Origin of the sequence: Campylobacter sp. BCW_4321 (genome assembly GCF_001763075.1) — a bacterium.
In the GTDB taxonomy this organism is placed as follows: domain Bacteria; phylum Campylobacterota; class Campylobacteria; order Campylobacterales; family Campylobacteraceae; genus Campylobacter_D; species Campylobacter_D jejuni.
In genome coordinates, this window is the sequence record NZ_MJYA01000003.1 from 1 (window position 1) to 100,838 (window position 100,838).

Below are 100,838 nucleotides of genomic sequence, written 5' to 3' on the forward strand. Positions count from 1 at the left end.
TTTTTACTCTTACATAAATTCTGCCAATTTGAAACACTTTTGATTTCAAGACATTGTTTTAAACTTTCTTTTTCAGCTTGTATATTTTGCATTCTTTCATAAGTTAAAGCTTGGATATATAAAGCTCTTGCTCTATCTTCATCTGAAAGTTTTAATTTAAGCAAATCTGCTAAAACAGCTAAACTTTCTTCATTTTTATTGATTTTAGCCAAAGCATCAAGATACATAAATTCTAAATTAGGACTAAAAAGATTTATACCTTTAAAATTTTGATAGTCAATGGCCTTAGGTGCGTAAGTTAAAATAGTTGTTTGCATATTATGATCATTAGCATAAGAAAGTAAAGCATCATAAGCTTCTACCATACTAAAATTCATTGGAAAACTTTCTAAAATTTGCAAAATTTTAATGGCTTGATTGTAGTCATTTAAACGCAACAAAGACAAAAATTGCAAATAATAAGCCTTAAAATTCTCATCATCGCTTTTTAAAATTCTAGAATTAGCTATATCTTTAGAAATTTTAATCACCTGAGGATATTGTTTATTATCAAAAAGAATAGATGCTTTTTGAAGACCATAAAATATAGAATCTTCGCTATAATTTTTATCTATATAATCAAGTGCTTGTTCAACATTAGAAGTTCTGATAAGACAAGCTAACATTTGTTTTTTATTCTCAATTTTCTGACCTATATCATAAGCGCTAAAACGCATAAAAATATTTGCAGCATTGATACAATTATCAGCTTTTATCGCATTTTTTAAATCATTAACAGCTGCTTTCTCTAAAAATTGAATAGCATTTGGAATTTTTTTACTTTCTATAAGATCTTTATAAGCTAAAATCGCACTAAAATTTCCCTCTTTATAATAAAGTGCAACATCTTCATCTAAAGCTTTATTTGCAATATTCTCATCTTTATTTGCATATTGCTTCATTAAATCTGTATAACGCTGATGCAAAAAGCTTGCATTATTATCACCTAAAGCAAAGAATACCTCATCACTTGCTTTTTTGATTTCATCTAAATACCTACCATCTAAATAATCATCCATATACAAATCAAGGTATTTTTTAGCATCACTAGATCTATTAGTATGTGATAAAACTAAGGCTAAATCTTTTAAAGTTTCTTCATAACTTGGATCAAGTTTGGACATTTTAGCAAAGGCGTCTTCATAAATACTTGCACTTATATCAAATTGTCCTTTTTGATTAAATAATTTAGCAAGTTCTAAAGATCTTGGAATATCTTTTCCAAAATATTCAGGATTGGCTTTTAAAATAGTGTTAATATACTCTATAGCTTTATTTACTTGCCCATTTGAAAGCAAATTCTTTGCCAAACTCATAGCTGCTCTTGCAGCTAAATCTAAATTTTTTGTATTAAAATAAGTATTTTCATAAATATTTACAGCTTTTTCTTTTTCATTTAAATTATAAATATAGTCTGCATAATCAAGTTTTGATAACTGAGTAAAATAATTATTAGGTTGTTCATTATCCAAAATCGACATTGTATATTCTACATCAGCACGCTGGGCTAAAGCGATATAAGTTCTTAACATTATATGTAAAACTTCTGAAAAATTTTTATCACTTGTAAAAGTACGCGTCCAATTTTTAGCATCATCAATCATCTTTTCTAAAATTTGTTGATCACGCATGCTTGGATCTTGGGTGTAAAGTTTATTTTGAGCTCTTAATTTATATAGTATAAATTCACTAATAAAAATACTACCACGATATCTATTGATAGCATTTTGCGCATCAATAGCAACCTGACTATAATTAGCCTTATCGTATTCTTTTTTGATGCGTAAATAAGTATTGATATCTGCACTTTGAGGGATGACAACAGGATCAGAATTTAAATCCAAAGCTCCAACATAAGGCAAGCTCTCGTGTGGAAAATTGATATTAAAATCAAGTCCATCATAGTCTTTAATAGGTGCTAGCTCTGGTGCAAAAATAAAAGTAAAAGCTTTACTTTTATACGAGCTTGATGAACTAAGTTCTTTATCTATATAAATATTTTGAGAAGTGTCAAACATTCTTGCTTGTATTTTTGGCAAAATGATCATTTTAATTTTTTGAGCTTCTTGTATAAATTTTAAATCAAAAGCAGAAAAACTCTGATCTTTTAATTTATTATCAACCATACCTGCAATATCACATTCAAAATGAACTTTTGATTCGGTAATAAATTTTTGACATGTAAATTCTAAATCATTACTCGCATGTAAAACTGCAAAAGCTTGATTATTTTCGCGACCCGTGTTTAAAACAAGCTCAAAAGCAAAAGCATTTAAAAAACTTAATAAAATTAAAAATAATATTCTCATAAAATAATTATAGCAAAACTCTTATAACATTAACAATATAGCAAAAGTGCTTATACAAACACAAAAAGCTAAAATAAAATTTTGTATAAAACTAAACTTAATATTATGAACCCTATCATTTTTCATAAATAAAGCATGAATTAAAATCTTTAAATACGCATAAAGCATAATAACAGAAGATAAAGCCACAAAAAGTGCCAAATACCAATATCCATTTAAAATTGCTGTATTTAAAATCATAAATTTACCCCAAAATACTCCAAAAGGCGGGACACCTGCTAAAGAAAGCACACTAATGCTCAAACAAAAAGCAATTAAAGGTTTTTTAACCAAAAGTCCATTTAAACTCTCATAAGAATTATTCTCATAATTGCTTAAAATCATAAATACAGCATAATTTGCAAAAGCAAATAAAGTCCAATATCCAAAAATAGCAAGCAAAATTCCATCAAAATTTTGTTCTTTTAATAAAGGAATACAAGCCACCAAAACCAAAGAAGAATGCACTACAGAACTATAAGCAAACATTTTTTTGATATTGTTTTGACTTAGAGCCGCAAAAGCACCTATAAGCATAGAAAAAATCGCTAGAACTATTATGATATATTCAAAACCTGTATTATTTAAAAAATCAAACAAACGAATAACCACACCCAACATGGCAACTTTTGGCACAACTGAAATAAAAGCAACCAAATTTGTATGTGCTGCATAATACACATCTTTAAGCCAAAAATGAAAAGGTGCCAAAGAAAGCTTGATTGCACAAAGAACAAAAATCATCACTCCAGCACCCAAAAGCATGGGATCTTTTTGAAACTCATTTTTTAACGCTAAATTAGCAGATAAATCTAAAGTTCCTGTTTTTAAATAAATAAAAGCTACAGCCATAACAAAAAACCCAGCTCCTACAGCCGCTACACTAAAGTATTTTATCGCACTTGAAATAGCATTATCACTTCCACGCATTGCTATTAAAGTATAAAGTGCTAAAGAAGAACTTTCAAGTCCTATAAAAATAAGTACTAAATTTGAGCTTGAAACCATCAAAAGCAAAGATGCAATCACAAATAAAAATAAAGCATAAAATTCACCCTGATTTTCTTCTTTTTGCATTAAAAGATATAAAAATGAAAAACACAAAATCACCAAAGAAGCATAAAATGAAACAATATCATTATTTAAAGTAGCCAAAAAAGCTTTTGCTTCTAAACCTTGAGCATTTGCATTATTTAAAATCAAAAAAGCACTTACAATTAAAGATAAAGAACTTATGCCAATATAAAACGATCGATGAAATTTCCAAAAACCAGAGCAAAGCAAAAGAACTATTGCAGTTGTAATTAAAAATAAAAATGGATAAGATAAGCTTATATTTAAAAGTTCTAAATTTAAAAAATTATTTAACATTTGCCTCTCCTATTTTAGATAAAAAATCTAAAGTATTTTGCTCCACAGCTCTAATATTCATTGTTTTTATAAGATTATCCACATCTTTTTGTATCGGCTTTAAAAGTATATTTGGCATAAGCCCTAGTCCAAAAATCATTACTACAATACACACAAGCGCTACTATTTCTCTAAAGCGTAAAGAAAAACTCTCTATAAAGCTTTGTTTTTGCATGAAAAATATTTTTCTAAATACTGCAAACATATAAATCGCTCCTAAAATAATCACCAAACCTGCCAATAAAGCGTAAAATAAATTAATCTTTGCTATACCTAAAAGAATTAAAAACTCTCCCACAAAAGAAACAGTTAAAGGCAAAGAAACACTCGCAAGTAAAATTAGCATAAAGAAAATTGAAAATAAAGGTGCTTTTTTAGCCAAAGAATGGTAAAAAGAAATATCATAAGTATGATATCTTTGGTGTAAAAGTTCAACCATTAAAAATAAAGCTCCCGTTACAATACCGTGTGCAAACATATAAAAAACCGCACCACTAATACCCAAAGCATTTAAAGAAAAAATTCCCAAAATCATCACACCAAGATGTGAAATAGAACTATAAGCGATCAATTCTTTAATATTTTCTGCTCTATAAGCAATTAAAGCATTATAAACGATACTCACTATGCATAAAGCTACAATTAAAGGCATAAAATACACACTCGCATCTGGAAAAAGTGGTAAACAAAAAAGTAAAAATCCAAAAGGAGCCATTTTAAAAACTACAAGCATTACAGAAACAAGCACAGGCGAATTTGCATAAACCTTAGGTGCCCAAGTATGAAGTGGAAATAAAGGAGCTTTGATAGCAAAAGCGATAAAAAATGCTCCAAAAAGTAAAAGTTGCTCTGTGAAATTTACTGCCGAGGCATTATTTTTCCAAATTTCTAAGTCAAAAGTGAAGATGTTTAAAAGTTGATAATTTAAATAAGCTTGATAAATCAATGCCACAAGCATTAAAATTGAACCCACAAAAGCATAGATAAAAAATTTCACCCCTGCTCTAAAATCTTTACTATAAACTCCCATAATATAAAGCAAAGGCAAAAGAGAAAATTCCCAAAAAACATAAAATAACAAACCATCTTTTGCGCTAAAAAGTCCCATAATGGAAAATTCTAAAAAGAATATACAAGATACAAGTGCTTTTTGTTCCAGCTTTAAAAATAAAAAGCTTAAAAATATCATCAAAGAACTTAAAAGCATCAACACAAGTGCAATACTGTCTACTCCTACATGAAAGCTAAAAAATTTCAAAATTTTAAAAGAGAGATTATAATCAAAGCTTGCCCCTTGTAAAAAATCCGCAAAAATATCCAAATTTAAAGCCAAAATTATAAAACTTACAACAACGCTAAAAACCTTAACGCCTCCGCGATTTAAAAGCAAAACCACAAAAGCAGAAATTAAAGGAAAAAATATCAAATAATTTAGCATTTTACACCATCCATACCAAAATCAACAAAATCACAAAAGCTGCCACCAAAAATCTAAGCATTAAGTTTAAGCTGTTTGGCATAATCATTTTTTGTGAAATAATTTGAGAATACAAAGCAATTTTTTCAACTATTCTATCAAAAATATAAAGATCACAATGCTTTAAAATCGCACATAAACTTTCATATTTTGAAACAATAAATTGATGATAGAATTTAGGAATAAAATAATCATTACTTAAAAGTTTGTGAATTTTATTTTCTTCAATACTTTCTTTAAACCAAGAATTTTTATAAGCAAAAATAGCCAAAATTACACCCAAAATAGCTGCTACACTCGCACAAATCATTACAATTTGATTTTGTGCATCAATAAAAACTAATTTTGTGCTTAAATATTCAAAAAAACTATGTTCAAAAAATCCTGCAATAATAGCTAAAACCATCAAAGGACTCATAGCTAAAAGTGCGATTTTACTTGCTTCATGTGGATGTTCATCATGTCTTGCAGGGGTAAAAAATACCAACATTAAAAGTCTAAAGCTATAAAATGCTGTTAAAAAAGCTGCGATTAAAAGCACCAAAAAAATACCATGGTGAAAAGAAATGAAAGAATATCCTAAAATCAAATCTTTAGAGAAAAATCCTGCAAAAGGATAAATTCCTGCTAAAGCTAAAGATCCTATACACATCAAAATAGCTGTAAATTTTAAAGGTTTAAAAAGTCCACCCATTTTTTTAATGTCTAATTTATCATTCATAGCATGCATTACATTTCCAGCACCTAAAAAAAGTAAAGATTTAAAAAAAGCATGTGTAGCTAAGTGAAATAAAGCTATACCATAAGCCCCAAGTCCTGCAGCTACAAACATATATCCAAGTTGCGATAAGGTAGAATAAGCAATAATGCGTTTTAAATCCCTAGCCACCAAAGCCATAGAGGCTGCAAAAATCGCTACAAAAGCTCCAAGTAAGGCAATAATATAAGAAACCTCAGGAACTAAATCATAAAGCGTGCTCGCACGAATTACCAAATAAACCCCCGCTGTTACCATGGTTGCTGCATGGATTAATGCAGAAACAGGAGTTGGCCCTGCCATAGCATCAGCAAGCCAAGTGTGAAAAGGAAATTGTGCAGATTTTCCCATAGCCCCTATAAATAAACAAGTTGCGATTAGGATCAAAGCGTTGCGATCTAGGCTTTGTGCCATGGAAAAAACTTCATCATATTTTAAAGTTCCTGCTTGTAAATAAAGCCAAAAAATTCCTAAAAGCATACCCAAATCCGCAATACGATTCATAATAAAGGCTTCATTAGCCGCAAAAGAATAAGTATCATTTTTATACCAAAAACCTATAAGCAACCAAGAGCAAAGCCCAACGCCTTCCCAACCTACAAAAAGTCCTAAGAAATTATCGCTCATAACTAAAAAAAGCATAGAAAAGACAAAAAGTCCTAAATAAGCAAAAAATTTATTAAAACCTTCATCATGAGCCATATAAAAAATACTATAAAAATGCACACAAGTAGCTACAATACCTACAACACTCATCATAGTAAGCGAAATGGCATCTATATCAAAGCCAAAATTTACTCCAGCAAACCATTCAAACAAACTCACATTAAAAGCTTCATTGCAAAAAAGCAAATACAAAGAACAAAAAGCACTCAAAGCTATTAGAAGTGAGCAAATTATCCCTACAAATTGTTTTTTCTCACTCAAAGCAAAACAACTTGCAAACAAAAAAGCTATAAAAGGACTAAAAAGAGAAATCAAAGCCAAATTTTGCATACTAAGCCTCCACTTCTTTTAAGCTTTTTAATTCCAAAGTGCCTTTTCTTCTATACCAAAGCACACACAAAGCTACACCAACAGCTACTTCACAAGCCGCTACACCCATGATAAAAAGTGCAAAAACCTGTCCATTTAAATCATTGTGCATTTTAGAAGCTGCTACCAAAGCTAAATTAGCACTATTTAATAAAATTTCACTCGAAATAAAAAGCATAATGAGATTTTGTCTTTTTAAAATCCCTACAAGCCCTATGACAAACATTAAAATAGCTATAAAAAAATACTTTTCTATCATTGTTTTTCCTTTGCCAGCTCTTTATGAGTAAGTACTATAGCACAAACTAAAGCAATCAAAAGTAAAATGGCTATGAATTCAAAAGCCAAAAGATATTTTGAAAAAATCGCTAAAGCCAGTTGTTTATTAAAATCAAACAAAGCAGGATCATTTAAAGACAAATCCGTGCTGATATTTTGGTATTTAAAACCTATAAGCATGGCCAAAAGTAAAATCGCACTTAAAACTACCAAAGTAAAAAAACTTTTTTTAGCTTTAAGTTGTTCTTTAAATTCTTTAGAAGCATCAAAAAACATCATCGCGAAACTATAAAGTCCAAGCACAGCTCCACTATAAACAATAATTTGTATCACGCCTAAAAACTCTGCATCAAGTAAAAAATAAAATCCCGATAAAAACACCATTCCACCCGCTAAAGCCGAAAGAGAATAAAGCATATTTTTACTTAAAACCGCAATGCCAAAAAAGCCTAAAACCACTACACTAAAAAATACAAAGGCTAAATTTTCTATCATTTATTTTCTCCTTGCTCTTGTGTATTTTGATTTTCTAAGGCTCTTTCAATCATCACATCGTAATAACTTGGTGTTTTTACCACCAATAAATCAGCATCTTTTCTAAGGCTTCCTGCTCCTTCAAATTCAACTTGATTTTTAAGCTTATCAATAGGAGTTAAAAAATCTTGCTTATAGCCAAAATAAGACCTTTGCTCGGCTGCATTTTCATACTCTGTCCCATGTACTATAGCAAGTTCTGGGCAAACCTCAGCGCAAAAACCACAATAAATACAACGCCCTAAATTAATACTATAATTTCCTATTTTTTTACGCCCATTTTCATCTAAAGAAGTTTCCATTCTAATACAATTGCTAATGCAAATTTTTTCGCAAAGCCCACAACCTATACATCTTTCATTTTCGCTTTCTATAAAACGCATCAAACGATGAACAGCACGGTAACGATTGTCAAGCTTTACCTTTTCAAAAGGATATTTAATCGTAGCGCTATTATTTCTCTTAAGTAATTCTCTCATCATCACAACAAGCCCTACAAAAAGCTCTAGTTTAACGCTTCTACGCAAAGCTTGTGAAATTTTCTCCCAAGTGCTAACAGGAGTTTTTCTTTTCTCATCCACTAAATAATAATTTTTCATATCAAACTCCTATAAAAGAACTGCCAAAGCAGTGATTAAAAGGTTTAAAACCGCTAAAGGGATTAAGATCAAATAGCACATTTTCATCACTTGATCTGGACGCAATTGCGGAAAAGCAGCTCTTGCCCAAAAATACCAAAAGAAAATAAAACTTGATTTTACTATCATCATAATCCAACCAGGAATAATCCAAAAGCTATTAAAACCCCCTAAAAACAAAAGAGTTACCAAAATAGCTCCAGCTATCATAGAAGCATATTCACCTATAAAAAACATACCCCATCTTAAACCCGAATACTCCGTTCCATAACCCGCTACAATTTCAGCATCATTTTCCGTCAAACAAAGCGGAGTTCTATTGGTCTCTATAAATAAAGCAATTATAAAAAGCACAAAAGCCAAGGGCTGTTTAAAAATAAGCCAAGAAAAAAATCCATCACTTTGATAATTGTTAATATCCACCAAAGAAAAAGAACCTACAAGCATTACAATAGCAATCAAAGCCAAAGCTCCTACGCTTTCATAGGAAATAATCGCTACAAGCCCTCTTGCAGCCCCTAAAATCGACCATTTATTATTACTTGCAAGTCCACCCAAAAACACCGCATAAAAGCAAAGTCCTGAAGTGCCGATGACAAAAAGCAAAGCTACATTGATATCTGCCACTATAGGCTGAATCACCCTTCCAAATAAAGTAAATTCAGGTAGCATAGGAATAGCCGCTAAAGAAACAAAAGCACAAATAGCAGAAATCAAAGGTGCTATAGCAAAAATAAATTTTTGCGAATTTGAAGGGATTATATCTTCTTTAGTAAAAAGTTTTATCATATCAGCTACAAGTTGAATAAGCCCAAAAGGCCCTACCATATCAGGCCCTATGCGTCTTTGAAAATAAGCTAAAACTTTTCTTTCAGCATAAGTTGCAAGACCTGCTAAACTCGCAAATATTGCAATGACAATAATACATTTAATCAAAGCCTCTAAAGCAAAAAAAGCAAAATCACTCATGGTTTGTTCCTAATTTTTCTAAATTCGCCACAACAAATCTTTCATCAAAAAAGCTTAGCGTGTCAAGTTTTTCATCAAAATACGGTAAGAAAGCTCCATTTTTTATATCCTTATCCACACGCACACTAAGGCTTAATTCTTTATCTTTTATTTTAAGTTTTACAAGATCTTTATCTTTTAAATTTTTCTCTTTAGCTAAATTTTCACTTACACCTAAAAAAATCACCTCATTAATCGCACTAGCACGATTTGAAAATCTACCAAATTGATAGCTAGGATTAGCACTATAAAGCAAAATTTCATCTTCTTTTGGGTTTAAATTTTCAAAATTTGGAGAGATGAATTCTTTTTTAGCAACTTGTTTAAAACATTCTAAATTAAGCTCATATCCCCTTTTACAATCGCCTGCATTGGTATAAAAATTGTCTAAATGATCAAAATCAATCGGAGAAAAACCTTTATTTATAGGGAGTCTCTTAGTATAATTTATGGTATATTCCTCATCAAAACCTAAAGCATTAGCTAAATCATTTAAAAAATATCCCTTAAATTCTAAAGCAGCGTTAGTTGGCACCACTCTTTTATCGTAATTTAAAAAAGTTCCTTCTTGCTGATTTAAACTCGCACTAGCTAAATTTGCATGCTCTTCATAAGAAAAACTAAAATCACCTTTTTCATTATAACCTAAAGTCTTGCCTTCTTGTGTGTTTTTATCCAAATCGCAAATCATGGCCACACCTAAGGTATTGGTATGCGTAGGATTTAAAAAGACTTTAAAAGGAGTGGTATTTTGGATCAAAGCAAGTAATTTAGCAAGTTTTTTCGCATTTTTATGAAAATAAAAATCACTCCCTATAACAAGAGTAAAATTTGCTTTTTTAAGCAATAAATCTTCTAATTTATCTTCATCTATGCCTAAATTTTTAGCAAAAATAGAGCGTTGCACTTCTATGATTTTTTTCACTTTCTTAGGCACGACTTTTTTTACTTCTTTTTGAATTTCATTGCCTTCTTCATCTTTTTCTATGACTTGTTCTACAACTTCTTCGTTGATACTTTCTTCTATTTCTTTATTTTCACTAACAAAAAACTCTGCTAAATGAGTTTTGATACCTTCATCTTGGCTAAATTTTTGAAGTAAAAAATATAAAATTTGCTCTTCATCGCCACTTTTATGAATGTGTGAGATAAAATTTTTAGAATATTTTGCTATACCCATATCTTCCATAGGATGAAAATAAAGCCCTGAGCCTTTATTCATCACTAAAGCATTATTGATTTTATAGCTAAGCGTTGGAGCATCATATCTTAAAAGCATTCCAGCCACAACCAAAAAATCACTTTTTGTTATATCTTGAGTATTAGCACTATAAAACTCACCAGAATTAGCGATAAATTCTTGTAAAAATTCTTTAAATTTCAAAGCTTCTTCATTGATCAAAGAAAGATTAAATTTCTTTTTTAAATTTTGTAAAATCAAAGCTTCTTCATTGGTAATAAAACTATTAAATTTAATGTTTTTAATTTCATTTTTCTCAAAAAGCTCCACAAGTTCTTTAAAGGCTTTTTCATCTTTATCCGCCTCATTTTGCGTATCAAAAGCAAATCTTGCAGCCTTATTTAAACTCGCGAAGGCAAAATCATTACTCACACGATAAATTTTTTCTTTTTGATTGCTAATGCCACTTTGCTTAATATCATAATACATCAACTCACAATCGCTTGAATGCGGATTTGAAGCAGGGATTCTTTTAAGTTCCCAAATATTTGAAGTGTATTGAAATTTCGAACCTATCAAAGCTCCTGTTGGACACACGCTTGTACATTCTCCACAAAATGAACAATCAAGCGTATCGCCATTTGCAGGGCCTATCAAACTTTTTTGAAATTTAGTCCAAATCGCATAAGCATCTTTTCCCATGCTCTCTTTAAAGCTATTATCCACACTATCTCCGCCACGAGGAACAGTCTTTAAAGCACTTTCGCCGATTTTATCCTTACAAACTGTAATGCAGCGCTCACATACTATGCAAAGTGCGGGATCGTAATTAATCATTCCCCAATGTTTATGCGGTTTATGCGTGTCTTTAATCCAATGTTTTTGAACATTTACACGGCTTTTATGAGTGAAATTTTGCAATTCACACTCGCCTGATTTATCGCAAACCCCACATTCTAAAGGATGATTGATACAATAAGCTTGCATGATCTCATTTCTTTCATCCCAAAGATTTTGCAAATCACTTTCTACAACCATACCCTCTTTTGCTTTAGTATTGCAAGAATATACCTTTTTACCATCAGCTTCAACCATACACATACGACAAGCCAAAGTAGGACTACAGCCTGAAAGATAGCAAATCGCTGGGATAAAAATATCATTTCTTCTTGCTATATTTAAAATATATTCGCCTTCTTCAAAGGCGCAATCTATACCATTAATCTTAACTGTCATTTTGCTTCCTTTATGCGAATTGGAGTAAAATCAAAACCATTGTTTTCATAATTTAAAAAAGCTATAGTGCCTTGTAAATTTTCATCTAAACAAAGCTTGGTTTTAAGACTAAAATCTTTAGCCAAAATTTCAACTTCACTTTGATCTTTGCATTTTGCAATTTGTAAAAATTGCTTTGAACAATGTAAATTTTTATCTTGTAAATTGGCTCTAAAAAGCACTAAACCATCATAATTATCAAGTTCTTTTAGGGTGTTTAATTTTGCCTTTTTAAAATCACATTCTTCTTCATCGCTATCTAAAATCTTTAATTCATATTTTGCACTTAAGAAATTCAAAAAATATTTGATATTTTCGCTATCTTTATAAGAATGGATATTTTTATCTATAATTAAATACTTAGCCTCTTTTAAAAAAGCAAGCACTTCACCTGCTTCTTCCTCTCCAAAGCAAGATTCAGCACTTAAATATCCCTCATCTAAATCGCAAAAATGCCCTTCATCGCTTAATTTACAAAGCAAGGCTAAAACAAAACTCAAACTTGCAATTTCGCATTTGTAAAATTTAGCTTTTAAGTTTTTATCTTCCAAACAAGAAATATTAATGCTATTTACACCTATTTTTTCACATAAATTTTTGTTTTTAAGGCTTGACATATCTAAAAAACAAAGAGCATTATCATAAATCATACCCTCTCCTTTTTTATAACAATAGTCCAATCCACTTGATTAAATTTCAAAGAATTTAAAAGCTCACAGCCTTGTTCTTTTACAAAAGAAAAACTTTTTTCAACAGGAGAAAAATCGCCGATTTCAAAAAGCACCACTAAAACCTCGCCTTGTTTTGCTTCTTTTATGATTTGTGCTAAATCTTCAAAAAGCTCTTTGCTTTTTCTTAAATCTACTCTTCTCATCGATCTATCTCACCTAAAACTATATTTACATTACCCATAATGGCTACAACATCAGCTAAATAAGTACCTACAAGCATTTCTTCAAAAAACGCACAATGCCAATAACTAGGCGTTCTAGCCTTTAAACGATAAGGTCTTCCTGTACCATCGCTATGGATAAAAAAGCCAAGCTCACCTTTTGGACTTTCAGTAGGCACATAAACTTCGCCTTTAGGAGGTTTTAAACCTTGAGTAATTAAAACAAAATGCTGCATTAAGGAATAATTCTGCGTTAAAATTTGTTCCTTTGAAGCACTTACATACTCAGGATGCGTAGCTAAAATTTCAGGCGGAGTATCTTTATAAAGCATGGCGCATTGTCTAAGGATTTTCAAACTTTCACGAAATTCTTGCATATAAACTTTATATCTTGCATAAGAATCCCCTTGCGTAGCATAAGGCACACCAAATTCGACTTCATTATAAAGCAAATAAGGCTCTTCTTTGCGTATATCGTATTTTATACCGCTTCCTCTTAACATCACACCCGTACAACCCCAATTTAAGGCTTGTTCTTTGGTAACCACACCTACATTTTCAGTTCTTAAACGCCAAATTCTATTATCATCTAAAAGATCTTCATAATCTTTTAAATCATTTGGAAATTTATCGCAAAATGCAAGCATTTCTTCTAAATAACCCTCAGGTAAATCAAGCATAACCCCGCCTATTCTCATAGAAGAATGCGTAAGCCTTGCACCGCAATACTTTTCTATCAAATCCAAAACATATTCACGTTCTCTAAAGCAGTATAAAAACACACTCATCGCACCAATATCAAGCGCATGAGTGGCAAGCCAAAGTAAATGTGATGCAATGCGGTTTAATTCTAAAAGTATCATGCGTATCACTGCTGCACGGCGTGGAATCTCTAAACCACAAAGCTTTTCAACCGCTGCACAATAAGCATAATTATTCGCTGAAGCGGCGATATAATCCATTCTATCAGTAGTAGGAATAAATTCTTGATAAATCATATTTTCAGCCATTTTTTCCATACCACGATGCATATAACCTATACAAGGACGCGCTTTTACAACTTGCTCTCCATCAAGTTCTAAAATAAGACGTAAATTTCCATGTGCTGAAGGGTGTTGAGGGCCTAAATTGATAATCATTTTTGAGTCTTCTTGCTCAAAAGCTATATTTTCATAATAAGGTTTTAACTTGCTAGGAATTTGCATTTTAACGCCTTTTCTCTAAAATTTTTGCTTCATCACGTTTTACTTTTTTTACAAAAGCTACGCCTTCATCTTCTTGATATTCTTGTTTAAAGGAAACTTCCTTCTTTTGACCACCTTTTGGCACTTCATGATAAAGTCTTGCAAAATTTAGCGTATCTTTATCATCAACAAAACCAGGATCTCTTTGTTCTTCGCCCACTACTTCACGATATTCTTTGCCAAAAATTTTATCAATCTCATACCATCTTGCAAACTCATCGCCCTTTAAAGGATAAGTTTTTAAAAGCGGATGCCCAAACCAATCATCAGGCATTAAAATGCGTTTTAAATTGGGATGATTTATGATGAAAATTCCAAACATGTCATAAATTTCTCTCTCACTCCAATTTGCTCCTTTAAAAATATGAGCCACGCTTTGTAAACGCTCTTTTACACCTACAAAAGTTTTTATTCTCACTCTTAATTTTTTTTCTAAATTTAAAAGCTGATAAAACACTTCAAAACCATTTTTATCTGCTATAAAATCAATAGCACTTGCCTCTGTAAAACTTAAATACCCTAAAGTTTTAAGCATTTGCAAGGTTTTAATATTGTCTTCTTTTTTAATTTCTATTACCCAAAAATCAAGCTCTACAAAGGAATTTAAAATTTCTACTTGAGTTTTTAAAACTTCAAAATCATCTTTAAAAACACTTTCATTAACATCAGATTTTACAGTGTGTGGCGCGTGATAAAATCTATCTTTGTAATAATTTTGAGTTTGAGCATTTTTTTTATCGCTATACTTTCTCATTATACCAACCTTTTAGGTGCGATTTTACGACTTGCTTTTTCTTTGCGAATCTTTTTTTGCAAAATCATCAAAGCAAACTGAAAACTTTCTGGACGTGGAGCACAGCCTGGCACATAAATATCTACAGGTATAATTCTATCCACTCCTTGAACCGTAGAATAAGTATTAAACATACCGCCTGTATTGGCACAACTTCCCATAGAAATCACCCATTTAGGATCAGGCATTTGATCGTAAAGTCTTCTTGTAAATTCAGCATGCTTTTTACATAAAGTTCCTGCGATAATCATCACTTCACTATGGCGTGGTGAAGCTCTAAAAATCGTTCCAAATCTATCAAAATCATATCTTGAACCCCCAGCCGCCATCATCTCAATCGCACAACAGGCAAGTCCATAAGATAAAGCCCATAAAGAATTACTCCTGCCCCATTGAACTAGTTTATCAACACTAGTTAAAACTACGGGCAAACCACTTGCATAATTTACTTGATGCTCTGCCATGCAAACGCTCCTTTTTTATAAGCATATAAAAATCCAACTCCTAAAAGTACGATAAAAACAAAAACTTCTAAAAGCCCAAACCAACCTAAATCTTTAAAAATCAAAGCCCAAGGAAATAAAAACACAACTTCTATATCCAAAAGTATGAAGATTAAGGCGATGATGAAAAATTGAGAGTTAATCTTGTTAGCTTGTTTAACAGGAATAGGACCACATTCATAAATTCCAAGTCCTAATTTTTTGCGATTTTTTGCGGCAAAATTATTACCAATTTTTGAAGCTAAAAAAACCAGTCCAAAAAAAATAACACTAGCAAGTACTAGCATTAAAAAAATACCAAAATAAGGATGCGAAGCATCTATATGAGACATTTATTCTCCTTTTTTAAAGCACTTTAATCACTCCACAACAAAAATTAAATTTACACTTTTCTTTATTTTACTCTAAACTTTCTATATTGAAACTTATATTAAAAAATATTTTTTAAAGTTTTAATTTTTTATGATTAAATTTATAAAAAAGATCACTTTGATGGGTTATAAATATATAAGAAATATTATTTTTTTGCTGATAGTAATATAAAAAAGTTAAAATTTCTTTAGAAGTTTTAATATCAAGCGCTGAAGTAATTTCATCTAAAATCAACAATTTAGGATTTAAAACCAAAGCACGGATAAGACCTACGCGTGTGGCTTCTCCTCCGCTTAACTCATAGGGTTTTTGTTCTAAAATTTGTTTTTTTAGACTAAAAAAATCAAAAAATTCTAAAATCAAATCATCATTCTTTTGTAAATTAAAATTTTCCAAACCATCTTGTATAAGATTTTTGATTTTTTTATAAGGGTTTAAAGCCATTTTTTGATCTTGAAAGCAATACTGAATTTGCTTTCTTAAAAGTCTCTGTTTGTTTTTATCAAGCTTGTGTAAGTTAAGATTTTCATACCATACCTCACCCTCGCTTGGATCTTCTAAAAAACAAAGAATTCTAGCTAATGTACTTTTACCTGCACCACTTTTACCTAAAATTATTAAATTGTCATTTTTATTTAAAGAAAAATTGATATTATCAAAAATAATATGTCTTTCTTTTTTTAAATACCAATGCTTTTTAAGCTCATAAAACTTACTTAAATTACAAACTTTAAGCATTATAATACCTTAAAAACTCATCTAAGCTATATAAATTTGAACTATTTTTTTCTAGCATAAGAATTTCATCTGCTAAAGAATTTACCAAATTTAAATCATGAGTGATACAAACTAAGGCTGTGTTATTTTTTAATTCTTCTAAAATCGATATAATCTTAGAAGCGTTTTCTTTATCCAAAGAAGCTGTGGTTTCATCACAAATTAAAATTTGGGGTTGATTTAATAATGCCAAAGCTAGACTCACCCTTCTTGCCATACCCAAACTTAATTCATTAGCATAAGAATGCCACAAACGATCAAGATTTTCAAATCCTAATTTTTGAAAATAAGAAAAAGCGTAATCTTTTCTTTCTTTTTGTTTTAATTTTGTATGAGTTTTTAAAACAAGATGACATAAATTTCCAATATCCAAATAAGGATAAAGACTAAGCTCTGCATCTTGCAAAACAAGTGCCACCTTAGAACGAAAATCTCTAAGCTCTTCTTTGTTAAAATTAAAAATACAAGAATTATGAAAACTTAATTCATCAAAACTTATTGTGAAATTAGAATCTAAAAGTCTTACCAAAGCTTTTCCTAGCAAACTTTTACCCATTCCACTTTGTCCTAGTATCATTAAAGTTTTGCCTGTTTTTATATCTAAATTAATATCCTTAAGCAATAAATTATTCTTCAAACTGATATTTAAATTTCTTACCTTCAAGATCTTATACCCCAAATTTTTTGTAAAAAATTACCCAACCATAAAAGAGGTAAAAACAACAAAAGCAAGCTTAAAAGTGGAAAAAGTATCATCCACCAAGCACCTATAAAAACTGCTTTTGAAGACTCACTCAAAAGAGTACCTAAAGTTGGAATTTCAAATCCTAAGCCCAGTCCAAAAAAACTCAAAGTAGCTTCTGTGGCTATAGCATGAACAATATTAAATATAAAAAGTGTAAAAATCAGTGTTTTTAAAGCAGGTATTAAATCTTTAAAAAAAGCTCTAAATTTAGTTCTTCCAAGCACTATATTTGCTTTGTAAAAATCTAAATTTTCAAGTCTTTTTAATTCACTTTCTATAATTCTTGCTATGAAACACCAATGAATTAATGCGATTAAAAAAATCATCAAAAACACATCAGAAGTTATCATACTTTGAAAAAACATCATAAGTAAAAAAGCAGGCAAGGCTAAAAAAAACTCTAAAATACGCATCCAAAAAATATAAAAAAAACATCGTGCTAAAAACAAATAACACAAAGCAAAGATAATAGACAATAAAGATCCACCAACACCTATGATCAAAGAATTTCTCAAAGCAAAAAGCAAACGAGAAAACAAATCCCTGCCTAAAAAATCAGTCCCTAAAATATAAGTAAAATTAGGAGCTTGATGCAAATTTTCTAAATGAGTGCTTAAAATATCAAAAGGAGCCAAAAAAGGTGCAAACAAGGCACATAAAAATAAAAAAATTAAAGGCACAAGTATGATAAGAAATTTAAACAAAATCAAGCCTTCTTAATCTAGGATTTAAAATCCTAGCTACAATATCACTTAAAAATGTAAAAAATGCTGCAAGTAAAACACTAAAAAATATAAGTGCAAGTACAACAGGATAATCTTTAAAAATAATACTTTTAAAAAGTAAAGACCCAAGCCCCTCGTAAGCAAAGACACTTTCTACCACATAAGTTCCCATCATAAAACTTAAAGCACTTCCCCCAAAATAAGCTACAATAGGACTTAAAGAATATTTCAAAACTAAAAAATAAATATCTTTCTCCCTTAAAGCTCTAGCGTATAAATTTTGAATAAAAATTTGAGAAAAACTTTCATTGATAAAATTTCTAGCAATCCTTAAAAATAACGCCAAATGTGATAAAACGAGCACCAAAACAGGTAAAATCAAATGCTCTAAACGATTTAAAAAATCATCTTCAAAGCCTATATCACTACTTCCCATAACAGGCAAAATTTTCCAAAAAATTCCAAAAATTAAAACAAACAATAAAGCCAAAACAAAAGGAGGTAAAGCAAAAAAATTAAAAGCTAAAAAAGTGATGATTTTATCTATAAAACTTTCTTTATAGTAATATCCTAAAAGTGCCAAAAAAACACTGAGTAAAAATAAAAGCATTAAGGCACTAAAACCCAAAATAAAAGTATTAAAAATTCTTTCTTTTATAAGCTTTAAAACACTTTCTCCACTTAAAAAAGAAACTCCTAAATCTCCTTTTAAAGCCTTAAAAAGCCAAATTTTATACTGCTCTAGCAAAGACTTATCAAGCCCTAAATTTTGTTCTATTCTTTGAACAAATTCTTTACTTTGTGAATTAACTCCATTAGCATAAGCTATACTGCCTTTACTAAAATGAAGTAAAACAAAACATAAAAAAGTGCTAAAAAATGCTACGACAAGACTAAAAACTAAGCGTTTTAGCACTATTTACTCCACTCATAAACATTCCAAGTAAAACCCACTCCATGATGACCTAAAGTCCTTGCTTTGATACCTTTTAAATCTTTATTATAAACTAAAGCAAAATCAAGATAGGCTAAAAAGATAAAAGGAGGATTTTCATACAAAGCATCTATAAAATCTTTATAATATTTTTTTCTCTCTTCCAAATTTGAAGTATTTCTTGCTTGTTGCAAGGCTATATCCACTTTTTTATCATGATAATGTCCAAAATTCCAACCCTCATCATTTAAAGCACTATCTTGCGAACTTTCAAATACCCTAAAAGTGTGAAAATCAGGATCTAAAGGACTTCCCCAGCCTATTAAAAAGCTATCTACTTTAGAATAATCAAAACTTCCAGCAGGTTTAGCCACCACCTTGCTTACAACTCCTATTTTTTTAAATTCGCTTTGCAAAATTCCAGCCAAACTTACCCTTAAAGGATCATTACTCATCGCCCAAATTTCAAATTCTAAAATTTTCCCATCTTTTTCAAAATTTCCATCTTTATTTTTCTTAAAACCTGCACTTACAAGTAAATCCTCGGCTTTTTTAGGATCATATTTGTAAATTTTAAAATTCTTAGGATTTGCCCAAGAACGCTCTAAAGGATGATTGGCTACAAAAGCATAATCATGCAAAAGATTTTTTACTATACTTTCTTTATCAACTGCGTAATTTAAAGCTTGTCTTACTTTTAAATCTTTTAAAAATTCATTATCAAAATTAAACATTAAAGCCCGATAATCAGCCGATTTTTCACGTAAAATTCCAAAATTTTCATCATTTTTAAAAATATTTAGCAAAGAAACATCGATTAAAGCTGTGTCTATCTTGCCATTTTTAAGCTCAGCACTAGCTATAGAAGGATCAAAAATGTGTTTTATAATAAGTCTTGGAGTTTTTACCTTATCAAGATAAAAATGTTCATTAGCTTTAAATTCAACATATTCACCTTTTTTCCATTTTACAAATTTATAAGGACCTGTACCTATAGGATTTTGATTAAAAGAGCTTGTGTTTAAATTCTCATTTTCAAGCAAATGCTTAGGAAGCATTCCTATGCTTAAAGCATCTAAAAATGCAGGATAAGGTTTAAAAAGTGTGATTTTTACATGAGAAGGATTTAAAATTTCCACACTTTTAATGTCTTCAAAATTGACATAAACAGAAGAATTGTTTTTAGGATTTTTAAAGGTTTCTATACTAAATTTCACATCATCAGCACTAAATTTGACTCCATCATGCCATAAAACATCGTCTCTTAAAAAAATATCATAAATAAGCCCATCTTTACTAACATCCCAAGACTTAGCCAAATCAGGTTTTAAACTCATATTTTCATCAAAACGCGTAAGCCCTGAAAATACAAGATTAATCACTGCATCATGATCCTCACTATAAGCAGGATTTATCCTTGTGATTTCATTTTCAACTGCTATAATAAGCATATCTTTTTGGGTTTTTGCTTCTAAATTTATAAACAATAACAATACAAAAATTAAAAATCTCAACATAAATAAACCTTTTCATTTAATAATTTGTAAAATTATAAAACAAAAAAACTCAACTCGCAAGCCTATACGGGGGATAAAATTATATTTTAGTTATAAATTTCTATTTAAATACTATTTTAATAAATTTCTATCACTATATTATTCAAATTTTTATTTTTTGAAGTTAAATTCATAAACGAAAAATCCATTATAAAGCCTATATTTAGGAGTTTTAAAGTCTTAATTTTAATTGAATAAAATTATTATTTGTATTATAATCGCAATAATTTTTATCACATAAATGTAAGGAGATAACATGGAACAAAATCGTAGAGATTTTTTAAAATGGAGTTCTTTGTTTGGCGGCTTAACCTTAAGCCCTATAAATCTAAGTGCAAATTTATTAAAAACTCCACCATTGATCAGCAAATGGGGCTGGATGTAATGTAAATTGTGGAACAAAATGTCCCGTAAAAGTACATTCTCAAGATGGAATTATTAAATAATCAGTACTGATAATGAAGGTGATGATAGCTTTGATAATCGTCAAGCAAGAGCCTGTATTAGAGGGCGTAGTTCAAGATATAAAGTTTACAACGCAAATCGCCTAAAAAGATCTTTAAAAAGAGTGGGAAAAAGGGGTGAAGGTAAATTTTTATGCCTATTTCTTGGAAACAAGCTTTTGATGAAATTTCTGCCAAAATGCAAGAAATTAAAGAAAAATACGGCAATGAAGCCTTTTATATAAATTATGCAACAAGAACAATAATCAATCGCTGTACACAAGGTCCATGGGCTAGACTTTTAAATCTTTATGGTGATTATTTAAATTATCATAATTCTTATTCTACGGCTCAAATTTCAAATGCTATGAATTTTTCTATAGAGGATCTCCTACTAGCGATATATACACTTTACGCTCTGCAAAATTAGCTATATTTTTTGGAGCAAATCATGTTGAAACTAGAATGGGAGGTGGTGGAGTAGGCTATGCTTATCAAAAAGCCTTTAACACCAGGAACCGATGCAGCTTTGATTATGTGATGATAAAAAGATTTACTTGATAGAACTTTTCTTGATAAATACACCATAAGCTTTAGCAAAAATACTCTGCCACAAGATACAACCAAAACTCAAGCTATGAAAGCTATGTTTTAGGACTAAACGATGGAGTAGAAAAAACTCCTGATTGGGCTAGCAAGATTACAAAAATTCCGGCACGCCGCATAGTTCAACTTGCAAGAGAAATTGCCACCATAAAGCCTTGTTTTTTATTCACAGATGCCATTTATCGCGGAAAAGAAATGGCAGATATTAGCGATGGAGTACGTGGCACAACACAATTAAAACAAAACATCAAATTTATTTTCAATACAGCAGGAAATTGTCTTACAAATCAGCACAGCACCATTAAATAAGTGCATGATATTTTAAACGATGAGAATTTGTGTGAGTATATAGTAGAGATATTAATGTAACTAGAACTCCGTCAAATAACTGCGCAGATTATATCTTACCTGATGCAACTATGCTAGAGCAAGAAGATTTTATAAGACCTAGTGCAGAATATTATAGCAATAAGCCTTATATTATTTATTGTCAAAAAGCTATCGAGCCAGTTGGTGAAAAGTAAAACCTATTTATGAAATGTGTCTTGAACTTGCTAAAGACTTGGCATAGAAAAAGAATTTAGCGAAGGAAGAACGCAAAAAGATTGGCTAAAATACCTTTATGAAGAAAGTATGAAAAAAAATCCACTTTTGCCTAGTTTTGAAGAAATGTGCGAAAAAGGACTTGTAAAATTTGAGCCTGTAAAACCTGTAGTCGCATTACAAAGTTTTATAAAAGATCCCATCAATAATCCTTTAAAAACTCCTAGCGGAAAGATAGAAATTTATAGCACAAAACTCGCACAAATGCAAAAAACTTGGAAATTAAAAGAAGGACAACAAATAATGCCTATTCCTGTTTTTGAAAGCCAAAGAGAAGGGATTTTGGGTCCATTAAAACAAAAGTATCCTTTGCAATTTTTTGGCTATTACTACAAAGGCAGAACGCATTCTAACTTTTGGGAAATTCCACAAATTAGAGAAGCTAATCCACAAAAAATTTGGATAAATACTATAGATGCAGAGTAAAGAAGTATCAAAACAGGCGATGTGGTGCAAGCAAGAAATGACTTAGGAATCATACCAGGTTGTGCAGTAACCCCGCAAGATGCATGGGTAAAATATGAAAATGGCATCGATGTGGGAACTTGTGTGAATTCTTTGGCAAGTATAGTGCCATGCTATTTCTAAAGGAAATGGACAACATTCTATTTTAGTTGAAATTGCAAAAGTTTAAGGAGAAAAAGATAAAATTAGAAGAAAATTCACAATTTGGTTTTATGCTAGATCAAAGCAAATGCGTAGGCTGTAGGACTTGCTCACTTTCTTGCAAGGATTATAAAAATATGCCTGTGGGTTAATTTTCGCCGTGTATTTGAGACTGAAGCGGGAAATTGGACAGCTAAAAAAGATGGAAGTTTTGAGCAAAATGTTTTTGCTTACTACACTTCTATTTCTTGTAATCATTGCTCTAATCCATCTTGTCTTAAAGCTTGTCCAACCGGTGCAACAACGAAAATAAATGGGGCATAGTAGCAATCGATGATAGTATGTGTATAGGCTGCAAAGCTTGTGCTATAGCATTTCATTATGGCGCACCTCAATTTAACCATGAAAGTGGTCATATGAGCAAATGCGATGGGTGTTATGAGAGATTAAAAGAAGGTAAAAATCCAAAGGAATTTGCAATGGTGGTTGCTTTTATCCCTTCATTTTTTCATTTAAATGATATTACACACATTTTTAATGTATTAAATAGAATGGGTGTTTTTTATGCAAACAATGAGTGGCATATAGGCTGGATGAATAATGAAATTTTATTTGTATCTCTTGTATGTGCTTTGGGCTTTTTGCTTTATCTAAAAACTTCAAATTGGGTGTTTTATCTTACGCTAATATGTGGAATTTTAGGACTTTTCTTTATGAGTGGAGCTTATGACTCCATGCAAGAAAGTGTGCCTACTTGGGATTTTAAGATCACTTTGCTTTATTTTTTCGCTAGTACTATATTTTTAGGTGCTATTGTTTATTATTGTTTTTTTTGAAAATAGCGAACATGAAAAAAATGTCGTTTTTTACAGGACTTATGGGCATAGGGCTTTAAGCACTGCTATAGTTTTGCAAACCCTACATGTAGGACAAACTTGGATTATGGGGCTTGTAAACCCTTTTGAACTTTTAGGTGGAGCCTATGATTGGTTTATACCGCTTTCTTTTGCATTCTTAGGACTTGGGATTTTTACTTGGTATTTGCATAATTATTTACATGAAAAATTTAAAAGTAAATTTTTTGCTTATTTTTCCCTACTTTGCACATTTTTAGGGGTATTTACCACCAGAATGCTATTTTATGGACTTATAAATACTAGGACATTCTTAATGCAAAAATTGGCAATAGACATATTTATCAATTTTTTGCAAAATCCACCTAATCATTTTTTGCTAGAAAAACTTAAAAAATAAAAATTCTGGCAAAATTGGTTTTTAAAAAATAATAGCAAATTACAATGCACCGCTTTAAAGCTTTTATCATCTTCAAACGAAGATGATAAATTAATAGCAAGTGATTTTACATCTTTGTTTTTAAGCGATGTTGATTATGTAAAAGCACCGCCTTTTGCTTCTTTTTATCTTGATGAAAATAAAGAAATTTATTCAGATAATTCTGATAAAGTTAAGCAAATTTTTGCGCAAAATAACTTTTTTTCTTTTTTTAATGAAGAACCTGCAGATAGCTTGATAAATGAATTATTATTTATTAGTTTTTTAATCAAAAAACAAGATGATATAACTTTGCAAAAATTCTTAAAAGAAGAATTTTTTACTTGGTTTAACATGTGGAGTTTTGATGTTATCAATAAAGCTAAAACACATTTTTATAAAGCATTAGCAATGTTAATGCAAGACTTTTTCAATCAACTAAATACAAAATTTTAACACAAGTCAATTTTTTTCTCCTTTTTAAGATATAAAATATCTCTTTTACAATAAAAAGGAGAAATTATGACAAAAGAACAAATTCAAATTATCAAAGATTGTGTGCCTATTTTGCAAAAAAATGGAGAGGATTTAACCAAGGAGTTTTATAAAATAATGTTTAATGATTATCCTGAGGTAAAACCTATGTTTAATATGGAAAAACAAATTTCAGGAGAACAACCAAAAGCTTTAGCGATGGCGATTTTAATGGCAGCCAAAAATATAGAAAATTTGGAAAATATGAGAAGCTTTGTTGATAAAGTTGCCATAACTCATGTTAATTTAGGGGTTAAAGAAGAGCATTATCCTATAGTTGGAGCTTGCCTTTTAAAGGCTATTAAAAATCTTTTAAATCCTGATGAAGCCACTCTTAAAGCTTGGGAAGTTGCTTATGGAAAAATTGCTGAATTTTATATCGATATAGAAAAAAAGCTCTATGATAAATAATATAAGCCCATTTTGGGCTTTAATCAAATTTTTCTACTAAATTTTTAGCTAATTCCTTTATATTCTCACCCTTTAATTCGCTGATTTCACCATTTTGAGCCAAGAAAATTCTATCAGCACTATCAAAATATGCATCATCATGTGTGATAGCAAAGATTGTTTTACCTTGCTCTTTTAACAAAGGTAAAAGTTTTTTATAAAAAAATCTTCTAAAAACAGGATCTTGATCAGCCGCCCATTCATCAAGCACTAAAATATCCCTTTCTTCAAGCAAGGCTATAAGCATAGCTAAACGCTTTTTTTGCCCTGTAGAAAGTTTGGTTAAGGTCAGTTCATTATCTTTGACACTTGTTTTATCTTTAAGTTCTAAAAACTCCAACCAAAAAGCAATTTTTTCTTCGCTTGCAAAATTTTCTTTATTTAAGGTTTTAGTAAAAAGATGAAAATCGCTAAAAACAGCAGAAATAAGAGATCTATACTCATCTAACTTTTTATCATCTATAAGCGTATCATCAACATAAATTCCGCCTTTGCTTGGCTTAAAAAGTCCTGTCAAAAGCATACAAAAAGTGGATTTACCACTTCCATTTTTACCTATTAAAAATACCAATTCACCTTTTTTAAGTTCTATATTTACAGGATTTAAGTGAAAATTTTCTTCATAAGCAAATTGAGCATTTCTAAAAGAAATTTTTTTCCATTCGCTAATATAATGTGTTTTTTTAAAACCTTCTATATAATCATCTAATTCCAATTTTGCGATCTTATCCAAAGCGATTTTTGCCAAAAGCAAAGTAGGAAAAGATCCTATCATAGATACTAAAGGGGTTCGTAAAAACAAAATAGAAAGAGCTATAGTTGTAGCATCTGCAACACTTGCCCATTCAAATTTTAAAGCTAAGTAAAACTCTACGCCCACTAAAGCCAAAAGAGTTACATTTGTCCAGTTGTTTGAGAGATTGTTAAAAAGATTGCCTAAAGTACTATTTTTCTTTTTCAATCTTGCATTATTTTCAAATTCATCTTCATAATAAAGCTTGGCTCTATCACGATTGATCAAAAGTTCTTTATGTCCATCTAGTATATTTTGGTAATTATTTTGCAAAGCATCGTCATTTTCCCTTGCCTTTCGAAAATACTGATATACTTTCATCATCAAAAAATTATTAGTAATAAAAATAACCATAATCCATACCACACACAAAGCAAAAATTTGTGGTGAAAGATAACATAAATAAACACTAGTGCATAAAATCAATATACTTGATTGTAAAAAATCAGGCAATCTTAAAAGCCCAAAAGATATATTTCTCACATCACTTCCCAAAGAAGCTAAAATTCTAGCCTTACCTACTTTAGCCACTCTTAACAAAGGGGTGTCTAAGATCTGCTTTACTACGCGCCTTTGCATTTTAAAAATAAAATTTTGTCCAAAAATACTAAGTCCAAGTTCAACTATGGTAGAACTTATAAAAAATATCAAAAGCAAAACAATAAAATAAAAAATAGGAATGTTTTGTGCATTTTTAAGCAAATAATCATTGATAAAAACAAGAGTTAAAACTCCAACAGCACTTGTAATAAAAGAAAAAAGCAAAAAAGAAATCAACTTTAATTTATTTTGCTTAAGTAATTCGATAATAAAAGGCATTTATAAACTCCAAAATATAATTTTAATTATAACATTTTAAGAGTGATTATCAAAATTTTATTTTATCTTTTACTATAAAAACAGCACAAATAGCCAATAACGCTAAAAAATCATATATATACTCATACCATATAAAAATGGATTTTCATTTTTACTCGCGAGTGTATTAAGCCAAAAAACGAGTTGCGGAGTAATACCGCCTGAAATTGCATAAGCAATATTATAAGAAAAAGAAATTTCTGAAAATCTTATTTTAGCTCTAAAAACTTCACTCATTAAAATAGGTGCAAACACATTAATCCCACCTAAAAAACAAACAATCGAATACAAAATACACACCAAAACCAAATTTTTAAGTTCATATAAAGCATAAAAATATAAAAAAGAAAAAAATACAAAAGTTAAAGAAAAGAAAATGCAAATTTTAAATAAACCAAATTTATCTACAAGATAACCCATGAAAGCCCCGCCTAAAGCTATTCCCAAAATTCCTAATATCTGCAAATAACTTCCTTCAACCCCACTTAAATTTAAAATACTAGGCATAAATTTAGGCATCAATAAAACAAGCACAATAACACAACCTGTTAAAACCCAAGTCATCATCATTGATGAAAATAAATTTTTTACAATATCCTTTTCTTTAAATAAATCTTTAAGTGGAAAAGAACTAAGCGATGATTCTTTTTTCATTTGTTTAAAAACAGGAGTTTCTTGCAAAAATCTACGCAAATAAATAGAAATAATCCCAAAAATTCCACCTACAAAAAAAGCAATACGCCATGCATAAGCAGCAATTTCTTCTATACTAAAAAAAGCATTAATGATTAAAATACTATACTTCCTAACAAAATTCCTAAAGCCATAGCTGAATTTAAACAGCTTAAAAAGAAAGCTTTTTGTTTTTCTTGACAATGTTCTCTTACAAAAACCCAAGCTCCAGGCAATTCTCCACCTATAGCTATGCCTTGAAAAATTCTTATAAGTATCAATAAAACAGGAGCTAAAAACCCAAGAGTTTCATAACCTGGAATAAAAGCTAAGACAAAGGTAGGAAGAACCATTAGTAAAATACTTAGCATAAACATATTTTTACGCCCAAATTTATCTCCAAAATGTGCCATAACTATACCACCTAAAGGACGTGCTAAATATCCAGCTGCAAATGCTCCATAAGTATTTAATAAAGCCCAAAATTCACTCATATCTTTAGGGAAAATACATTAGCTATATATTCAGCAAAAAAGACAAAAATAATAAAATCATAAAATTCTAAAGTTCCTCCTAGTGAAGAAAGTCCTAAGATCTTAATTTCCTTTGTTCCAAATTTTGATTTTCTCATTGATTAATTACCTTAAATTTTAAAAACATTGTTTTTATTATACTATAATCATTTCCAAAATATTATCTAAAAAATTTAAGGATAAATATGTTTAATTTTATAACCACCCTTTTTAAAAACCAATCTTTATTTTTTAGAAGAAAAAACCACAAGCAAAAGTTCAAATCAAACCCATATAATCTCGCTTAAACAATCTGATGATGAATTTTTAAATTTATTATTTTCTTTTTTAGTGCCACAAAACAATGAAGATAAGAATTTTATAGAAAAAACTCGCACAAAAATCAAAAGAAATGAGCATAATATTGCTCTGATAAAAAATCCAAATTTTAATGCTTTAATAGACACAGGGTTTTTAGATACTATTGATACATTAAAAGAAAAATTGCATATCCACAAAACCGATTTAAAGATATCACTCATATTATCTTAACACACGCACATCCTGATCATATAGGAGCTTTAATGAGCGAAGAAAATCTTTTTCCAAAAGCTCAAATTTTAATCGATAAAAAAGAATATGATTTTTGGATCAAAAGCGATAGACAAGAAATTAAAAACACCTTGCTTAAACTTAAAAATATAGAATTTATTAACCACTCTAAAGATTTGATCTTTCAAAATTCAGGCATTAAAGCCATACCTGCTTACGGGCATACCCCAGGTCAAAATGTTATCATAATTGATGATAAAATAGTCTTTTGGGAGATTTACTTCATCTTTATGATATACAAATCCCAAAACCTAAAATCGCTATAAAATTTGATATAGATCAAAATGAGGCTATACAAACAAGGGAAAAACTACTTAAAGAATTTAAAGAAAGAAAACTCAAAGTTATAGGGACTCATGCATCTTTTATTGAACCTGAATTTTTAGATTAATTACTTAAAAATTACTAAAAATTAAGTAAAAATTTTAATAATTTTTGCTAAAATTATAGCCTTTTTATTTCATGAAAGGAGAAAATTTTGGCAAAAGATGATGTAATTGAAATTGATGGCACCGTACTTGAAGCATTGCCTAATGCAAATTTCAAGGTTGAACTTGACAACAAACATGTAATTTTATGTCATATTGCAGGAAAAATGCGTATGCATTATATAAGAATAATGCCAGGTGATAAAGTAAAAGTAGAACTTACACCTTATAGCCTTGATAAAGGGCGTATAACTTTTAGATATAAATAATCTAAGTTATTTAAAAGCTAATTTTAGATAAAATTAGAGTTTTTGCGACAAATTACATCGAACTATATGAAGAAGTATTTTTAAAATCCACCACTTATTTTGAAAATAGTTGGTTATTCATAAAACCTGATGTAGTCGTAAATCAAGTGGAATTCATTCAAGGAGACGCTCATGAAAGTGAGACCATCGGTTAAAAAGATGTGCGACAAGTGCAAAGTAGTTCGCCGTAAAGGCGTGGTTCGCATTATTTGCGAAAATCCAAAACATAAACAAAGACAAGGATAAACATGGCTCGTATTGCAGGTGTGGATTTACCAAAGAAAAAAAGAATTGAGTATGGACTAACCTATATTTATGGTATAGGGCTTTTCACTTCAAGAAAAATTCTAGATAAAGTAGGAATTTCTTATGATAAAAGAGTTCATGAGTTAAGTGAAGATGAAGCAGCAGCTATCCGTAAAGAAATTCAAGAAAACTATATGGTTGAAGGGGACTTGAGAAAACAAGTTGCTATGGATATTAAAGCACTTATGGATTTAGGAAGCTTTAGAGGCTTAAGACACAGAAAAGGCTTACCAGTTCGCGGACAAAAAACAAAAACAAACGCAAGAACTAGAAAAGGTAAGAGAAAAACTGTTGGTGCAAAATCATAAGGATAAATCATGGCAAAAAGAAAAATCGTAAAGAAAAAAGTAGTTAAAAAAAATATAGCAAAAGGTATTGTTTATATCAGTGCGACTTTTAACAATACTATGGTTACAGTAACTGATGAAATGGGAAATGCTATCGCTTGGAGTAGTGCAGGTGGTTTAGGATTTAAAGGTTCTAAAAAATCAACTCCTTATGCAGCACAACAAGCAGTAGAAGACGCTTTAAATAAAGCAAAAGAACACGGAATTAAAGAAGTAGGCATTAAAGTACAAGGACCAGGAAGCGGTAGAGAAACTGCTGTTAAGAGTGTAGGTGCTATGGAAGGAATTAAAGTAACTTTCTTAAAAGATATCACTCCATTAGCTCACAATGGTTGCAGACCGCCTAAGCGTCGTCGTGTCTAAGATATTAAGAAAAATTTAGGAGAATATTATGGCAAGATATAGAGGACCAGTAGAAAAATTAGAAAGACGCTTTGGTGTTAGCTTAGCATTAAAAGGGGAAAGAAGACTAGCTGGCAAAAGTGCACTAGATAAACGCCCTTATGCACCAGGACAACACGGAGCAAGAAAAGGTAAAATTAGTGAGTATGGACTTCAATTAAGAGAAAAACAAAAAGCTAAATTTATGTATGGAGTAAGTGAAAAGCAATTCCGTCGTTTATTTGCTGAAGCAGCAAGAAGAGAAGGAAATACAGGGGTATTACTTATCCAACTTTTAGAACAAAGATTAGACAATGTAGTATATAGAATGGGTTTTGCTACAACACGTCGTTTTGCAAGACAACTTGTAACACATGGACATGTTTTAGTAAATGGTAAAAGAGTGGATATTCCTAGCTTTAGAGTAGAAGCAGGTGCTAAAATCGAAATCATCGAAAAAAGCAAAAACAATCCTCAAATTACAAGAGCTATCGAACTTACAGCACAAACTGGAATCGTTGCTTGGGTTGATGTTGAAAAAGATAAGAGATTTGGAATTTTCACAAGAAAACCTGAGAGAGAAGAAGTTGTCATTCCGGTTGAGGAAAGATTTATCGTTGAGCTTTACTCTAAGTAATAGGGGCTAAATATGAGAAACATTACAACATCTGCTTATACGCCAACAGAATTTACAATAGAAAACATTAGTGATACTGTGGCTAAAATCAGTGCTTGGCCTTTTGAGATCGGCTATGGAATCACCCTAGCCCATCCTTTACGCCGTTTGCTTTACACTAGCACCATAGGATATGCTCCAACTGCAATTCATATTGATGGCGTAGCTCATGAATTTGATAGCATGCGTGGTATGCTTGAAGATGTAGCACTTTTTATCATTAATCTAAAAAAACTACGCTTTAAAATTAAAGGCGAATCAAATAAAGAAATAGTAGAATTTAGCTTTAAAGGCTCAAAAGAAATTTACGGCAAAGATCTAAATAATGATCAAGTAGAAGTAGTAAATAAAGACGCCTATCTAGCAACAATCAACGAAGATGCTGAACTCAAATTCACATTGATTGTTGAAAAAGGTATTGGCTATGTACCAAGCGAAGAAATTAAAGAGCTTATAAATGATCCTAAATTTATAGCTTTAGATGCTTTCTTTACACCTGTAAGAGAAGCAACCTATGATATTGAAAAAGTTTTATTTGAAGATAATCCTGATTATGAAAAAGTGGTTTTAACCGTAACAACTGATGGACAAATCACTCCAAATGAGGCTTTTCAAAATGCTCTAGAAGCTATGTATAAACAATTATCAGTATTTGATAAAATTACCAATGTTAGAAGCGTAATTAAAAATCAAGCAACAAGCAATGAACTAGAAAATACTAAATTATTGCAAAACATTACAGATTTAAATTTAAGTGCTAGAAGTTATAATTGTCTTGAAAAAGCAGGAGTAGTTTACATAGGCGAGCTTGCTTTGATGAGTGTAAGTGAACTTGCAGGGCTTAAAAATTTAGGTAAAAAATCTCTTGATGAAATTAAAAACATCATGGAAAGCATAGGTTTTCCTGTGGGAACTTCTAAGCTTAGCGATAATAAAGAAATACTTAAAAATAAAATCGCAGAATTAAAAGCACAAAACGAAGGATAAAGAATGAGACATAAACATGGATATAGAAAACTTGGCAGAACTTCATCTCATCGTGCTGCCTTATTAAAAAATTTAACCATAGCTTTAGTAAATAGCGGAAAAATCGAAACTACTCTACCAAAAGCTAAAGAATTAAGAGGTTATGTAGAAAGATTGATTACTAGAGCAAGACTTGGAGATTTTAACGCTCATAGAGCAGTTTTTGCTTCATTACAAGATAAAAACGCTACTAATAAATTAGTAACTGAAATTGCTCCGAAATTCAAAGATCGCAATGGTGGATATACAAGAATCATCAAAACAAGAATTCGCCGTGGTGATGCTGCTGAAATGGCTTTCATCGAATTTGTAGCTTAATCAAATCCTAGCTTTTGCTAGGATTAATACTTCAATTAAATATCCTAAAAATAAAAAGTTTTAAATAATTATTTTAAATAAAATTAAATTCATTTATTTTCTAAAACCCTTGCTAAAAATTCAACTACTTATGCTAATATAAGTTTTTAATTTTTAATTTCAAGGATATGTTATGCAAGAAAACACTCGTTTACGCATTGCGATACAAAAATCAGGTAGACTTTCAAAAGAATCCATAGAGCTTCTTTCAGAATGTGGTGTTAAAATGCATATCCATGAACAAAGTTTGATCGCTTTTTCTACAAATTTACCCATAGATATTTTACGCGTTAGAGATGATGATATTCCAGGGCTTATTTTTGATGGAGTTGTAGATTTAGGCATTATAGGGGAAAATGTTTTAGAAGAAAATGAACTTGAACGCCAGTCTTTAGGAGAAAATCCAAGCTATAAGCTTTTAAAAAAGCTAGATTTTGGATATTGCCGTCTTTCTCTTGCCTTGCCTCAAGAAAATAAATTTCAAAATTTGAAAGATTTTGAAGGCTTAAGGATAGCTACTTCTTATCCACAACTTTTAAAGCGTTTTATGAAAGAAAATGGGATTAATTATAAAAATTGTATGCTTACAGGTTCTGTTGAAGTAGCCCCTAGGGCAAATTTAGCCGATGCGATTTGCGATCTTGTTTCAAGCGGGGCAACTTTACAAGCAAATAATCTTAAAGAAGTGAAAGTCATTTATGAATCTCGTGCTTGTTTGATTCAAAAAGAAAATGCTTTAAATAAAGAAAAACAAGCTTTAGTGGATAAAATTATGTTGCGTGTAGCAGGAGTAATGCAAGCAAGAGAATCCAAATACATTATGCTTCATGCTCCAAAACAAAAGCTTGATAAAATTCAAGCCCTACTTCCAGGAGTTGAAAGACCAACTATCTTACCTTTAGCACACGATGAAAAAAATGTAGCTTTACATATGGTAAGTAAAGAAAATCTTTTTTGGGAAACTATGGAGGCTTTAAAAGAAGAAGGTGCGAGTTCGATTTTAGTTCTGCCTATAGAAAAAATGTTAAAGTGAGTAAAAAATGCAAATTTTAGTATATGATAATTTAGATGAAAAACAAAAAGAAGAGGCGTTAAAACGCCCTGCTATAAGCGCGAAGGATGAAATTTCAAAAATAGTAAGTTCTATCATTAAAGAAGTGCAAGAAAAAGGCGATGAAGCTTTGGTAGAACAAGCTTTAAAATTTGATAAGGCTGAAATTTCTAATATTAAAATCACTCAAGAAGAAATTACTCAAGCAAGTAATCGTTTGGATAAAGATTTACAAGATGCTATTTTAGTAGCTTATGAAAATATCAAAAAATTCCACGAAGCCCAAATCCCACATGAAATCGCTCTTGAAACTACAAAAGGCGTTAAATGTGAGGTTTTAACACGCCCTATAGAAAAAGTAGGACTTTACATACCAGGGGGTTTAGCACCTTTGTTTTCAACGGTTTTAATGTTAGCTATCCCTGCAAAAATTGCAGGTTGTGAAAAAATCGTTTTAGCAAGTCCTGCAAAAATCAATGATGCCGTGCTTTTTTGTGCTAAACTTTGCGGCGTGGATGAAATTTATCAAATGGGTGGTGCAGGAGCTATAGCAGCTTTGGCTTATGGTACACAAAGTGTTTTAAAGGTGGATAAAATTTTTGGCCCAGGAAATGCCTTTGTAACCGAAGCAAAACGTCAAGTAAGTAGCGATATAAACGGAGCGACTATTGATATGCAAGCAGGACCTAGTGAAGTTTTAGTAATAGCTGATGATTTGGCTAATGAAAAATTTGTAGCTAGTGATTTGCTTTCACAAGCTGAACATGGTGCAGATTCTCAAGTGATTTTAGTGTGTTTAAGTCAAGATTTTGCTCAAAAAGCAAGTAATGAAGTCCAAAGTCAATTAGAACTTTTACCTCGTAAAGAACTTGCAAACAAAAGCATTGCTAATTCACGCATTATCATAGCTAAAGATTTAAATCAAGCCTTGGAAATTTCAAATCTTTATGCCCCTGAACATTTGATCATACAAACTCAAAATCCACGAGAACTTTTAAAAGGTGTAAAACACGCAGGATCGGTATTTTTAGGAGCTTATTCTCCGGAGTCTATGGGTGATTATGCAAGCGGGACAAATCATGTTTTACCTACTTATGGACTTACTAAAACGCATTCTAGTTTAGGTTTGGCAGATTTTAGTAAAAGAATGACCGTTCAAGAATTAAGTAAAGAAGGTTTTTTAGCTTTGGGTAAAAGTGTTGAAATTTTAGCGCAAAATGAGCATTTAGACGCACACAAAAACGCTGTAACTTTTCGTTTAGAGAGCTTAAAATGAGTCAAAAAATCCTTTTTATAGATAGAGATGGCACTTTAATAGAGGAGCCAAAAAGCGATTTTCAAATCGATACTCTTGAAAAATTGCGTTTTGAAAAAGATGCTATTCCTACTCTTTTAAAACTAAAAAATTTTGGATTTAAATTTGTCATGGTAAGTAATCAAGATGGTCTTGGAACGCCAAGTTTTCCAAAGGAAAATTTTGAAATCGCTCATGAAAAAATGCTTGATATTTTAAAAAGTTGCGGTATAGAATTTCAAGATATTTTTATTTGTCCGCATTTTGAAAATGAAAATTGTACTTGCAGAAAACCTAAAACTGCTATGTTAGAAGAATATATCAAGCACGAACTTTATGATAAGGAGCAAAGTTTTGTTATCGGAGATCGTGAGAGTGATATGATCTTAGCTTCAAATTTAGGCGTGCGTGGTTTAAAATACGGCGAACTTTCTTGGAAAGAAATAGAAAATGAAATTTTAAGTTCTTTTAGAAGCGCGAGTTATCAAAGAACTACTAAAGAAACAGATATAAAAGTGAAAGTGTGCTTAAATGGGGGTAAGATTAGCATTAAAACAGGTATTGATTTTTTTGATCACATGTTAGAGCAAATCGCTGTACATGGAGGCATAGGGCTTGAAATTTCTTGCAAAGGGGATTTAGAAATCGATGAGCATCATAGCGTTGAAGATGTAGCCTTAGCACTTGGAGCTTGTATCAAAAAAGCCTTAGGGGATAAAATCGGCATTGCAAGATATGGTTTTGCTTTACCTATGGATGAGTGTTTGGCAAGTTGTGCGATGGATTTTTGCAATCGTCCTCATTTAGTCTATAAAGCCAAATTTAAAAAATCTCATTTAGGGGCTTTAAGCACAGAAATGATCGAGCACTTTTTTTATTCTTTAAGCTATGCTATGGGTATAAGTTTGCATTTAAAAGTTAAAGGCAAAAACGATCATCATAAAGCCGAAGGGCTTTTTAAAGCCTTTGCAAAAGCTTTGAAAATGGCAGTGAAAATAGAAAGTGAAAATTTAGCCAGCTCTAAAGGAGTGATATGAAAATCATCATCATCGATACAGCCTGTGCGAATTTGGCATCTTTGAAATTTTGTCTGGATAGATTAGGTTTTAATGCAACTATCAGTAGGGATTTAAAAGAGCTTGAAAGTGCGGATAAGCTTTTTTTACCTGGAGTGGGTACCGCAAAAGAAGCGATGAAAAATTTAGAACAATTTAATCTTATTGATTTTATTCAAAATACCAAAAAACCTTTGCTTGGTATTTGTTTAGGTATGCAAATTTTAGGAAATTTTTCTGAAGAATTAAATCAAGAAGCCTTAAAACTTATAGATTTTACAACCCAAAAATTTAAAGCTAAAGAAGGCTTTACTTTTCCACATATGGGATGGAATCAAGTTCATAGCTCTCATGCTTTGTTTAAAGGCTTAGAAGGGGCTTATTTTTATTTTGTGCATAGTTATTGTGTAGGACTTGGAGAATACACTATAGCAGATTGTGAGTATTCGCAAAAATTTAGCGCAAGCGTAATGAAAGATAATTTTTACGGGGTGCAATTTCACCCTGAAAGAAGCAGTGAAGCGGGGGAAATTTTAATTTCAAATTTTATTAAGGATATAGGATGACTCAAATCATACCCGCACTCGATCTTATAGATGGCGAAGTGGTGCGTCTTGTAAAAGGGGATTATGAACAAAAAAAAGTATATAAATACAATCCCTTGGAAAAATTCAAAGAATACGAAAAAGCAGGAGCGAAAGAACTTCATCTTGTAGATCTTACAGGTGCAAAAGATCCTAGCAAAAGACAACTTGCTTTGATAGAAAAATTAGCCAAAGAAGTCAATGTCAATTTGCAAGTAGGTGGAGGCATACGCTCTAAAGAAGAAGTTAAAGCTTTGCTTGATTGTGGAGTAAAAAGAGTAGTTATAGGATCTATGGCGATTAAAGATGCGACTTTATGTCTTGAAATTTTAAAAGAATTTGGTAGCGAAACTATAGTTTTAGCCTTAGATACGATTTTAAAAGAAGATTATGTTGTGGCTGTAAATGCTTGGCAAGAAGCAAGCGATAAGAAGCTTATGGAAGTTTTAGATTTTTATAGCAATAAAGGCTTAAAACACATACTTTGCACAGATATTTCAAAAGATGGCACCATGCAAGGAGTAAATATAAGACTTTACAAACTTATCCATGAAATTTTTCCTAATATTTGCATTCAGGCAAGTGGTGGAGTAGCAAGCTTAAAAGACCTTGAAAACTTAAAAGGAATTTGTAGTGGGGTTATCGTAGGAAAAGCTTTATTAGACGGAGTTTTTAGCGTAGAAGAAGGGATAAGATGCTTACAAAACGCATAATTGCATGTTTAGATGTCAAAGATGGCAGAGTAGTAAAAGGAACACAATTTAAAAACCATAAAGATATGGGAGATATCATAGAGCTTGCTAGGTATTATTCTCAAAATGATATTGATGAGCTTGTTTTTTATGATATTGCTGCAAGCGCTAGAAAAGAACGCATATCAAGAGAATGGGTAAGTGAAGTAGCAAAAAATATCAATATTCCTTTTTGTGTTGCAGGGGGTATTAAAAGCGAAGAAGATGCAGCTGAACTTTTAGCTAATGGGGCAGATAAAATTTCTATCAATTCTCCTGCTTTAAATGATCCAAGCCTAATCACACGCCTTGCTAAAAGCTTTGGCGTACAATGCGTAGTAGTAGGGATTGATAGTTTTAAAGATGAAAATGGAAATTTAAAAGTATTTCAATACACAGGCGATGAAAAAACAAGCAAGCATAGTGGAAAAAGCACTTTAGAATGGGTTAAAGAAGTGCAAGATCTAGGTGCAGGCGAAATTGTTTTAAATATGATGAATCAAGATGGCGTTAAAAATGGCTATGATTTAGAACAATTAGAAGCTGTATATAAAATTTGTAAAGTACCTTTGATCGCAAGTGGGGGAGCAGGAAAAATGGAGCATTTTTTAGAAGCTTTTAAACTAGGCATAGATGGGGCTTTAGCTGCTTCTGTTTTTCATCAAAAACTTATAGACATTAAAGAATTAAAAATTTATCTTAAAAATCAAGGCTTAAGTATAAGGATATAATATGCAAAATTTCAAAGAACTTAATGAAAAAATTGCTTGGCAAAAAGTGGATCATCTTTTACCTGTCATCATCCAAGATGCAAAAACTTGCGAAGTTTTAATGCTAGGCTTTATGAATAATGAAGCCTTAGAAAAAAGCTTAGAAAGTGGTAAAGTAGTCTTTTTTTCACGCACAAAACAGCGTCTTTGGATGAAGGGTGAAGAAAGTGGAAATTTCTTAAATATCGTAGATTTAAGCTTAGATTGTGATAATGACACGCTTTTAATTTTAGCAAATCCTGTAGGACCTACTTGTCATACGGGCGATATTTCTTGTTTTGAAAAAATTTCTAAAAATGCGGATTTTGTTTTTCTAGCCAGACTTGAAAAGCTTATTAATGCACGCAAAAATGCCGATGAAAATACTTCTTATACAGCAAAACTTTTCAAAAGTGGCACAAAACGCATCGCACAAAAAGTTGGTGAAGAAGGTGTAGAAACAGCTTTAGCAGCGACAGTAAAAGATAAAGAAGAGCTTATTTGTGAAGCAGCGGATTTAATGTATCATTTAAGTGTTTTACTTGTAGATGCAAATCTTAGTTTCTCAGATGTGATTTCAAAGTTGAAAGAAAGACATAAAGCTTAAAGCTTTATGTAAATAAATTTATATCAATGCAAGGCTTCGTTAAGTTTGACTGCTTTTTTATTTAAAGCTACTATCATAGCACCGCTTATAGAATCTTGACGGAAATGTAGCCCATTTAAACCTTTAAGCTCTAAGCCTTTGTAAATTTCTTTATCAAAATTAAAATAAGGATTAAGTTTAGCAAGCTCTTCGGCATCTTTGAGTAAAAATTTCGTTCCTTCTAGCACCGCAATACCTGCATCAACTATACAATTATCCCCTAAAGGAATTCCTGTCACTGAATTAGCCCCTAAAAGACAAGCCTTACCTACACTTATAGCATTACCACTTGTTCCACTTAAAACACCTAAAATCGAAGCTCCACCACCTACATCAGAACCTTCTCCTACTATAGCACTTGAACTAATACGCCCTTCAACCATACAAGCTCCTGTTGTGCCTGCATTAAAATTCACATAACTTGCCCCTGGCATGATGGTTGTTCCTGCTGCTAAAGACGCACCCATTCTTACTTTAGAGCTTTCTAAAATTCTTGTATTATCCTCAGGGATAATATGTGCTAAAAATCTTGGAAATTTATCAACAAAATCGATTTTTGGGTATTGATTGCTCATTTTTAAACGCATTTCATTTGCTCTTAAATACTCAAGCTCGATAGGCTTATCATCACTCCAAGCTACATTGCTTAAAAGTCCAAAAGCTCCATTTAGATTGATACTTCTTAAAGGTACTTTTTTAGTAGAAAGCAAATAAAGTTTTAGATAAACACTTTCTACACTTAAAGGTTCTTTATCCTCAAAAAGACAAACAAAAGCAAATTCATCGTCTTTAAATTTATCTTTGATAATCTTTAATAAATCAATATTTTGATGCCCCTCTTCTTCTAAAAAAGGTTTAAAACAAGAAAGTGCAAAATCAATATCTTCTAATTTTAAAGTTTGTACAAACTCACTCGCATTAAAATCAATCTCCACACCCCTTTGCATAAAAGCTTCAAGCATAATTGCTGCTGAGCCAAAATTTTGCTCGTAATTAATCAAAGCAAAGCTTGCTTGTAAGATTTTATTTTTATTCAACTGTCCTCTATCAAGCCTTGCCATACCAAAAGCTTTAGGTTTTTTATAACCACTTTTTTGCTCAATTTGTTTGATTAAAAGTAAAAATTCTTCTTTAGTATTAATCATTTTCTTTTCCTTATCCACTTAATTTTTAATGCGAACACGCACTTTTTCCATTCATCACAGGTTGTATAGCAGAATTATCCGCACCGCCTTCATTGTTAATCTTTTCTATAAAGCTCCAAATTTTTTCAGCCGCCATTAAATAACGCTTTGAACTCACACTTTCAGGGTGATAAAAACTCACAGGCTTGCCTTCATCTCCACCTTCTCTTACTATCATTTCTATAGGAATTTGTACTAAAACTTCACTTTTATAAGCTTTTGCCATATCCTCAGCTGTTCCTTTGCCAAAAATATCATACTCTTTACCATTATCAGGACATAAAAATCCACTCATATTTTCAATCACACCCGCTATAGGAATGTGAAGTTTATTAAACATATCTAAAGCTCTTTTACTATCGTCTAAAGATACGGTTTGAGGTGTGCTTACGCAAACTCCTGCAGTAATAGGAATACTTTGTGCAGAAGTAATTTGCGCATCACCTGTTCCTGGAGGCATATCTAAAAACAATACATCAAGTTCAGGCCAAATCACATCAGCTAAAAGTTGCTCGATTGCTTTCATAATCATAGCTCCACGCCACATAAGACCTTGACCCTCTTCGATCAAAACCCCCATACTCATCATATAAACACCATGAGTTAAAATAGGCTTTAATCTCTGCCCTACTACTTCAGGCTGAGTTTTGGTTTCACCTAGCATTCTTGGAATATTTGGCCCATAAATATCCGCGTCTAAAATACCTACTCTTTTTCCCATTTTAGCCATGGAAATTGCTAAATTTACTGTAGTTGTAGATTTACCCACACCACCTTTTCCACTTGAAACCATGATGAAATTTTTTACTTGTGGAGCGATATTTTTTCCACTTCTTGAATTACTTTTTTCTTCAGGAATTTTTGGAGTGATGATATTAAGTTCGATATTTTTTAAAGCCAAACTCGATAAAGCTTCAGTAGCATTTTTACGAATTTCATTAACTACTTCAGGATTTGCTGAAACGATTTCTATATCAATGAATACACCATCATCTTGAATTTTAATATCTTTTACAAAGTTAAAACTCACTATATCCTTTTCAAAACCAGGATATTTTACAGTTTTTAATTTCTCTAAAATTTGTTCTTTCATGTTTTTTCCTTATCTTTTAAAAAAATCAATTTTACTAATAAAATGATAAAATTTAGCTTTTTATAAGTGTATAATATGGTAACATTATAAAAACCAACAATATTAAAAAGAGGAATGAAAAAATGAGTGAAATGAGCCTCATTATGTTAGCAGCTGGAAATTCTACTCGTTTTAACACAAAGGTAAAAAAACAATTTTTACGACTTGGAAATGACCCTCTTTGGCTTTATGCAACAAAAAATTTAAGCTCTTTTTATCCTTTTAAAAAAATAGTTGTTACCTCTAGTAATATCGCTTATATGAAAAAATTTGCTAAAAACTATGAATTTATAGAAGGTGGTGATACCAGAGCAGAATCCTTAAAAAAAGCCTTAGCGCTCATAGATAGTGAATTTGTTATGGTAAGTGATGTAGCAAGGGTATTGGTGAGTAAAAATTTGTTTGATCGTTTGATTGAAAATTTAGATAAAGCAGATTGTATTACCCCTGCTTTAAAAGTTGCAGATACAACACTTTTTAACAATGAAGCCTTACAAAGAGAAAAAATCAAACTCATTCAAACCCCTCAAATTTCTAAAACCAAATTGCTTAAAAAAGCTTTGGATCAAAACCTAGAATTTACAGATGATAGTACAGCTATAGCTGCAATGGGTGGAAAAATTTGGTTTGTTGAAGGTGAAGAAAATGCAAGAAAACTAACCTTTAAAGAAGATCTTAAAAAGCTTGATTTACCTAAACCTAGCTTTGAAATTTTTACTGGCAATGGTTTTGATGTGCATGAATTTGGAGAGAATCGCCCTTTGCTTTTAGCAGGAGTGCAAATTCATCCTATTATGGGGCTTAAAGCACACAGCGATGGAGATGTTTTAGCTCACTCTTTAACCGATGCGATTTTAGGTGCTGCAGGACTTGGAGATATAGGAGAGCTTTATCCTGATACTGATATGAAATTTAAAAATGCCAACTCCATGGAGCTTTTAAAACAGGCTTATGATAGAGTCAGAGAAATAGGTTTTGAACTCATTAATATAGACATTTGCGTCATGGCACAAAGCCCTAAACTTAAAGACTTTAAACAAGCTATGCAAAGCAATATAGCTCATACTTTAGATTTAGATGAATTTAGAATCAATGTTAAAGCCACAACAACGGAAAAATTGGGTTTTATTGGAAGAAAAGAAGGTATGGCGGTGCTTAGTAGTGTAAATTTAAAATATTTTGATTGGACAAGATTATGAAAGTTTTAATTATTGAAAATGAAATTTATCTAGCGCAAAGCATTAGCATTAAACTAAGTGATGCTGGATATAGCTGTGAAATTATAAACTCGTTTGATGAATACAATGGTGCAAAATACTATGATATTGTACTGCTTTCTACAAATACTAATAATTTTCTAAAAGCCGTAGGTCAGTTTAAGCATAGTATTATTATTTTGCTTATTTCTTATATAAGCACAGATACAGTTTCAAATCCTTTGAAATTAGGTGCTAGTGATTATATTCAAAAACCCTTTATGATAGAAGAGCTGATTAGAAAAATAAAGCATTATCAAGATTTTAGAAAACTTTCAATCCTTAATAAAGCTTATCAAAGCTATATCAAATCAAGATTAGAAACAATCAAAATTCCAGAGTATAATTATAAAAAATTAAAACTTCCATTGATATTAAAATCCAACAAGCAAAGCAGTGCTGATGCTTTTGTTTTTAATTATGTAAATGAATGTGACATTACTCTTTCTTTTATTGATTTAACATCTACAAATTCAGTTGAAAAAGTTATGAAACTTCCCACAGAAAACAATCTCTTATTTTTGAGTAATTTTCAAGCATTAAAAGCAGCAGAAAAGGAAAAACTCCTAGATTTTATACAAAACAAAAATGTTATTTTGCATACCAATTCAAATACAGATGATTTAAAAATAAACTGCATTAATTTAAATGATAATGAAAAAAATATCGATAGCAATGAAATTTTAACCATAGATGAGTATGTAAAATATGTTATTATAAACTACCAAAATATATTTCCTGATACTGATCTTTCAAAAAAATTAGGCATTTCACGTAAATCTTTATGGGAAAAAAGGAAGAAATATGAAATCAGCAAGAAAAAATAAAAACATTACCATAGATCAAAATGAATTTGGCATCTTATCACTTATTAAAGAAGGTTTGCTAGGCACTTGCACTCATTTAATGAATGAAAAAGAAGTCAATGAAATCATTAAATCAGGAAAATTTAAAGGAGAAAGTTTTCCCTATCCCTTAAGCTTTGCACCAAAAAATGCTGAAGAAGCACTAAATGATATAAAATCTGGCGATAGAATCGATCTCATACTAGATGAAAAAGTAGTAGGACATATAGATTTTAAAAGCCAATTTAAAAATAATAAAAAATTTTCTGATATTTTCAATCCCAACACTTGCTCTCTAAAAGACATAGGAACAACTTGCATAAGTGGAAAAATAGAAATTTACAATTCTCAAATTAAAAAAATAAAAGAAAATTTTCAACAAATCAAAAACAATCTTAATGCACAAAAAATTACCGCTATAGTTTCAAGTTTTGATCCTTTGCATCGTGCCCATGAAAGAATGTTTCGTTGGACTATTGATAAAGCAGATTTAGTTGTAATTTTTCTTGTAGAATCTTTTGATACAAATGGGTTTGAATTCGAACTTAAAGAAGCTTATTTGAAAAAATTTATTCAAAACTATCTTCCACCGGATAGAATTTTCATTTTTCCATTAAAAAATATTAATATTTTTCACGCTCATTTAAATCCTGGCCTAGAAAGCATTATCGCAAAAAGTCTAGGTTGTACCAAACTAGTAGTAGGACAAAATCATACAGGACTTGGAATGTTTTATGATGATAATCAACCAAAAACCATACTTGATGATTTTTCCAAGGATTATGGCATAGAAGTGATTGTTTTACCTGAATTTGTATTTTGCGATCAATGTCGCATGATTGTCAGCACAAGATCTTGCCCTCATGGTTGTCACCACCATTTGCACTATAATTCTCAGTCTTTAAAAGATTTGTTAAGAGCGGGCATCATTCCTCCAGCAATTTTCATGCGCAAGGAAGTATCTAGTGTTATTTTAACTTCTCTTTTTCCAAATAGATTAAAAAATATGCAAAAAATTTATAATGAGCTTTTTCCAACTGATGGAATTTTAGAATACAAAAATGATGAAGAATTTTATCAAAAACTTTTAGAAATTCATCAAATGTCTTATATGGTGTAACAAAATGCAAAAATTATTTTTAACTTTTTTTTATTCAGGTTCTATAAAAAAGGCAAGTGGGACTTTTGGTACTATCGCTGCTTTAATACCTGCTTTTTTTATACTTAAATATCTTGGGATTAATACTTTGTTTTTACTAAGCATTTTAATTTTTGTTGCAAGTATTCGTGTTATAGATGATTATGAAAAAAAAACAGGAATTCACGATGATAAACACATAGTTATCGATGAAGTTGCTGGGGTTTTTCTTGCTTGTGCTATTGCAGCAAGTGCTGAAAACTCGATAGTCAATTTTATTTTGGCTTTTGTTTTATTTAGACTCTTTGACATTACAAAACCTTCTATTATTGGCAAGATAGATAAAAAAGTCAAAGGCGGACTAGGTGTAATGCTTGATGATATGCTAGCAGGATTGTTTGCTGGACTTTTAAGTGCGGTAATTTATGGATTTTTACTCAAATTTAATTTAGTTTTTTGGGATATAAATTTAAAAGATTTATTTTGAAATTTTGCTTAAATTAATGAAATTTTAAATTTTATTCTTATATAATTTAGTCTTTAATTTCAAAAAAGGAAAATATAAATGGCAAACCATAAATCTGCTGAAAAAAGAGCAAGACAAACTATTAAAAAAACAGAAAGAAATAGATTCTATAGAACAAGACTTAAAAATATAACTAAAGCCGTAAGAGAAGCTGCAGCAAATGGAGATAAAAATGCTGCTAATGAAGCTTTAAAAGTAGCTAATAAAAGCATTCATGCTATGGTAAGTCGCGGTTTCATTAAAAAACAAACTGCTTCTCGCCGTGTAAGCCGCTTAGCCCTTTTAGTAAATAAAATCGCATAATTTTCTATATAGTTTTTAATGTTAGCTAGCAAACTAGATCCTTTTTTAAAACGCTTTGAAGAGTTAAATTCTCTTCTTAGCAGTTCTGATATACTCAACGATATCAGTAAAATGACTACACTCTCTAAAGAACAAAAAAATTTAGAACCTATCGTTTTAAAAGCTAAAGAGTATTTAAAAACTTTAGACAATATAGAAGAAAATAAAGCTTTGCTAAACGATCCAGAACTTGGGGAACTTGCAAAAGAAGAACTAAAAATTTTAGAAGAATTAAAACCAAAACTTGAAGAAGAGATTAAAATTTTACTTCTTCCTAAAGATCCCAATGATGAAAGAAATATTTTTCTTGAAATTCGTGCAGGCACAGGTGGCGATGAGGCATCTTTATTTGTAGGAGATCTTGTAAAAGCTTATGCAAGATATGCTGAAAATCGCGGCTATAAACTTGAGATTGTAAGCTCTAGCGAAGGAAGTGTAGGTGGATTTAAAGAAATCATCATGCTTGTTAAAGGAACAGGGGCTTATTCAAGACTTAAATATGAAGGTGGAACGCACCGTGTTCAAAGAGTTCCTCAAACAGAATCCCAAGGACGCGTGCATACTTCTGCTATCACCGTGGCAGTAATGCCAGAAGTTGATGATATAGAAATCGAAATCAATCCAAACGATCTTAAAGTTGATGTTATGCGATCTTCAGGACATGGTGGACAAAGTGTAAATACTACTGATTCGGCTGTTCGTATCACTCATATCCCTACAGGTATAGTTGTAGTCAATCAAGATGGAAAAAGCCAACACAAAAATAAAGAAAGTGCGATGAAAGTCCTAAAAGCAAGGCTTTATGAAATGCAAGAGAGTGAAAGACTAGCAAAAGAAAGTGAAGCAAGAAAATCACAAGTAGGAAGCGGAGATAGAAGCGAACGCATTCGCACTTACAATTTTCCACAAAATCGTATCAGTGATCATAGAATAAATCTTACTTTATATCGCTTAGATGCCATTATGCAAGATGGGCTTTTTGATGAAATCATAGAACCTTTAATCACTCATCATCAAGCCCAAGCTTTACAAGAACAAAATTTATAAGATTTTATACAAATTAATGCTTATGTGGGAATTTATGTGGATTTCCACTAGCACCTACATGTGTAACATTTCCATTTTCTATATCATAAGCTTGACCAAAACCTTTTACAAAGCGTCCTTTTTTAAATTCAAGCTTTACTAGATGAAAATCAAGCATCTTGCGTATAGTTTTAATGCCTCCTTCTCCTCCGGTTTGTTTTTCAAACTCATCATAAATTTGATCAAATCTTTCACCTCTCTCTAAAAAGCTTGCATTTACTCTATAGCGCAATCTTTTGCGCAGTATAACAGAAGCAGCTTTACTCTCATCCTCTAAAAACATTATTTCTATATTGTTTGGATTTACTTTGATGTTGTTAAAATGTTCGCTTACTTCACTTATATAAATATAATTTCCCCATTGTGTGCTTACAAAAGGTGCATACGAGCAAACAACTTCTCCATTTGCATTTAAAGTTGCCAAAGCTACAGAATTAAAACTTAGCATAAATTCATTTAATTCTTTTTCTACGCCACTAAAATTTTGCTCGCTCTTTGCACTCATGCAAAGGGATATTATAGTATCTTTAATCGTGTTTTCATCGGCTTTTTTAGGAAATTCCACTCGTAAATTTTCTTTATCATTGTAAACAAGATCCAAGCCATTAAAATCAACACTTTTTAGAAAAACATCTTGCACTTGCTCAATACCACCAAATTTTTTACAAAGATCAACTAAATTTGATTTATGATGATCATTCATATGAGAAATAATGCTTTCAAAATTCATTTTTATCCTTTCTTGATTTTAAAATAAAATATTAAAAAAAATGGTATCAATTATCAAATTAAAAATAACTTAAAATATATAAATTATCTATTTTAACAAAAATTTATACTAAATTAAGTTAATAATGGATAAATTTAGTTCTAAATTATTATGATATAAATTATCATTATTTATTTTATTTAAGGAGTAAAATTTGCATCCAAATAAAAAAGCTTTTAAGTTATCTTTATTTGCATTATTGCTAATAACTAATTTAAATGCACAAGAGTCAAATGAAGCTATTAAATTACAAAAAGTTGTTGTTAGTGCAACAGGTTTTGAGCAAGATGCAGACTCAAATTTACGCAATGTAATCAGCATAGAAGGCAAAGATCTGCAAAATAAAGGTTATGTTTCCTTAGAACAAGCCTTAGAAAGAATTTCAGGCATTAGTTTTGTAAATTTTGGACTTGGACGCAATATAGATATGCGTGGACAAGGAGATAAATCCAATATAGCTGTAAAAGTTATGATCGATGGGCGTGCTATTAATATTCTTGATAATTCCCATGGTGTAACCCCGCTAGATAGTATCAATTTAGATAATGTAGAACGCATAGAAATCATACCTGGAGGTGGGTCTGTGCTTTATGGAAGTGGTACTAGAGGGGGTGTGATTAATATCATTACAAAAAAACAAAAATCAGATGCTTTTGCTATAAATTTAAAAAGCAGTGCTTATGATCATGGTGGAATAGGTGGAAATTTAGGTATCAATGGCGCCAAACAAATAAATGAAAATTTAGCTTTTAGCTTTGATATACAAAGTTTTAATCTTGATGGATATCAAGAAGGTTATAATGAAAAAGGTTATTTTATCAACACAAAAACCTATATTGATATCAATGATAATAGCGATTTAACTTTGGGGTATAATTATTTTAAAAGCAAAAATACCAGCAGTGGCTATCTAACAAAAGCACAAGCTCAAAGCGATCCAACTCAAAAAGGCAATAGTGACAATATCACACAAATCAATCGCCCTGAAATTTCTTTGGATTATCATTACTATTTTGATGATATATGGGAATTTAACCTAGAAGCTTTTTGGCAAAATCAAAAGATCAACTATCTAAAAGATGTTTCTGAAATGAGCTCTATGGGGCTAAGCGTCCCTGTATATCAAAATGGAAGTGGTTTTGAAGACACGCTTACAGGGATAAGTTTAAAAAACAAACTAAATTATGCAAATAATTCTTATTTTATTTTTGGTTATGAATTTGCAAACCATGATGCAAAAAGAACAAGCATTATTCATTATGATGTAAATGCCGGCAAATTTCAAATGAGTCACACCATGACAACGCTTATGGATATGGATAAACAAAGCCATTCTATTTTCGCTCTTGATTCTCATGAATTTAACGATATTTTTAGTATTTCAGGTGGAGCAAGATATGAATATAGTCTTTATGACACAAATAGAAATTACACTAGCAATATGGTTATATCAAACATTCCTAAACCAAGCACTCCAGAACTTTTTTCAACCGATGATACAAGTCATAACTTCGCCTTTGAAATCACTCCAAATTTTAAATACTCAGACACAGGAAAGCTTTATATCAAATACGAAAGAGGTTTTGTCTCTCCAAGTCCAGCACAATTTGTCAATAAGGATAAAATTTCACAAAAGTATTATTCTGCAAATTTAAATCCTGAGATCTTTGATACCTTTGAACTAGGAATTGATGATTTTTGGTGGGATTTTTACGGCTTTAATCTAACTTTATTTTACACCCTAAGCAAAGATGAAATTTCTTATCTTGGAAACCCTCATGCCACAGGTGGAGGATTTTGGCAATATTATAATATAGATCAAACTCGCCGTTTAGGAGTAGAATTAAGTCTGAGTCAAAATTTTTTAGATGATGATTTAATCTTTAGAGAAAGTCTAACTTATCTTGATGCTAAAATTTCTAAAGGTGTTAATGACGGCATGAGAATTCCTTATGTTTCAAAAATCAAAGCCACAGCTGGGCTCGAATACGCTTGGAATAAAAATTTCTCAAATTTTATTGATTTAACCTATTTTTCTAGAGCAAAAGATGGTGGAACTATAGATGAAAATACAGGAAAAATGTCTAAAAATTCTTGGATAAGGGATTATTTTTTAACAGATATTGGTATGAAATATAATTATAAAAAATTACAAATTTTAGCAGGAATTCGCAATCTTTTCGATAAAAGATACTACACATACCAAGACAGTATAAATGATCAATACCTAGTTGGGAATGGCAGAAACTACTATGTTGAATTTAAATACGCATTCTAAAATTTTAGTGATTATAGGGCTTTTGGTAGCTTATATAATCGCTTCTTTTACAGCACTTTGCTTAGGAGATAAGAATTTAAACCCAAAAGAACTTTTTTCATATATCTTTAGCCAAGATGAAATTTTAAGACAAATCATCATAGATGGACGCTTGCCACGCATTATAATGGCGATTTTAATCGGTATGCTTTTAGCTAGTAGTGGGGCTATCACTCAAAATGTATTTTCAAATCCTATAGCCGATCCTTATATCATAGGTATAGCTTCTGCGGCAACCTTTGGTGCGGTTTTGGCGTATTTGTTAAAATTGAATGATTATTATTATGGAATTTTAGGTTTTGTTTGCTCTGCCTTTTTTGCTCTAGGGGTTTTTAAAATTTCTTCTAAAGCTTCTATAGCAACTTTACTCATTATCGGCATAGCAGCTTCATCTTTTTTAGGGGCTTTTACTTCTTTTTTCACTTATCTTATAGGCGAGGATTCTTTTAAAATAGTCGCTTGGCTTATGGGAAATATAGGCAATGCTTCTTGGTTTCGTGTGGGAATTTTAATCTTGCCTTTAATTTTTTGTTTGTTTTATTTTTACGCTCATAAAAACGAATTAAACATACTTTTAAGCGGAGATGATGAAGCTAGAAATCTAGGGGTAAATGCTCAAAAATTAAAAATAAATTTACTCATTGTCTCATCCTTAGCTGTATCTTTTGCGGTTGCTTTTAGCGGACTTATAGGCTTTGTTGGACTCATCATTCCTCATACTATAAGACTTTTGCTTAAAAATTATAATAATGCCTTAGTTATCCCTTTATGTACAGCATTTGGAGGATTATTTTTACTTATTTGTGATACTTTAGCAAGAACTCTTTTAGCTCCTGTGCAAATTCCGATTGGAATTTTAACTGCATTTTTTGGAGCTCCTATTTTTTTATACTTAGCTTTAAGCGCTAGGAGATTTTTATAATGCTAAAAATACATAATTTAAGCTTTGCTTATCACCAAAAAGATTTACTAAAAAATATTCATTTAGAACTTAAAAACCAAGCTTTTATAGGAATTTTAGGGCCAAATGGCTCAGGCAAAAGCACTCTTTTAAAACTTATACTTAAAAATTTAAGTCCAAATAAAGGAGTGATAAGTCTTTTTAACACAAATATCAAGGATTTTTCTCTTAAAGAATTTGCCAAAATTTGTGGCTTTGTGCCTCAAAAATCAGAATTAAACACCCCTTTAAAAGTCATCGATGTGCTTTTAATGAGTAAATATGCGAATTTAAAACACGCTTTTAGTTCTTATTCTAAAGAAGATATTTTAGAAATTAAAGAATTTGCTAAGGATTTAAGACTTGAAAATTTTCTAGAAAGAAGCATACTTTCTTTAAGCGGAGGTGAATTTCAAAGAATGCTTTTAGCAAGAGCTTTGCTTAAAAAACCAAAAATTCTTTTTTTAGATGAACCCACTTCAGCCCTTGATTTAAACTATGCTATAGAGCTTTTAAACCTTTGCGAAAAACTAATTAAAGAAAAAAATATAGCCGTTGTTGCTATCTTGCATGATTTAAATTTAGCTTCTATATTCTGCGATAAAATCCTTTTTTTAAAAGAAGGGGAGATAAAGTATTTTGGAACGAGCAAAGAGCTTTTTACTCAAGAAATTTTAAAAGAAATTTATGATTTAAACTGCGAGATTATTTATAAAAATTCTAAACCTTATATTTTAGCTTTAAAGGAGAAAAAATGAAAAAAATTTTAATTATTATGAGTTTGTTTTTAATCGCACTAAATGCAAAAGAACGCCTTGTAGTGCTTGATCCTGCAAGCATAGAAACCCTTTTTATGCTTAAGGCTGAAGATCAAATCGTAGGCATTGCCACTTTACAACACTCAAATATCTATCCTAAAGATCAAACCTCAAAACTTACAAGCGTAGGCACTTTTTCAAATCCTTCACTTGAAAAAATAGTAGCACTAAAACCAAGTTTGGTGATTTTAAGCTCTTATTCTTTAAATTTAGAAGAAGGACTTAAAAATTTTGGTATCAAAAGTATCAATTTAAAAGCCGAGCGTTTAGAAGATATAACAAAAAATATCACAACCTTAGGCCAAATCACCAAGAAAGAAAAAGAAGCAGAGCTTTTAAAACAAGAATTTACCCAAAATTTAAAAAAAATAAGCGATAAACCCCTAAATAAAAGTGCGATTTATCTTTATTCTAGCAACCCTTTAATGGCCTTTAATGATAATTCTTTAATAGCTGATATTTTAAGACTTATAGGGATTAAAAATTTAAGTCCGCAAAGTCAAATTTCAAGACCTGTTATATCAGCAGAATACATACTTAAACAAAATCCAGATATACTCATTCTTGGAATGGATGCCAAAAATAATCTTTTAGATACAAATGCTTTATTGAAAAATACCAAAGCAGTTAAAACAGGAAGTATTTATTTTAACAAAGATACACATATATTATTACGCCTTAGTCCTAAGATAATAGATAGAATTCAAGAATTTAAAACAAAGCTAGAAAATAACAATTTTTAATCACCCAATCTTGCTTTAAAAAATTCGCAAGTTTGACAAAGTTTTTCTATGCGTTTATCTTCTTCAAAAGCTTTTTTCATCATCTTTATACGCGGTGATTTAAAAAGCTTATCAAAGTTATTTTCAAAAACATTTCCTAAGTTAATATCTGCTTTAGTATCCAAACAGCAAGGCACTAAACTTCCATCACTTAAAATCCCAATTTGCTCTTTTAAAGCATGGCATTTTCCTTTTTTATAAAGGGGTTTATCTTTTAAATTTGGCCATTTAAAAAGTTTATTTTGATGAAGCAAAATATGTCTTTGCAAGCGATTTTTACTTAAGCTTGCATTGATCTTGGCTTCAAATTCTTTGGCTAAAAACTCATAAATTTTTAAATTTGACTTAGGTGCTTTAAAATTAGCATCTAAATTCCAAAGTCTTAGATTGATAAAAGAAAGGCTTTTTTGCTCTAAATGCTTTTTGCAAAGTTCTAAAATAGGCTTAAAATACTGTTCTAAAGAAATTTTGCTTTGACTTAAAAAAGACATTAAAGAAATATTGATTTGATGGATATTCTCATACCCTAACAATAAAGCTTGATTTTTAGAATTTAGATAAAAGCCACTTGTAGTGATTTCAAGTTTCATAGCTTCACCTTTTGCGATTTTTAGATAATTTTCCAAATTAGGTAAAAGCAAAGGATCACCCAAAAGATGAAAGGTAAAAAGCTCAGCTTTATTAGAAATTTCATAAGCTAAGTTTTGAAATTTTTCTTCACTCATTACCCCGCGAATTCCTTTTTGAGAAGGACAAAAATCACATTTTAAACCACAAATATCGCTTAATTCTATATATATTTTTTTAAATTTCATTATATTTCCTAGAGTAAACATTTTACCAAAATTTATGAAATTTATTAAAATATGTAACATTTTTATCGATATTTTTATCTTTTTTATTTCTCTTCTTTATTTTTAAATATATTAAACAAAAATCACACTATACTTAAATAAAAATCTAAAATTAAGGAAGGGTTTATGCAAGAGCTTACTCGCACGAAAAAAATTCGCTCTATTATTGCTGCAAGTAGCGGAAATTTAGTAGAGTGGTTTGATTTTTATATCTATGCTTTTACAGCAACTTATTTTGCTCATACTTTTTCAACTTCAGATAATCCTGTTATCCAGCAAATCAATGCCTTTGGGGTTTTTGCAGCAGGATTTTTTATGCGTCCTATAGGCTCTTGGCTTTTTGGCTCTTTAGCTGATAAAGTAGGTCGTAAAAAATCTATGGTTATATCAGTGGTTTTAATGGCTTTAGGCTCTTTTATGATAGCAGCCTTACCAAGCAAAGATACAGTGGGCGATCTTGCTATTATCTTGCTTTTAATAGCAAGACTTATTCAAGGTCTTAGTGTAGGCGGGGAGTATGGCATAGCAGCTACTTATCTTTCAGAACTTGCTACGGAAGGAAAACGCGGTTTTTACTCATCTTTTCAGTATGTAACCCTAATAGGTGGTCAACTTTTGGCCGTTGCAAGCATTAGTATAATGTTTTTATTTTTTAGCATTGATGATATGAAAGATTATGCTTGGAGAATACTTTTTGTAATAGGCGGAATTTTAGCACTAGGCTCGCTTTTTGTAAGAAAAATGATGAATGAAAGTGCTACAAAACTTCACCAGCATGAAGATCGTGGTACTTTAAAGGCATTATGCAAATCTTGGAAACCTTTTTTAATGGTACTTGGAGTTACCTCTGGAGGTTCTTTAGCTTTTTACACCATTACAACTTATACTAAAACTTTTATGGAAAATACGGGTATGGATAAAATGCTTGTTAATAATCTTTTCTTAGGTGCTTTATTTATACTAATGATCATTCAACCTCTTTTTGGATATATAGGAGATAAAATAGGTCACAAACGATCTTTAATTGTATTTTGTATTTTGGCATTGGTAGGAATTTATCCTATTTTTTCACTTATAGCCAATAACGCACAAAATAATCCTTCTTTGACATTTATGTTGGTGGTATTATTGTTTGTTATTTTAAGTTTTTATACTTCAGTTGCTGGGATTTTTAAAGCAAAACTTTTTCCTGAACATGTAAGAGCTTTAGGGACAGGTTTGGGTTATGCTATTTCAAATGCTGTTTTTGGAGGATCTGCTCCTTGGGTTGCTTTACAATTTAAAAATGCAGGTATAGAAAATGGCTTTTTTATATATATAGCTATTTTTACAATCATCATGCTTATAGCTACTTTATGTTTGCCTAAAAAATCAGAGCTTAATTAATTTTAACGCTTTTAAAGAAAGTGCCGAAAGTGCGGTACTTTCTAACTCTTTTAAGGTTTTAAATTCATAATTTTTATTTTCATTGTTTAAAATTTGATGATAAACCTTGATATTAAGTTTATACTTAGTATAGCTGTGCTTAAACTCCCCTACAAAACCCATATCTTTAGAAAGTTTATACTCTCCTTCTTTAAAAAAAGGAAAATTATACATACCCTTATAAAGCTTATCTTGGCTTTGCCCTATGGCAAATTTTTTATTAAATTCAAACAAAAAAAGATTTAAATTTACACTCTCATAAAGTATTTTTTTAGCTCTTGGATAAAGCTCTGTATGAAATTTGCCTTGGCAAAAATCATACAAAGGACAAATCCCACACTTTGCATTTTTACTCACACAAACCAAAGCCCCTATATCAAGCAAGGCTTGGTTATGATCAAAAGCATGATTTAAATTTAAAAGCTCTTTAGCTCTTTTTTCAAGTTCTTTCATGCTAGGATTTTCTAAAGCAAAAAGACGAGAAAGCACACGGCGTATATTACCATCAACAAAAGAAACCTTTTGATCATAACCAAAACAAGCTATAGCACCTGCTGTATAAGCTCCTATACCGCTTAATTTTTTTAGATCCTCAACTTCTTTGGGTAATTTAGCTTCAAACTTATCCACACATTCTAAAGCTGCCTTTTTTAAATTTCTAGCACGAGTGTAATAACCAAGTCCTTGCCAAGCCTTTAAAAGCTCATCTTCATTAGCATTAGCCAAACTTTCTAAAGTAGGAAATTTTTGCAAAAAGGGGAAATAAAACCTTTCCAAAACTGATTTAACTTGAGTTTGCTGAAGCATAATTTCGCTGATATAAACTCCATAAGCTCTATCAATATGCTTTAAACTTTCATCACAATTTTGACTTTGTAAATTACGCCAAGGTAAAGTTTTGCGTCCATTTTTTTCATACCAAAGAAGTAAATTTTCTTGTAGTTTTTCAAGCTCTTTTTTTTGCATAAATGAGAGTATAACAAAAAATTTTAAAATTTTTTGCTAAAATTAGCTCAAATTAAATTATTAAGGATATCCATGTTAGCTTTTTTTAAAGGTTTAGGTATAGGTTTTTTATGTTTATTACTTTTTGTTGCAGGAGTAGTTTTTAATGTAGAATTTTTAGGCAAAAAAGACTCTAATCATGATTTATATTTTTCAAGAAATATAGAAGTAAGCAATACACTAAAACCCGATATTTTATATGCAAATATTAATTTTTGGGCAAATGAAAATTTAAGCTCAAAAATCACATTAGACGATAGTGAAAAAGCCGAAATCACAAATACTTTCAATCAAATTTTAGAACGCTCAAAAAAAGAAAATTTTTGTAGCGGAGGAAGTTTTTCTTTAGAACCTAATTTTTCCTATAAAGATGGTATACAAACTCCAAAAGGTCAAAGATTTGATGCGAATTTAGAATGTGAATTTAAAGAAAACCAACTTGCAGATTTTAACAAGCTTTTAAATGACATCAATTCTATCATAGCTAAAAATAATTTCATCAGCGTTTCAACACCAGCCATACAAACAAAATTTTCAAAAGATACACTAAACAACAACAAAGAAAATCTCTACAAAGAGCTTTTAAAAACATCATACGAATATGAAAAAACTTACTCTTTAGATCTTAATAAAACTTGTGTATTGAAAAATTTACAAGTAAATGCCAATGCCAATATCGCACCTAGAATGCTAAATGCAAAATCTGATAATATAGAACTTTCATCTCCAATTATCGGCGAAAAAGAACAAATTTTAAGTGCAAAAGCTTTATTTATTTGCAAATAACTTAAGGCAAAATAAACTCCTTTTAAGTTTATTTTGCTATACTTTTATCTTCAATTCTTTCAGAAATTTATGCGGGAATAGCTCAGGGGTAGAGCACAACCTTGCCAAGGTTGGGGTCGCGAGTTCGAATCTCGTTTCCCGCTCCATAATCACCCGCCCGGGTGGTGGAATTGGTAGACACAAGGGACTTAAAATCCCTCGGAATTTTTCTTCCGTGCCGGTTCAAGTCCGGCCTCGGGCACCACTTTTTCAACATTATCAGGGCGACATAGCCAAGCGGTAAGGCATGGGCCTGCAAAGCCTTGATCTCCGGTTCGAATCCGGATGTCGCCTCCAAAAAGGCAAAACTTTACTTTATCGGGAGATGGCTGAGTGGTCGAAAGCGGCGGTCTTGAAAACCGTTGAGGGTCACACCTCCAGGGGTTCGAATCCCTTTCTCCCGGCCACCAAAACTTTCTAGTTTATCAAGCTTATGTCATTCCTAAAATTATAAAGGATGCTACAGATGAAAAATAATTTCGGTCTTACTATTTTTGTTATATCCTAAAAAACTTAGAAAAACTATGGTTAATATAACTAAAAATAAGAAATACAAATGGAAAATTTAGAATTTATTATCTTAAAACAAAAATATAAAATTTTAAAAATATGTCAAATTTTAAAATACAAGGTAGCCAAATGAAAGAATTTTATATGAATTTAGCTTTAAATGAGGCTTGGAAATATCAGTTTTTAACCTATCCGAATCCGGCTGTAGGCTGTGTAATCTTAGATAAAAATGAAAAAATTTTAGCCATAAAAGCTCATGAAAAAGCTGGATTGGCTCATGCAGAACTTAATGCCATAGCTCATGCTTTTAAAAGTTTAAGACCTGAAATTTCATTGCCTAAAGAAGCAAACGCTTTACATGAGTTTATTTGCAAAAACCATCAAGGTGTATTTAAAGATAGTATAGCTTTTGTAACACTTGAACCTTGCTCTCATCAAGGAAAAACGCCTCCTTGCGCAAAACTCTTTAGCGAGCTAGGTTTTAAAAAAATTTTCATCAGCGTTAAAGATGAAAATAAAATCGCAAGTGGTGGGGCTGAATTTTTAAAAAAACAAGGCATAGAGGTTGAATTTGACATACTTAAAGAAGAAGGAAAAAAACTTTTAAAACCTTTTTTAAAATGGCAAAAAGGGCAATTTAAACTTTTTAAATTAGCCCTTTCTATGAATGGCTCGCCTCTTGGCAAAATCGTAAGCAATGATCTAAGTCGCACTTATACACATAAAATTAGAGCGGTGATTGATTTGCTTGTAGTCGGTGGAGAAACCATAAGAAAAGATCACCCTATACTAGATGCTAGGCTTTGCAAAGCAAAAGCGCCTAATCTTTGTATCTTAAGCCGTCAAAATATAGATAATTTTGATAAAAATATCCCTTTATTTAAAGTTCCAAACCGCCAAATTTATACCCAAATTCCAAGTGAAGCTAAATTTTTAATGTATGAGGGTGGAGAAAATTTTCTCAAAATCTTTAAAGATGAAATAGATATGTTTTTGATTTTCCAAAGTTCAAGTTTAAATGATGAAAAAAATGTTACAATACCTTTAAATTTCAAGCCACTTTATAGGAATTTTTTAGGGAGCGATACTTATGGCATTTATGAACTTTAGTGGATTTTTTTATGCGAGAAATGATTTAAGATTATTTAAAATAGAAAAGAAAAATGAATTAAAATCCTTTTTTTACAAAGACTACACCTTATCAAGCTATAAAGATGCTTTAAATTTAAACAATGAAATCTTTTTTTATCAAAGTTTAAAAGAAGGCTTATTTAAAGAAAATGATGAAATTTTAGTTTCAAATTTGGGTAAAAAGATCATACTTTTTAGAAATTTCACTCAAAATTGCGATAATTTTAATGAAGCAAAATTAAAACAAATATTGCTTTTATTTTTTTTATTATTAGCGAGTGTATTTTTTGCAAGTTTGGCTATGATTAATGAATTTGGAGCCATAGATCTTGTTTTTTTAATGATTTGCTTATTGCTTTTAGTGATGGGAGTAATTAATCTTGGCTTGCTTTTTAAGCAAATTCGTATTCTTAAAAGTTTTTCCAAAGAAGAAATGAAAGAATTTTTAAGTCAAAGAATGAAAAAATACACTAAAGTGTAAAAACACTTTAGCATACTGTTTTTAAATTTGTAGCAAGACCACCTAAAGAAGTTTCTTTGTATTTATAATTCATATCTTTTCCTGTTTCATACATGGTTTCTATAACCTCATCAAGGCTTACCATAGGAGTAGATTTACGTGTCATTGCCATTCTAGCAGCACTTATAGCCTTAATAGCTCCAAAGGCATTTCTTTCTATGCAAGGAATTTGCACAAGCCCTGCAACTGGATCGCAAGTTAAACCTAGATGATGTTCCATTGCCATTTCAGCAGCGTTGCATGCTTTAAAAGCATTAGCCCCTAAAACTGTTGCCATAGCCGCAGCTGCCATCGAACTAGCACTACCAATTTCTGCTTGACAGCCTGCTTCTGCTCCGCTAATACTTGCATTTTTCTTATAAAAAGAACCTATAAGCATTGCTGTTAATAAAAACTCTATAGCCTTTTCATCGCTAAAACCTATAGTATGATTTTTAAGATAAAGCATAACAGCAGGGATAACAGCACATGCTCCATTTGTTGGCGCGGTTACAACTTTTGCTCCGCTAGCATTTTCTTCAGCAATCGCAATAGCATATAAAGAAATAAAATCTATAATGCCCATAGGATCAGCTGTCATCGCCACTCTTTCTTTAAGTCCTTTGGCTCTACGCTTTAAATGAAGTTTTCCAGGCAAATAATCTTCATTTGGATGCGTACCATTATAATACACTTCTTGCATTACTTCCCAAATTTCAAGACAATAAGCACGAATTTCCTCTTTAGTGTGAAATTGCAATTCATAACGATAAGAAAGCTCTGCTAAATCCCAATCTCTTTTATCGCAAAGCTCTAAAGCTTCTTTTGCATTGTTAAGCTCTATATCTAGTTTTTTCTTTTTATTTTGGTTGGAATTTTTACCTTTTTTTTCTAATTGTGCAGCTGTTAAAACAAAGCCTCCACCTACAGAATAATAAGTTTCTTCATCAACTAACCCACCTTTACAATCATAAGCTTTAATCTTCATACCATTCTCATGTAAAGGTAAAAAATCTTTGGAAAATATCAAATCTTTTTCATAATTAAAACAAAGTTTTTTCTCACCACAAAAATCAATTTGAGCATTTTCAATAGCATTTTTATTTACTTCATCTTGTATTGCTGCGCTTAAATTTTTAGCTTCTAGGCCATTTAACCCCCAAATTACAGCCTTATCACTCAAGTGTCCTTTACCTGTTAATGACAAAGAACCATAAAGAGTAACCTCAACTCTATCAATTTCATCAAGCTTTTTAGCAACTTTTTTACAAAATAAATTTCCGGCAAGCATAGGCCCTAAAGTATGAGAAGAAGAAGGACCGACACCTATTTTAAAAATGCTTAAATTACTCATTTTTTATCCTTAATTTATAAAAGATTGTGAATTGCAGCAGAAATTGCAACTATTCCCATTACCAAAATAAAAAGATCTAAAAATTTATTACGAAATCTTGCCAAAATATCAAAACGATAAATACAATAAAGCGGCATCAAGAAAAGCAAAATAGCCAAAACAGGACCACCAATAGCCTCAATAATTCCTATAACACTTGGATTTTTATACGCAACAAGCCAAGCGATAACAAAGGTAATGATCGCTGTTAAAGTTTGAGCGAATTTACCTTGAATTTTACCATTACTTGCTTTATATAAAATACCGTTTAAGCCTTCTTGAGAACCAAGATAATGTCCTAAGAAACTTTTACTAATGGCCACAAGTGCAACAATAGGCCCAACATAAGTCAGCAAAGAAACTTCAGGAAATTTATTTGCTATAAAGGTAAGAATATTGATATTTTGATCTTTTGCTGATGCAAAATCTTCTGGTGTAAAAGTTAAAGCGCAAGAAAAAACAAAAAACATTACAACAAAAACCATAAGAATAATTGCCAAAGAAATAATTTTTCTAGCGCGAGGTTCAGCATAATCACCATATTCTTTTTTACAATAACAAGCAAGTGAAGAAATAATAGGAGAGTGATTAAAACTAAATACCATCACAGGAATAACAAGCCATAAAGTAACCCAAAAATTACTTGTTGAAATTACGGAAAAATCAACATTTGTAAATAATGATGAATTCCATTGTGGAATTAAAAGCAATGAAAAAATAAATAAAAATATAATAAAAGGAAAAACAAGAAAACTCATTGCTTTTGTTACAACATTTTCACCAAGAATAGAAATCAAAACCAAAACTCCAACAATCAAAAAACTCACCCACCAACGAGCAGCATGAGTAAGATCTGCATTGAAATTAAACTGATTGATTAAGAACTCAAGCAAAGTTGTTGTAAGATTAGCACTATAAACCAATAAAATAGGTAAAATAGCAAAAAAATACAAAAGTGTAATTAAAAATCCACCGCCCTTGCCAAAATAACTTTCTGCAACAAAAGTAATATCATCTTTTGGATTAGAACTTGAAAGCACAAAGCGACATAAATTTCTATGAGCTAAGTAAGTCATAGGAAAAGCTAAAACAAGTATAACTAACAAAGGTATCAATCCACCAAGCCCAGCACTAATAGGTAACAAAAGTACACCGGCTCCAATAGCTGTTCCAAAAAGAGATAAAACCCACCTTGTATCGTGACTAGTCCATTTAGGAGTATTCATTATTCTTCCTTAAATTTAAGATTACATCTCTTTTATTTTAGCAAAATATTTATAAATAATTATTTTTTAAAAAAAATATTTTAAATCTTATGTAACATTTTGTAAATTTAATTTTATAAAAAAACAATCACTTGTATCAATAAAGTATTATTTTAAAACTAAATATATTTTGGGTTTTGCAATCAAAAAAGAAAAAATTTGGAAGACTATGCTTCCAAATTTTTGCATCAAATTTTCTAAGGGAGTTAAATTTTCAAAAATTAATCTAATTTTTGACCTAGGACATTTCCTTGCATATCCGTATAAACTTTCATGTTATTATTAAACTTAAATTTATAACCATTAATTTCTTTATCTATTTCAAGAATTTGAGCATTTGGTTGAGTTGCGCTTACTTTTTTCATAACACTAGGTAAAATAGTATGTGGTAAAGCCTTATATTTTCCATCAACTTCTTTCCAATCTCCATTGATCATAAAATCAATTTCAGTTCCATCATTTAAAATTACATCATAAGAATCTATATCTTTTTTCACCAAACCAATTTGAGCGGTTTTAAAATTTTTAGAAATAAATTCTTTGGCATTATTTGGAAGTTCGCTAGCAGGAACAACCATATCTTTAGCTAAAAGCACTGTAGCACCCAACAAAGCAAGTAAAGTTAATTTTGCTTTCATAGTTTCTCCTTTTTTGTCTTGGTTGGCGAAAGTTTAACTCAAAACTGTGAAGTGAATGTGAAACTTAAAAAATAATTTTCAAGCTTTCGTTCTCAACACTTATACCTTGACTTTTTATAAATTTTATTTCTTTTCCATCTTCAAATTTTAAAATATCTTTATCTTTTAGATTAATATCATAAGTTAAAATATGTAAAACAATATCATAAATACAAAAGAAAAGTTCTTTTTTTTCTATGTTTAAATCACAAACTTCAAGTTCTAATTTATCAAAATTTCTAAGCCCATAAGTATAAGCATTAACTCCATTTTCACTAGGATAAACACTAACATATATCCAATTATATACCGGTAAGCGATTATCATCTAACATTTTTGCATTTTCTATATAAAAACTGGGCTCTAGAACAACTGCACCTGTATAAAAACCTAAAGCATGTTTATTATCCAAACATAAAGCTGCAATTTTCGTAAACATTTTAGCTTGTTCTAATTTGCTTTGATCTTGACTTAGCACCGCTATAAGAAGGTGAGCTTTATGTTTTTTAGTTTGCTCTAAGGCATCTTTCCATATAAAATTAAAATTTGCATAGTATTCTGCTTCGTGATTAGGTATAGGATTTTTAATCAAATTTAGAGTAACCAACATATTTTCATGTGAAAAAATCACTCCCTCTTTGGTAAAATTTTCATCAGCTATTTTTATATTAAATTTATCTTCTAAAATGCTTTTTAACTCCGAAAAATTAAAATCAACTTCATCAAGAAGAACAAAAGAGGTAAAATTGTGATTTAAATCTATAGTCATATTAAACCCTATTAAATTTTTATAAATTATAACCTAATAAAAATAAAAACTATAAACAAGAATTTCTTAAAAATTATGATAATTGATATTAATTATAAATTTATTTTTTATATAGTATAATCTTTTAAAATTTAGTAAGTATATTTTTGGAGAAAAATGTGGCATTTCTAAAAGATTACATCGATTTAATTATCTTTTTAATTCTAGGAATTATGGCATTTATAGCTTTTTGGTGTGTTGTAGAAAGAATGCTATTTTTTAGAAAAATTAACTTTAAAAATTATGAGAATCAAGAGCAATTTGATGATGCGATTAGTGAAAATTTAACCACTATATATATCATCTATTCCAATGCCCCTTATATAGGACTTTTAGGCACTGTAATAGGCATCATGGTTACATTTTACGAAATGGGCTTAACGGGCAATATAGATGTCAAATCTATAGTTGTGGGACTTTCTTTAGCTCTTAAAGCTACAGCCTTAGGACTTTTGGTTGCTATTCCTGCTTTAATGGCTTATAATACCTTACTTAGAAAAGTTTCCCTCTTAAGTAATGCTTATAAGGCAAATAAAAATGCTTAAACTACCAAAAAATGAAGGTTTAAATATAGTTCCATTTATAGACATTATGCTTGTTTTGCTTGCTATAGTACTTAGTATTTCAACCTTTATTGCGCATGGAAAAATTCAAATCTCACTTCCTTCAAGTGAAAATGCTACCAATATAAGCAATAATGAAAAAAAACTTCTTATAACCATAGACGAAAAAAATACTTTTTATTTAAATGATAAATTAGCTGATTTAAATGAAGTTCAAAATGCTATTTTTTCACTTGATAAAAAAACCATAGTAGAACTAAAAAGCGATAAAAATGCTAAATTTGAAAGCTTTGTAAAAATTATAGATTTTTTAAAAGCCAAAGAACATGAAAATTTTCAAATTCTTACTGAGAAAAACAAATGAAAACTTTATTTTTAAATCATAAATACCAAGCTTCTTATATAACTTTTATAGTCTTTATACCTTTGCTTTTTGTCATTTTTCACTCAAATGACTTTTTTAAAATGGAAATTAAAAATGAAGATTCTTTTTCTTTAGCAATAAAACAGTTTACCCAAACTAATCCAACAAATGAGACTAAACCAACAGAATCCATTATAGAACCTATCAAACCAAAACCTCAGCCAAAAGTTATTAAAAAAACTCCTGAAAAAATGCAAAAAAAGATAAAAAAAACACCTTCACATCCAATACCAAATAAAATCCCAATAGCACCAACTCAAGAAGTTAAAACTTTTACAAAAACAACTGATACAAATGTCAAACCTAAAATCACCCAATTAACACAAGGAAAAGATAATCACCCTGTATTAAAAGAAATCCAAAAAGCTATACAACAAGCACAATTTTATCCAAGGCAAGCAAAAAAAATGCGTATGCAAGGAACTGTAAAAGTAGAATTTTTATGGAAAGAAAATAAAACTTTAACAGATTTAAAAATCATAGAAAGCTCAGGATATGATTTGTTAGATAAAAGTGCTTTAGAAAGCATAAAAAAAGCTTCTTTAAATTTTCCACACTATAACGGGGATTTAAGAATTACACTACCTATTATATATGATTTTAAAATCTTAAGAGGGTAAAATTATAATTTGCTACACTCTCTTATCTACAATTTGTGTTTCTTGATTTTCAATTTTATTTTGAAAATCTTTACTTAAATTCTGACTTAATTCTTGCAAAGATTTTTGCTTCAGTTTTTCAAATTCTTCAGGATTGCTAGCCTCAAGCTTTGCCTGCTCATCAGCACTTAAAGCACTTAAACCTTTTTCTTGGGCTTTTTGAAGCAAATCTTCGTCTTCTTTTTCTTTGATATTATTTTCCTTGTCATCTTTTTTATTGATTTTTTGCGGATCTATGGTTTTCATAGCATTAGCTCCACCACCTGATGCTTCTTTAATGTCGCTTAAAATTTCTCTCATGCTAGGTTCTTTAACATCACTATCATCAACTTTACCATCTTTATTTACATCTTTATCAATAAAAAAATTTAATTTTTCTTCTATATTTGCATCATCAGATATTTTTTCATCGCTTGTTTTAAAGCCTAAATTTTGCATACTTTGTTGAAGGGTGCTTGTATTAAAATTTAATTTTACACTTTGTTGTTTATTATTTAAATTTGAATTTAAAGAACCAAAATTATCTTTTACACTTTCAAACCAATTTGAAATAAATTGGTTTGCTTCGCCATTAAGCCTTATACTACCATCATTTCTAGCAACATAATTCGTATAAGAACTGAAATTTTTTTGTAAACTACTATAATTTTCATTGCTTAAATTTAAAGCTATAAGTTCACCTTGCTTATTTTCAAAAACAACCTTAACACCATCGTTATTTAAACTCGAAAGATCTTGCACGGGAATTTTATCTTGATCTTCTTTTTTTAATACGCTAAGCTCTTTTTTATCAACATTATTAGTTAAAGAATGGGTTAAACTAGCAGAAGTATCGATTTTCATTATTTATCCTTTTTTACATTTTGCAAATAAACCTAAACGACACATTTTTCTCTCATGTGAATTTTTTAAAGAATTACACTTTTTAAGTTCTTGCTCGTAGTTGGCACAAGAATTTGCAAAAGCAAAAGAACTCAAAATGCTTAAAACCAAAATTATTTTTAACACTTTCCAATCCTTATTTTAAAGATTTTTTAGTTAAAATTATACCTTTTATAATCGACAAAATCTTAAAAAACTTTATAATCTCAGAAAGGAATCAATGAAAGCATTAGCTCTTTTTAGCGGTGGGCTTGATAGTATGCTTGCAATGAAACTCATCACTGCGCAAGGCATAGAAGTTAAAGCCCTAAATATCAACATAGGTTTTGGAAGCACAAGCGATAAAAGTGAAATCATGAAAAAGCGTGCAGCGATGGTAGGTGCAGATTTTGAAATGATAGATGTAAGAAATTCCTATCTTCAAGAAGTGCTTTTTAATCCACAATATGGTTATGGCAAACATTTTAATCCTTGCATAGATTGTCATGCTTTTATGTTTAAAACTGCTCTTGCTATGTTAAAAGAAGAAAATGCAAGTTTTATCATCACAGGAGAAGTTTTAGGACAACGCCCTATGAGTCAAAGAAGTGATGCGATGGCAAAAGTTAAAAAACTTGCTCTTGATGAAGAAGATTTAATCTTGCGTCCTATGTGTGCAAAAAACCTACCTCTAACCAAACCTGAAAGAGAAGGTTGGGTAGATAGAGAAAAACTCGAAGGTATTAGCGGAAGAAGTCGTAAAAGACAACTTGAACTTGCAGCTAAATTTGGATTAGAAGACTTTGAAAGCCCAGGTGGGGGTTGTTTGCTAACTCTTGATAGTTTTGCTAAAAAAATTCGAGATTTCATAGAATTTGACAAAGATATGCAGGTTAATGACGCACAACTTTTAAAATATGGTCGTCATTTAAGATTACCCAATGGAGCTAAAATGATCATAGGTAGAAATGAACTTGAAAATACTCTTTTAAAAGGTTTAAAAACTCCTAAATATGAAGTAATAGAACTTGGGGATTTAATCGGAGCTTACTCTTTGGTAGATGAAAAAATTTCAGAAAAAGACTTAGAACTTGCCTTAAAAATAGCCCTTACCTATACTAAACACGAAGCAGGAAAAAGCTATGAACTTAAATTTAAAAATCAAGCTTATACAAGTATAGCTTTTGAAAATAAGGCTGATATTAATCAATTTTTTATTAGTTAAAGTATAAAGTATTTAGCAAAACAAGCGATATAGTATTTGAATCTTTTCAAAATATTGCAATCAAGCCCATGAAAATGGGCTTTTTTTATTTTAATCCATAAGCATTTTTTAAATTGTTTAAATTCGCACTCGCATTCAAAAGCAAACAATCAGCCAAAACTAAACGCACCATAGCACTAGCTACAACACTTCCTCTAACACCTACACAAGGATCATGCCTACCTTTGAGTTCAAATTCCAAATTATTGCCAAATTTATCTATACTTTCTTGCTTGGCAAAAATAGAAGGAGTAGGTTTAAAATAAGTTTTTAAAATAAGATTTTCTCCATTTGAAATTCCTCCTAAAATTCCTCCACTATGATTGCTTAAAAACTTGCCATCTTTTAAAGCATCATTATTACACGATCCGCGCATTTTGCTTGCATTAATACCTTCGCCTATTTCAACTGCTTTAACAGCATTAATTCCCATTAAAGCATGAGCTAATTTAGAGTCTAACTTATCATAAAGAACTTCTCCAAGTCCCACAAGCATACCACTAACTTTTGTAAAAACAGCAGCGCCTACACTATCTTTTGAATTTCTAGCATTTAAAATTTCATTTTTAAAGTCACTTTCTAGTTTTGGATCAAGGCAAAAAATTTCACTTTTCTTAGCAAATTCAAAATCAAATTCTTCTTCTTTCAAATTTGATACAAAAGTTCCTATTCCAAAAACACCACTTTGAACACAAATGCCAAATTCACACAAAAGCATCGCTGCAACTGCACCACCAGCCACTCTAGCAACACTTTCTCTAGCGCTTGATCTACCTCCACCCCTATGATCTCTTATGCCATATTTATAAAAATAAGCAAAATCCGCATGAGCAGGACGAAATAGATCTTTTAAATTATCATAATCCTTAGAATGAGCATTTTCATTAAAAACTACTATAGCTATAGGATGACCCGTTGTATATCCTTCAAAAACTCCACTTAAAACCTGAGCTTTATCGCTTTCTTTTCTTGGTGTTGCAAATTTACTTCCGCCTTTGCGTTTATCAAGCTCATTTTGTAAAAATTCTTCATCAAATTTAACTCCAGCAGGCACTCCATCAATAATACATCCAACAGCCACACCATGAGACTCACCAAAACTTGTAAATTTCAATCTCGTACCAAAGGTATTCACTATAAAGCTCCTAATTTCTCAAGTGCAATTTTTGCTGCCATTTGTTGTGCTTCTTTTTTGCTTCCCGCAATAGCTCTTGCAAGTTCTTTACCATCAAGCATTAAAGCGATTTCAAATTGCTTTAAATGATCAGGACCAAAAGCACGCACTGTTTCATACTGCGGAGTTTGTCCGATTTTTCCTTGTGTAATCTCTTGTAATTTTGTTTTATAATCTTTTATAAGAATTTTTGCATCAATTTGAGGGAAATTTTTTTCTATAAGCCTTAAAGCAATAGTTTTTGCAAACTCAAACCCAGCTTCTAAATGTATAGCACCTATAATGGCTTCTAACGCATCTGAAAGTATAGAAGGCTTTTCTTTTCCTCCATTGTTTTCCTCAGCAACACTCATAAAAATAAAATCGCCCAAATTTAAACTATTTGCAATTTTTGCAAAAGACTTTTCATTCACTAAAGCCGCTCTAAGCTTAGATAAATCTCCTTCGGCATCTTTGGCGAATTTATGAAAAAGGTATTCACCCACAACTAAATCAAGCACGGCATCACCTAAAAATTCCAAGCGTTCGTTGTTGTAAGATTTTTTAAAACTTTTATGGGTTAAAGCATGTATAAGAATATTTTTATCTTTAAATTCATAAGTTAAACTCTGCTCTAGTTTTTCAATGTTTTTCATCATTTTCCCTTGCAATTTTCAAAGCAGCTTCACGCGCCAATGTATCACATCTTTCATTTTCCAAATGTCCATTATGTGCTTTTACCCAAAAAGCCTTAATCTTATGAGATTTTGCCACTTTAATATATTCCTTCCATAAATCTATATTTTTTTTACCTTTAAAATCCTTTTTTATCCATCCTTCTAGCCATTCATTAATACTTTGAACCATTAGGTTAGAATCTGTAAAAAGCGAAATTTCACAAGGCTCTTTTAAAGCCTTCAAAGATTCAATAATTGCCATTAGCTCCATTCTATTGTTAGTGGTATTAGCCTCAGCTCCAAAACCTTCCTTTTGATACTCTTTATAACGCAAAATATAAGCCCATCCACCAAAACCTGGATTATTAAGACATGAACCGTCTGTATAAATTTCAATGTGCTTCATTATTTTTCACTTCATAAATAATTTTACAAGTATTAAACTCATAACAAACAGGACAGTGATAAAAAAACAAAGGCATAACATTTTTACACTCAGAACAACGGTATGAAAATTCTAACCTCGCATTAAAAGAATTATCTTTTAAAATTTTTAACATTTTAAAATTAGAATTTTTAAAAACAAACTGATGCGTATCATCATGCTTTGAAATTTTACCCAAAGCATAAAAGAATTCTAAAAAATCTTGATTTTCTAAATTAAACGCTTCATTTTCTCTATAAAGCAAATCACAAATATCAAAAAAATTTTGCCCTAAAAACATATGATATTTTTCAAAAACTAAACGCCCTAACATAGGATTATCTTCTATTTTAAATTCTAAAAGTTTTTTCTTTTTTTCTTCATCGGTGATATTAAAAGTACAAAGTTCTAAAGCTTTGATAAAATCATGCTCTTTTTGCACATCTTCATTAAGCTCAAAAAGACATTCTAAAAGTTCTAAATTTTCTTTATAAGAACGAAGTTTTAAATAAACAATTTTTAAAAGTTTTAAGGCTTGTATATTTCTTGGACGCAGTTTTAAAACTTGTAATAAAACTTCTTTTGCACGCTCTAAAAATCCTGCTTTAAAATAAACTTTTGCTAAAGAAAGGAAAATAAATTCTCTTTCTTGTTTATCTTTACATTTTTCAAGAGCAATCAAATAAATTTGAGTTGCTTTTTCAAATTCCCCACTTTTGGTAAAAATTTCAGCCAAAAAACTTAAATTTCCAAAACTCAAGCTACTATTTCTTAACAACTCTTTATGAGCGTTATCCATTTCAAATTTTTTTATAAATTTTTCAAGCTTTTGTTCTTCATCTTTGTTAGCAAATATTTTCCAAATATAATTTACAACAGCTACAACAAATACTAAAATGGTTAAAATTATAAGCCCTACTAAAGGGTCTCTGTATTCTACAAAGAAAAAATCCATAGTCTCGCTCTAAAAATTTTATGCCAAATTATAGCCAAATCTTTGTATAATTTTAACAAGGTTTGTAAAATGATAACTAAAGAAAGTATAGAAAATTTATCCCAAAGACTTAATATTGTTGATATTATAGAAAATTATATTGAAGTAAAAAAACAAGGCTCTAGTTTTGTGTGTATCTGTCCTTTCCATGCAGATAAAAACCCGTCTATGCATATCAATCCTACCAAAGGTTTTTATCATTGTTTTGCTTGCAAGGCTGGTGGAGATGCTTTTAAATTTGTAATGGATTATGAAAAATTAAGTTTTGCCGATGCAGTTGAAAAAGTTGCAAGCCTTAGTAATTTTACTTTGAGTTATACAAAAGAAAAACAAGAAAATAAAAAAGAGCTAAAGTCTATACTACCAAGCTTAAATGCGTATTTTAAAGATAATCTCAAACACCACAAAGAAGTTTTAACCTATCTTTACCAAAGAGCTTTAAATGACAAAGATATAGCCAAATTCGAATTAGGTTTTGCAGGAGCAAGTGAAGATAGTATAAGATTATTGCAAAATCAAAAAATTCCTTTAGAAGATGCTATGAGTGTTGGAGCTTTAAAAAAAGATGAAAATAATGAATTTTACGCAAGTTTTATATGGCGTATCACCTTTCCAATCTACGATCATAAAGACTTATTAGTAGGGTTTGGAGGGCGTACTTTAAATCCCAATGTACCGGCAAAGTATGTAAATTCACCCCAAAATATACTTTTTGATAAAAGTAGAATTTTTTATGCTTTTAACATCGCTAAAGAAAATATAGCCAAAAAAAAAGAAATAATAGTATGTGAAGGCTACATGGATGCAATAGCTTTTCACAAAGCAGGGTTTAACAATGCTGTAGCAGTTCTTGGAACAGCACTAACCGAACATCATCTACCTTTAATCCGCCGTTATGATGCAAAAGTGATTTTATGTTTTGACAATGATGAAGCAGGATTAAAAGCTGCGACACGATCTGCATTTTTATTAAGCACAAATAAAATAGACGGTAAAGTGGCAATTTTACAAGGCGGAAAAGATCCCGCTGAGCTCGTAGCAAAAAATGAAAGCACAAAACTTCATAATATACTCGATGAAGGAATAGAGCTTGGTGAATTTTATATCAGACGCTTAATATCCACTCATTCCATAATTTCTGCTCTTGACAAACAAAAAGCTTTAGAAACTATACAAAAATTCACCTTTAATCTTGAACCTTTAGTGGCAAATTCTTACACTGGTCTAGTTTCAAATTTATTAAAAGTGGATGAAAAATTTATCGTCTTATCACAAAATTCAAAAAAAACCATACAAACCCCTTTAATTTCTCAAAATAAATACAATTTTCCTAAAGAAAAAATTCACATTGCAGAATTAGAACTTATAGCTTTTTTAAAACAGCATCCAGATATATGTAACGATTTTAAGCAAATTAGTGATAGTGTTTGTTTTAAGCATAAAATTTTATTGGATAAAATTTTAGAAAAAAAAGGTTATGAAGATAGTGATATTAGAGAATTTGAAAGTAAAAATATTCGAAAAAATTTAAACTATAGCGAATTCTTGTTAGGTATTTGCAAGGTTAATTTAGCTTTTTTAAACAATGTAAAAATTAAAAATTCTACACTCGCATTAAAAAAACAACTTTTTACGCTTATTGATAAAAATTTAAATCTTCTAATTAAAAATTTAAATACCGAAGAATTAAATAATTTTTTAAAAGAATATTTAAGCTTCTTAAAATATGAAAAAAACGAAGAAATTCTGCAACAATCATTTAGAAACTTAAATGGAATTTTTAGTAACAAAAACTTTACAGCTTATGATTTAGGATTTAGCGCACAAGATAATGACGAACCTTTTTAATTTATTTAAATTTCAAGCCTTAATTTACCTTTTTTTAAACACAATCACGCTAAAGTATATAAAAATTTTTAAGGATAAATTATGATGCCTTTTAGTGATGAAGAGCTTATAAATCCTGTTAAAGCAAGTTTAGAAAAGAGCTTGCCTATGCTTGAACGTGATGGCGGAGGGCTTGAATTTTTAGGGATTAAAAATGGGGTTGTTTATGTCCATTTAATAGGAGCTTGCAAAGGTTGTGCATCAAGTGGAACGACACTAAAATACGGTCTTGAAAGGCAACTTAAGATTGATATTCATCCAGAAATCACTATAATCAATTTAAACGGCGGAGCAGACGAATTTGCAAAATTATAAAAAACTTGGAATTGAACATTTTTACAAAAAAGATTTTAAAACTGCAAAAATGTATTTTTCTATGGCCTATGAAAAACGCAAAAATAAACGCTTGCTAAATTTTATCTGCCTTTGCGATCTTGCTTTAAAATCTCCTAAAGAAGCTTCTTTACTTTTTGATTTTTATATAGAACATTACAAAATCTCTAGCATTGATAAAGACTTAGAAGAAATTTTAAGTACAATTGAATTTAAAAAACAAGAAAACGAACAAGAAAACGAATTTGAAGATGGGCATGCGTTAAATTATCAAGATTTTTTAAAAAGCGAAGAAGAACTTGGCTTTCAAAAAAGTTTTGAAAATATCATTAATAGCACTAAATTAGTTATTGATAATCGTGATGATTTTTTAGATTTTTTGGAAAAATTACTTGATAATGGCTATAAAGATATGACTTTAAATTATATAGAAAATGTTATGCCTCATTTTTGGGCAAATGATAGATTTATCAAACTCCAAGAAAAACTCATAGGATTTAAAAGTGAAATTAAAACTTGAAAATTCATTCATTACAGATAATACCTTAGAGTGCGAAAAAGAATGCTTTTTTTTACAAACCACACAAAATACTAAATTTCACGCTCAAGCCTTAGAAAAAGGTGCAAAAATTATTGATGTAAATGAGTGTAAAAAACTTTTAAAAATCGATGAAAAGATTCAAATCATAGGAATCACAGGAACCAATGGCAAAACCACAACCGCAGCAGCGATTTATTCTATCTTATTGGATTTAGGTTATAAATGCGGGCTTTGCGGGACAAGAGGAGCTTTTATCAACGATGAACAAGTTGATGAAAAATCCTTAACCACCTCCCCTATTCTTAAAACCTTAGAGTACCTACAAATAGCCACTCAAAAAAAATGTGATTTTTTCATCATGGAAGTAAGCTCACACGCACTCGTTCAAAACCGTATCGAAGGCTTAAATTTTGCTGCTAAAATTTTTACCAATATCACTCAAGATCATTTAGATTTTCACGGTACTTTTGAAAATTACAAAGAAGCAAAAGAACTTTTTTTTACAGATGAGAGTTTAAAATTTATCAACAAAGATGCTTTGGCTATTAAATTTAATGTGCGTAACGCTTTTACTTATGGCATAGAAAATCCTGCTTTATATCAAATCAAAGCTTATTCTTTAGAAGAAGGTATTAGTGCTATTGTAACAAATAAAAATCAAACTTTTCACATAGACTCGCCCTTGCTAGGACTTTTTAATCTTTACAATCTTCTAGTTGCTAGTGCTTGTGTGAATGAACTCGTAAAGCCTGATTTAAAAGACTTGGAAAATGCTATCAGTGGATTTGGCGGGGTTTGTGGCAGGGTAGAACAAGTAGCAAAAGGCGTGATTGTGGATTTTGCTCATACGCCTGATGGCATTGAAAAAGTGCTTGACACTCTTAAAAATAAAAAGCTCATCGTTGTTTTTGGAGCAGGTGGAGATAGAGATAAAACCAAACGCCCTTTAATGGGAAAAATCGTCGAACATTTTGCAAAAATTGCTATCATTACAAGTGATAATCCACGCAGCGAAGAACCAAAAACCATCATGGAAGAAATTTTATCAGGCTTCGCTAAAAAAGAAAAAGTTTTAGTGATAGAAGATAGAAAAGAAGCCATAAAAAAAGCTTTAGAACTAAAAGAAAATGACGATTTAGTCGTTATTTTAGGCAAAGGTGATGAAACTACTCAAGAAATTAAAGGGATAAAATATCCTTTTAGCGATAAAGTAGTTGTTAATGAAATTTTAAAAAATCAAGGATAATCAATGTTTGAAAATATGGATTTTTCTAAAATGGGAGAACTTTTAAATCAAGTTCAAGAAAAAGCAAAAAATATAGAATTAGAACTTGCAAATCGTGAATTTAGCGCCAAAAGTGGAGCAGGACTTGTTAAAGTAAGCGCCAATGGAAAAGGCGAGATTATCGATGTTAGCATTGATGATTCTTTACTTGAAGATAAAGAGTCCTTGCAAATTTTACTTATTTCTGCAATTAATGATGTTTTGGCTATGGTTGCGCAAAATCGTTCCAATATGGCGAATGATGTTTTAGGCGGTTTTGGAGGTATGAAATTATGAAAAAAATTTTAATTATTTGCATGCTTTTTACTTTGTCTTTTGGTATAGAAAGACCTAAATTTGAAGATTTTTTAGCAGGTTATGAAAGAAATAAGGCAAGCATGCTCAACTATGAAGGAATGCCAGCTTTTGCACTCAGTGAAAATTTACTTGCTGTATTAAAACAACCTAATGCTAAGCTTAATAAATATGTAAAATACGATCCATTTTTAAATTTATATCTTGTAAGAACTGACTTTAGCCTAATCCCTACTCCTATGGGTGATGAAGAAAAACTTACTCGTAATGATTGGGTTGGAATTTGGGATCCTAATAAACCTTATATAGGACATATTAAGTATTTAGCTCAAAATATTGATGAAAAAGATCAACTTGATTTTAATTCTAAAATAGGACTTTTAGGGACTCCATGCTGTGAAATGATGGGGATTGCTTTAAATAATAGCTCTTTTATAGGCAATCGCTATTTAAAACATTTTATGAAATATAACGATGTTTATTGGGGGGATATTGGCGTTGATTTTGTTGTTCGAGAAAATAAAATTTATGTTAACAATGTAAGAAAAAATCCACAATTTTTAATCAACGATCAAGTTATAAGTGTTGATGGCTTGCCCGCCAATGATTTAAGAAAACTCAATGAAAAAATTCTTTTTGCAGATCGCGGAAGCACTCTTTATTTTCAAGTGTTGCGTGATAATATGGATTTAAATATTTCTACTGAAGTTTTTGCAAAAGATTTGAGCAAATTTAACCTTCCTGATTCTAAACCAAAACCAAAAATTACAAATTTCACAAGCAATCTTGGTTTAACGGTTAATACTAGTCTTGTTGTAACCAAAATAGATCCAAAATCAAAAGCATCAAATGCAGGATTTATGGTAGGAGATAAAATTTTACGCGTTAATAATATTATTTTAAATAATTTTAAAGAATTACAAAATATTTTAAGCGCTGGTAATGACTTTAGCATCTTAATTGAACGCAAAAGTACTAAATTACCTTTATCAAATTTCAACAATGAACTAGGCGGAAATGCCAACTCAGGTGGCGATGGTAAATTTCAATTTTTCATAAGGCTTACTAAGTGAATTTAAAAGAACTTTTTATCCATCACTTAGAAAAAAATCTACCTAAGGTTGAAAGCTTTCATCCTTTTTTTAATGAAGCTTTAGCCCTTATGCTAAAAGCAGGAGGAAAGCATTTTCGTGCACAATTGCTTTTAAGCGTAGTACAAAGCAATAAACCTGAACTTTTAAATCAAGCTTTAGATGTGGCTTTAGCTTTGGAATTTATCCATACTTATTCACTCATACACGATGATTTACCCGCTATGGATAATGCGGACTTTAGACGAGGAATTCCAACCTTACACAAAAGCTACGATGAAACTACAGCCATCTTAGTGGGCGATGCTTTAAATACTGAAGCTTTTTTAGCTCTAAGTCATGCTCATTTAAAAGATGAAATCAAAATCAAACTCATAAAAACCCTTGCCTTTAATGCAGGACTTAATGGAATGGTTATAGGACAAGCTATTGATTGTTTTTTTGAAGACAAAAGACTGAGTTTAAATGAACTTGAGTTTTTACATACACACAAAACCGCAAGATTAATCGCTGCAGCTTTAAAAATGGGTTGTGAAATTTGCGAACTTAACAACGAAGAAAGCAATCAAATTTACAAACTTGGTTTAAAACTAGGACTGATTTTTCAAATCAATGATGATATTATCGATGTAACTACAAGTCAAGAACAAAGCGGAAAGCCTACTAACAACGATATTCATAAAAATTCTTTTGTCAATTTGCTTGGACTTGAACAAGCCATAAAAACAAAAGAAAATCTTCTTAGTGAATGCGAACAAGACTTAGAAAAACTTAATGAAAAACTCGCACAAATGATACAAAATTTAATAATTCAATACTTATAAAGGCAAAAAATGGACATTCAAATTTTACAAGAACAGGCAAATACTCTAAGATTTTTAAGTGCCGATATGGTGCAAAAAGCAAACTCAGGACACCCAGGTGCACCTTTGGGCTTAGCAGATATTTTAAGTGTTTTAAGTTATCATTTAAAGCACAATCCTAAAAATCCCACTTGGCTAAACCGTGATAGACTTATATTTTCAGGTGGACATGCAAGTGCTTTGCTTTATAGTTTTTTACATTTAAGTGGCTATGATTTAAGCTTGGAAGATCTTAAAAATTTCCGCCAACTTCATGCTAAAACCCCTGGACACCCTGAAATTTCAACTCTTGGAGTAGAAATCGCTACAGGCCCTTTAGGGCAAGGCGTTGCCAATGCCGTAGGCTTTGCTATGGCAGCAAAAAAAGCACAAAATTTGCTAGGTAGTGATTTAATCGATCATAAAATTTATTGTCTTTGCGGAGATGGGGATTTACAAGAAGGCATTTCTTATGAAGCTTGTTCTTTAGCAGGACTTCACAAACTTGATAATTTCATACTTATTTACGATAGCAACAATATCTCCATAGAAGGCGATGTAGGTTTAGCCTTTAATGAAAATGTAAAAATGCGTTTTGAAGCACAAGGATTTGAAGTTTTAAGTATAAATGGACACAATTACGAAGAAATCAATAAAGCCTTAGAACAAGCTAAAAAATCCACAAAACCTTGTCTTATCATCGCAAAAACAACTATAGCAAAGGGTGCAGGAGAGCTTGAAGGCAGTCATAAAAGCCATGGTGCACCTTTGGGCGAAGAAGTGATTAAAAAAGCCAAAGAACAAGCAGGTTTTGTTCCAAATATCAGTTTTCATATCCCACAAGCAAGCAAAATCCGCTTTGAAAGTGCTGTAGAACTTGGGGATTTAGAAGAAGCAAAATGGAAAGATAAACTTGAAAAAAGTGGTAAAAAAGAACTTTTAGAAAGGCTATTAAACCCTGATTTTAGCAAGATAGCTTATCCTGATTTTAAAGGAAAAGATCTTGCTACAAGAGATAGCAATGGTGAAATTTTAAATGTTTTAGCTAAAAATTTAGAAGGATTTTTAGGTGGAAGTGCGGATTTAGGCCCTTCAAATAAAACAGAACTTCACGGTATGGGAGACTTTATAGAAGGTAAAAATATCCATTTTGGCATCAGAGAACACGCTATGGCAGCGATTAACAATGCTTTTGCAAGATATGGAATTTTCTTACCATTTTCGGCAACTTTTTTCATCTTTAGCGAGTACTTAAAACCTGCCGCAAGAATAGCAGCCCTAATGAAAATCAAACATTTTTTCATTTTCACACACGATAGCATAGGTGTGGGCGAAGATGGACCAACACACCAACCTATAGAACAACTTAGCACTTTTAGAGCTATGCCAAATTTTTTAACCTTTAGACCTGCTGATGGAGTGGAAAATGTCAAAGCTTGGCAAATAGCCTTAAATGAAGGTATTCCAAGTGCTTTTGTGCTTTCACGCCAAAAACTCAAAGCTCTAAATGAACCCGTTTTTGGAGATGTAAAAAACGGAGCATATTTACTTAAAGAAAGCAAAGATGCTAAATTTACACTTTTAGCGAGCGGAAGTGAAGTTTGGCTTTGTTTAGAAAGTGCAAACGAACTAGAAAAACAAGGTTTTGCTTGTAATGTTGTTTCCATGCCTTGTTTTGAACTTTTTGAAAAACAAGATAAAGCTTATCAAGAAAGATTGTTAAAAGGTGAAGTTATAGGTGTTGAAGCAGCGCATTCTAATGAACTTTATAAATTTTGCCATAAAGTGTATGGTATAGAAAGTTTTGGAGAAAGTGGCAAAGACAAGGATGTTTTTGAACACTTTGGCTTTAGCGTTTCAAAGCTTGTAAATTTTATCCTTAGCAAATAAAATGAATACAAATTTCAAATTTCAAAATAACACTCTTTTTATCTTTGGAATTTGGGATAAAACAAGTATTTATAAGTTAAAAATAAAAGATTTTTTAGCTTTGATTCAAAGCAAGGAAGTGATTTTTGATTTTAAAGATCTAAAAGCAATCGATACCGCTGGAGTGAGATTTTTCCTTGCTTTGGAAAATGACCTTAAAGATAAAAATATTAAAATCACCAAAGAAGGCTTAAATTCACGCTTTCAAACCCTTTTTGAACTTTGTGAAAAAAACTACCAAAGACTAAGCAAAACAAAAAAATCACATAAAAATTTCAGTGAATACTTTATCGATCTTGGAAAATTAAGTTTAGAACTTTTAAAAATTTTAAGAAAATTCATCAATTTCACAGGAGCTTTTTCCACAAGTCTTTTTTTATGCCTTAAAAATCCTAAAAATTTTCGCTTTATTGCTTTTTTATATCATATAGAAAATTCTGCTTTTAAAGCCTTGCCTATAGTTATTTTAACTGCTCTTTTAGTAGGAGTGGTTTTAGCCTATCAGGCCGCTTATCAACTCGCACAATTTGGAGCCAATATTTTCATAGTAGATTTGATGGGAATTTCAGCCACTAGAGAACTTGCACCTTTAATCGCCGCCATAGTGATCGCAGGAAGAAGTGCAAGCTCTTATACCGCACAAATTGGAGTGATGAAAATTACTGATGAAATTGCAGCTATGAATACTATGGGTTTTCGTTCTTTTGAATTTATTATTATTCCACGTGTTATGGCTTTGGTAGTGGCTATGCCTTTAATCGTTGCCATTAGCGATGCAATCAGTATTATAGGTGGAATGATGGTTGCAAAATTAAATCTTGATATTTCTTTTGCCGAATTTTTAAGACGCTTTAGAGAAGCTGTAGATATAAAACATATCTTTATAGGACTTGTAAAAGCACCTATTTTTGGATTTTTAATAGGGCTTATTGCTTGTTTTCGTGGTTTTGAGGTAAAAAACACTACACAAAGCATAGGAATTTATACCACAAAAAGCGTTGTAAATGCTATTTTTTGGGTGATAGCTTTTGATGCTTTATTCTCTGTTATTCTAACTTCTGCAGGAATTTAAATGGTTATTAAAGCACAAAATATCATTACAAAATTTGGAGAAAAAATCGTCCATGATGGCGTAAGTTTTGAAATCAAAAAAAACGAAATTTTTGGTATTTTAGGAGGTAGTGGAAGTGGAAAATCCGTCCTTTTAAAACAAATGCTTATGCTTGAACATTTTGATGGTGGAGAATATGAAATTTTAGGTTATAAACTTAAAAATATCAACGAAGAAGATGCACTTGCTTTGCGTAAAAAATGGGGTGTGGTTTTTCAGTTTGCTGCACTTTTTAGCTTTTTTAATGTTTATGAAAATATAGCCATTCCTTTAAAAGAATACACTCATTTAGATGAAAATAGCATACAAGAACTGGTTTTAATGAAGCTAAAAATGGTAGGTTTAAACGAAAGTGTTTTAAAACAATTTCCAAGCGAACTTAGTGGTGGTATGCAAAAAAGAGTGGCAATTGCTAGAGCTTTAGCACTTGATAGTAAGTTACTTTTTTTAGATGAACCTACCTCAGGACTTGACCCTCATAGTAGTCGCGAATTTGACGATTTGGTTTTAGAATTAAAAAAAAGTTTTGATTTAAATATCATTTTGGTTACACATGATAAAGAAAGTATGAAAAATTTACTCGATCGCTTTATCATTTTAGAAAATAAAAAAGTTGGATTTTGCGGTACTTATGAAGAATTACGCCTGCAAAATGAACGACTTTTTAAAAGATTTATGGAGTAAAAGTGGAAAATAGAGCAAATTATTTTTTTGTAGGACTTTTTGTTTTTGGAGTGTTTTTTGCAAGTCTTGGTTTCATACTTTGGCTTGGTGGATACTCTAAAGAAGAAAGTTTTAAGTATTATGAAATTCACACGCAAGAATCCGTTGCAGGACTTGGCATAAAAGCACCCGTAAGGCTTTTGGGCGTGGAAGTAGGTAGCGTAGAAGAAATCAGCATTTACAATCAAGATGAACTCGGCGTTAACATACGCATTAAGGTCAAAAACAATACCCCTATAAAAGAAGACACCTTTGCTACTTTGCAACTTCAAGGTATCACAGGACTTAAATTTGTCCAACTTCAAGGCGGAAGCAAAAATAGCAAAGATTTAGTATCTATACAGGGAAAACTTCCAGTCATTCCTTTTAAAGAAAGTTTTTTAGCAACCATAGACAGACAAAGTGAACATATTTTTTCTTTGGTTAAAACGGCCGATGATAAATCAAAAGAACTTTTAAGCGAAAAAAATCTTAAAAATCTAGAAATCTTTTTGCAAAATCTAGCAGAATTAAGTGCAAATTTAAATGCTAATTCTAAAAATTTAAGCCTTAATCTTTCAAACACAAGTTTAAAAATAGGAAAAATGGCTGATAATATAAGCCTTAGTGCGCAAAATTTCAACTCCAGTCTTAAAGACATAAAAGAAAGCACGATGATTTTAAAAAATTTCATAAAAAAAGCTGATGAAAAATTAAACACTTATGATGATATTAAAGCATCTTTGATGCAAAATTTAGAGCTTTTTAAACGAATTTTAATTGAAAGCAATATTCTAATAGAAAATTTACAAAACAGCCCTGCTGATTTGATTTTTAAAGAAACTAAACCTAAACTAGGACCAGGAGAAAAATAATGCTAAAGCAATTATTCTATATTTTGACTTTTATTTTTATATTATGCGGATGCTCTTTAAGACACGAAACCATCAACAAAAATGAAAATATCATATTAAAAGATGAAGGAATAGACTCAAATATTTTTTTTAAAAAAATCGGTAAAATTCTTAAAATTCGCAATGCAAATGCACCTTGGTATTTAAACTCGCGAGCTATTGTTTATATAGATAATGGTTTTAGCAACAAATACGCACATTATTTCTGGGGAGACTTACCAAGCAATCTTTATTCTTTTTTAATTTTATCAAAATTTGAACAAAGCAATATTTTTACAACCTTACTTTCTTCAACAAGCTCTTTAAATGCGGATTATGCCCTTGAAAGCAGGATTAACTCTTTTGAACAAATTCTTAACAACAATGAAAACTACGCTCAAATTTCTATAAGCGTAAATTTCATAAATCTTGAAAACAATCAAATAATAGCTCATAAAATTTTCAATACTAAAGAAAAAATAGAAAAAAAAGATATCCGCTCTACTTATAATGCTTTTCAAAAAGCCTTAAATAAAATTGGAAATGAGATTGTTTTTTGGGTAAATTCTAATTTATCCTAATTTAGGAACACTTTTTGCTTTTTAAATATTTAGCAATATTTTTGAAAGGTAAACAATGAAAAGTGATTTAGATATATTTAAAAAACACTTAGGCGAAATTCAAAGCGTGAATGAATTTAAAGCAAATCAAATTTGCTCTCAAATCAATGATGCAAATGATTTTATAGGAGCACTTCAAGTACTTGATATGTCTTTAAAAAAAATAGAAAAAAGCATTCTAGAAAGAATAGATGAAAATTCAGATGATATGCAAAAAAGAACTCTTGATGCCACAGCATCACAACTTATACAAAACTGCTCTTTCATGGGAACAGCCCTTTTTGGAAATATTTTCAATGTTTATGTTGGTAAAAAACTTTTTGAATTTGAAATTGCTAATCCACTTTTAATTCTTCAAACAAGTAATTACGAAGGTGTATTAGCCTATATACAAGATAAAAGAGATGAAATAAAAATCATTCTATCAGAGTTAGCAACTGCAATCACCATGGGCGAAACTGTGGATAATGCTGGAATTTATAACTCTACAATGGATTTTAAAAATTTATTTAAATAAGAATAGTAATCATTTGTTCTCTTTAAGCAAATATAATATATTTTAGCTTAAAGAGATTTTCCAAACTCTAAAAGAGAGTTAGGCTACGAATAAAAAGGGGGAGGGAAATAGCCTAACCCAAACGAGATCTTAAAAGATCTCTTTAAACTAAAATAAATATTTAGATAATTTAACAATTTTTATTAAATTATCTAAACCATATTTATGTTTTAGTTTAATACGATGTGACATTTTATTCTAAAAACACTTAATCTGCTATAAAAATATCATTTAGTAACTTAAATTATTAAAGAATATTACTACAATATTATTTAAAAAATTTTAAATTTTTAGAATTTTAAGAAAAAAATATTATTTTTATAATTTAATATCATATCATAGAAAGAATTTCAGCACGCCCATTAATCACAGCAACACAATGTTCATAATGAGCCGCATTAAGCCCATCAATACTTCCAGCATCCCATTTTCCATTATAATGCTTTGGTGTTCCATCTTTTTGGCATATCATAGGCTCTATGCAAAACACCATTCCATTTTTAATTTTAGGGCCACTTTTTGCACTCGCACCTTTTTCTAAATAATTTAAAATTTCAGGCTCTCCATGGGGCTTTCGTCCTATACCATGTCCACAATATCCACGAAGCGGGACAAAACCTCTTGCATGGATAAATTCGCCTAAAGCAGCTGAAAGTTCCTTAAAACGCATTCCATCATGAATAATATCTATAGCATGATATAACGCGTCTTTAGCACAAGAGATTAAAGCTTTATCAGTGGGTGAAACTTCTCCTATAGCAATAGTTCTTGCTGCATCCCCATAATACCCATCAATCAAACTTCCCACATCAAGACCTAAAATATCACCCTCTTTGATAATTTTATCATCTGGAATTCCATGGATACAAACTTGATTTAAAGATGTGCAAATGGCACCTGGAAAACCATAAAGTCCCTTAAATGATGGCTTGGCGCCAAGGCTTAAAATATAATCTTCTGCCATTTTATCGATTTGTTTTAAGCTCATTCCTATTTTAATTTCATTCTCTAAAAAATTTAAAGTTTTTGCTACAATTTGATTTGCTATTCTTAACTTTTCTATTTCATCTGGTTTTTTCAATTCTATCATTTTATTTCCTTATAAATTTAGCCAAATTTTAGCAGTATTTTTTAAAGATTCAACATCGCTTGAAGCATAAAAATGCAATCTTGCTTTATGATTTTTCAAATCTATATTTTCTCTTTCTTTAAGAAATTCAACTATAGCATCTCCTGAATGAATTAATTTTGTTTTATCGCCAAAATACTTACTTAAAGAACGACCTAGTAAAGGGAAATGAGTACAAGCGAGTATCAAAGCATCTGGAGTTGTGATATTTTTAAAATAATACTCCATAGCACTTTGCAAAAAATCTCCTTCAAAAATACCTTCTTCAACCATAGGCACAAAAAGCCCTGTAGCTAAAGCATTTATATTTGTATATCCTTGAAATAATAAACGCTTTTGGTATTCTTCTGATTTAATGGTTGCTTTTGTTGCAATGACTAAAATTTCTTTATTTTTATCATGTAAAGCTTTTATCGTTGCTTCAACCCCTGCATCAATTACACCATATACTGGAAAATGTGCTTTTGCTTTTAAAGCATCTAAAGCATAAGCACTAGCAGTATTACATGCAATGATAAGCATATCAATTTGGAATTGTTCAAAAAATTCCAATGCTTCAAGACAGAACTTTATAATAGTATCTTTATCTTTCACCCCATAAGGAACTCTTGCGGTATCTCCATAATAGATAATTTCATCAAACAGTCTAGCTTCATAAAGAGATTTTAAAACACTAAGCCCCCCTACTCCGCTATCAAATACACCTATTTTCACTTTAATACCTTCTTGCTCCTATATAACGAGCCTTCCAATAAGAACTATTTAACTCGACTTCTTTTACTCCACCTTTAGTAGATAAATGTATAAATTTTCCCTTGCTCGTATAAATACCAACATGCATACCATTTGGCCCTCTACCTGTCTTAAAAAATACCAAATCTCCTGTTTGCAATTTTGATTTAGAAACTTTTCTCCCAGAACCTAATTGAGTTTTTGTAGTGCGAGGTATGCGTATATTAAGCTGAGCTAATGCACTCTGTGTAAATCCTGAACAATCAGCACCTTTTTTAGTAGTTCCACCTAAAACATAAGGAGTTTTTTTCCATTCATTTGCTATAGTTTTAAGTTTTGTTTCTTTATTTGTATTATAAATCGGACGAGTATAGTTTAAATTCTGATAAAAACTACATCCACTTATAAAGAATACAATCGTGATGATGAAAAAAATATGCCTCATCAGTCCCCTTAAGATCGAGTAGCAAAGAATTTAAGATAAATAAAACCCCAAATCCCAGAACAAAATGAAGCTATAAGAATAGCTAAATTATCTGCATAATTAAAAATATCACTGACTTCATACGCCAAGCCATCGATAAACAAACTCATTGTAAAACCAATACCTGTAAGTATACAAACCCCATAAAGTTGTTTCAAATTTGAACCTTGGGGCAAGGCTGCAAATTTAAAGCGGATTGCCAAATAAGAAAACAAAAATACACCCACTTGTTTACCCACAAAAAGCCCCAAGAAAATACCTATACTTACACCTGAAAAAATTGCTCCCATATCGATATTGGATAAATTTACCCCAGCGTTAGCAAAAGCAAATAAAGGCAAGATAACAAAAGTGAGCCAAAATTTTAGACTTTCATAAATTTCTTCTAAAAATGCTTCTCCATTTTTAGTTTGCATCGGTATAAAAAACGCTGTTATGATTCCAGCCAAAGTTGCATGCACACCACTTTTTAAAACACTAATCCAAAGAATAACTGAGCAAATAAAATAAAAAGACTTTCTTGTTATTCCTAAAATATTTAAAACAAGCATTACCAAAATAGCAATTCCTGCAACGACAAAAGCAACTATTGATAATTTTGTCGTATAAAAAATAGCTATAATTAAAATAGCACCCACATCATCAAAAATAGCCAAAGAAAGTAAGAAAATTTTTAAACTTGATGGAATATGCTTACCACACATCATTAAAATCGCTAAGGCAAACGCTGTATCTGTAGCTGTAGGTATAGCCCAACCTTTTAAGGTATAAGCATCTCCTATATTCACCAAAGCAAACAACATTGCTGGTATAAGTATACCCCCTAAAGCAGCCATAAAAGGTAAAACAATATTTTTAGGATTTTTAAAATCCCCATGCAAAAATTCCTTCTTAAGCTCAAGCCCTATAGCAAAGAAAAATATAGATATAAGCCCATCATTTATCCAAAGCAAAAAAGGTTTATTAAGCTCAAATTCACCTACACTAAATCCGACTTTTAAATTTAGAAATTCTCGATAATGTTCGCTAAAAGATCCATTTTGCACAAGCAAAGCAAGCAAAGTACAAACTATAAGTAAAACACCACCAAAAGCCTCATTTAAAACTAAAGTTTTTAATTTATGTACTATATTATTCATTTAACAATCTTAAGATAAATAAAACCAACAATGGCACTTAAAAAACTAGCTATTAAAATAGCAAGTTTATCCGCATGTTCAAAAATATCACTATTTTTATAGGCCAAACCATCAATAAATAAGCTCATCGTAAAACCAATGCCTGTTAAAATACATATACCATAAAATTTTCCATATTTAATATTTTCAGGTAGTTTTGCAAGCTTAAGTTTGATAGCAATAAAACAAAAAGTAAAAACACCTAGTTGCTTTCCTAAAAATAATCCTAGAATAATTCCAAGGCTTACAGGTGAAAATACTGAACCAAGATGCATATCTCTGATATCAATCCCAGCATTAGCAAAAGCAAATAAAGGCAAGATAAAATAAACCACCCAAGGATTTAAATCCTTAAGAACTTCATGCAAATAAGGTTTTTTATTTTTTGTATCAAGCGGTATAAATAAAGAAATAATCACACCAGCCAAAGTCGCATGTACTCCACTTTTAAGCATAGCTATCCACAATACAACACCTACTAACACATACAAAGAAAGATGGGTGATGTGATAATAATTTAACAAAAGCAGAGCAAATATACAAAACAAACAAATAATAATCGCCAAAGCTGAAAGCTGATCTGTATAAAATAAAGCAATAATAACAATAGCGCCCAAATCATCAAAAATAGCTAAAGAAAGTAAAAAAAGCTTTAAACTTGTAGGAATTTTATTTCCTAAAAGCATCAAAATGCCTACTGCAAAAGCTATATCAGTTGCTGTAGGTATTGCCCAACCTTTCATAGCAAAATCATGGGAATAATTAATAGTAGCAAAAATTAAAGCAGGAGTAATCATACCCCCAAAAGCTCCAAATATAGGTAAAGACACAGCTCTTATATTTTTAAGCTGTCCGCGTAAAATTTCATATTTTAACTCAAGCCCTATACATAGAAAAAATATAGCTATCAAACCATCATTTATCCATAAATCCAACGACTTTGAAATTTGAAAATGATCAAATCCTACTGTAAAATTAGCATGAAAAAAATCTGTATAAATAACACTTAAAGAAGAATTTTTACATAATAAGGCTAAAAATGTAAAAAATATAAGCAAAATACCAGGGAAAGTTTCACTTAAAACCATCTTCTTTATCATTTGCATCCTTGCTCCTAAATAAATATTATAAAAATTTAATACGATAAATAAAATGGCAAAATTATAACGAAAAAATACTAAAGAAATAATTATTTAAAAAAACAAGCTCAAGATACCAACAAGTTCTTAAGCTTGTTCTTAAGATATTTAAGCGTAAATATCCAAACCACTAGAGCTAGAAACTTGTGGAGCGGAGGCTTGAGAGACACCTTCCATACCTTCGATGAGTTCATTCATCAATGCCTCGTTTGTGTCCATAGATTTTTTCAAAACTGAAGTATTAACAGCAGTCATTAAATTAGCATTACCCATAGAAACATCTGAAACCATATTATCCTCCTTTTAGATTGAGTCTTAAGACTTTATTTAAATCGGATGATATTTTTAAAACTTAATATTTTTTACTAAACTTTTTAAAATTTTTCAAGGAAACCAATATCTGAAATTAAAAATCATAAATTTTTTAAGATAAAATCCTATTTTAAAAATTTTTACACTATGAAACAATAAGCAAAATATAAATGGTTGGTACTTTTAAAAGTGAATTAAATGGATAAAAATTTATTTCAATAAATTTAAGTTTTATCTTATTTTATACGATTTATAATATAATCAAAAATTACAACTTAAGAAAAAAATGAAAAAAATATCTTAAGTTTAGTAAACATTGTAAACTAAGAGGTTAATGAAATGATACTGGTAACACCTTGTGGCGTTATGGATACCACAAATTTTGGCAAAAGTGAAGTAAATAGGCAAACTATAGATTTTTCTTTAAAATCTCAAGAAAAAAAAGAGAAAGTAGAAGCTGAAGCTGAGAAAGAAGAAGTAAATAAAGACAATAGCGATTCTACAAACACAGATACCAACAAAAAAGATAAACTTTTGGATATATCTGCTTAGTCTAAAATATACTATAGCTATATCTCCTTAAAGAATACGCAATAAATGATTTTTTGATTTTTATTAAGCTTTTAAAACACTAAAAAATGAAAAATTAAAAATACAAAAACAATATCCCAAAGTGCATAGCTTAGAAGAAAGCCTTGCGATACTTAAAAACAACCCATATTAAATCACAAAAATAAGATATATTTAAAAATTTATTAAAATATATCTTAAATATAATTAATAAAAAATATTATCGATACAAAAGCTTATTTTTTAGTTCTATTTAAGATTTTTAATATTATACTAGCCATTATTTATTTTGATAATAAATATTATTTTTATCAAAAACCAAGGGTAATGATAATGAAAATTTTTAAAATTATATTTTTAATTGTAAGTATTTTTTTATCAAGCTCAGCTTTTGCTAGAGTAGATGATTATATTAATGAAGCAAATCTTATCAAAGATATGCTAAAACAAAGCATAGAAACTTACAAAAAGGGTGATAATCTAGGTGCTAAAAAGCTTAGCGAAGATGCGTATTTTCAACATTTTGAAAATATGGAAGGCCCTATAGGAAGAAACATAGGAAGAAAAGCCATCACCATGGAGCGTAAATTTGTAAATTTGCGTCGCATGTATAAAGATGAAGCTCCTTTAACACAAATTAATGCTTTAATTGATAGTTTTTATTATGATCTTGATGAAGTAGCCCCAATCTTACAAAATGGATATCGTTTAAAAGCAGAAGCAAGCGATACAAACTATGATAAGGCTAAAGCTGAAAAATCAAGCCTAGAAGCCAATGCCAAACGCGAAGCTGATGCAGAAGCTTTAATCGCACAAATGATGGGCGTGGATAAAAAAGATTTAGCACAAAGCTCTTTAACCACCCAAGTTCCTACACCTACAAACAACGATGCGAGCAAACTTACAGATGATAATGCAAGCGCTGATTTACAAGCTGCTGCTGCAATGGACGCAAGATTGCAATTTATACTAGATAATATCTCTACCAAATTTTCACAGGCAGCTAATGCTTTTAAAGAAAAAAACTACCAAGCTAGTAAAGATTTTTTAAATGATGCCTTATTTAGTGATTATCGCAATACCAAAGTAGAAATTTTAGTAAATAAATTTACCAAAGCAGGAAACGATCAAAAAATTCAACAAGCCATACGCACCCTTATACGCCAAATCAACGATGCAAAAATAGATGAAAAAGACTTAAGAAATGGCTTAGATAACATAGAAGAACAAATTTTTGATGTTTTCTTACAAATTCCAAATTCAGAACTTTCAAGTTTGCAAATTTCAGGCTTTAATGATGAAACAAAAGGCAAAGATTATGCCAAAGTTTCTAATGATATCAAACTTGCCTTAGATGGAATTTTGAAACATTATGATGGCTTTAGCGCTTCTATAGTAGATGATTTGCAAGGAATTTATCTAGATACTTTTGAAGCAAGCGGTATGGAAAATAAAATCGGTGCTGTAGATAGCGGCTTAAAACTTAAAATAGAAAGTTTATTTTCCAAAGGCGTAGCACTGATTAAAGCAAGTGCAGATAAAAAAGAGCTTGAAGCTACTTTTAATGACTTAGAACAACTCATAGCAAACAGTGTAGATAAAATTCAAGATTCCACCCCTTATTCGTTGTTTATATGGGCTTTAGGCATTATTTTGCGTGAAGGCTTGGAAGCTTTGATTATCGTTGTAGCCATTGTTTCTTATCTTGTGCAAAGTGGCAACAAAAATCGTCTAAATATCGCCTATAGTGCTCTTTTTACAGGAGTGATTTTAAGTTTTATTACCGCTTTTGGAGTTTCTTGGCTATTCAAAGAAAATGCAGGACAAAGTAGAGAGCTTATAGAGGGTATTACCATGCTTATAGCCGTATTACTACTCTTTTATGTGGGCTTTTGGCTACTTTCAAACGCACAAAATAAAAAATGGACAAGCTTTATCAAACAAGGTGCTATAGATGCTATATCAAACAATAGTGCAAAAACCCTTTGGATCACCGTATTTTTAGCTGTTTATAGAGAAGGTGCAGAAACTGTGCTTTTTTATCAAGCCTTGCTTTTTGATGCTAAAACAAGCACTGATTTTAGTGCTGTTTTTGGTGGGCTTGGACTTGGAATTTTAATACTTATTGTTTTATATTTTCTTTTAAAAGCAGGAGCCATTCGCATACCTGTAAAACAATTTTTCTATATCACTTCTTACATTATTTTTTACATGGTTTTTGTTTTTACAGGCAAAGGCATAGCTGAACTCATAGAAGGAAAAGTCATCATTCCTAGTCTTATACCTATGAATTTTGAACCGATTTTATGGCTTGGAATTTATCCTTACTATGAAACCTTAATCCCTCAATTTATAGTTTTGATCATGCTAATTATTGGCATTTTAATAACAAAACAAATTTCAAAAAAAGGAGTAGAATCATGATAAAAAAAGTTTTATCAGTAGTTGCTGCAGCTGCGGTTATTAGTACAAATTTATTTGCAGGCGAAGTGCCGATCGGCGATCCAAAAGAACTTAATGGCATGGAAATAGCCGCTGTTTATTTACAACCTATTGAAATGGAGCCAAGAGGTATTGATTTAGCTGCATCTTTAGCAGATATTCACCTAGAAGCTGACATTCACGCACTTAAAAACAATCCAAATGGTTTTCCAGAAGGTTTTTGGATGCCTTATTTAACTATAGCTTATGAACTTAAAAATACCGACACAGGTGCAATTAAACGTGGAACTTTGATGCCTATGGTGGCTGATGATGGTCCTCACTATGGTGCAAATATTGCTATGGAAAAAGATAAAAAAGGTGGCTTTGGCGTAGGAAATTATGAACTTACTTTTTATATCTCAAATCCAGAAAAACAAGGTTTTGGACGCCATGTTGATGAAGAAACAGGCGTGGGCAAGTGGTTTGAGCCTTTTAAAGTAGATTATAAATTCAAATACACAGGCACGCCAAAATAATTTTACGCTCGGATTTTCCGAGTGTTTAAATATTTTTATTTTTATTTGAAAAAATTAAAATAACAATGTTTAAAGAGTAAATTATGAGTATATATTTTGTGCATTTTCTTATCAGTGTTTTGCCACTAAGTATTTTAATAGCCTTTATCACTCCTGATAAAAAATATATTTTTAAAAGTTTTTTAGTAGTTTTTTTGGGCTTTTTATTTGGATATTTTGCTTTTTTTATCGCGGCACAATTTTTAAAAACCGAAAATTTAATCTTTAATTTTGATTTTGTTTTTATAGGTTTATTGCTAGTAAGCTTTATATTTTATTTTTGGAAAAAAATTGAAATTTTAAATTTTATTTTATTAGGAATTTTAAGTTTTTGCACCGCTTTGCATTATTATTTTTTAAGTCAAGATTTCCCTATTTTTACTAGCTCTTTAATCGATAGCGAAGGTATAAGCTCTTTAGGTTTTATTGCTTTAGCCTTGCTTGTTTGTATTTTGATTTTCTTCTTTTTAAAATGGCAAAAAAATTTTAATCAAAAAACAAGCTTTATGCTGTTTTTACTGCTTATCCTTATAGAAAGCGATAAAGCTCTAGCCAATATCTTGCTTACTTTAATGCGAAATTCCATCATAGAAACTCATGCTTTTTTGGTGAGTTTTGTAGGAAAAAGTAATTATTTTGGTGTTTTTGGAATTTATGTTTATTTAATTTTCATCACTTTTTTAGCATTCTTAAGCTTAAAAATTCGCAAAAAAAATATAAGCAAAAAACAAATTTTAGATATAAATTATCGCAAAAATGAAGCTAAAACAAGTCTTATTAATCGCTATTTTTCCAGTGTTTTTATCTCCTGTGTTATAAGTTTTTGCATTGTTTTATACTTTTTTATGGTAAGCTCTAAGCCTTTAACCATAGATGAGCCTAAAGAAATTTTACCCGATAAGAATGGCAAATTTATCTTTGATATAGCTCTTTTAAGGGATAACAAACTCCACCGCTTTGCTTATATCAGTGCTGAAGGCAAAGTGATAAGGTTTTTTCTTATCAACAAAAGAGAAGATAAGGATTCTCCTGTAGCTGTTTTTGATGCTTGTATGATTTGTGGAGATATGGGCTATATCAAAAAAGATGGACAACTCATTTGCATTTCTTGCAATGTGCGTATTTTCTTGCCTAGTGTAGGCAAAAGCGGGGGTTGCAATCCTATCCCACTCAAATACGAATACGATGGTAAAAAAATCACCATAGATGTTAAAGATGTAATAGCAGGATCTAATTATTTTAGTCAAATCAAAGAAATCGAAGTGCAAGATCCTGTATCAAAAACAAAAATTATAAACACCCAAGCTCCTTTTTCTTATAGCTATAAAGGGATTACTTATTATTTTTCAAATCAAAACAACTATGAAGAATTTAAAAAAGATCCTGCAAAATATGTAGAAGAAAACGAAGCCCAATTTTTAATCCAAAGGAGAAACGATGTTGGCTAAAATGATTTTTAACTCTATATTTAAAAACAAAATTCAAAAATTTTTAGCCTTTCTTACTTGTTTTTTAGCCACGCTTTTACTCTCTACTATGCTAAATATTACCCTAAGTATAGGCGATGAAGTAACTAAACAACTCAAAAGCTATGGCTCTAATATCCTTGTTTTACCCAAAGGCTCAAGCCTTAGTATAGAAATAGGTAATGAACTTTATGAACCCTTAAAAAACAAAAACTACCTAGAAGAAAAAAATTTATATATGATTAAAGACATTTATTGGCGTAACAACATCACCGCACTTGCTCCTTTTTTAGAAGGTAAAATCGCAATTGAAAACTCCCAGCAAAAAGCACTTATTTATGGCACTTATTTTCAAAAAGCCATAAAAATTAAAGATGATGATGATTTTATCACAGGTATAAAAAGTCTTTATCCTTATTTAGCAGTCCAAGGGGAATGTGCAAAAGATGATAGCAATGAAATCATGCTAGGCGAAGACTTTGCTAAAAACAATAAACTAAAATTAGGAGATACTATCAAACTCATAGGAGAAAACAATCAAAGCAAAGAAGCAAAAATCGTAGGCATTTTACTTCATGCCAATCCTAAAATGTCAAATAAAATCATCGCTCCTTTAAATTTAGCTCAAGATTTACTCAACAAACAAGGGCTTTACTCAAGTGCAGAAGTAAGAGCTTTTACCATACCTGAATCAGCCCTTTCTGAAAAAGTGCGTCGCATGGGCGAAGAAAAATTAGATCAGTTAGAATATGACAAATGGTATTGCTCAGCTTATGTAGGCTCAATCGCTAGTCAAATTAGTGATGGCTTACCAGGTGCTGATGCAAAAGCTCTAAATGCTATAAGCGATGCTCAAAGCTTGGTGGTTAAAAAGATCCAATCCTTAATGGGCATTACTTGTATTATTTGTCTTATTGTTGCAAGTATTGCGATTTCAAGTCTGATGAGTTCTGAAATTCATCGTAGAAAAAAAGAAATAGGACTTTTAAAAGTACTTGGTGCTAATACTTTTCAAATTTATCTCATCTTTGCTAGTGAAAATTTAATCGTAGCTTTATTTGCTGCTTTATTTGGCTTTATTTTTGGCACAGCACTTTCTCAAATCATCAGCCTTAGCATTTTTGGATATTTTATTGATATAGCCTTTGTAGCTTTACCTTTAAGCTTTATTTTTGCAGGACTTATTGCCTTGCTAGGTTGCTTGCTTCCTATCAAAAATATCACACAACTTTCAGCTGCAGGAGTGCTTTATGGTAGATAAGTTTTTCCTTAATGAGCTTTTTAAAAGCATTAGCTTTTCTTATCAAAGACTTTTTATAATAGTTTTAAGTGTTTTTATAGGAGCACTTACTTGCTCAGCTTTTTTAAATATTTATTTTGATATTGACACCAAACTTTCTAAAGAATTAAAAGCCTATGGAGCAAATGTAATGATAAGCCCGAAGCAGGATGAAAATTTTATCTCCAATGCTGAGTATGAAAAAATAAAAGAAAATTTAAAGGCTAGAGCTTTAACTCCTTTTTTGTATGATTTTTTAAATTTAGGTAGTACAAGCGGAGTGGTTTTAGGCACTGATTTTAGGGCTTTAAAAATCACTAAACCTTTTTTAGAAGTTAAAGAAGGAAGCTTTTCTCTAAATGATTTTGATGAAAATTCAGCCTTTTTAGGGGTTAATTTAGCCAAGCAACTAGGCCTAAAAACAGGCAATGAACTTCAAATTTACAATCCAAACAACGGAAAAAGCATAAAACTTACCATAAAAGGCATACTTTCAAGCAATGATGAATTTGATAGCATTGTTTTAGCCCCTTTAAGCGTGGTGCAAAATTTAAGCGATAGAGCCGGTATTAACTATGCTAATGCTGTAGTTTATGGAAATTTTGATGAAGTTAAAGCCAAAACACAAGCAATCAACAATGAATTCATCGATGCAAAACCTATATCTTCAGTATCCTTAAGCGAAGGTTTAGTACTTGGAAAAATCAAAGCTTTAATGTTTTTAATCATACTTGTAGTATTGATCATAGTCACCACTAGCGTTAATACGACCTTAAGTTCTATTATATTTTCTCGCAAAAAAGAAATCACACTGCGTTTAGCCTTGGGTGCAAAAAAAAGTGAAATTTTTAAACTTTTTGCTAGTGAATGCTTTATAGTAAGTTTTTTTGCTAGTTTAATCGGAGCTTTTTGTGGGATATTTTTAGCCAATGTCTTTGGTTATTTGATTTTTAATTCTAGTATTGATTTTAGATTTATAGCTGTTTTTATAGCCTTAATCATTTCTTTGATTTTTGCCTTTTTGGCTGCATTTTTTCCTATAAAAAGAGCATTAAAAATCAATGTGTGTGAAAATTTGAAAGGTGAATGATGAAAAAAGAACTTATTAAAATAAACAACTTAAATAAAGAATTTGGCAAAGTTAAAGCCTTAAACAATATCAACTTAAGCGTCTATGAAGGAGAATGGCTTGCCATCATGGGTCCATCAGGAAGTGGAAAATCAACGCTTTTAAACATACTATCACTCATGGATACTCCAAGCTCTGGGGAGTATATCTTAGACAATGAAAACCTAGAGCAAATGGATGAAGAGCAAAAAATCACCTTGCGTCGTGAAAAAATAGGACTTGTCTTTCAACAATTTCATCTTATCCCCTATCTTAACGCCTTAGAAAATGTTATGCTCTCTCAGTATTATCACTCAAGCGTAGATGAAGAAGATGCTAAAATGGTTCTTGAAAAAGTAGGACTTTCACATAGACTCACTCATTTACCTAGCCAATTAAGTGGCGGGGAACAACAAAGAGTTTGTATAGCAAGAGCTTTGATCAACAACCCAGAGCTTTTACTCGCAGATGAACCCACAGGGAATTTGGATGAAGCCAATGAACAAATCGTTCTTCAAACCTTGCAAAAATTAAAAAATGAAGGTAAAACCATAGTTTTAATCACACACAATCCTGATTTAGCCAAATTCGCAGATCGAACCCTTATCTTACAACATGGGGTGTTAAAATGAAAAAAAGCCTTTTAATCTTAAGCATTTTGTTTTTGCTCAATGCTTGTTCTTTTGAAAATTCAAAAGATACTGGAAAAGTTGGAGAAAAAAGCGCTGAAATTTCAGCTAAAGATACTTTAGGAAAAGCTGTAAAACTTGCTGATGATAATACAAGTTTAAAAGTCTTAGTCTTTTTTCAAAATGGCTGCCCTTCTTGTTTAAAAGAACTCCCTTCTTTGGATGAATTCATACAAAATCACCCCAATAAAATCAGTGTTTATGCTATAAATTCCATCGATAATGCCAATGTGGTTAAAGTTTTAGCCGAACAATTTGACTTTAAAAATGTAAAAGTTTTAAAAGACGATCTTAAAATCACCAATGATCGTTATGCTGTGTTTGCAACCCCTACTACCATCATCATTAAAGATGGGATGATAAAAGATAGAATTTTAGGAGAAAAACCATGGGAATTTTTCGAATCCAAGCTTATTTCTTTGCTTTAATCATAGCTTTATTTTTTGTAGCTTGTGATAGTGGAGAAAATTTTAAAGCTTTAAATAGTGATAAAACCTATAATTTTGCCTACAATGGTTTTGAAAAAAGCCTAAAAATAAATGATAAAGCACAAAATTTTGCCTTAATATTTTTCACAAAAGATTGTGGAGTTTGTAAAGAACAAATTCCTATTTTACAGAATTTGGCTAAAAATTATGATTTTAATATCTTTGTGGTTTTAGGCGATGCAAATGATGCAAATGATGCAAAAGCTTGGGCTGATGAAAAAGGTTTATCTAATTTAGCAATGTTTTATGAAAAAAGAGCAGCTAAATACCTTTCAAGTGCCATTGGGGAAATATATGGAGTACCTGTGCTTAGTTTTTTCAAAGAAGGAAAAATGGATGAAAAATTCATAGGCTTAACTCCTTATAGCATACTTGAAAAAGAAATCAAAAAAGTAAAAAGCTAAAAATTTACTTTAAAGCTTTTTATCTCCTATAAAATATCCATAAAGCTCATAGCTTCCATCTTTTTTCATCAAAATTACAGGATATTTTTCACTATAACCTTGTTCCATTCCTGGGCTTCCTTGCGGCATGCCAGGAGCTGAAATTCCTATAACATCTTTAGGTTTGTTTTCAAGCAACCATGCTATGGCACTTTCAGGAACATGCCCTTCAATAGCATAGCCTTCGATCACACCCGTATGGCAACTTTGATACTCATCTTTTATACCCATTTTTTCTTTGATTTTAAGAAAATCATTGGTTTTATGAATACTAACCTCATAACCCTTAGCTTTCATATAATCAACCCAAAGATCACAACAGCCACAAGTAGGACTTTCATAAACTTGTATTTCCTTAGCCTGCGTAAGAGTGAGTAAAAAAAGAATGGTTAAAATTGTTTTTTTCATAATTGCTATCCTAAGTAAAAAATATGTAATAATACTTTTATAAAGTTAATACCATCACATTTTTAACACTAAAAATGAATTTACAAAAATTTAATCAAGAAAAAGATTTTTAATGGGTGCTGATTTTGTCTTTACGGCAAAGATATAAAAGATAAAACGATTTTAAAAAAAACTAGAATTTTTTAACTTAAAAAGCTTAAAATTTAGATATACTTTATACTTACTATGTTTTTTCATAGTATGTTCTAATAGTGGATTTCCACCAAGAGTGAAAACTCAAGGCGGATTTTTATTTGCAATATTTACTTAATAGAATAATTATGATCGCTTGTTCCTCCGCATAAATACCCCTTCTTATCAAAACTTGCAATTTCGCAAGAAAGAGTAGAGAGCTTAGCTCTTTTACCATCGCTAGTTAATATAAGAACTGTCTTATAATAAACATATTTGCTTTTATCTGAATAATAGTCTTTTATATTACTTTGAGTTACTTTATAAGTTCTTGGATCAACTTTTGCAACAATATCTGCTTCATAAAAAGTTGCCTTTTTAAAAAGTGGCTGACCTATAATTGGTTTGATGCTCTCTTGGAAATATTTGTTTTGCATTTCACTTGCTGAAACTGGAACTAAATCTTTTTTATTAATAACTATCAAATCTGCAAATGCTGACACATTTAAAGCAACTAAAGCTGCTAACGCTAAACCTAATTTTTTCATTTTATCTCCTTGAATTGAATTTTGTATATTTTAATTATTTTTCAAATCTTTTGCAAGATAATTTTTAAATTTATCTAAATTAAATTTGCATTTTATCTAACAATCATAAGAAATTTTAAAATGAAATAAAAATTTATGAGAAATCAACTCTTGTTTGAAAATGATAAAAGTAAGTGGTGCGGATGAAAGGACTTGAACCTTCACGCATTGCTGCACCAGATCCTAAGCCTAATGCGTTTTGTTATCATTTTTTATCAAAGTATTGAAAAATAGGCGTTTTATTGTTTAAGTTTATCTTAAAAATAGCATTATTTTATACCATTTTGAGAAAAAAACCGCTACCAAAACCGCTACCACTAAAATTCATTTGAGATACTATTTTTAGTATATTTTTAATTTTATATTATGTAAAAAATAATAAAATTTTCTGCGTAAATTAAAAGCAAAAAAGGAATATCTTGAAAAATCTAGTAAAAATAAAAGAATACAAGGGTATATATTTTATAGACAAAGATAAGAAATTGGAGGATATAAAAGAAATTAGCTTAGTAGAATTACAAAGAAGATTAACTATACCATACGAATTGGCTATAAGATATTATGAAGGAAAAAAATCAAATTATGAGATATTTCCTATTTTAAATAACACCCAGACCCTTAAAAAGAATTGTGAGTTAATTGCCTTACAAAGAATTAATGGAAAATTTGCAAAGAAATTTAAAATTAAAGAACCTAAACTAAATGAAGTGTTTGAAGAATGGATTAGTATGCGAAAAAATACTATTTCTAAAAAACATTATGAGGTAACCATATTTTCATATAATGCACATATAAAAGATATTATAGGAAACATCAAAATAAAACAAGTCAAATTAAAAGATATGCAAAATATTGTCAATAAAATGATTGATCAAGGTAAATCTCCAAGAACAACAAAAACGATAAAAGATATACTTTCTCCAGTATTTGAATTTGCTATTAAAAATGATTATATAGAAAAAAATATAGCAAGAGAAATAGAGATACAAAAATTTGATAACAAAAGATATTTTACTATTGATGATGAGGATAGAAATGCTCTTTATAAAGCTATTATAAATTATGAAAATTTAATGATAAGAGCTATGTTTATATTTCTTTTACATGGAAGAAGAAAAAGTGAAGTTCTTACATTAAAATGGGACAATATTGACTTTGCTAATAAAATTTATTTTTTACCTTCAAGCCAAAATAAATCAAGGAAAAACTTACAATTTCCGTTAAGTTCTTTACAAATAGAAGCTTTAAAAAGCATTGGAGTAAAAAATAAAGGATATATTTTTATTAAAGAAGATGGAAACCCCTATAAAGATATAAGATGGCATTGGGATAAAATAAATCAAAAATTAAAAACTCCTATTAGATTGCATGACTTAAGACATTTAATAGGATATATAGGTATTAATATGGGTATATCTTTAGAAGCTATTGGAGAAACATTAGGACATTCAAGCATAGGAGTTACAAAAAGATATGCAAATATTAAAAATGAAACTATTAATAGTACTCTAAATGCTATTTTTAGTAATTTTAAAACTGAAAAACACTAATTTACAATGGTTTTTTAGGTTTTTCGGTTTTTTAGTTAAGTGTGATTAAAATTTTAAACTATTTTTAGAGCTATTAAGTTTTAAATATTCATCAAGATCATCTTTTTTAAAAACAAGTTTTTTGCCAATTTTACAAAAAGGAACTTTTCCTAAATTACAATCCTTGTAAAGTTTTGAAGTGCTTATTTTTAAATAGTTTGAAGCCTGTTGTACATTTAAATTTTCATCAGTTTTATTCTTGATTAATTCATTTTCTTTTAAAATCTTTTTAAAGATATCTTCAAGATCACTAGCTTTGCAAATTACTATATTATCCATTATTTTTCCTCATTTTTTAAGTAATAAAAAATCGAATTGTTATCAAAACGATTTTTTAGCATGCACCATTTTCCTTTTTTTGCATATTCTTGCAAAAGTTTTCTTGCCTTTTCACGACCGACATATCTTTTGCAATTTCTTAAGACTAGGTTGATTAATTCATTTTGCTTAAAACGACCCATCTTTAAAATCTCTAAAACAGTTTTTATAAACTCGATCTCATAAGAACTCATCTCAACGCTATCAAATTCCATTTTTTCTAAATTGCTAAAATTTAAAACTTTGAATGCTATTTTTTCAAGCAAAAATCTTCCAATTTTTTCTGGTTTTAATAAAATAGAATTCATTTCTTCATTATACTCACACTTATAGCTAAAATCGGCGTAGTCGACGATTTGGTGGCTATCAGAAAAAACTCCGCTCTTATTTAAATGATGAATAAAAAGCACAGTCCCACCTCTTTTTCGAATTATTTTCTCTTTTGAAAATAAATAATTGGGATCTATAAATCTTCCTATTTTTTTGGTAACGCAATTTAGAGAATCAACAATCATAAATACATTGAACTTACTTTGAATTTTTATTATTTCATCACATATATTTTCAAAAAGCATAAATTTTTTATCATAACACGTTAAGTCAATTAAAAAAAAACGATTTACAAAATTTTCAAGAAGATTTGCAAAACCATATTTTTTTAAACTCGAAATTCCCATGTCTGCATTTATGTAAAACACTCTAATTTCATTATCTTTCTTTAAAATTTCCTTGCAAAAATACAAACAAACACTCGTCTTTCCGCTAGCACTACTACCGTAAAGCAAGCCCAAAGATTCTTTTGGAATCAAATTTTTTAAGAGCCATGATTCCTGACAAGAATGAAAATTTTCTAATTTGAGTGAAAATTTTTTTATATTTTCCATGATTTAATCCTTTTTTAGAATTATAAATTCTTTTTTTTAAAATAATATAAATTTTTATTTTTTTTTTAAGAAAAATGTCTTAATATTTTAATAATTTTATACAGGATAATTCTATTATGATAAAAGAAAATATTAAGTTTTTAAGAAAACAACATAAATTGACACAACAAGAGTTGGGAGAAATTTTAAACGTAGGACAAAAAACAGTAAGTATGTGGGAAAAAGGGTATAACAACATTACACTTCCTATAATACTAAAAATATGTGAGCATTTTCAAATTAGTCCAAATGAGCTACTAGCAAATAATTTAGCGGATGTGGAATTTCATAGAAATCTTAGAAATTACAATAGACTTACACATGAATTACAGATAAAAAATGGCTTAAATGATTTTTTAAAATCAAACATTGTAAATATGCAGCTTCAAAAAATATCTAAACATATTCGTTCTCTCAAAGGCGTAGGATTTATAGAGAAATTAAGCGAAAGCTGGAATGGAAACGGAGAGAAAATGCTTTTAATTCTTCTCTTGTTTATCAAGCACTTAAACAAGATAGAATTAAGTCACACAACAATGAGTAAAAAAGATTTTATAAGCATGTTAAAGAAGTTTAAAATTTCTCTAAAAAATATCAAATTATACTCTTTAGTTTTAAGTGAAAAAGACAAAAGAAATATTATAGAATGGGCAGAAAAAAACTTAGATGAGATCGATGTAAATGCTTTATTTGTTGATTTAAGAAAAGATGTTGAAAAAATAATTATAAATGAGCTTAATTCGTTTAATTATTTAATTTTTAAGGATTAAAACAGATAATATTTACTGGTTGCTATTTACCAACTAAAATTTTGCAACAGAATATAAAATCATTCTGCATAAAGATTTGTTGGTTTTTAAAATAACTATTTTTGTTATTCTTTGAATTTTTTATATTATATTTTGGCTGTTTTATTTATGTAATTTTACATAAATAAAAAGTTTTTCCAATTTTACAACAAAATCCTTTATGCTATGAGTAAAAAATAAGTCTAGCTTTTTAGCTAGGCTTAGTGATCTCGTATAGCACCGAATATATGTTTGTATTTACAATGTCCGCTTCTTATATATTCTGCGATTTTACTTTTTCTTCTATGCTTTTTCTCATCATAGGGAACTATTTTTATATTTTTAGCAAGGAATAATACAAAAGCAATTACAAGACTAGATACAGATAAAAGCCCTAAAATACCTATAAAGCTAGTGATAATTTTTAAATATACCAAAAGCAAAACAATAGCTGCAACTCCGCAAGAAAGCCAAAGAGTAAGTATGAGTTTTTCGGTTGTAGTCATTTTTGATTTTTTAAGTTTTACTTCTACTTTATCCATTGTTATTTCTTTCATATTAACTTATTTATATAACATAATTATATTATATTTTAATAAATTTTTGTAAGTATTTTTGCTATTAAATGCTTATTTTATAGGGTTTGGAACGGATTTCTTTTTTTGTCTGACTACAACTTAACTTTAAGTTGATTGCAAGTTAATATGCAATTTTAATCTCTATTGCAGTCCTTCTCAAATGGATTACACGAGCAATCAAAACATAATTATTATGATCCAAGAGGTGTTATGACTGATCACAATAAAGCCATAGACGATTTAAATTCAAGATATCAAGGTTTCTTGAAAACAAGAAATGCTCCTGCTAAAGTTGAATCAGAAGGACTGGCATTTGATGTAGAAAAAGCAGCAGGCGCAGCTGAGAAAAAAGCAGGAACTGCTATCAAAGAAAGAAATGAAAAAATCAATGATACTTATAAATAATAAT

110 protein-coding genes, 5 tRNA genes and 5 pseudogenes are annotated in these 100,838 nt (G+C 30.4%); 71 read left to right on the forward strand and 49 right to left on the reverse strand.

What is annotated here, in order from left to right; all coding sequences use genetic code 11:
• The 20 genes from AJN58_RS00195 to AJN58_RS00290 all read right to left on the reverse strand — a co-directional run.
• A partial coding sequence (locus AJN58_RS00195) for a tetratricopeptide repeat protein (protein ID WP_070287460.1) occupies positions 1-2,348 on the reverse strand: 2,348 nt, incomplete at its 3' end.
• Between the two features lie 21 nt (positions 2,349-2,369).
• A complete protein-coding gene (locus AJN58_RS00200) occupies positions 2,370-3,758 on the reverse strand; it encodes an NADH-quinone oxidoreductase subunit N (protein ID WP_044794378.1) in 1,389 nt (462 codons plus the stop codon).
• A complete protein-coding gene (locus AJN58_RS00205; RefSeq protein WP_070277929.1) occupies positions 3,748-5,235 on the reverse strand; it encodes an NADH-quinone oxidoreductase subunit M in 1,488 nt (495 codons plus the stop codon). The genes AJN58_RS00200 and AJN58_RS00205 overlap by 11 nt, the downstream gene beginning before the upstream one ends.
• A 1-nt stretch (position 5,236) precedes the next feature.
• Positions 5,237-7,027 (reverse strand): NADH-quinone oxidoreductase subunit L, encoded by a 1,791-nt coding sequence (gene nuoL, locus AJN58_RS00210; RefSeq protein WP_070277930.1) that lies wholly within the window; start codon positions 7,025-7,027, stop codon positions 5,237-5,239.
• A gap of 1 nt (position 7,028) precedes the next feature.
• Positions 7,029-7,325, reverse strand: coding sequence for an NADH-quinone oxidoreductase subunit NuoK (gene nuoK / locus AJN58_RS00215; RefSeq protein ID WP_002858466.1), 297 nt, complete (start codon positions 7,323-7,325; stop codon positions 7,029-7,031).
• Positions 7,322-7,840 (reverse strand): NADH-quinone oxidoreductase subunit J, encoded by a 519-nt coding sequence (locus AJN58_RS00220; RefSeq protein WP_070277931.1) that lies wholly within the window; start codon positions 7,838-7,840, stop codon positions 7,322-7,324. Before AJN58_RS00220 ends, nuoK begins: the two co-directional genes overlap by 4 nt.
• A complete protein-coding gene (nuoI, locus tag AJN58_RS00225) occupies positions 7,837-8,478 on the reverse strand; it encodes an NADH-quinone oxidoreductase subunit NuoI (protein ID WP_070277932.1) in 642 nt (213 codons plus the stop codon). The genes AJN58_RS00220 and nuoI overlap by 4 nt, the downstream gene beginning before the upstream one ends.
• Positions 8,479-8,487: 9 nt before the next feature.
• Positions 8,488-9,486, reverse strand: coding sequence for an NADH-quinone oxidoreductase subunit NuoH (nuoH, locus tag AJN58_RS00230; protein WP_002856570.1), 999 nt, complete (start codon positions 9,484-9,486; stop codon positions 8,488-8,490).
• A complete protein-coding gene (locus tag AJN58_RS00235; protein ID WP_070277933.1) occupies positions 9,479-11,941 on the reverse strand; it encodes an NADH-quinone oxidoreductase subunit G in 2,463 nt (820 codons plus the stop codon). Before AJN58_RS00235 ends, nuoH begins: the two co-directional genes overlap by 8 nt.
• Positions 11,938-12,630 carry an NADH dehydrogenase gene (locus AJN58_RS00240; protein WP_070277936.1) on the reverse strand — a complete coding sequence of 231 codons (693 nt, stop codon included), beginning with the start codon at positions 12,628-12,630 and terminating at the stop codon, positions 11,938-11,940. The genes AJN58_RS00235 and AJN58_RS00240 overlap by 4 nt, the downstream gene beginning before the upstream one ends.
• The gene (locus tag AJN58_RS00245) at positions 12,627-12,854 is read right to left on the reverse strand and encodes an NADH-ubiquinone oxidoreductase subunit E family protein (RefSeq protein WP_002824979.1); all 228 of its coding nucleotides are present in this window, start codon (positions 12,852-12,854) and stop codon (positions 12,627-12,629) included. The genes AJN58_RS00240 and AJN58_RS00245 overlap by 4 nt, the downstream gene beginning before the upstream one ends.
• On the reverse strand, positions 12,851-14,077 hold the full coding sequence (gene nuoD, locus AJN58_RS00250; protein WP_070277938.1) for an NADH dehydrogenase (quinone) subunit D: 1,227 nt from the start codon (positions 14,075-14,077) through the stop codon (positions 12,851-12,853). The genes AJN58_RS00245 and nuoD overlap by 4 nt, the downstream gene beginning before the upstream one ends.
• Before the next feature lies 1 nt (position 14,078).
• Positions 14,079-14,873, reverse strand: a complete 795-nt coding sequence (locus AJN58_RS00255) for an NADH-quinone oxidoreductase subunit C (RefSeq protein WP_074470063.1) — start codon at positions 14,871-14,873, stop codon at positions 14,079-14,081.
• A complete protein-coding gene (locus AJN58_RS00260) occupies positions 14,870-15,373 on the reverse strand; it encodes a NuoB/complex I 20 kDa subunit family protein (RefSeq protein ID WP_002777888.1) in 504 nt (167 codons plus the stop codon). Before AJN58_RS00260 ends, AJN58_RS00255 begins: the two co-directional genes overlap by 4 nt.
• Positions 15,355-15,744, reverse strand: a complete 390-nt coding sequence (locus AJN58_RS00265) for an NAD(P)H-quinone oxidoreductase subunit 3 (protein WP_002824972.1) — start codon at positions 15,742-15,744, stop codon at positions 15,355-15,357. The genes AJN58_RS00260 and AJN58_RS00265 overlap by 19 nt, the downstream gene beginning before the upstream one ends.
• 112 nt (positions 15,745-15,856) lie before the next feature.
• Positions 15,857-16,522: an ATP-binding cassette domain-containing protein gene (locus AJN58_RS00270; protein WP_070277944.1), complete on the reverse strand. Its 666-nt coding sequence runs from the start codon at positions 16,520-16,522 to the stop codon at positions 15,857-15,859.
• The gene (locus AJN58_RS00275; RefSeq protein WP_070277946.1) at positions 16,515-17,225 is read right to left on the reverse strand and encodes an ATP-binding cassette domain-containing protein; all 711 of its coding nucleotides are present in this window, start codon (positions 17,223-17,225) and stop codon (positions 16,515-16,517) included. The genes AJN58_RS00270 and AJN58_RS00275 overlap by 8 nt, the downstream gene beginning before the upstream one ends.
• Positions 17,222-18,016 (reverse strand): ABC transporter permease, encoded by a 795-nt coding sequence (locus tag AJN58_RS00280; protein ID WP_074470062.1) that lies wholly within the window; start codon positions 18,014-18,016, stop codon positions 17,222-17,224. The genes AJN58_RS00275 and AJN58_RS00280 overlap by 4 nt, the downstream gene beginning before the upstream one ends.
• A complete protein-coding gene (locus AJN58_RS00285) occupies positions 18,003-18,947 on the reverse strand; it encodes an ABC transporter permease (RefSeq protein WP_070277950.1) in 945 nt (314 codons plus the stop codon). The genes AJN58_RS00280 and AJN58_RS00285 overlap by 14 nt, the downstream gene beginning before the upstream one ends.
• A complete protein-coding gene (locus AJN58_RS00290; protein ID WP_070277952.1) occupies positions 18,947-20,482 on the reverse strand; it encodes an ABC transporter substrate-binding protein in 1,536 nt (511 codons plus the stop codon). The genes AJN58_RS00285 and AJN58_RS00290 overlap by 1 nt, the downstream gene beginning before the upstream one ends.
• 295 nt (positions 20,483-20,777) lie before the next feature.
• Between AJN58_RS00290 and AJN58_RS10245 the strand changes: the two genes are divergently transcribed.
• The 9 genes and pseudogenes from AJN58_RS10245 to cgb all read left to right on the forward strand — a co-directional run bounded on the left by AJN58_RS10245 (position 20,778) and on the right by cgb (position 24,996).
• Positions 20,778-20,906 (forward strand): hypothetical protein, encoded by a 129-nt coding sequence (locus AJN58_RS10245; protein WP_257841576.1) that lies wholly within the window; start codon positions 20,778-20,780, stop codon positions 20,904-20,906.
• A 212-nt stretch (positions 20,907-21,118) separates the two neighbouring features.
• Positions 21,119-21,394, forward strand: coding sequence for a molybdopterin-dependent oxidoreductase (locus AJN58_RS10250; protein ID WP_070291898.1), 276 nt, complete (start codon positions 21,119-21,121; stop codon positions 21,392-21,394).
• A gap of 809 nt (positions 21,395-22,203) precedes the next feature.
• Entirely contained in the window at positions 22,204-22,599 is a 396-nt protein-coding gene (locus tag AJN58_RS10255; RefSeq protein WP_070277956.1) for a hypothetical protein, read from the forward strand.
• Positions 22,600-22,623: 24 nt separating this feature from the next.
• A complete protein-coding gene (locus AJN58_RS10260; RefSeq protein ID WP_251817328.1) occupies positions 22,624-22,761 on the forward strand; it encodes a hypothetical protein in 138 nt (45 codons plus the stop codon).
• A 56-nt stretch (positions 22,762-22,817) separates the two neighbouring features.
• Positions 22,818-23,258, forward strand: a pseudogene (locus AJN58_RS10460) (4Fe-4S dicluster domain-containing protein); the annotation flags it as partial.
• 60 nt (positions 23,259-23,318) lie between these two features.
• Positions 23,319-23,615, forward strand: a pseudogene (locus AJN58_RS10465) (DmsC/YnfH family molybdoenzyme membrane anchor subunit); the annotation flags it as partial.
• The gene (locus tag AJN58_RS10015; protein WP_002862235.1) at positions 23,593-24,033 is read left to right on the forward strand and encodes a hypothetical protein; all 441 of its coding nucleotides are present in this window, start codon (positions 23,593-23,595) and stop codon (positions 24,031-24,033) included. The pseudogene AJN58_RS10465 and the gene AJN58_RS10015, both read left to right, overlap by 23 nt.
• Positions 24,034-24,108: 75 nt before the next feature.
• Positions 24,109-24,507: pseudogene (locus tag AJN58_RS00315) on the forward strand (molecular chaperone); the annotation flags it as partial.
• A 66-nt stretch (positions 24,508-24,573) separates the two neighbouring features.
• Positions 24,574-24,996, forward strand: a complete 423-nt coding sequence (gene cgb, locus AJN58_RS00320) for a single-domain globin Cgb (protein ID WP_002871269.1) — start codon at positions 24,574-24,576, stop codon at positions 24,994-24,996.
• A 19-nt stretch (positions 24,997-25,015) separates the two neighbouring features.
• Here cgb and AJN58_RS00325 read toward each other — a convergent pair whose 3' ends face one another.
• On the reverse strand, positions 25,016-26,647 hold the full coding sequence (locus AJN58_RS00325; RefSeq protein WP_070291899.1) for a multidrug ABC transporter permease/ATP-binding protein: 1,632 nt from the start codon (positions 26,645-26,647) through the stop codon (positions 25,016-25,018).
• Between the two features lie 49 nt (positions 26,648-26,696).
• Positions 26,697-27,989 (reverse strand): annotated as a pseudogene (locus tag AJN58_RS00330) (MFS transporter).
• 87 nt (positions 27,990-28,076) lie between these two features.
• On the opposite strand from AJN58_RS00330, the pseudogene AJN58_RS10270 reads away from it, so the two are divergent.
• From AJN58_RS10270 to hisIE, 15 genes and pseudogenes are all read left to right on the forward strand, one after another.
• Positions 28,077-28,873 (forward strand): annotated as a pseudogene (locus tag AJN58_RS10270) (MBL fold metallo-hydrolase).
• An 87-nt stretch (positions 28,874-28,960) separates the two neighbouring features.
• Positions 28,961-29,179 (forward strand): translation initiation factor IF-1, encoded by a 219-nt coding sequence (infA, locus tag AJN58_RS00345; RefSeq protein WP_002781436.1) that lies wholly within the window; start codon positions 28,961-28,963, stop codon positions 29,177-29,179.
• A gap of 171 nt (positions 29,180-29,350) precedes the next feature.
• Positions 29,351-29,464 (forward strand): 50S ribosomal protein L36, encoded by a 114-nt coding sequence (rpmJ, locus tag AJN58_RS00350; protein WP_002781429.1) that lies wholly within the window; start codon positions 29,351-29,353, stop codon positions 29,462-29,464.
• A 2-nt stretch (positions 29,465-29,466) separates the two neighbouring features.
• Positions 29,467-29,832, forward strand: a complete 366-nt coding sequence (gene rpsM, locus AJN58_RS00355) for a 30S ribosomal protein S13 (RefSeq protein WP_002800121.1) — start codon at positions 29,467-29,469, stop codon at positions 29,830-29,832.
• Positions 29,833-29,841: 9 nt separating this feature from the next.
• Positions 29,842-30,234: a 30S ribosomal protein S11 gene (gene rpsK / locus AJN58_RS00360; RefSeq protein WP_002779544.1), complete on the forward strand. Its 393-nt coding sequence runs from the start codon at positions 29,842-29,844 to the stop codon at positions 30,232-30,234.
• A gap of 28 nt (positions 30,235-30,262) precedes the next feature.
• Entirely contained in the window at positions 30,263-30,889 is a 627-nt protein-coding gene (rpsD, locus tag AJN58_RS00365) for a 30S ribosomal protein S4 (protein WP_002856574.1), read from the forward strand.
• A gap of 12 nt (positions 30,890-30,901) precedes the next feature.
• The gene (locus AJN58_RS00370) at positions 30,902-31,915 is read left to right on the forward strand and encodes a DNA-directed RNA polymerase subunit alpha (protein ID WP_002855748.1); all 1,014 of its coding nucleotides are present in this window, start codon (positions 30,902-30,904) and stop codon (positions 31,913-31,915) included.
• A 3-nt stretch (positions 31,916-31,918) separates the two neighbouring features.
• Positions 31,919-32,272 carry a 50S ribosomal protein L17 gene (gene rplQ, locus AJN58_RS00375; RefSeq protein WP_002851332.1) on the forward strand — a complete coding sequence of 118 codons (354 nt, stop codon included), beginning with the start codon at positions 31,919-31,921 and terminating at the stop codon, positions 32,270-32,272.
• A gap of 172 nt (positions 32,273-32,444) precedes the next feature.
• The gene (gene hisG, locus AJN58_RS00380; protein ID WP_044779873.1) at positions 32,445-33,344 is read left to right on the forward strand and encodes an ATP phosphoribosyltransferase; all 900 of its coding nucleotides are present in this window, start codon (positions 32,445-32,447) and stop codon (positions 33,342-33,344) included.
• Between the two features lie 7 nt (positions 33,345-33,351).
• On the forward strand, positions 33,352-34,638 hold the full coding sequence (gene hisD / locus AJN58_RS00385; protein WP_044778674.1) for a histidinol dehydrogenase: 1,287 nt from the start codon (positions 33,352-33,354) through the stop codon (positions 34,636-34,638).
• Positions 34,635-35,693 carry a bifunctional histidinol-phosphatase/imidazoleglycerol-phosphate dehydratase HisB gene (hisB, locus tag AJN58_RS00390; protein WP_052858820.1) on the forward strand — a complete coding sequence of 353 codons (1,059 nt, stop codon included), beginning with the start codon at positions 34,635-34,637 and terminating at the stop codon, positions 35,691-35,693. The genes hisD and hisB overlap by 4 nt, the downstream gene beginning before the upstream one ends.
• On the forward strand, positions 35,690-36,277 hold the full coding sequence (gene hisH, locus AJN58_RS00395) for an imidazole glycerol phosphate synthase subunit HisH (protein WP_070291901.1): 588 nt from the start codon (positions 35,690-35,692) through the stop codon (positions 36,275-36,277). The genes hisB and hisH overlap by 4 nt, the downstream gene beginning before the upstream one ends.
• The gene (gene hisA, locus AJN58_RS00400; RefSeq protein WP_070277958.1) at positions 36,274-37,008 is read left to right on the forward strand and encodes a 1-(5-phosphoribosyl)-5-[(5-phosphoribosylamino)methylideneamino]imidazole-4-carboxamide isomerase; all 735 of its coding nucleotides are present in this window, start codon (positions 36,274-36,276) and stop codon (positions 37,006-37,008) included. Before hisH ends, hisA begins: the two co-directional genes overlap by 4 nt.
• Entirely contained in the window at positions 36,990-37,757 is a 768-nt protein-coding gene (gene hisF / locus AJN58_RS00405) for an imidazole glycerol phosphate synthase subunit HisF (protein ID WP_070277960.1), read from the forward strand. The genes hisA and hisF overlap by 19 nt, the downstream gene beginning before the upstream one ends.
• 1 nt (position 37,758) lies before the next feature.
• Positions 37,759-38,382, forward strand: a complete 624-nt coding sequence (gene hisIE, locus AJN58_RS00410; protein ID WP_002932443.1) for a bifunctional phosphoribosyl-AMP cyclohydrolase/phosphoribosyl-ATP diphosphatase HisIE — start codon at positions 37,759-37,761, stop codon at positions 38,380-38,382.
• 23 nt (positions 38,383-38,405) lie between these two features.
• Here the strand turns inward: hisIE and AJN58_RS00415 are convergent, their stop codons facing one another.
• Positions 38,406-39,566 carry a tetrahydrodipicolinate N-succinyltransferase N-terminal domain-containing protein gene (locus AJN58_RS00415; protein WP_070277962.1) on the reverse strand — a complete coding sequence of 387 codons (1,161 nt, stop codon included), beginning with the start codon at positions 39,564-39,566 and terminating at the stop codon, positions 38,406-38,408.
• Between the two features lie 25 nt (positions 39,567-39,591).
• Positions 39,592-40,698: an Mrp/NBP35 family ATP-binding protein gene (locus tag AJN58_RS00420; protein WP_070277964.1), complete on the reverse strand. Its 1,107-nt coding sequence runs from the start codon at positions 40,696-40,698 to the stop codon at positions 39,592-39,594.
• A 122-nt stretch (positions 40,699-40,820) separates the two neighbouring features.
• On the opposite strand from AJN58_RS00420, the gene AJN58_RS00425 reads away from it, so the two are divergent.
• The 6 genes from AJN58_RS00425 (at position 40,821) to prfA (ending at position 45,891) form a co-directional block, all read left to right on the forward strand.
• Entirely contained in the window at positions 40,821-41,936 is a 1,116-nt protein-coding gene (locus AJN58_RS00425; RefSeq protein ID WP_044778659.1) for a bifunctional 2-C-methyl-D-erythritol 4-phosphate cytidylyltransferase/2-C-methyl-D-erythritol 2,4-cyclodiphosphate synthase, read from the forward strand.
• Positions 41,933-42,820, forward strand: a complete 888-nt coding sequence (locus AJN58_RS00430; RefSeq protein ID WP_070277966.1) for a response regulator — start codon at positions 41,933-41,935, stop codon at positions 42,818-42,820. The genes AJN58_RS00425 and AJN58_RS00430 overlap by 4 nt, the downstream gene beginning before the upstream one ends.
• Positions 42,798-43,958 (forward strand): sulfate adenylyltransferase, encoded by a 1,161-nt coding sequence (locus AJN58_RS00435; RefSeq protein WP_002862252.1) that lies wholly within the window; start codon positions 42,798-42,800, stop codon positions 43,956-43,958. The genes AJN58_RS00430 and AJN58_RS00435 overlap by 23 nt, the downstream gene beginning before the upstream one ends.
• 4 nt (positions 43,959-43,962) lie before the next feature.
• The gene (locus AJN58_RS00440) at positions 43,963-44,463 is read left to right on the forward strand and encodes a phosphatidylglycerophosphatase A (RefSeq protein ID WP_070291902.1); all 501 of its coding nucleotides are present in this window, start codon (positions 43,963-43,965) and stop codon (positions 44,461-44,463) included.
• Between the two features lie 78 nt (positions 44,464-44,541).
• Complete coding sequence (gene rpsT, locus AJN58_RS00445; RefSeq protein ID WP_002856547.1) at positions 44,542-44,805, forward strand: 30S ribosomal protein S20; 264 nt, start codon at positions 44,542-44,544, stop codon at positions 44,803-44,805.
• A gap of 18 nt (positions 44,806-44,823) precedes the next feature.
• On the forward strand, positions 44,824-45,891 hold the full coding sequence (gene prfA / locus AJN58_RS00450) for a peptide chain release factor 1 (protein WP_002862254.1): 1,068 nt from the start codon (positions 44,824-44,826) through the stop codon (positions 45,889-45,891).
• Between the two features lie 13 nt (positions 45,892-45,904).
• On the opposite strand, the gene AJN58_RS00455 is transcribed toward prfA, so the two are convergent.
• Complete coding sequence (locus AJN58_RS00455; protein WP_002862255.1) at positions 45,905-46,660, reverse strand: HugZ family heme oxygenase; 756 nt, start codon at positions 46,658-46,660, stop codon at positions 45,905-45,907.
• Positions 46,661-46,853: 193 nt separating this feature from the next.
• Here AJN58_RS00455 and AJN58_RS00460 point away from each other — a divergent pair, with 193 nt between their 5' ends.
• Genes AJN58_RS00460 through AJN58_RS00475 form a run of 4 tightly spaced genes read left to right on the forward strand, consistent with a single transcriptional unit; the run spans position 46,854 to position 51,517 of the window.
• A complete protein-coding gene (locus AJN58_RS00460) occupies positions 46,854-48,977 on the forward strand; it encodes a TonB-dependent receptor (protein ID WP_070248922.1) in 2,124 nt (707 codons plus the stop codon).
• Positions 48,952-49,938 carry a FecCD family ABC transporter permease gene (locus AJN58_RS00465; RefSeq protein ID WP_070277969.1) on the forward strand — a complete coding sequence of 329 codons (987 nt, stop codon included), beginning with the start codon at positions 48,952-48,954 and terminating at the stop codon, positions 49,936-49,938. The genes AJN58_RS00460 and AJN58_RS00465 overlap by 26 nt, the downstream gene beginning before the upstream one ends.
• Positions 49,938-50,714 carry an ABC transporter ATP-binding protein gene (locus AJN58_RS00470; RefSeq protein WP_044794091.1) on the forward strand — a complete coding sequence of 259 codons (777 nt, stop codon included), beginning with the start codon at positions 49,938-49,940 and terminating at the stop codon, positions 50,712-50,714. Before AJN58_RS00465 ends, AJN58_RS00470 begins: the two co-directional genes overlap by 1 nt.
• The gene (locus AJN58_RS00475; protein WP_002862258.1) at positions 50,711-51,517 is read left to right on the forward strand and encodes an ABC transporter substrate-binding protein; all 807 of its coding nucleotides are present in this window, start codon (positions 50,711-50,713) and stop codon (positions 51,515-51,517) included. Before AJN58_RS00470 ends, AJN58_RS00475 begins: the two co-directional genes overlap by 4 nt.
• Here AJN58_RS00475 and AJN58_RS00480 read toward each other — a convergent pair.
• Positions 51,514-52,371: a radical SAM/SPASM domain-containing protein gene (locus AJN58_RS00480; RefSeq protein WP_002862259.1), complete on the reverse strand. Its 858-nt coding sequence runs from the start codon at positions 52,369-52,371 to the stop codon at positions 51,514-51,516. The genes AJN58_RS00475 and AJN58_RS00480 overlap by 4 nt on opposite strands.
• 165 nt (positions 52,372-52,536) lie before the next feature.
• Here AJN58_RS00480 and AJN58_RS00485 point away from each other — a divergent pair, with 165 nt between their 5' ends.
• Positions 52,537-53,796: an MFS transporter gene (locus AJN58_RS00485; protein WP_002851199.1), complete on the forward strand. Its 1,260-nt coding sequence runs from the start codon at positions 52,537-52,539 to the stop codon at positions 53,794-53,796.
• Here AJN58_RS00485 and mutY read toward each other — a convergent pair.
• Positions 53,782-54,801, reverse strand: a complete 1,020-nt coding sequence (mutY, locus tag AJN58_RS00490) for an A/G-specific adenine glycosylase (RefSeq protein WP_002868837.1) — start codon at positions 54,799-54,801, stop codon at positions 53,782-53,784. The genes AJN58_RS00485 and mutY overlap by 15 nt on opposite strands.
• A gap of 72 nt (positions 54,802-54,873) precedes the next feature.
• Here mutY and AJN58_RS00495 point away from each other — a divergent pair, with 72 nt between their 5' ends.
• The 7 genes from AJN58_RS00495 to AJN58_RS00525 all read left to right on the forward strand — a co-directional run bounded on the left by AJN58_RS00495 (position 54,874) and on the right by AJN58_RS00525 (position 57,787).
• Complete coding sequence (locus AJN58_RS00495; protein ID WP_070277971.1) at positions 54,874-55,626, forward strand: hypothetical protein; 753 nt, start codon at positions 54,874-54,876, stop codon at positions 55,624-55,626.
• A 71-nt stretch (positions 55,627-55,697) separates the two neighbouring features.
• Positions 55,698-55,772 (forward strand) — tRNA-Gly (locus tag AJN58_RS00500).
• Positions 55,773-55,781: 9 nt separating this feature from the next.
• Positions 55,782-55,870 (forward strand) — tRNA-Leu (locus tag AJN58_RS00505).
• A gap of 18 nt (positions 55,871-55,888) precedes the next feature.
• A tRNA-Cys gene (locus tag AJN58_RS00510) sits at positions 55,889-55,962 on the forward strand.
• A 22-nt stretch (positions 55,963-55,984) separates the two neighbouring features.
• Positions 55,985-56,072: transfer RNA gene (locus tag AJN58_RS00515), tRNA-Ser, on the forward strand.
• 202 nt (positions 56,073-56,274) lie between these two features.
• Positions 56,275-57,285: a bifunctional diaminohydroxyphosphoribosylaminopyrimidine deaminase/5-amino-6-(5-phosphoribosylamino)uracil reductase RibD gene (gene ribD, locus AJN58_RS00520; protein WP_074470060.1), complete on the forward strand. Its 1,011-nt coding sequence runs from the start codon at positions 56,275-56,277 to the stop codon at positions 57,283-57,285.
• Positions 57,266-57,787, forward strand: coding sequence for a hypothetical protein (locus AJN58_RS00525; RefSeq protein WP_002862267.1), 522 nt, complete (start codon positions 57,266-57,268; stop codon positions 57,785-57,787). Before ribD ends, AJN58_RS00525 begins: the two co-directional genes overlap by 20 nt.
• Positions 57,788-57,794: 7 nt before the next feature.
• Here the strand turns inward: AJN58_RS00525 and AJN58_RS00530 are convergent, their stop codons facing one another.
• The 4 genes from AJN58_RS00530 to AJN58_RS00545 form a co-directional block, all read right to left on the reverse strand.
• Positions 57,795-59,159 carry an L-serine ammonia-lyase gene (locus AJN58_RS00530; RefSeq protein ID WP_002855898.1) on the reverse strand — a complete coding sequence of 455 codons (1,365 nt, stop codon included), beginning with the start codon at positions 59,157-59,159 and terminating at the stop codon, positions 57,795-57,797.
• A 14-nt stretch (positions 59,160-59,173) separates the two neighbouring features.
• Entirely contained in the window at positions 59,174-60,424 is a 1,251-nt protein-coding gene (locus AJN58_RS00535) for an aromatic amino acid transport family protein (protein ID WP_002862268.1), read from the reverse strand.
• A gap of 260 nt (positions 60,425-60,684) precedes the next feature.
• On the reverse strand, positions 60,685-61,101 hold the full coding sequence (locus tag AJN58_RS00540) for a PepSY-like domain-containing protein (protein ID WP_002856602.1): 417 nt from the start codon (positions 61,099-61,101) through the stop codon (positions 60,685-60,687).
• Positions 61,102-61,165: 64 nt separating this feature from the next.
• Positions 61,166-61,909, reverse strand: a complete 744-nt coding sequence (locus AJN58_RS00545) for a DUF4261 domain-containing protein (protein ID WP_070291904.1) — start codon at positions 61,907-61,909, stop codon at positions 61,166-61,168.
• Positions 61,910-62,067: 158 nt separating this feature from the next.
• Here AJN58_RS00545 and exbB point away from each other — a divergent pair, with 158 nt between their 5' ends.
• The 3 genes from exbB to AJN58_RS00560 are packed head-to-tail and all read left to right on the forward strand — an operon-like array spanning position 62,068 to position 63,555.
• Entirely contained in the window at positions 62,068-62,493 is a 426-nt protein-coding gene (gene exbB / locus AJN58_RS00550; RefSeq protein WP_002862270.1) for a TonB-system energizer ExbB, read from the forward strand.
• Positions 62,486-62,875 (forward strand): TonB system transport protein ExbD, encoded by a 390-nt coding sequence (gene exbD / locus AJN58_RS00555; RefSeq protein WP_002851470.1) that lies wholly within the window; start codon positions 62,486-62,488, stop codon positions 62,873-62,875. Before exbB ends, exbD begins: the two co-directional genes overlap by 8 nt.
• On the forward strand, positions 62,872-63,555 hold the full coding sequence (locus tag AJN58_RS00560) for an energy transducer TonB (protein WP_002862271.1): 684 nt from the start codon (positions 62,872-62,874) through the stop codon (positions 63,553-63,555). Before exbD ends, AJN58_RS00560 begins: the two co-directional genes overlap by 4 nt.
• Positions 63,556-63,567: 12 nt before the next feature.
• On the opposite strand, the gene AJN58_RS00565 is transcribed toward AJN58_RS00560, so the two are convergent.
• Both AJN58_RS00565 and AJN58_RS00570 read right to left on the reverse strand, forming a co-directional pair.
• Positions 63,568-64,437 (reverse strand): hypothetical protein, encoded by an 870-nt coding sequence (locus AJN58_RS00565; protein ID WP_070233516.1) that lies wholly within the window; start codon positions 64,435-64,437, stop codon positions 63,568-63,570.
• Between the two features lie 3 nt (positions 64,438-64,440).
• Complete coding sequence (locus AJN58_RS00570; protein WP_002778908.1) at positions 64,441-64,602, reverse strand: hypothetical protein; 162 nt, start codon at positions 64,600-64,602, stop codon at positions 64,441-64,443.
• Between the two features lie 94 nt (positions 64,603-64,696).
• Between AJN58_RS00570 and AJN58_RS00575 the strand changes: the two genes are divergently transcribed.
• Complete coding sequence (locus AJN58_RS00575) at positions 64,697-65,680, forward strand: MnmA/TRMU family protein (protein WP_002871881.1); 984 nt, start codon at positions 64,697-64,699, stop codon at positions 65,678-65,680.
• 85 nt (positions 65,681-65,765) lie between these two features.
• Here the strand turns inward: AJN58_RS00575 and aroC are convergent, their stop codons facing one another.
• Genes aroC through AJN58_RS00595 form a run of 4 tightly spaced genes read right to left on the reverse strand, consistent with a single transcriptional unit; the run spans position 65,766 to position 68,928 of the window.
• Positions 65,766-66,854, reverse strand: a complete 1,089-nt coding sequence (gene aroC / locus AJN58_RS00580; RefSeq protein ID WP_002862274.1) for a chorismate synthase — start codon at positions 66,852-66,854, stop codon at positions 65,766-65,768.
• Entirely contained in the window at positions 66,854-67,528 is a 675-nt protein-coding gene (rnc, locus tag AJN58_RS00585; RefSeq protein ID WP_070233515.1) for a ribonuclease III, read from the reverse strand. Before rnc ends, aroC begins: the two co-directional genes overlap by 1 nt.
• Positions 67,515-67,955 (reverse strand): ribonuclease HI, encoded by a 441-nt coding sequence (rnhA, locus tag AJN58_RS00590; RefSeq protein WP_002851277.1) that lies wholly within the window; start codon positions 67,953-67,955, stop codon positions 67,515-67,517. Before rnhA ends, rnc begins: the two co-directional genes overlap by 14 nt.
• Positions 67,942-68,928, reverse strand: coding sequence for a hypothetical protein (locus AJN58_RS00595; protein ID WP_070233514.1), 987 nt, complete (start codon positions 68,926-68,928; stop codon positions 67,942-67,944). The genes rnhA and AJN58_RS00595 overlap by 14 nt, the downstream gene beginning before the upstream one ends.
• Before the next feature lie 69 nt (positions 68,929-68,997).
• Between AJN58_RS00595 and dnaG the strand changes: the two genes are divergently transcribed.
• From dnaG to AJN58_RS00660, 13 genes are all read left to right on the forward strand, one after another.
• Complete coding sequence (gene dnaG / locus AJN58_RS00600) at positions 68,998-70,815, forward strand: DNA primase (RefSeq protein WP_070277979.1); 1,818 nt, start codon at positions 68,998-69,000, stop codon at positions 70,813-70,815.
• 81 nt (positions 70,816-70,896) lie between these two features.
• Positions 70,897-71,169: a NifU family protein gene (locus tag AJN58_RS00605; protein WP_002866611.1), complete on the forward strand. Its 273-nt coding sequence runs from the start codon at positions 70,897-70,899 to the stop codon at positions 71,167-71,169.
• Positions 71,156-71,707, forward strand: a complete 552-nt coding sequence (locus tag AJN58_RS00610) for a histidine kinase (protein WP_070277981.1) — start codon at positions 71,156-71,158, stop codon at positions 71,705-71,707. The genes AJN58_RS00605 and AJN58_RS00610 overlap by 14 nt, the downstream gene beginning before the upstream one ends.
• Positions 71,691-72,974, forward strand: coding sequence for a UDP-N-acetylmuramoyl-L-alanyl-D-glutamate--2,6-diaminopimelate ligase (locus AJN58_RS00615; RefSeq protein ID WP_070277984.1), 1,284 nt, complete (start codon positions 71,691-71,693; stop codon positions 72,972-72,974). Before AJN58_RS00610 ends, AJN58_RS00615 begins: the two co-directional genes overlap by 17 nt.
• 3 nt (positions 72,975-72,977) lie before the next feature.
• Positions 72,978-73,289 (forward strand): YbaB/EbfC family nucleoid-associated protein, encoded by a 312-nt coding sequence (locus AJN58_RS00620; RefSeq protein WP_052949887.1) that lies wholly within the window; start codon positions 72,978-72,980, stop codon positions 73,287-73,289.
• Positions 73,286-74,380: a PDZ domain-containing protein gene (locus tag AJN58_RS00625; RefSeq protein ID WP_002870243.1), complete on the forward strand. Its 1,095-nt coding sequence runs from the start codon at positions 73,286-73,288 to the stop codon at positions 74,378-74,380. The genes AJN58_RS00620 and AJN58_RS00625 overlap by 4 nt, the downstream gene beginning before the upstream one ends.
• Entirely contained in the window at positions 74,377-75,222 is an 846-nt protein-coding gene (locus tag AJN58_RS00630; RefSeq protein WP_070277987.1) for a polyprenyl synthetase family protein, read from the forward strand. The genes AJN58_RS00625 and AJN58_RS00630 overlap by 4 nt, the downstream gene beginning before the upstream one ends.
• 9 nt (positions 75,223-75,231) lie before the next feature.
• Positions 75,232-77,130: a transketolase gene (gene tkt, locus AJN58_RS00635; protein ID WP_070277989.1), complete on the forward strand. Its 1,899-nt coding sequence runs from the start codon at positions 75,232-75,234 to the stop codon at positions 77,128-77,130.
• 1 nt (position 77,131) lies between these two features.
• The gene (locus AJN58_RS00640; protein ID WP_070277991.1) at positions 77,132-78,241 is read left to right on the forward strand and encodes an ABC transporter permease; all 1,110 of its coding nucleotides are present in this window, start codon (positions 77,132-77,134) and stop codon (positions 78,239-78,241) included.
• Positions 78,242-78,964: an ABC transporter ATP-binding protein gene (locus AJN58_RS00645; RefSeq protein WP_002862283.1), complete on the forward strand. Its 723-nt coding sequence runs from the start codon at positions 78,242-78,244 to the stop codon at positions 78,962-78,964. It begins immediately after the preceding gene.
• A gap of 2 nt (positions 78,965-78,966) precedes the next feature.
• Positions 78,967-79,857 (forward strand): MlaD family protein, encoded by an 891-nt coding sequence (locus tag AJN58_RS00650; RefSeq protein WP_002862284.1) that lies wholly within the window; start codon positions 78,967-78,969, stop codon positions 79,855-79,857.
• The gene (locus AJN58_RS00655) at positions 79,857-80,456 is read left to right on the forward strand and encodes an ABC-type transport auxiliary lipoprotein family protein (RefSeq protein ID WP_070291906.1); all 600 of its coding nucleotides are present in this window, start codon (positions 79,857-79,859) and stop codon (positions 80,454-80,456) included. Before AJN58_RS00650 ends, AJN58_RS00655 begins: the two co-directional genes overlap by 1 nt.
• Positions 80,457-80,511: 55 nt before the next feature.
• Entirely contained in the window at positions 80,512-81,012 is a 501-nt protein-coding gene (locus tag AJN58_RS00660; RefSeq protein WP_002862286.1) for a flagellar FLiS export co-chaperone, read from the forward strand.
• Between the two features lie 370 nt (positions 81,013-81,382).
• On the opposite strand, the gene map is transcribed toward AJN58_RS00660, so the two are convergent.
• The 6 genes from map to AJN58_RS00690 all read right to left on the reverse strand — a co-directional run bounded on the left by map (position 81,383) and on the right by AJN58_RS00690 (position 86,004).
• Complete coding sequence (gene map / locus AJN58_RS00665) at positions 81,383-82,141, reverse strand: type I methionyl aminopeptidase (RefSeq protein WP_002856112.1); 759 nt, start codon at positions 82,139-82,141, stop codon at positions 81,383-81,385.
• 9 nt (positions 82,142-82,150) lie between these two features.
• Entirely contained in the window at positions 82,151-82,894 is a 744-nt protein-coding gene (gene murI / locus AJN58_RS00670; protein ID WP_002862287.1) for a glutamate racemase, read from the reverse strand.
• 1 nt (position 82,895) lies between these two features.
• On the reverse strand, positions 82,896-83,357 hold the full coding sequence (locus tag AJN58_RS00675) for a C40 family peptidase (protein WP_002862288.1): 462 nt from the start codon (positions 83,355-83,357) through the stop codon (positions 82,896-82,898).
• An 8-nt stretch (positions 83,358-83,365) separates the two neighbouring features.
• Positions 83,366-84,535 (reverse strand): Na+/H+ antiporter NhaA, encoded by a 1,170-nt coding sequence (gene nhaA / locus AJN58_RS00680; RefSeq protein ID WP_070277993.1) that lies wholly within the window; start codon positions 84,533-84,535, stop codon positions 83,366-83,368.
• Positions 84,532-85,680 (reverse strand): Na+/H+ antiporter NhaA, encoded by a 1,149-nt coding sequence (gene nhaA, locus AJN58_RS00685; protein WP_032603391.1) that lies wholly within the window; start codon positions 85,678-85,680, stop codon positions 84,532-84,534. Before nhaA (AJN58_RS00685) ends, nhaA (AJN58_RS00680) begins: the two co-directional genes overlap by 4 nt.
• 141 nt (positions 85,681-85,821) lie before the next feature.
• A complete protein-coding gene (locus tag AJN58_RS00690; RefSeq protein WP_002856010.1) occupies positions 85,822-86,004 on the reverse strand; it encodes a YjfB family protein in 183 nt (60 codons plus the stop codon).
• Between the two features lie 360 nt (positions 86,005-86,364).
• Between AJN58_RS00690 and AJN58_RS00695 the strand changes: the two genes are divergently transcribed.
• The 9 genes from AJN58_RS00695 to AJN58_RS00735 all read left to right on the forward strand — a co-directional run bounded on the left by AJN58_RS00695 (position 86,365) and on the right by AJN58_RS00735 (position 95,028).
• Positions 86,365-86,577 (forward strand): hypothetical protein, encoded by a 213-nt coding sequence (locus AJN58_RS00695; protein ID WP_002862290.1) that lies wholly within the window; start codon positions 86,365-86,367, stop codon positions 86,575-86,577.
• Between the two features lie 351 nt (positions 86,578-86,928).
• Entirely contained in the window at positions 86,929-89,019 is a 2,091-nt protein-coding gene (locus tag AJN58_RS00700) for an FTR1 family protein (protein WP_070291907.1), read from the forward strand.
• Complete coding sequence (locus AJN58_RS00705) at positions 89,016-89,555, forward strand: iron transporter (protein ID WP_002778842.1); 540 nt, start codon at positions 89,016-89,018, stop codon at positions 89,553-89,555. Before AJN58_RS00700 ends, AJN58_RS00705 begins: the two co-directional genes overlap by 4 nt.
• A gap of 83 nt (positions 89,556-89,638) precedes the next feature.
• A complete protein-coding gene (locus AJN58_RS00710) occupies positions 89,639-91,042 on the forward strand; it encodes a Fe-S-containing protein (protein ID WP_070277996.1) in 1,404 nt (467 codons plus the stop codon).
• Positions 91,032-92,321, forward strand: a complete 1,290-nt coding sequence (locus AJN58_RS00715) for an ABC transporter permease (protein WP_070291908.1) — start codon at positions 91,032-91,034, stop codon at positions 92,319-92,321. Before AJN58_RS00710 ends, AJN58_RS00715 begins: the two co-directional genes overlap by 11 nt.
• On the forward strand, positions 92,311-93,429 hold the full coding sequence (locus AJN58_RS00720; RefSeq protein WP_070287494.1) for an ABC transporter permease: 1,119 nt from the start codon (positions 92,311-92,313) through the stop codon (positions 93,427-93,429). The genes AJN58_RS00715 and AJN58_RS00720 overlap by 11 nt, the downstream gene beginning before the upstream one ends.
• Complete coding sequence (locus AJN58_RS00725) at positions 93,426-94,079, forward strand: ABC transporter ATP-binding protein (RefSeq protein WP_002860103.1); 654 nt, start codon at positions 93,426-93,428, stop codon at positions 94,077-94,079. The genes AJN58_RS00720 and AJN58_RS00725 overlap by 4 nt, the downstream gene beginning before the upstream one ends.
• Positions 94,076-94,564, forward strand: coding sequence for a TlpA family protein disulfide reductase (locus AJN58_RS00730; protein WP_002851267.1), 489 nt, complete (start codon positions 94,076-94,078; stop codon positions 94,562-94,564). The genes AJN58_RS00725 and AJN58_RS00730 overlap by 4 nt, the downstream gene beginning before the upstream one ends.
• A complete protein-coding gene (locus AJN58_RS00735; protein WP_070233505.1) occupies positions 94,525-95,028 on the forward strand; it encodes a TlpA family protein disulfide reductase in 504 nt (167 codons plus the stop codon). Before AJN58_RS00730 ends, AJN58_RS00735 begins: the two co-directional genes overlap by 40 nt.
• Before the next feature lie 9 nt (positions 95,029-95,037).
• On the opposite strand, the gene AJN58_RS00740 is transcribed toward AJN58_RS00735, so the two are convergent.
• From AJN58_RS00740 to AJN58_RS10020, 3 genes are all read right to left on the reverse strand, one after another.
• Complete coding sequence (locus AJN58_RS00740) at positions 95,038-95,475, reverse strand: DUF411 domain-containing protein (protein WP_044779906.1); 438 nt, start codon at positions 95,473-95,475, stop codon at positions 95,038-95,040.
• A gap of 302 nt (positions 95,476-95,777) precedes the next feature.
• Positions 95,778-96,194, reverse strand: coding sequence for a hypothetical protein (locus tag AJN58_RS00750; RefSeq protein WP_044779907.1), 417 nt, complete (start codon positions 96,192-96,194; stop codon positions 95,778-95,780).
• 174 nt (positions 96,195-96,368) lie between these two features.
• A tRNA-Leu gene (locus tag AJN58_RS10020) sits at positions 96,369-96,545 on the reverse strand.
• Between the two features lie 107 nt (positions 96,546-96,652).
• Here AJN58_RS10020 and AJN58_RS00755 point away from each other — a divergent pair.
• Entirely contained in the window at positions 96,653-97,783 is a 1,131-nt protein-coding gene (locus AJN58_RS00755) for a tyrosine-type recombinase/integrase (RefSeq protein ID WP_002807533.1), read from the forward strand.
• 45 nt (positions 97,784-97,828) lie between these two features.
• Here AJN58_RS00755 and AJN58_RS00760 read toward each other — a convergent pair whose 3' ends face one another.
• Together AJN58_RS00760 and AJN58_RS00765 are read right to left on the reverse strand one after the other, a co-directional pair.
• Positions 97,829-98,101 carry a helix-turn-helix domain-containing protein gene (locus AJN58_RS00760; protein ID WP_002807532.1) on the reverse strand — a complete coding sequence of 91 codons (273 nt, stop codon included), beginning with the start codon at positions 98,099-98,101 and terminating at the stop codon, positions 97,829-97,831.
• Entirely contained in the window at positions 98,101-99,024 is a 924-nt protein-coding gene (locus AJN58_RS00765; protein ID WP_002822189.1) for an AAA family ATPase, read from the reverse strand. Before AJN58_RS00765 ends, AJN58_RS00760 begins: the two co-directional genes overlap by 1 nt.
• 116 nt (positions 99,025-99,140) lie before the next feature.
• Between AJN58_RS00765 and AJN58_RS00770 the strand changes: the two genes are divergently transcribed.
• On the forward strand, positions 99,141-99,833 hold the full coding sequence (locus AJN58_RS00770; RefSeq protein ID WP_002807530.1) for a helix-turn-helix domain-containing protein: 693 nt from the start codon (positions 99,141-99,143) through the stop codon (positions 99,831-99,833).
• A 239-nt stretch (positions 99,834-100,072) separates the two neighbouring features.
• On the opposite strand, the gene AJN58_RS00775 is transcribed toward AJN58_RS00770, so the two are convergent.
• The gene (locus AJN58_RS00775; RefSeq protein WP_032704054.1) at positions 100,073-100,393 is read right to left on the reverse strand and encodes a hypothetical protein; all 321 of its coding nucleotides are present in this window, start codon (positions 100,391-100,393) and stop codon (positions 100,073-100,075) included.
• 246 nt (positions 100,394-100,639) lie between these two features.
• On the opposite strand from AJN58_RS00775, the gene AJN58_RS00780 reads away from it, so the two are divergent.
• The gene (locus AJN58_RS00780; RefSeq protein ID WP_070291909.1) at positions 100,640-100,834 is read left to right on the forward strand and encodes a hypothetical protein; all 195 of its coding nucleotides are present in this window, start codon (positions 100,640-100,642) and stop codon (positions 100,832-100,834) included.
• The last annotated feature ends 4 nt before the right edge of the window (positions 100,835-100,838 follow it).

What these genes read in the sequence shown, in the direction of transcription:
- AJN58_RS00200 (WP_044794378.1), bottom strand. Translation starts at nt 3,758, where the DNA reads ATGTTAAATAATTTTTTAAATTTAGAACTTTTAAATATAAGCTTATCT.
- AJN58_RS00205 (WP_070277929.1), bottom strand. Translation starts at nt 5,235, where the DNA reads ATGCTAAATTATTTGATATTTTTTCCTTTAATTTCTGCTTTTGTGGTT.
- nuoL (WP_070277930.1), bottom strand. Translation starts at nt 7,027, where the DNA reads ATGCAAAATTTGGCTTTGATTTCTCTTTTTAGTCCTTTTATAGCTTTT.
- nuoK (WP_002858466.1), bottom strand. Translation starts at nt 7,325, where the DNA reads ATGATAGAAAAGTATTTTTTTATAGCTATTTTAATGTTTGTCATAGGG.
- AJN58_RS00220 (WP_070277931.1), bottom strand. Translation starts at nt 7,840, where the DNA reads ATGATAGAAAATTTAGCCTTTGTATTTTTTAGTGTAGTGGTTTTAGGC.
- nuoI (WP_070277932.1), bottom strand. Translation starts at nt 8,478, where the DNA reads ATGAAAAATTATTATTTAGTGGATGAGAAAAGAAAAACTCCTGTTAGC.
- nuoH (WP_002856570.1), bottom strand. Translation starts at nt 9,486, where the DNA reads ATGAGTGATTTTGCTTTTTTTGCTTTAGAGGCTTTGATTAAATGTATT.
- AJN58_RS00235 (WP_070277933.1), bottom strand. Translation starts at nt 11,941, where the DNA reads ATGACAGTTAAGATTAATGGTATAGATTGCGCCTTTGAAGAAGGCGAA.
- AJN58_RS00240 (WP_070277936.1), bottom strand. Translation starts at nt 12,630, where the DNA reads ATGATTTATGATAATGCTCTTTGTTTTTTAGATATGTCAAGCCTTAAA.
- AJN58_RS00245 (WP_002824979.1), bottom strand. Translation starts at nt 12,854, where the DNA reads ATGAGAAGAGTAGATTTAAGAAAAAGCAAAGAGCTTTTTGAAGATTTA.
- nuoD (WP_070277938.1), bottom strand. Translation starts at nt 14,077, where the DNA reads ATGCAAATTCCTAGCAAGTTAAAACCTTATTATGAAAATATAGCTTTT.
- AJN58_RS00260 (WP_002777888.1), bottom strand. Translation starts at nt 15,373, where the DNA reads ATGGCAGAGCATCAAGTAAATTATGCAAGTGGTTTGCCCGTAGTTTTA.
- AJN58_RS00265 (WP_002824972.1), bottom strand. Translation starts at nt 15,744, where the DNA reads ATGTCTCATATAGATGCTTCGCATCCTTATTTTGGTATTTTTTTAATG.
- AJN58_RS00270 (WP_070277944.1), bottom strand. Translation starts at nt 16,522, where the DNA reads ATGCTTAAAGTTTGTAATTTAAGTAAGTTTTATGAGCTTAAAAAGCAT.
- AJN58_RS00290 (WP_070277952.1), bottom strand. Translation starts at nt 20,482, where the DNA reads ATGTTGAGATTTTTAATTTTTGTATTGTTATTGTTTATAAATTTAGAA.
- AJN58_RS10245 (WP_257841576.1), top strand. Translation starts at nt 20,778, where the DNA reads ATGGAACAAAATCGTAGAGATTTTTTAAAATGGAGTTCTTTGTTTGGC.
- AJN58_RS10250 (WP_070291898.1), top strand. Translation starts at nt 21,119, where the DNA reads ATGCCTATTTCTTGGAAACAAGCTTTTGATGAAATTTCTGCCAAAATG.
- AJN58_RS10255 (WP_070277956.1), top strand. Translation starts at nt 22,204, where the DNA reads ATGAAAAAAAATCCACTTTTGCCTAGTTTTGAAGAAATGTGCGAAAAA.
- cgb (WP_002871269.1), top strand. Translation starts at nt 24,574, where the DNA reads ATGACAAAAGAACAAATTCAAATTATCAAAGATTGTGTGCCTATTTTG.
- AJN58_RS00325 (WP_070291899.1), bottom strand. Translation starts at nt 26,647, where the DNA reads ATGCCTTTTATTATCGAATTACTTAAGCAAAATAAATTAAAGTTGATT.
- rpmJ (WP_002781429.1), top strand. Translation starts at nt 29,351, where the DNA reads ATGAAAGTGAGACCATCGGTTAAAAAGATGTGCGACAAGTGCAAAGTA.
- rpsM (WP_002800121.1), top strand. Translation starts at nt 29,467, where the DNA reads ATGGCTCGTATTGCAGGTGTGGATTTACCAAAGAAAAAAAGAATTGAG.
- rpsK (WP_002779544.1), top strand. Translation starts at nt 29,842, where the DNA reads ATGGCAAAAAGAAAAATCGTAAAGAAAAAAGTAGTTAAAAAAAATATA.
- rpsD (WP_002856574.1), top strand. Translation starts at nt 30,263, where the DNA reads ATGGCAAGATATAGAGGACCAGTAGAAAAATTAGAAAGACGCTTTGGT.
- AJN58_RS00370 (WP_002855748.1), top strand. Translation starts at nt 30,902, where the DNA reads ATGAGAAACATTACAACATCTGCTTATACGCCAACAGAATTTACAATA.
- rplQ (WP_002851332.1), top strand. Translation starts at nt 31,919, where the DNA reads ATGAGACATAAACATGGATATAGAAAACTTGGCAGAACTTCATCTCAT.
- hisG (WP_044779873.1), top strand. Translation starts at nt 32,445, where the DNA reads ATGCAAGAAAACACTCGTTTACGCATTGCGATACAAAAATCAGGTAGA.
- hisD (WP_044778674.1), top strand. Translation starts at nt 33,352, where the DNA reads ATGCAAATTTTAGTATATGATAATTTAGATGAAAAACAAAAAGAAGAG.
- hisB (WP_052858820.1), top strand. Translation starts at nt 34,635, where the DNA reads ATGAGTCAAAAAATCCTTTTTATAGATAGAGATGGCACTTTAATAGAG.
- hisH (WP_070291901.1), top strand. Translation starts at nt 35,690, where the DNA reads ATGAAAATCATCATCATCGATACAGCCTGTGCGAATTTGGCATCTTTG.
- hisA (WP_070277958.1), top strand. Translation starts at nt 36,274, where the DNA reads ATGACTCAAATCATACCCGCACTCGATCTTATAGATGGCGAAGTGGTG.
- hisF (WP_070277960.1), top strand. Translation starts at nt 36,990, where the DNA reads ATGCTTACAAAACGCATAATTGCATGTTTAGATGTCAAAGATGGCAGA.
- hisIE (WP_002932443.1), top strand. Translation starts at nt 37,759, where the DNA reads ATGCAAAATTTCAAAGAACTTAATGAAAAAATTGCTTGGCAAAAAGTG.
- AJN58_RS00415 (WP_070277962.1), bottom strand. Translation starts at nt 39,566, where the DNA reads ATGATTAATACTAAAGAAGAATTTTTACTTTTAATCAAACAAATTGAG.
- AJN58_RS00420 (WP_070277964.1), bottom strand. Translation starts at nt 40,698, where the DNA reads ATGAAAGAACAAATTTTAGAGAAATTAAAAACTGTAAAATATCCTGGT.
- AJN58_RS00425 (WP_044778659.1), top strand. Translation starts at nt 40,821, where the DNA reads ATGAGTGAAATGAGCCTCATTATGTTAGCAGCTGGAAATTCTACTCGT.
- AJN58_RS00430 (WP_070277966.1), top strand. Translation starts at nt 41,933, where the DNA reads ATGAAAGTTTTAATTATTGAAAATGAAATTTATCTAGCGCAAAGCATT.
- AJN58_RS00435 (WP_002862252.1), top strand. Translation starts at nt 42,798, where the DNA reads ATGAAATCAGCAAGAAAAAATAAAAACATTACCATAGATCAAAATGAA.
- AJN58_RS00440 (WP_070291902.1), top strand. Translation starts at nt 43,963, where the DNA reads ATGCAAAAATTATTTTTAACTTTTTTTTATTCAGGTTCTATAAAAAAG.
- rpsT (WP_002856547.1), top strand. Translation starts at nt 44,542, where the DNA reads ATGGCAAACCATAAATCTGCTGAAAAAAGAGCAAGACAAACTATTAAA.
- prfA (WP_002862254.1), top strand. Translation starts at nt 44,824, where the DNA reads ATGTTAGCTAGCAAACTAGATCCTTTTTTAAAACGCTTTGAAGAGTTA.
- AJN58_RS00455 (WP_002862255.1), bottom strand. Translation starts at nt 46,660, where the DNA reads ATGAATTTTGAAAGCATTATTTCTCATATGAATGATCATCATAAATCA.
- AJN58_RS00465 (WP_070277969.1), top strand. Translation starts at nt 48,952, where the DNA reads ATGTTGAATTTAAATACGCATTCTAAAATTTTAGTGATTATAGGGCTT.
- AJN58_RS00470 (WP_044794091.1), top strand. Translation starts at nt 49,938, where the DNA reads ATGCTAAAAATACATAATTTAAGCTTTGCTTATCACCAAAAAGATTTA.
- AJN58_RS00475 (WP_002862258.1), top strand. Translation starts at nt 50,711, where the DNA reads ATGAAAAAAATTTTAATTATTATGAGTTTGTTTTTAATCGCACTAAAT.
- AJN58_RS00480 (WP_002862259.1), bottom strand. Translation starts at nt 52,371, where the DNA reads ATGAAATTTAAAAAAATATATATAGAATTAAGCGATATTTGTGGTTTA.
- AJN58_RS00485 (WP_002851199.1), top strand. Translation starts at nt 52,537, where the DNA reads ATGCAAGAGCTTACTCGCACGAAAAAAATTCGCTCTATTATTGCTGCA.
- mutY (WP_002868837.1), bottom strand. Translation starts at nt 54,801, where the DNA reads ATGCAAAAAAAAGAGCTTGAAAAACTACAAGAAAATTTACTTCTTTGG.
- AJN58_RS00495 (WP_070277971.1), top strand. Translation starts at nt 54,874, where the DNA reads ATGTTAGCTTTTTTTAAAGGTTTAGGTATAGGTTTTTTATGTTTATTA.
- ribD (WP_074470060.1), top strand. Translation starts at nt 56,275, where the DNA reads ATGTCAAATTTTAAAATACAAGGTAGCCAAATGAAAGAATTTTATATG.
- AJN58_RS00525 (WP_002862267.1), top strand. Translation starts at nt 57,266, where the DNA reads ATGGCATTTATGAACTTTAGTGGATTTTTTTATGCGAGAAATGATTTA.
- AJN58_RS00530 (WP_002855898.1), bottom strand. Translation starts at nt 59,159, where the DNA reads ATGAGTAATTTAAGCATTTTTAAAATAGGTGTCGGTCCTTCTTCTTCT.
- AJN58_RS00535 (WP_002862268.1), bottom strand. Translation starts at nt 60,424, where the DNA reads ATGAATACTCCTAAATGGACTAGTCACGATACAAGGTGGGTTTTATCT.
- AJN58_RS00540 (WP_002856602.1), bottom strand. Translation starts at nt 61,101, where the DNA reads ATGAAAGCAAAATTAACTTTACTTGCTTTGTTGGGTGCTACAGTGCTT.
- AJN58_RS00545 (WP_070291904.1), bottom strand. Translation starts at nt 61,909, where the DNA reads ATGACTATAGATTTAAATCACAATTTTACCTCTTTTGTTCTTCTTGAT.
- exbD (WP_002851470.1), top strand. Translation starts at nt 62,486, where the DNA reads ATGCTTAAACTACCAAAAAATGAAGGTTTAAATATAGTTCCATTTATA.
- AJN58_RS00560 (WP_002862271.1), top strand. Translation starts at nt 62,872, where the DNA reads ATGAAAACTTTATTTTTAAATCATAAATACCAAGCTTCTTATATAACT.
- AJN58_RS00565 (WP_070233516.1), bottom strand. Translation starts at nt 64,437, where the DNA reads ATGAAAATCGATACTTCTGCTAGTTTAACCCATTCTTTAACTAATAAT.
- AJN58_RS00575 (WP_002871881.1), top strand. Translation starts at nt 64,697, where the DNA reads ATGAAAGCATTAGCTCTTTTTAGCGGTGGGCTTGATAGTATGCTTGCA.
- rnc (WP_070233515.1), bottom strand. Translation starts at nt 67,528, where the DNA reads ATGAAAAACATTGAAAAACTAGAGCAGAGTTTAACTTATGAATTTAAA.
- rnhA (WP_002851277.1), bottom strand. Translation starts at nt 67,955, where the DNA reads ATGAAGCACATTGAAATTTATACAGACGGTTCATGTCTTAATAATCCA.
- AJN58_RS00595 (WP_070233514.1), bottom strand. Translation starts at nt 68,928, where the DNA reads ATGGATTTTTTCTTTGTAGAATACAGAGACCCTTTAGTAGGGCTTATA.
- dnaG (WP_070277979.1), top strand. Translation starts at nt 68,998, where the DNA reads ATGATAACTAAAGAAAGTATAGAAAATTTATCCCAAAGACTTAATATT.
- AJN58_RS00605 (WP_002866611.1), top strand. Translation starts at nt 70,897, where the DNA reads ATGATGCCTTTTAGTGATGAAGAGCTTATAAATCCTGTTAAAGCAAGT.
- AJN58_RS00620 (WP_052949887.1), top strand. Translation starts at nt 72,978, where the DNA reads ATGTTTGAAAATATGGATTTTTCTAAAATGGGAGAACTTTTAAATCAA.
- AJN58_RS00625 (WP_002870243.1), top strand. Translation starts at nt 73,286, where the DNA reads ATGAAAAAAATTTTAATTATTTGCATGCTTTTTACTTTGTCTTTTGGT.
- tkt (WP_070277989.1), top strand. Translation starts at nt 75,232, where the DNA reads ATGGACATTCAAATTTTACAAGAACAGGCAAATACTCTAAGATTTTTA.
- AJN58_RS00640 (WP_070277991.1), top strand. Translation starts at nt 77,132, where the DNA reads ATGAATACAAATTTCAAATTTCAAAATAACACTCTTTTTATCTTTGGA.
- AJN58_RS00645 (WP_002862283.1), top strand. Translation starts at nt 78,242, where the DNA reads ATGGTTATTAAAGCACAAAATATCATTACAAAATTTGGAGAAAAAATC.
- AJN58_RS00655 (WP_070291906.1), top strand. Translation starts at nt 79,857, where the DNA reads ATGCTAAAGCAATTATTCTATATTTTGACTTTTATTTTTATATTATGC.
- AJN58_RS00660 (WP_002862286.1), top strand. Translation starts at nt 80,512, where the DNA reads ATGAAAAGTGATTTAGATATATTTAAAAAACACTTAGGCGAAATTCAA.
- map (WP_002856112.1), bottom strand. Translation starts at nt 82,141, where the DNA reads ATGATAGAATTGAAAAAACCAGATGAAATAGAAAAGTTAAGAATAGCA.
- AJN58_RS00675 (WP_002862288.1), bottom strand. Translation starts at nt 83,357, where the DNA reads ATGAGGCATATTTTTTTCATCATCACGATTGTATTCTTTATAAGTGGA.
- nhaA (WP_070277993.1), bottom strand. Translation starts at nt 84,535, where the DNA reads ATGAATAATATAGTACATAAATTAAAAACTTTAGTTTTAAATGAGGCT.
- nhaA (WP_032603391.1), bottom strand. Translation starts at nt 85,680, where the DNA reads ATGCAAATGATAAAGAAGATGGTTTTAAGTGAAACTTTCCCTGGTATT.
- AJN58_RS00690 (WP_002856010.1), bottom strand. Translation starts at nt 86,004, where the DNA reads ATGGTTTCAGATGTTTCTATGGGTAATGCTAATTTAATGACTGCTGTT.
- AJN58_RS00695 (WP_002862290.1), top strand. Translation starts at nt 86,365, where the DNA reads ATGATACTGGTAACACCTTGTGGCGTTATGGATACCACAAATTTTGGC.
- AJN58_RS00700 (WP_070291907.1), top strand. Translation starts at nt 86,929, where the DNA reads ATGAAAATTTTTAAAATTATATTTTTAATTGTAAGTATTTTTTTATCA.
- AJN58_RS00705 (WP_002778842.1), top strand. Translation starts at nt 89,016, where the DNA reads ATGATAAAAAAAGTTTTATCAGTAGTTGCTGCAGCTGCGGTTATTAGT.
- AJN58_RS00710 (WP_070277996.1), top strand. Translation starts at nt 89,639, where the DNA reads ATGAGTATATATTTTGTGCATTTTCTTATCAGTGTTTTGCCACTAAGT.
- AJN58_RS00715 (WP_070291908.1), top strand. Translation starts at nt 91,032, where the DNA reads ATGTTGGCTAAAATGATTTTTAACTCTATATTTAAAAACAAAATTCAA.
- AJN58_RS00720 (WP_070287494.1), top strand. Translation starts at nt 92,311, where the DNA reads ATGGTAGATAAGTTTTTCCTTAATGAGCTTTTTAAAAGCATTAGCTTT.
- AJN58_RS00725 (WP_002860103.1), top strand. Translation starts at nt 93,426, where the DNA reads ATGATGAAAAAAGAACTTATTAAAATAAACAACTTAAATAAAGAATTT.
- AJN58_RS00730 (WP_002851267.1), top strand. Translation starts at nt 94,076, where the DNA reads ATGAAAAAAAGCCTTTTAATCTTAAGCATTTTGTTTTTGCTCAATGCT.
- AJN58_RS00735 (WP_070233505.1), top strand. Translation starts at nt 94,525, where the DNA reads ATGGGAATTTTTCGAATCCAAGCTTATTTCTTTGCTTTAATCATAGCT.
- AJN58_RS00740 (WP_044779906.1), bottom strand. Translation starts at nt 95,475, where the DNA reads ATGAAAAAAACAATTTTAACCATTCTTTTTTTACTCACTCTTACGCAG.
- AJN58_RS00750 (WP_044779907.1), bottom strand. Translation starts at nt 96,194, where the DNA reads ATGAAAAAATTAGGTTTAGCGTTAGCAGCTTTAGTTGCTTTAAATGTG.
- AJN58_RS00760 (WP_002807532.1), bottom strand. Translation starts at nt 98,101, where the DNA reads ATGGATAATATAGTAATTTGCAAAGCTAGTGATCTTGAAGATATCTTT.
- AJN58_RS00765 (WP_002822189.1), bottom strand. Translation starts at nt 99,024, where the DNA reads ATGGAAAATATAAAAAAATTTTCACTCAAATTAGAAAATTTTCATTCT.
- AJN58_RS00770 (WP_002807530.1), top strand. Translation starts at nt 99,141, where the DNA reads ATGATAAAAGAAAATATTAAGTTTTTAAGAAAACAACATAAATTGACA.
- AJN58_RS00775 (WP_032704054.1), bottom strand. Translation starts at nt 100,393, where the DNA reads ATGGATAAAGTAGAAGTAAAACTTAAAAAATCAAAAATGACTACAACC.
- AJN58_RS00780 (WP_070291909.1), top strand. Translation starts at nt 100,640, where the DNA reads ATGACTGATCACAATAAAGCCATAGACGATTTAAATTCAAGATATCAA.